Origin of the sequence: Micromonospora sp. NPDC048839 (assembly GCF_040649915.1) — a bacterium.
Classification (GTDB): domain Bacteria; phylum Actinomycetota; class Actinomycetes; order Mycobacteriales; family Micromonosporaceae; genus Micromonospora.
In genome coordinates, this window is the sequence record NZ_JBEZGL010000001.1 from 301793 (window position 1) to 417135 (window position 115343).

General features: G+C 71.3%; 104 protein-coding genes, 1 tRNA gene and 4 pseudogenes (2 of these 109 running past the window's edge). 56 read left to right on the forward strand and 53 right to left on the reverse strand.

The genetic code is table 11. The annotated features are described in order from the left end of the window. A protein-coding gene (locus AB0C25_RS01465) for a phospholipid carrier-dependent glycosyltransferase (RefSeq protein WP_357369014.1) crosses the window boundary here: on the reverse strand, positions 1-1281 show its 5' portion. It extends 381 nt beyond the left edge of the window; the window shows 1281 of its 1662 coding nt (coding positions 1-1281); its start codon is at positions 1279-1281; its stop codon lies beyond the left edge, outside the window. A 132-nt stretch (positions 1282-1413) separates the two neighbouring features. Here AB0C25_RS01465 and rsmI point away from each other — a divergent pair, with 132 nt between their 5' ends. Beyond that, positions 1414-2262, forward strand: a complete 849-nt coding sequence (gene rsmI, locus AB0C25_RS01470; RefSeq protein ID WP_357368422.1) for a 16S rRNA (cytidine(1402)-2'-O)-methyltransferase — start codon at positions 1414-1416, stop codon at positions 2260-2262. Between the two features lie 25 nt (positions 2263-2287). Here the strand turns inward: rsmI and AB0C25_RS01475 are convergent, their stop codons facing one another. Next, entirely contained in the window at positions 2288-3427 is a 1140-nt protein-coding gene (locus AB0C25_RS01475) for a hypothetical protein (protein WP_357368424.1), read from the reverse strand. A 158-nt stretch (positions 3428-3585) separates the two neighbouring features. Between AB0C25_RS01475 and metG the strand changes: the two genes are divergently transcribed. Beyond that, on the forward strand, positions 3586-5388 hold the full coding sequence (gene metG / locus AB0C25_RS01480; RefSeq protein ID WP_357368426.1) for a methionine--tRNA ligase: 1803 nt from the start codon (positions 3586-3588) through the stop codon (positions 5386-5388). A gap of 45 nt (positions 5389-5433) precedes the next feature. Here metG and AB0C25_RS01485 read toward each other — a convergent pair whose 3' ends face one another. Beyond that, a complete protein-coding gene (locus AB0C25_RS01485; protein WP_357368428.1) occupies positions 5434-6681 on the reverse strand; it encodes a hypothetical protein in 1248 nt (415 codons plus the stop codon). 109 nt (positions 6682-6790) lie between these two features. Between AB0C25_RS01485 and AB0C25_RS01490 the strand changes: the two genes are divergently transcribed. The 7 genes from AB0C25_RS01490 (at position 6791) to AB0C25_RS01520 (ending at position 13148) form a co-directional block, all read left to right on the forward strand. Beyond that, the gene (locus AB0C25_RS01490; protein WP_357368430.1) at positions 6791-7690 is read left to right on the forward strand and encodes a TatD family hydrolase; all 900 of its coding nucleotides are present in this window, start codon (positions 6791-6793) and stop codon (positions 7688-7690) included. A gap of 46 nt (positions 7691-7736) precedes the next feature. Then, complete coding sequence (rsmA, locus tag AB0C25_RS01495) at positions 7737-8606, forward strand: 16S rRNA (adenine(1518)-N(6)/adenine(1519)-N(6))-dimethyltransferase RsmA (RefSeq protein WP_357368432.1); 870 nt, start codon at positions 7737-7739, stop codon at positions 8604-8606. 32 nt (positions 8607-8638) lie between these two features. Beyond that, the gene (locus AB0C25_RS01500; RefSeq protein ID WP_357368434.1) at positions 8639-9031 is read left to right on the forward strand and encodes a Uma2 family endonuclease; all 393 of its coding nucleotides are present in this window, start codon (positions 8639-8641) and stop codon (positions 9029-9031) included. After that, entirely contained in the window at positions 9028-9978 is a 951-nt protein-coding gene (locus AB0C25_RS01505) for a 4-(cytidine 5'-diphospho)-2-C-methyl-D-erythritol kinase (RefSeq protein ID WP_357368436.1), read from the forward strand. The genes AB0C25_RS01500 and AB0C25_RS01505 overlap by 4 nt, the downstream gene beginning before the upstream one ends. Positions 9979-10098: 120 nt before the next feature. Beyond that, on the forward strand, positions 10099-11904 hold the full coding sequence (locus AB0C25_RS01510; protein ID WP_357368438.1) for an ABC-F family ATP-binding cassette domain-containing protein: 1806 nt from the start codon (positions 10099-10101) through the stop codon (positions 11902-11904). A 101-nt stretch (positions 11905-12005) separates the two neighbouring features. Further along, positions 12006-12461, forward strand: a complete 456-nt coding sequence (locus AB0C25_RS01515; protein ID WP_357368440.1) for a DUF4383 domain-containing protein — start codon at positions 12006-12008, stop codon at positions 12459-12461. A 210-nt stretch (positions 12462-12671) separates the two neighbouring features. Beyond that, positions 12672-13148 (forward strand): DUF4383 domain-containing protein, encoded by a 477-nt coding sequence (locus AB0C25_RS01520; protein ID WP_357368442.1) that lies wholly within the window; start codon positions 12672-12674, stop codon positions 13146-13148. 7 nt (positions 13149-13155) lie between these two features. Here AB0C25_RS01520 and AB0C25_RS01525 read toward each other — a convergent pair whose 3' ends face one another. Beyond that, positions 13156-13851, reverse strand: a complete 696-nt coding sequence (locus AB0C25_RS01525) for a TetR/AcrR family transcriptional regulator (protein WP_357368444.1) — start codon at positions 13849-13851, stop codon at positions 13156-13158. 221 nt (positions 13852-14072) lie between these two features. Further along, a complete protein-coding gene (locus tag AB0C25_RS01530; RefSeq protein ID WP_357368446.1) occupies positions 14073-15038 on the reverse strand; it encodes an acyl-CoA desaturase in 966 nt (321 codons plus the stop codon). Positions 15039-15471: 433 nt separating this feature from the next. On the opposite strand from AB0C25_RS01530, the gene AB0C25_RS01535 reads away from it, so the two are divergent. The 8 genes from AB0C25_RS01535 to AB0C25_RS01570 all read left to right on the forward strand — a co-directional run bounded on the left by AB0C25_RS01535 (position 15472) and on the right by AB0C25_RS01570 (position 23266). Next, a tRNA-Gln gene (locus tag AB0C25_RS01535) sits at positions 15472-15543 on the forward strand. Positions 15544-15653: 110 nt separating this feature from the next. After that, positions 15654-17240 carry a bifunctional UDP-N-acetylglucosamine diphosphorylase/glucosamine-1-phosphate N-acetyltransferase GlmU gene (gene glmU, locus AB0C25_RS01540; protein ID WP_357368449.1) on the forward strand — a complete coding sequence of 529 codons (1587 nt, stop codon included), beginning with the start codon at positions 15654-15656 and terminating at the stop codon, positions 17238-17240. Between the two features lie 58 nt (positions 17241-17298). Continuing rightward, positions 17299-18279, forward strand: a complete 981-nt coding sequence (locus AB0C25_RS01545) for a ribose-phosphate diphosphokinase (protein ID WP_030329105.1) — start codon at positions 17299-17301, stop codon at positions 18277-18279. 334 nt (positions 18280-18613) lie between these two features. Next, positions 18614-19303, forward strand: coding sequence for a 50S ribosomal protein L25/general stress protein Ctc (locus AB0C25_RS01550; protein WP_357368451.1), 690 nt, complete (start codon positions 18614-18616; stop codon positions 19301-19303). 88 nt (positions 19304-19391) lie between these two features. Next, positions 19392-19985, forward strand: a complete 594-nt coding sequence (pth, locus tag AB0C25_RS01555; protein WP_357368453.1) for an aminoacyl-tRNA hydrolase — start codon at positions 19392-19394, stop codon at positions 19983-19985. A gap of 135 nt (positions 19986-20120) precedes the next feature. Continuing rightward, positions 20121-20951: an inositol monophosphatase family protein gene (locus tag AB0C25_RS01560; protein ID WP_357241380.1), complete on the forward strand. Its 831-nt coding sequence runs from the start codon at positions 20121-20123 to the stop codon at positions 20949-20951. A 75-nt stretch (positions 20952-21026) separates the two neighbouring features. Continuing rightward, positions 21027-21938, forward strand: coding sequence for a sulfate adenylyltransferase subunit CysD (cysD, locus tag AB0C25_RS01565; protein ID WP_357368455.1), 912 nt, complete (start codon positions 21027-21029; stop codon positions 21936-21938). A gap of 14 nt (positions 21939-21952) precedes the next feature. After that, positions 21953-23266, forward strand: coding sequence for a GTP-binding protein (locus AB0C25_RS01570; protein WP_357369016.1), 1314 nt, complete (start codon positions 21953-21955; stop codon positions 23264-23266). A gap of 166 nt (positions 23267-23432) precedes the next feature. On the opposite strand, the gene galK is transcribed toward AB0C25_RS01570, so the two are convergent. Both galK and galE read right to left on the reverse strand, forming a co-directional pair. Further along, positions 23433-24602: a galactokinase gene (gene galK / locus AB0C25_RS01575; RefSeq protein ID WP_357368457.1), complete on the reverse strand. Its 1170-nt coding sequence runs from the start codon at positions 24600-24602 to the stop codon at positions 23433-23435. Next, positions 24599-25531 (reverse strand): UDP-glucose 4-epimerase GalE, encoded by a 933-nt coding sequence (gene galE / locus AB0C25_RS01580; RefSeq protein WP_357369018.1) that lies wholly within the window; start codon positions 25529-25531, stop codon positions 24599-24601. Before galE ends, galK begins: the two co-directional genes overlap by 4 nt. A gap of 249 nt (positions 25532-25780) precedes the next feature. Between galE and AB0C25_RS01585 the strand changes: the two are divergent. From AB0C25_RS01585 to AB0C25_RS01615, 7 genes and pseudogenes are all read left to right on the forward strand, one after another. Next, positions 25781-26758, forward strand: a pseudogene (locus AB0C25_RS01585) (hemolysin family protein); the annotation flags it as partial. A 204-nt stretch (positions 26759-26962) separates the two neighbouring features. Next, a complete protein-coding gene (trpS, locus tag AB0C25_RS01590; RefSeq protein ID WP_357368459.1) occupies positions 26963-27988 on the forward strand; it encodes a tryptophan--tRNA ligase in 1026 nt (341 codons plus the stop codon). A 13-nt stretch (positions 27989-28001) separates the two neighbouring features. Then, entirely contained in the window at positions 28002-28583 is a 582-nt protein-coding gene (locus AB0C25_RS01595) for a 2'-5' RNA ligase family protein (RefSeq protein WP_357368461.1), read from the forward strand. Between the two features lie 79 nt (positions 28584-28662). Continuing rightward, a complete protein-coding gene (locus tag AB0C25_RS01600; protein ID WP_357368463.1) occupies positions 28663-29589 on the forward strand; it encodes a YhjD/YihY/BrkB family envelope integrity protein in 927 nt (308 codons plus the stop codon). A gap of 17 nt (positions 29590-29606) precedes the next feature. Further along, entirely contained in the window at positions 29607-29975 is a 369-nt protein-coding gene (locus tag AB0C25_RS01605; RefSeq protein ID WP_357368465.1) for a GntR family transcriptional regulator, read from the forward strand. A gap of 187 nt (positions 29976-30162) precedes the next feature. Then, positions 30163-30807 carry a hypothetical protein gene (locus tag AB0C25_RS01610; protein WP_357368467.1) on the forward strand — a complete coding sequence of 215 codons (645 nt, stop codon included), beginning with the start codon at positions 30163-30165 and terminating at the stop codon, positions 30805-30807. Positions 30808-30917: 110 nt separating this feature from the next. Beyond that, entirely contained in the window at positions 30918-31355 is a 438-nt protein-coding gene (locus tag AB0C25_RS01615; RefSeq protein WP_357368469.1) for a hypothetical protein, read from the forward strand. Between the two features lie 11 nt (positions 31356-31366). Here the strand turns inward: AB0C25_RS01615 and AB0C25_RS01620 are convergent, their stop codons facing one another. The 3 genes from AB0C25_RS01620 to AB0C25_RS01630 form a co-directional block, all read right to left on the reverse strand. Then, the gene (locus AB0C25_RS01620) at positions 31367-31738 is read right to left on the reverse strand and encodes a VOC family protein (RefSeq protein WP_357368471.1); all 372 of its coding nucleotides are present in this window, start codon (positions 31736-31738) and stop codon (positions 31367-31369) included. A gap of 206 nt (positions 31739-31944) precedes the next feature. Next, a complete protein-coding gene (locus tag AB0C25_RS01625) occupies positions 31945-33579 on the reverse strand; it encodes a glycoside hydrolase family 13 protein (protein ID WP_357368473.1) in 1635 nt (544 codons plus the stop codon). 32 nt (positions 33580-33611) lie between these two features. Next, the gene (locus AB0C25_RS01630) at positions 33612-34658 is read right to left on the reverse strand and encodes a LacI family DNA-binding transcriptional regulator (RefSeq protein ID WP_357368475.1); all 1047 of its coding nucleotides are present in this window, start codon (positions 34656-34658) and stop codon (positions 33612-33614) included. 1039 nt (positions 34659-35697) lie between these two features. Here AB0C25_RS01630 and AB0C25_RS01635 point away from each other — a divergent pair. From AB0C25_RS01635 to AB0C25_RS01655, 5 genes are all read left to right on the forward strand, one after another. Continuing rightward, entirely contained in the window at positions 35698-36039 is a 342-nt protein-coding gene (locus tag AB0C25_RS01635; RefSeq protein ID WP_357242364.1) for a hypothetical protein, read from the forward strand. A gap of 277 nt (positions 36040-36316) precedes the next feature. Beyond that, positions 36317-37384, forward strand: coding sequence for a BMP family ABC transporter substrate-binding protein (locus AB0C25_RS01640; protein WP_357369020.1), 1068 nt, complete (start codon positions 36317-36319; stop codon positions 37382-37384). A 248-nt stretch (positions 37385-37632) separates the two neighbouring features. Beyond that, positions 37633-39180 (forward strand): ABC transporter ATP-binding protein, encoded by a 1548-nt coding sequence (locus tag AB0C25_RS01645; protein WP_357369022.1) that lies wholly within the window; start codon positions 37633-37635, stop codon positions 39178-39180. After that, positions 39177-40547, forward strand: a complete 1371-nt coding sequence (locus AB0C25_RS01650; protein ID WP_357368477.1) for an ABC transporter permease — start codon at positions 39177-39179, stop codon at positions 40545-40547. Before AB0C25_RS01645 ends, AB0C25_RS01650 begins: the two co-directional genes overlap by 4 nt. A 3-nt stretch (positions 40548-40550) precedes the next feature. Beyond that, a complete protein-coding gene (locus tag AB0C25_RS01655) occupies positions 40551-41831 on the forward strand; it encodes an ABC transporter permease (protein ID WP_357241422.1) in 1281 nt (426 codons plus the stop codon). A 154-nt stretch (positions 41832-41985) separates the two neighbouring features. Here the strand turns inward: AB0C25_RS01655 and AB0C25_RS01660 are convergent, their stop codons facing one another. Together AB0C25_RS01660 and AB0C25_RS01665 are read right to left on the reverse strand one after the other, a co-directional pair. Continuing rightward, positions 41986-42180 carry a DUF397 domain-containing protein gene (locus AB0C25_RS01660; protein ID WP_357369024.1) on the reverse strand — a complete coding sequence of 65 codons (195 nt, stop codon included), beginning with the start codon at positions 42178-42180 and terminating at the stop codon, positions 41986-41988. Next, positions 42177-42984 (reverse strand): annotated as a pseudogene (locus AB0C25_RS01665) (DUF5753 domain-containing protein). Before AB0C25_RS01665 ends, AB0C25_RS01660 begins: the two are co-directional and overlap by 4 nt. Positions 42985-43228: 244 nt before the next feature. Here AB0C25_RS01665 and AB0C25_RS01670 point away from each other — a divergent pair. From AB0C25_RS01670 to AB0C25_RS01680, 3 genes are all read left to right on the forward strand, one after another. Further along, a complete protein-coding gene (locus tag AB0C25_RS01670; RefSeq protein ID WP_357368479.1) occupies positions 43229-43933 on the forward strand; it encodes a cytidine deaminase in 705 nt (234 codons plus the stop codon). A gap of 59 nt (positions 43934-43992) precedes the next feature. Continuing rightward, positions 43993-45273, forward strand: coding sequence for a thymidine phosphorylase (locus AB0C25_RS01675; RefSeq protein WP_357368481.1), 1281 nt, complete (start codon positions 43993-43995; stop codon positions 45271-45273). A 111-nt stretch (positions 45274-45384) separates the two neighbouring features. Beyond that, complete coding sequence (locus tag AB0C25_RS01680) at positions 45385-46065, forward strand: DUF4272 domain-containing protein (protein WP_357241437.1); 681 nt, start codon at positions 45385-45387, stop codon at positions 46063-46065. Positions 46066-46067: 2 nt separating this feature from the next. Here the strand turns inward: AB0C25_RS01680 and AB0C25_RS01685 are convergent, their stop codons facing one another. Further along, positions 46068-47072 carry a putative RNA methyltransferase gene (locus AB0C25_RS01685; RefSeq protein WP_357368483.1) on the reverse strand — a complete coding sequence of 335 codons (1005 nt, stop codon included), beginning with the start codon at positions 47070-47072 and terminating at the stop codon, positions 46068-46070. A gap of 149 nt (positions 47073-47221) precedes the next feature. Here AB0C25_RS01685 and AB0C25_RS01690 point away from each other — a divergent pair, with 149 nt between their 5' ends. Then, entirely contained in the window at positions 47222-48295 is a 1074-nt protein-coding gene (locus AB0C25_RS01690) for an adenosine deaminase (protein ID WP_357368485.1), read from the forward strand. Positions 48296-48301: 6 nt separating this feature from the next. Here AB0C25_RS01690 and AB0C25_RS01695 read toward each other — a convergent pair whose 3' ends face one another. Continuing rightward, the gene (locus AB0C25_RS01695; RefSeq protein ID WP_357241446.1) at positions 48302-48595 is read right to left on the reverse strand and encodes a hypothetical protein; all 294 of its coding nucleotides are present in this window, start codon (positions 48593-48595) and stop codon (positions 48302-48304) included. Between the two features lie 503 nt (positions 48596-49098). Between AB0C25_RS01695 and AB0C25_RS01700 the strand changes: the two genes are divergently transcribed. The 4 genes from AB0C25_RS01700 to AB0C25_RS01715 all read left to right on the forward strand — a co-directional run bounded on the left by AB0C25_RS01700 (position 49099) and on the right by AB0C25_RS01715 (position 54188). After that, positions 49099-52719 carry a nitrate- and nitrite sensing domain-containing protein gene (locus AB0C25_RS01700; RefSeq protein ID WP_357368487.1) on the forward strand — a complete coding sequence of 1207 codons (3621 nt, stop codon included), beginning with the start codon at positions 49099-49101 and terminating at the stop codon, positions 52717-52719. Next, on the forward strand, positions 52716-53120 hold the full coding sequence (locus AB0C25_RS01705) for a roadblock/LC7 domain-containing protein (protein WP_030329023.1): 405 nt from the start codon (positions 52716-52718) through the stop codon (positions 53118-53120). The genes AB0C25_RS01700 and AB0C25_RS01705 overlap by 4 nt, the downstream gene beginning before the upstream one ends. Positions 53121-53218: 98 nt before the next feature. After that, positions 53219-53593 carry a DUF742 domain-containing protein gene (locus AB0C25_RS01710; protein WP_124820399.1) on the forward strand — a complete coding sequence of 125 codons (375 nt, stop codon included), beginning with the start codon at positions 53219-53221 and terminating at the stop codon, positions 53591-53593. Position 53594: 1 nt separating this feature from the next. Then, positions 53595-54188, forward strand: a complete 594-nt coding sequence (locus tag AB0C25_RS01715) for an ATP/GTP-binding protein (RefSeq protein WP_007455465.1) — start codon at positions 53595-53597, stop codon at positions 54186-54188. A gap of 257 nt (positions 54189-54445) precedes the next feature. Here AB0C25_RS01715 and AB0C25_RS01720 read toward each other — a convergent pair whose 3' ends face one another. Continuing rightward, positions 54446-56902, reverse strand: a complete 2457-nt coding sequence (locus AB0C25_RS01720; RefSeq protein WP_357369026.1) for a transposase — start codon at positions 56900-56902, stop codon at positions 54446-54448. Positions 56903-56941: 39 nt separating this feature from the next. Continuing rightward, positions 56942-57901, reverse strand: coding sequence for a DNA primase (locus AB0C25_RS01725; protein WP_357368489.1), 960 nt, complete (start codon positions 57899-57901; stop codon positions 56942-56944). 160 nt (positions 57902-58061) lie between these two features. On the opposite strand from AB0C25_RS01725, the gene AB0C25_RS01730 reads away from it, so the two are divergent. Continuing rightward, positions 58062-58403: a helix-turn-helix transcriptional regulator gene (locus tag AB0C25_RS01730; RefSeq protein WP_357241455.1), complete on the forward strand. Its 342-nt coding sequence runs from the start codon at positions 58062-58064 to the stop codon at positions 58401-58403. Positions 58404-58570: 167 nt separating this feature from the next. On the opposite strand, the gene AB0C25_RS01735 is transcribed toward AB0C25_RS01730, so the two are convergent. From AB0C25_RS01735 to AB0C25_RS01785, 11 genes are all read right to left on the reverse strand, one after another. Continuing rightward, a complete protein-coding gene (locus AB0C25_RS01735; protein ID WP_357368492.1) occupies positions 58571-59245 on the reverse strand; it encodes a permease prefix domain 1-containing protein in 675 nt (224 codons plus the stop codon). A 68-nt stretch (positions 59246-59313) separates the two neighbouring features. Beyond that, positions 59314-61269 (reverse strand): thiol reductant ABC exporter subunit CydC, encoded by a 1956-nt coding sequence (cydC, locus tag AB0C25_RS01740; protein WP_357368494.1) that lies wholly within the window; start codon positions 61267-61269, stop codon positions 59314-59316. After that, positions 61266-62942, reverse strand: coding sequence for a thiol reductant ABC exporter subunit CydD (cydD, locus tag AB0C25_RS01745; protein WP_357368497.1), 1677 nt, complete (start codon positions 62940-62942; stop codon positions 61266-61268). Before cydD ends, cydC begins: the two co-directional genes overlap by 4 nt. Beyond that, the gene (locus AB0C25_RS01750) at positions 62939-63946 is read right to left on the reverse strand and encodes a cytochrome d ubiquinol oxidase subunit II (RefSeq protein WP_357368499.1); all 1008 of its coding nucleotides are present in this window, start codon (positions 63944-63946) and stop codon (positions 62939-62941) included. Before AB0C25_RS01750 ends, cydD begins: the two co-directional genes overlap by 4 nt. A gap of 18 nt (positions 63947-63964) precedes the next feature. Continuing rightward, positions 63965-65218: a cytochrome ubiquinol oxidase subunit I gene (locus AB0C25_RS01755; protein ID WP_357368501.1), complete on the reverse strand. Its 1254-nt coding sequence runs from the start codon at positions 65216-65218 to the stop codon at positions 63965-63967. A gap of 321 nt (positions 65219-65539) precedes the next feature. Beyond that, complete coding sequence (locus tag AB0C25_RS01760; protein WP_357368503.1) at positions 65540-66445, reverse strand: M56 family metallopeptidase; 906 nt, start codon at positions 66443-66445, stop codon at positions 65540-65542. Positions 66446-66455: 10 nt separating this feature from the next. Beyond that, positions 66456-66962, reverse strand: a complete 507-nt coding sequence (locus tag AB0C25_RS01765) for a BlaI/MecI/CopY family transcriptional regulator (protein WP_357368505.1) — start codon at positions 66960-66962, stop codon at positions 66456-66458. Positions 66963-67232: 270 nt separating this feature from the next. Then, positions 67233-68057 (reverse strand): aldehyde dehydrogenase family protein, encoded by an 825-nt coding sequence (locus AB0C25_RS01770; RefSeq protein ID WP_357368507.1) that lies wholly within the window; start codon positions 68055-68057, stop codon positions 67233-67235. Then, the gene (locus AB0C25_RS01775) at positions 68050-69480 is read right to left on the reverse strand and encodes an aldehyde dehydrogenase family protein (protein ID WP_357368509.1); all 1431 of its coding nucleotides are present in this window, start codon (positions 69478-69480) and stop codon (positions 68050-68052) included. Before AB0C25_RS01775 ends, AB0C25_RS01770 begins: the two co-directional genes overlap by 8 nt. Positions 69481-69548: 68 nt before the next feature. After that, positions 69549-70718 carry a site-specific integrase gene (locus tag AB0C25_RS01780; protein WP_357368511.1) on the reverse strand — a complete coding sequence of 390 codons (1170 nt, stop codon included), beginning with the start codon at positions 70716-70718 and terminating at the stop codon, positions 69549-69551. Then, positions 70690-71259 carry a helix-turn-helix domain-containing protein gene (locus tag AB0C25_RS01785; protein WP_357368513.1) on the reverse strand — a complete coding sequence of 190 codons (570 nt, stop codon included), beginning with the start codon at positions 71257-71259 and terminating at the stop codon, positions 70690-70692. Before AB0C25_RS01785 ends, AB0C25_RS01780 begins: the two co-directional genes overlap by 29 nt. A gap of 126 nt (positions 71260-71385) precedes the next feature. Here AB0C25_RS01785 and AB0C25_RS01790 point away from each other — a divergent pair, with 126 nt between their 5' ends. The 6 genes from AB0C25_RS01790 to AB0C25_RS01815 all read left to right on the forward strand — a co-directional run bounded on the left by AB0C25_RS01790 (position 71386) and on the right by AB0C25_RS01815 (position 78571). Further along, the gene (locus tag AB0C25_RS01790) at positions 71386-71574 is read left to right on the forward strand and encodes a helix-turn-helix domain-containing protein (protein WP_357368515.1); all 189 of its coding nucleotides are present in this window, start codon (positions 71386-71388) and stop codon (positions 71572-71574) included. Continuing rightward, positions 71571-74600, forward strand: a complete 3030-nt coding sequence (locus tag AB0C25_RS01795) for a bifunctional DNA primase/polymerase (RefSeq protein WP_357368517.1) — start codon at positions 71571-71573, stop codon at positions 74598-74600. The genes AB0C25_RS01790 and AB0C25_RS01795 overlap by 4 nt, the downstream gene beginning before the upstream one ends. Then, positions 74597-75223 (forward strand): hypothetical protein, encoded by a 627-nt coding sequence (locus tag AB0C25_RS01800; protein WP_357368520.1) that lies wholly within the window; start codon positions 74597-74599, stop codon positions 75221-75223. The genes AB0C25_RS01795 and AB0C25_RS01800 overlap by 4 nt, the downstream gene beginning before the upstream one ends. Before the next feature lie 40 nt (positions 75224-75263). Next, the gene (locus AB0C25_RS01805) at positions 75264-76118 is read left to right on the forward strand and encodes a hypothetical protein (RefSeq protein ID WP_357368522.1); all 855 of its coding nucleotides are present in this window, start codon (positions 75264-75266) and stop codon (positions 76116-76118) included. Between the two features lie 248 nt (positions 76119-76366). Further along, positions 76367-76660, forward strand: a complete 294-nt coding sequence (locus AB0C25_RS01810) for a hypothetical protein (RefSeq protein WP_357368524.1) — start codon at positions 76367-76369, stop codon at positions 76658-76660. A 63-nt stretch (positions 76661-76723) separates the two neighbouring features. Continuing rightward, positions 76724-78571 (forward strand): hypothetical protein, encoded by a 1848-nt coding sequence (locus AB0C25_RS01815; RefSeq protein ID WP_357368526.1) that lies wholly within the window; start codon positions 76724-76726, stop codon positions 78569-78571. A gap of 239 nt (positions 78572-78810) precedes the next feature. On the opposite strand, the gene AB0C25_RS01820 is transcribed toward AB0C25_RS01815, so the two are convergent. The 11 genes and pseudogenes from AB0C25_RS01820 to AB0C25_RS01870 form a co-directional block, all read right to left on the reverse strand. Further along, positions 78811-79122 (reverse strand): flavin reductase, encoded by a 312-nt coding sequence (locus AB0C25_RS01820; protein WP_357368528.1) that lies wholly within the window; start codon positions 79120-79122, stop codon positions 78811-78813. Positions 79123-79334: 212 nt separating this feature from the next. After that, positions 79335-80561, reverse strand: coding sequence for a helix-turn-helix domain-containing protein (locus AB0C25_RS01825; RefSeq protein ID WP_357368530.1), 1227 nt, complete (start codon positions 80559-80561; stop codon positions 79335-79337). Positions 80562-80687: 126 nt separating this feature from the next. Continuing rightward, positions 80688-80927 (reverse strand): hypothetical protein, encoded by a 240-nt coding sequence (locus tag AB0C25_RS01830; protein ID WP_357368532.1) that lies wholly within the window; start codon positions 80925-80927, stop codon positions 80688-80690. A gap of 109 nt (positions 80928-81036) precedes the next feature. Continuing rightward, positions 81037-83184: an FtsK/SpoIIIE domain-containing protein gene (locus AB0C25_RS01835; protein WP_357368534.1), complete on the reverse strand. Its 2148-nt coding sequence runs from the start codon at positions 83182-83184 to the stop codon at positions 81037-81039. A gap of 81 nt (positions 83185-83265) precedes the next feature. Continuing rightward, a complete protein-coding gene (locus AB0C25_RS01840; protein ID WP_357368536.1) occupies positions 83266-83487 on the reverse strand; it encodes a hypothetical protein in 222 nt (73 codons plus the stop codon). A gap of 17 nt (positions 83488-83504) precedes the next feature. Continuing rightward, positions 83505-83949, reverse strand: a pseudogene (locus AB0C25_RS01845) (DUF3307 domain-containing protein). Next, entirely contained in the window at positions 83946-84836 is an 891-nt protein-coding gene (locus AB0C25_RS01850; protein ID WP_357368538.1) for a DUF2637 domain-containing protein, read from the reverse strand. Before AB0C25_RS01850 ends, AB0C25_RS01845 begins: the two are co-directional and overlap by 4 nt. Next, on the reverse strand, positions 84833-85033 hold the full coding sequence (locus tag AB0C25_RS01855) for a hypothetical protein (protein ID WP_357368540.1): 201 nt from the start codon (positions 85031-85033) through the stop codon (positions 84833-84835). The genes AB0C25_RS01850 and AB0C25_RS01855 overlap by 4 nt, the downstream gene beginning before the upstream one ends. Further along, the gene (locus tag AB0C25_RS01860) at positions 85030-85497 is read right to left on the reverse strand and encodes a hypothetical protein (protein WP_357368542.1); all 468 of its coding nucleotides are present in this window, start codon (positions 85495-85497) and stop codon (positions 85030-85032) included. Before AB0C25_RS01860 ends, AB0C25_RS01855 begins: the two co-directional genes overlap by 4 nt. Beyond that, entirely contained in the window at positions 85494-85652 is a 159-nt protein-coding gene (locus AB0C25_RS01865; protein ID WP_357368544.1) for a hypothetical protein, read from the reverse strand. The genes AB0C25_RS01860 and AB0C25_RS01865 overlap by 4 nt, the downstream gene beginning before the upstream one ends. After that, positions 85652-86245, reverse strand: a complete 594-nt coding sequence (locus tag AB0C25_RS01870) for a hypothetical protein (protein WP_357368546.1) — start codon at positions 86243-86245, stop codon at positions 85652-85654. Before AB0C25_RS01870 ends, AB0C25_RS01865 begins: the two co-directional genes overlap by 1 nt. 158 nt (positions 86246-86403) lie before the next feature. On the opposite strand from AB0C25_RS01870, the gene AB0C25_RS01875 reads away from it, so the two are divergent. Then, the gene (locus AB0C25_RS01875; protein WP_357368548.1) at positions 86404-86598 is read left to right on the forward strand and encodes a hypothetical protein; all 195 of its coding nucleotides are present in this window, start codon (positions 86404-86406) and stop codon (positions 86596-86598) included. 133 nt (positions 86599-86731) lie between these two features. On the opposite strand, the gene deoC is transcribed toward AB0C25_RS01875, so the two are convergent. Continuing rightward, on the reverse strand, positions 86732-87760 hold the full coding sequence (gene deoC, locus AB0C25_RS01880; RefSeq protein ID WP_357368550.1) for a deoxyribose-phosphate aldolase: 1029 nt from the start codon (positions 87758-87760) through the stop codon (positions 86732-86734). Positions 87761-87886: 126 nt separating this feature from the next. On the opposite strand from deoC, the gene upp reads away from it, so the two are divergent. After that, positions 87887-88519, forward strand: a complete 633-nt coding sequence (gene upp, locus AB0C25_RS01885; protein ID WP_357241488.1) for a uracil phosphoribosyltransferase — start codon at positions 87887-87889, stop codon at positions 88517-88519. 75 nt (positions 88520-88594) lie between these two features. Continuing rightward, positions 88595-89272 (forward strand): GPP34 family phosphoprotein, encoded by a 678-nt coding sequence (locus AB0C25_RS01890; RefSeq protein WP_357368552.1) that lies wholly within the window; start codon positions 88595-88597, stop codon positions 89270-89272. 177 nt (positions 89273-89449) lie between these two features. On the opposite strand, the gene AB0C25_RS01895 is transcribed toward AB0C25_RS01890, so the two are convergent. Beyond that, positions 89450-91126 carry a phospho-sugar mutase gene (locus AB0C25_RS01895; RefSeq protein ID WP_357368554.1) on the reverse strand — a complete coding sequence of 559 codons (1677 nt, stop codon included), beginning with the start codon at positions 91124-91126 and terminating at the stop codon, positions 89450-89452. A 47-nt stretch (positions 91127-91173) separates the two neighbouring features. Then, on the reverse strand, positions 91174-93237 hold the full coding sequence (locus tag AB0C25_RS01900) for a serine/threonine-protein kinase (protein ID WP_357368556.1): 2064 nt from the start codon (positions 93235-93237) through the stop codon (positions 91174-91176). 206 nt (positions 93238-93443) lie between these two features. On the opposite strand from AB0C25_RS01900, the gene AB0C25_RS01905 reads away from it, so the two are divergent. Both AB0C25_RS01905 and AB0C25_RS01910 read left to right on the forward strand, forming a co-directional pair. Continuing rightward, on the forward strand, positions 93444-95027 hold the full coding sequence (locus tag AB0C25_RS01905) for a methylmalonyl-CoA mutase family protein (protein WP_357368557.1): 1584 nt from the start codon (positions 93444-93446) through the stop codon (positions 95025-95027). A gap of 438 nt (positions 95028-95465) precedes the next feature. After that, the gene (locus AB0C25_RS01910) at positions 95466-96725 is read left to right on the forward strand and encodes an amidohydrolase (protein ID WP_357368559.1); all 1260 of its coding nucleotides are present in this window, start codon (positions 95466-95468) and stop codon (positions 96723-96725) included. On the opposite strand, the gene AB0C25_RS01915 is transcribed toward AB0C25_RS01910, so the two are convergent. Further along, positions 96682-97680: a DUF4349 domain-containing protein gene (locus AB0C25_RS01915; protein WP_357369028.1), complete on the reverse strand. Its 999-nt coding sequence runs from the start codon at positions 97678-97680 to the stop codon at positions 96682-96684. The two genes, AB0C25_RS01910 and AB0C25_RS01915, sit on opposite strands and share 44 nt — an antisense overlap. 93 nt (positions 97681-97773) lie before the next feature. Between AB0C25_RS01915 and AB0C25_RS01920 the strand changes: the two genes are divergently transcribed. From AB0C25_RS01920 to AB0C25_RS01930, 3 genes are all read left to right on the forward strand, one after another. Further along, the gene (locus AB0C25_RS01920) at positions 97774-98406 is read left to right on the forward strand and encodes an MBL fold metallo-hydrolase (protein WP_357368561.1); all 633 of its coding nucleotides are present in this window, start codon (positions 97774-97776) and stop codon (positions 98404-98406) included. A gap of 4 nt (positions 98407-98410) precedes the next feature. Further along, entirely contained in the window at positions 98411-99388 is a 978-nt protein-coding gene (locus AB0C25_RS01925) for a hypothetical protein (protein WP_357368563.1), read from the forward strand. A 104-nt stretch (positions 99389-99492) separates the two neighbouring features. Beyond that, positions 99493-100236 carry a hypothetical protein gene (locus tag AB0C25_RS01930; RefSeq protein WP_357368565.1) on the forward strand — a complete coding sequence of 248 codons (744 nt, stop codon included), beginning with the start codon at positions 99493-99495 and terminating at the stop codon, positions 100234-100236. Positions 100237-100311: 75 nt separating this feature from the next. Here AB0C25_RS01930 and AB0C25_RS01935 read toward each other — a convergent pair whose 3' ends face one another. After that, on the reverse strand, positions 100312-100767 hold the full coding sequence (locus tag AB0C25_RS01935) for a gamma-glutamylcyclotransferase (RefSeq protein ID WP_357241515.1): 456 nt from the start codon (positions 100765-100767) through the stop codon (positions 100312-100314). A gap of 106 nt (positions 100768-100873) precedes the next feature. On the opposite strand from AB0C25_RS01935, the gene AB0C25_RS01940 reads away from it, so the two are divergent. Continuing rightward, positions 100874-102277 (forward strand): NAD(P)H-quinone dehydrogenase, encoded by a 1404-nt coding sequence (locus AB0C25_RS01940; RefSeq protein WP_357241518.1) that lies wholly within the window; start codon positions 100874-100876, stop codon positions 102275-102277. Here AB0C25_RS01940 and AB0C25_RS01945 read toward each other — a convergent pair. The 4 genes and pseudogenes from AB0C25_RS01945 to AB0C25_RS01960 form a co-directional block, all read right to left on the reverse strand. Continuing rightward, entirely contained in the window at positions 102234-102872 is a 639-nt protein-coding gene (locus AB0C25_RS01945; protein ID WP_357368566.1) for a DUF998 domain-containing protein, read from the reverse strand. The genes AB0C25_RS01940 and AB0C25_RS01945 overlap by 44 nt on opposite strands. A 150-nt stretch (positions 102873-103022) precedes the next feature. Beyond that, a complete protein-coding gene (locus tag AB0C25_RS01950) occupies positions 103023-103355 on the reverse strand; it encodes a helix-turn-helix transcriptional regulator (protein ID WP_357368568.1) in 333 nt (110 codons plus the stop codon). Beyond that, positions 103352-103719: pseudogene (locus AB0C25_RS01955) on the reverse strand (type II toxin-antitoxin system RelE/ParE family toxin). The gene AB0C25_RS01950 and the pseudogene AB0C25_RS01955 overlap by 4 nt, the downstream one beginning before the upstream one ends. A gap of 45 nt (positions 103720-103764) precedes the next feature. Beyond that, positions 103765-104382, reverse strand: coding sequence for a DedA family protein (locus AB0C25_RS01960; RefSeq protein WP_357368570.1), 618 nt, complete (start codon positions 104380-104382; stop codon positions 103765-103767). 520 nt (positions 104383-104902) lie between these two features. On the opposite strand from AB0C25_RS01960, the gene thrS reads away from it, so the two are divergent. After that, positions 104903-106120 carry a threonine--tRNA ligase gene (gene thrS / locus AB0C25_RS01965; RefSeq protein WP_357368572.1) on the forward strand — a complete coding sequence of 406 codons (1218 nt, stop codon included), beginning with the start codon at positions 104903-104905 and terminating at the stop codon, positions 106118-106120. 61 nt (positions 106121-106181) lie between these two features. On the opposite strand, the gene AB0C25_RS01970 is transcribed toward thrS, so the two are convergent. The 4 genes from AB0C25_RS01970 to AB0C25_RS01985 all read right to left on the reverse strand — a co-directional run bounded on the left by AB0C25_RS01970 (position 106182) and on the right by AB0C25_RS01985 (position 110950). Next, entirely contained in the window at positions 106182-108104 is a 1923-nt protein-coding gene (locus AB0C25_RS01970; protein WP_357369030.1) for an ABC transporter ATP-binding protein, read from the reverse strand. Between the two features lie 164 nt (positions 108105-108268). Then, a complete protein-coding gene (locus AB0C25_RS01975; RefSeq protein WP_357368575.1) occupies positions 108269-110002 on the reverse strand; it encodes an ABC transporter ATP-binding protein in 1734 nt (577 codons plus the stop codon). Further along, positions 109996-110478, reverse strand: coding sequence for a MarR family transcriptional regulator (locus AB0C25_RS01980; protein WP_357368577.1), 483 nt, complete (start codon positions 110476-110478; stop codon positions 109996-109998). Before AB0C25_RS01980 ends, AB0C25_RS01975 begins: the two co-directional genes overlap by 7 nt. A gap of 25 nt (positions 110479-110503) precedes the next feature. Then, positions 110504-110950, reverse strand: coding sequence for a DoxX family membrane protein (locus tag AB0C25_RS01985; protein ID WP_357368579.1), 447 nt, complete (start codon positions 110948-110950; stop codon positions 110504-110506). Between the two features lie 84 nt (positions 110951-111034). On the opposite strand from AB0C25_RS01985, the gene AB0C25_RS01990 reads away from it, so the two are divergent. Next, positions 111035-111595, forward strand: coding sequence for a WHG domain-containing protein (locus AB0C25_RS01990; RefSeq protein ID WP_357368581.1), 561 nt, complete (start codon positions 111035-111037; stop codon positions 111593-111595). Between the two features lie 197 nt (positions 111596-111792). On the opposite strand, the gene AB0C25_RS01995 is transcribed toward AB0C25_RS01990, so the two are convergent. Both AB0C25_RS01995 and AB0C25_RS02000 read right to left on the reverse strand, forming a co-directional pair. Further along, entirely contained in the window at positions 111793-113232 is a 1440-nt protein-coding gene (locus tag AB0C25_RS01995; protein WP_357368583.1) for a GuaB1 family IMP dehydrogenase-related protein, read from the reverse strand. Positions 113233-113341: 109 nt separating this feature from the next. Beyond that, on the reverse strand, positions 113342-115093 hold the full coding sequence (locus AB0C25_RS02000) for a biotin carboxylase N-terminal domain-containing protein (RefSeq protein ID WP_357368586.1): 1752 nt from the start codon (positions 115091-115093) through the stop codon (positions 113342-113344). 139 nt (positions 115094-115232) lie between these two features. Here AB0C25_RS02000 and AB0C25_RS02005 point away from each other — a divergent pair, with 139 nt between their 5' ends. Beyond that, a protein-coding gene (locus tag AB0C25_RS02005; RefSeq protein ID WP_357369032.1) for a PadR family transcriptional regulator crosses the window boundary here: on the forward strand, positions 115233-115343 show its 5' end (the start). It continues 504 nt past the right edge of the window; the window shows 111 of its 615 coding nt (coding positions 1-111); its start codon is at positions 115233-115235; its stop codon lies off the right edge, out of view.

Here is a 115343-nt window from a genome sequence, read left to right on the forward strand (position 1 = left end):
CAGCCAGGCCAGCGCCGCCAGGGCGGGCAGGAAGGACCACCAGAGCAGCGGGGTGCCCAACAGCAGGATCTCGGAGGCGCAGGTCGGCGCCCCGCAGGCCCCGTCACCGGTCCAGTGGAACGCCACCGGCCGACCGAGCAGCAACCACTGCCACGGCCACGACTGGTATTTGTGCGCGTCGTCGAGCTGGGCATGGAAGCCGTACGCCGCACGGTGGTACTCGAAGAGGTTGATCAGCGGCCCGATCACCGGGCGGTCACTGAGGTGGGCGGCCGGGTAGGCCGACGCGAGCCGGTAGTAGCCGTCGTCGGTGATCAGCCATCCCGACCAGGTGGCCAGGTAGGTGCCGATCATGAGCACGCCGGCCAGCACCAACCAGGGCAGCTCGTCGACCAGGGCATCCCGCCACGGCCGGCGGACCCCCGCCGAGCGGCGGACGCCGACCTCCCAGAGAATCACCAGCAGCGCGAAGGCCGGGACGAAATACAGGGCGCTCCACTTCACCGCGCAGGCGCAGCCGATCAGCACGCCGGCAGCCAACCGCCACCACGGCCAGGTGCGCCAGCCGGTCGGCAGTCGGCCGGCCCGGCCCGTCTGGCTCAGGTCGAGCCCGTCGTCAAGCGCCCGCGCCCAGCGGCGACGGCGGGCGTCCCGATCGAGCACCAACGCGCCGAACGCGGCCAGCACGAAGAAGAGCAGGAAGATGTCGAGCAGCGCCGCCCGGGACAGCACCAGGTGGAAGCCGTCCAGGGCGAGCAGCAGGCCGGCGGCGCAACCGAGCACCGTCGAGCGGAACATCCGCCGACCGATGCGCACCAGCAGCAACACCGACAGCGTGCCGATCACGGCCGCCGAGAACCGCCAGCCGAACTCCGGCGCGGTGGTTATCAGGTGCCCGGGGACCGAGACCTTCGAGTCGGCGTCCTGGTAGCCGAAGGCCCACTCGCCGAGGCCGATCAGCCACTTGCCCAGCGGTGGGTGCACGACGTACGACGGGCCGTTGTCCTTGTAGTTCCACTCGACGCCCCGGCTGATCAGCCCGTAGCCGTCCTTGGCGTAGTACGTCTCGTCGAAGATCTTGCCCTTGATGCTGGACAGTCCGACGAAGCGCAGGATCGCCGCGATGGCCACGACCACGGCTGTGGCCGCCCAGGAGAACCGGTCCACCTGGCTGTCGATGGTGGCGAACCGTCGCCGGATCTGGGCGGGCACGCCGCCGTCACCGGCGGGCGGCGCCGTCGGCTCCTGGTGTGGGCTGGGCTCGCCCGTCACCTCGACCATCTTGGCAGGATCGGCGCTCGGGCTCTGCGCAGTCGACGCACTCGTCACCCGGCGATCGTAGGCTGCCAAGGTGCTCGGTGGCGCCCGTCGTCCCCGATACCGGTACTCGCTGTCGATGAAGGAGACGAATTCGTGGGTGAAATGTCCGAAGCTGGGCGCCTGGTCCTGCTCGGTGCCCCGCTCGGCAACCCCGCCGACGCCTCGGCCCGACTCCGGGAGGTGCTGAGCACTGCCGACGTCGTCGCCGCCGAGGACACTCGTCGGCTCACCCGGCTGGCCCGCGATCTCGACATCACCGTCGGCGGTCGCATCGTCTCCTACTTCGAGGGCAACGAGGAGCGGCGTACGCCCGAGCTGGTCGAGGTCATCCTCGGCGGATACGTGGTGGCACTTGTCACCGACGGGGGGATGCCGAGCGTCTCCGACCCCGGCTACCGGCTGGTCCGGGCCGCGTTGGACGTCGGGGCGCCGGTCACCGTCGCTCCCGGGCCGAGCGCCGTCACCACCGCCCTGGCGGTGTCCGGGCTGCCCTGCGACCGGTTCTGCTTCGAGGGCTTCCTGCCCCGCACCCCCGGCGCCCGCCGGTCCCGGCTGCGTGCCCTCGCCGCCGAGGAACGCACGCTCGTCTTCTTCGAAGCCCCGCACCGGATCGGCGCGGCGCTCACCGACCTGGCCGACACGTTCGGCGCGGACCGGCCGGCCGCGCTCTGCCGCGAACTCACCAAGACCTACGAGGAGGTGCTCCGCCGCCCCCTCGGCGAGCTGGCCCGGTGGGCCGCCGAGGGCGACCCGCGCGGTGAGATCACCCTGGTGGTGGCCGGGGCGCCGGTGACCGCACCGGAGCGCCCCGACGACGACACCCTGCGCGCGGCGGTCGCCGAGCGGGAGGCCGGCGGCCGGTCCCGCCGCGACGCCATCACCGACGTCGCCACCGAGTACGCGCTGCGCCGCCGGGACGTCTACACGATCGTGCACAGCTGACCGAGGCTCCCGGCGGACGGCAGGTTCACCAGGCGGCAACCAGGAAGCCGACGGTGATCAACACCGGGCCGGTAACGGCGACCGCCACGGCCCAGTGGCGGTGCCGGCGGCCGGGCAGTCGGGCCGACCCGGTCCACCGGACGATGCCGGCGGTACAGCACAGCACCACCAGCAGGCCGGGCAGCCAGCGCAGGTGCCGGACCAGTCCGGTGTCCGCGTACGCGGTGCCGCCGTCGGAGCCGGTCATCCGCGCCGGTAGCGGTGTGCCGGTCGCGTCCGCTCCGGCGGGCACGCCGCTGACGCGTACCCCGTGCGCGACGAACCGCCCGTCCTGTGCCGTGAAGATCCCCCGGCACCGCTGGGTGAGCCCACCGCCGGTGCACTCGGCGATCACCACGGTGCCCGCCCGCGCGTGCCCGACCGCCAGCCAGAACGGGCCGGCGCTGACCCAGGCGAAGAAGGCCGTGACCAGGGTCAGCGAAACCAGCGCGGCGAGCCCGGGCAGCGGATCCGGCGGTGGGACGCCACGGCTCGGCGCACGCCGTCGCGCCTGGCGTGAGCCGCGGTCGCGCTGCGGCGACGGGTCCTCCCGGACCGGCGTGCCGTCCCAGTGCACCTGCTCGATCGGTGCCCAGAAGGCACCGTCGTCGTCCGGCTGGTCACCGCCGGCCCGGAGGCCCCGCTCCCGGCTGCTCTGCTGCCGGACGGGCACCCGACTCGGCACCGCGTCCACCGGCGCCCCGGTGGTCGGCTCCACCTCGACGGCCTCCGCGCCGACCGGTGGGACCGGCGGGTCGGTTCGGGCCGGGCTGGGTACGGGTGCCGCCGGGGTCGGACGGGCCGGGGTGGGCGTCGGCGCGGCCGGCGTGGGTCGGGCCGGGGTGGCGGCGAGATTCGCGGCGTCGTCGCGTCTCGGCGCGACCGCCCGTCCGGACGGCGTGTGCTGCTGTTCCGCCGGCCGGTCGGCGGCAGTGCCCGGTCGTGCGGCGGTGCCCGGTCGTGGGGCCGGGCTTGGTCGCGGCGCGGAGCCCGGGTCGACACCGGGCACCGGCCGGGGCTGGGGTGCGACCCCGGCACCGCGGGGTGCGGCCGGTTCGGGGTCGCCGTCGACCGTCGGGCCGGTGGGAGGGTCCTCGTGGTCCCGCGCCGCTCGTCTGCCAGTCACGAGGTTCATTGCACACCGATCGGGAGGGCGTATCGGGCAGTTGCGCCGCGTGTCGGCGACAAATCGGACCAATTGGCGGGGTGGTCGGTCCGGTCCGTCGGCCCGGCACCCCCTATTGGTTCGCGGTCGCCCCGGCCGGGTCACTAGGCTTGCTGCTCATGAGTCACGTTCTCGCGGCAGTGGCCTGGCCGTACGCCAACGGCCCCCGCCACATCGGCCACGTCTCCGGTTTCGGCGTTCCCTCCGACGTCTTCGCCCGGTACATGCGGATGGCCGGCCACGACGTGCTCATGGTCTCCGGCACCGACGAGCACGGCACCCCGATCCAGGTGCAGGCCGACGCCGACGGGGTGACCCCGCGCGAGCTGGCCGACCGGTACAACAGGGTGATCGTCGAGGACCTGCACGGCCTCGGCCTCTCCTACGACCTGTTCACCCGCACCACCACCCGCAACCACTACGCGGTGGTGCAGGAGCTGTTCGAGGGGATGTACCGCAACGGCTACATCGTGCCGAAGACCACCATGGGCGCGATCTCCCCGTCCACCGGGCGCACCCTGCCCGACCGTTACATCGAGGGCACCTGCCCGATCTGTGGGTACGACAGCGCGCGCGGCGACCAGTGCGACAACTGTGGCAACCAGCTCGACCCGATCGACCTGATCGACCCCAAGTCGCGGATCAACGGGGAGACCCCGAAGTTCGTCGAGACCGAGCACTTCTTCCTGGACCTGCCGGCCCTTGCCGAGGTGCTGCGGCAGTGGCTGGACACCCGGGACGGGTGGCGGCCCAACGTGCTGCGCTTCTCCCGCAACCTGCTCGACGACCTCCAGCCCCGGGCGATCACCCGGGACCTGGAGTGGGGTGTGCCGATCCCGCTGGACGGCTGGCGGGACCGGCCCGACAAGCGGATCTACGTCTGGTTCGACGCGGTGATCGGCTACCTGTCCGCCTCCATCGAGTGGGCCCGCCGCTCCGGCGACCCGGAGGCGTGGCGGAAGTGGTGGTCCGCGGACGGGGCCGGTAAGGACAGCCAGTCCTACTACTTCATGGGCAAGGACAACATCGTCTTCCACTCGGTGATCTGGCCGGCGCTGCTCTCCGGATACTCCGGCGAGGGCTCCCGCGACGGTGAGCCGGGCGAGCTGGGCCGGCTCAACCTGCCCACCGAGGTGGTCTCCAGCGAATACCTGACCATGGAGGGGCGCAAGTTCTCCTCGTCCCGCAAGGTGGTCATCTACGTTCGCGACTTCCTGGAGCGCTACGACGCCGACGCGTTGCGCTACTTCATCGCCGCCGCCGGCCCGGAGAGCAACGACACCGACTTCACCTGGGCCGAGTTCCTCCGCCGCAACAACGACGAGCTGGTCGCCGGCTGGGGCAACCTGGTCAACCGGTGCGTCTCGATGGCGGCGAAGAACTTCGGCACGATCCCGCCGGTCGACCCGGCCGGGCTCACCGAGGCCGACGAGGCGCTGCTCGCCGTCGCCCGGACCGGGTTCACCACGGTCGGCGACCTGATCGGTCGGCACCGGCAGAAGCAGGCCATCGGCGAGGCCATGAAGGTGGTCGCCGAGGCCAACAGGTACCTGTCCGAGCAGGCCCCGTGGAAGCTCAAGGCCGAGGCGGACAAGCCCCGGATGGGCACCATCCTGCACGTCGCCCTCCAGGTGATCAGCGACGCCAACACGCTGCTCACCCCGTTCCTGCCGCACTCCGCGCAGCAGGTGCACGAGCTGCTCGGCGGCACCGGCGTGCACGCGCCGATGCCGGTCATCGAGCAGGTCGAGGACCTGGACGGCGGTCCGGCGTACCCGGTGCTGACCGGCGACTACACCGTCGGCGCGCGCTGGGAGTCGGTGTCGATCGAGGCGGGCCGGCCGCTGGCCGCGCCGAAGCCGGTGTTCCGCAAGCTCGACCCGTCGATCGTCGACGAGGAGTTGGCTCGGCTGGCCGACTGAACGCGCGACGCCCGGGCGGTGGGGCATCCTGCCGCCCGGGGACTGTCACATCGCGTACCGGGCGTCCATCACCTGGTCGTCGGTCACCTCGGCGCCCGGCGCCCAGGCCTCGTAGACCCCCCGTTCGTGGCACTGCGCGCCGGTCGCGACCACCGCGTCCGGGTTCGGGTAACGCAGCCGTACCCGCAACCAACCGGCCTCCTCCCGCAGCACCAGGCACGGCACGCCCCGCCACTGGGCGAACCGGACCCGGCGGGCCACCGCGCTCACCGGGTAACGGGCCGCCCGGGTCTTCGCCAGCACCCGGAACCCGCCGGGCAGGTCGGCCACCGCCTCGTACTCGCTGTCGCCGTACCAACCGACAAGCTGGGTGGAGCGCGGCGCGTCGGCGTTCGGCACGTACTCCTGGTCCGGGGAGAGGCCCGGCACCGTGGCCAGCAGGTGCCGCCACTGCGGACCCACCATCCGCAGCCAACCACGCTGCTCCGCCTGGTAGGTGTAGAGCACCACCTCCACCCCCTCCGCCGGATAGGCGATCAGGGCGGCGTTCGCCGGCATCGGCAGGTCGGCGAAGTCGCGGGTGATGAACTCCGGGATGAGGTGACCGTTGCTCGGCACGAAGCCCGTGCCCAGCACCGGCGCGCCGATCCGGTCCCGGGATCCCAGCGCGGTCAGGCCGCGGTGCGCCGCACCCACCGGCACGTCGTAGTCGCCCGGGTCGGACGCCCGCCAGCGCAACGCGTACGCCACCTCCGGACCGTCCCTGCCGACCTCACCGTCGGTCCGCAGCACCGTCGTCGTCGCCGGCGTACGCAGGTGCGCCACGTCGTGCTCGCGGTAGCAGAAGCCGTGCGGCAACCAACCCCGTACGTATCCGGCGAGTTGCTGGGCGGAGAGCACCTTCACCATCCGGGTGCCCCGCCGGACCACCGCCGACGCCCGCGCCGCGCCCAGCGTCGGGTCAGCCGCCGCGGCGGGCTGTTGACTGAGCTGGTGCAGGTACGCCCAACCCCGCTCGCGGTGCGCGGGCACCATCAGCGGTGTCTCCGGCTCGTCGGTGGGCTCGCCGGCGCCGTGCACCGCGGTCACCTCGGTGACGTGCACGAACCGGTGCCACGGCAGGGCACTGCCCGGTCGGGGCGCCCACTCGAAGCCGGCCACCTCGTCGGCGCTGAAGAGTTCGTACGCGGCGCCCCGGGCGATCTCCTCGGCCGGGTAGACGCCCCCGCCGAACGCCACGTGCAGCCCGGTGCGTTCGTCGGCCGCGCCGCTCGCGTGGGGAGTGACGCTCACGCTGCCACCTCCCTCTGCTGGGTTCGCTCGCTCGGTGGCGACGGTAGAGTCGCGCGGCGTAGTCGGGGTGAACGTCGGGTGGCGGGCAGATGGACAGGCCCGGTGTGTGATGCTGTCGCTGATGAGCGAGCCCACTGAATCCCGTCGAGAGCGTGCCGCCCGGCGGGCCGGAGAGTTTCCGCCCGCCCCCGAGCCGCTGCCCCGGCCGGTGTTGGACAGCCACACCCACCTGGACATCACGGTCAGTGAGGCCGGTGTGCCCGGCGGCGGGCCGGCCGACGACCCGGTCGCGGTGGCGATCTCGTTGGCCACCACGGTCGGCGTGGACCGGCTGGTCCAGGTGGGGGTCGACGTCGCCTCCTCGCGATGGGGCGCGGACACCGCCGACAGGTATCCCGCCGTGCTGGCCACCGTGGCGCTGCACCCCAACGAGGCGCCCCGCCTGACCGACCTCGACGAGGCGCTGCGGGAGATCGAGTCCCTCGCCGCCCGCGACCGGGTCCGGGGGATCGGCGAGACCGGCATGGACTTCTTCCGCACCGGCGACGAGGGGCGTGCCGCGCAGGAGGCCAGTTTCCGGGCGCACATCGCCATCGCCAAGCGGTACGACAAGGCGCTTGTCATCCACGACCGGGACGCCCACGCCGACGTGCTGCGGATCCTCGACGACGAGGGCGCACCGGACACGGTGGTGCTGCACTGCTTCTCCGGTGACGCCGAGTTCGCCCGCGAGTGCGTGCGACGGGGCTACCTGTTGAGCTTCGCCGGCACCGTCACCTTCGGCAGCGCGACGGCGCTGCGCGAGGCCGCCGCGCTCACCCCGCTGGACCAGATCCTGGTGGAGACCGACGCCCCCTACCTCACGCCGACGCCGCACCGGGGCCGGCCGAACGCGTCGTACCTGATCCCGCTCACCGTCCGCGCGCTCGCCGCGACCACCGGCAGTGACCTGGACGAGTTGTGCGCGGCCATCTCCGCCTCCGGTGACCGGGCCTTCGGCCCGTGGTGAGCCCGGCCCGACGGTCGGCCCCGACCCCGTCGCTACGCTGCCAGCCATGACCGGTCTCCTCGGCCCGGCGGAGATCCGGGAACTCGCCGCCCGGCTGGGCGTCGCGCCCACCAAGAAGCTGGGCCAGAACTTCGTGCACGACCCGAACACCGTCCGCCGGATCGTCACCGCCGCCGGGCTGACCCCCGACGACGTGGCCCTGGAGGTCGGCCCCGGGCTCGGCTCGCTGACCCTGGGGCTACTGCCGGTCGCCGGGCACGTGCACGCCGTGGAGATCGACCCGGTGCTCGCCGGGGCGCTGCCGGAGACCGTCGCCCGGCACGCCGGCGGGGACGCCGGCCGGCTCACCGTGCACCGCGCCGACGCGCTGCGCGTCGACGCCGCCGAGCTGGCCGACCCACCGCCGACCGCGCTGGTGGCGAACCTGCCCTACAACGTGGCAGTGCCGGTGGTGCTGCACCTGCTCGCCGTGCTGCCCACCCTGCGGCACGGCCTGGTGATGGTGCAGAAGGAGGTCGCCGACCGGCTCGTCGCCGGTCCCGGCTCCAAGGTGTACGGGATCCCGTCGGTCAAGCTCGCCTGGTACGCCCACGCGCGAAGCGCCGGCAAGGTGCCGCCGAACGTGTTCTGGCCCGTGCCCAACGTCGACTCCGGTCTGGTCGCCTTCACCTGCCACGAACCGCCCCGCACCGACGTACCCCGCAAGCAGGTCTTCGCCGTGGTCGACGCGGCGTTCGCGCAGCGCCGCAAGACGCTGCGCGCCGCCCTGGCCGGCTGGGCCGGTGGCCCGGACCGGGCCGCCGCCGCGCTCACCGCCGCCGGCGTCGACCCCGGCGCCCGGGGGGAGTCGCTGACCGTCGAGCAGTTCGCCGCCATCGCCGCGTCGGCTCCGGCCGGTACGCGTACCGCGAAGTAGGCTGACGCCGTGCCCGCCGAGGAGGTGTACGAGTGACCGCGCAGCCGAAGCAGCACGCGCCGGCCGAGTTGACGCCGGCCACCGCCGTCGGGGTGGCGATCAACTACCGGAACTCTCTCGAACCGGACGTCGTCCTGCTGAAACGTCCCGTGGCCGCCGATCACCACTACTTCGAGGCTGAGCAGGTCGTGCTGGCCGTCGAGGTCGTCTCGCCCGGCACGCGTCGGCGGGACCGGCTGGAGAAGCCGGCCGACTACGCCGATGCCGGGATCCCGCACTACTGGCGAATCGAGCAGAATCCGGTGCACGTGTACGCGTACGACCTGGTCGACGGCCGCTACGAGCTGGCTGCCGACTCTGCCGAGGAGCTGATCGTGGCCAAGCCGTTCGACATCCGCCTGTCCGTGCGGGACATCACCCCGTGACCGAGGCCTGGCGACCCGACGGCGAGGACGAGCGGCTCGGGGCCATCGGGCCGGTGAAGGTCCGGGTGCCCGCGAAGGTCAATCTGCACCTCGGGGTGGGTCCGCTGCGCCGCGACGGCTACCACGAGCTGAACACCGTCTACCACGCCATCTCGATCTACGACGAGTTGACGGCCCGCCGGGGCGACACGCTCGCCCTGACCATGGAGGGCGAGGGCACCGGCGAGCTGGCGCTCGACGACAGCAACCTGGTGATTCGCGCCGCGCACGCTCTCGCCGGGTACGCCGGTGTGCTGCCGCACGCCCGACTGCACCTGCGCAAGCAGATCCCGCTCGCCGGTGGGCTGGCCGGTGGCAGCGCCGACGCGGCCGCCGCCCTGGTGGCCTGCGACGCGCTCTGGGGCACCGGGCTGTCCCGTGACGAGCTGGCCGGGATCGCCGCCGACCTGGGCTCCGACGTGCCGTTCCTGATCTACGGCGGCACCGCGCTGGGCACCGGCCGGGGCGAGGCGATCAGCCCGGTGCTGGTCCGCCCCACCTCCTGGCACTGGGTGGTGGCGATCGCCGACGGCGGCCTGTCCACCCCGGCCGCGTACCGGGAGTTGGATCGGCTCCGCGACGCCGGCGCCGCCGGTGACCCGTTGGGCAGCACCGACGGGCTGCTGGGCGCGCTGCGCCAGCGCGACCCCCGGGTGCTGGCCCGGATGCTCGGCAACGACCTCCAGGACGCCGCGCTGGCCATGCGCCCGGCGCTGGCCGACACGCTCAAGGCGGGTGAGGCGGCCGGCGCGCTCACCGGCATCGTCTCCGGTTCCGGGCCGACCTGCGTGTTCCTCGCCGCCGACGCCGCCGACGCGGAGCGGATCGCCGCCGAGCTGACCGCTGCCGGCGTGTGCCGCCAGGCGCGGGTCGCGCACGGTCCGGTCGCCGGCGCCCGGGTCGGCTGACGGCGCGTCCCACCCGGCCTGCGGGCGCGCGGCGCGGGTGTCCGGGGCGTCCGCGTACCCTTGAGGCAGGCGTCCAGGTGCCCGCCGGCACCCGGACGCCTTGATCATGAAGGGTGGAACGTGGCGAACATCGTCAATCTGGACCGGGTGTCCAAGGGGTACGGCGCGGCAGGGCGGCTGCTCACGGACGTCTCGCTCGGCCTGGACGACGCCGACCGGATCGGCGTGGTCGGCCTCAACGGCGCCGGCAAGTCCACCCTGCTGCGGCTTCTCACCAAGCAGGAGGACCCCGACGACGGCCGGGTGACCCACCGTCGCGACCTTCGCGTGCTCTGGCTGCCGCAGCAGCTCACCCTCGCGCCCGACGCCACCGTCCGGGACGTCGTCCTCGGCACCGCCTGGCTCGACGAGGGCATGGGCGCCGAGCACGAGTGGGCCGGCGACGCCGGTGTCCGGGGCATCCTCGACGGCCTCGGCATGCCGCACCTCGGCCTCGACCAGCCGGTCGGCCCGATGTCCGGTGGCGAACGGCGACGGGTGGCGCTCGCCGCGCTGCTCGTTCGCGACTCCGACCTGCTCATCCTCGACGAGCCCACCAACCACCTCGACGTCGGCGGTGTCGACTGGCTGGCCCGGCACCTGGTGGGGCGCAAGGGCGCCCTGGTCGTGGTCACCCACGACCGGTGGTTCCTGGACGCGATCTGCACCAACACCTGGGAGGTCGCCGACCAGACCGTCCGCGCCTACGAGGGTGGTTTCGCCGCCTGGACCCTCGCCCGCGCCGAGCGCGAGCGCGTCGCCGCCGCCACCGAGGCCCGCCGGCAGAACCTGCTCCGCAAGGAGATCGCCTGGCTGCGCCGTGGGCCGCCGGCCCGGACCTCGAAGCCCCAGTTCCGCATCGACGCCGCGAACGCGCTGATCGCCGACGTGCCGCCGGCGCGCGACACCATGTCCCTGCAACGCATGGCCACCTCCCGGCTCGGCAAGCAGGTGTACGACCTGGAGAACGTCGAGCTGCACGCCGGCCCGAAGGAGATCCTGCGCGACGTCACCTGGCTGGTCGGCCCGGGTGACCGGATCGCCATTCTCGGCGCCAACGGCGCTGGCAAGACCACGCTGCTGCGGATGCTCGCCGGCATCACCCGCCCCGACGGTGGTCGCCTCGGCACCGGCTCCACCGTCCGGCCCGCGTTCCTGTCGCAGGAGCTCAGCGAGCTGCCCGGGCACCTGCGGGTCCTCGAAGCCGTCGAGGAGGTCGCCCGCCGGGTGCAGCTCGGCGACCGGGAGGTCTCCGCCGCGCAGCTCGCCGAGGTGTTCGGCTTCGACGACCGGCGGCTCTGGACCCCGGTCAGTGACCTCTCCGGTGGTGAACGCCGACGGTTGCAGATGCTGCGGCTGCTCGCCGGTGAGCCCAACGTGCTGCTCTTCGACGAGCCCACGAACGACCTGGACACCGACACCCTCGCCTCGCTGGAGGACCTGCTCGACTCGTGGCCCGGCACGATCATCGTGGCGAGCCACGACCGCTACCTCATCGAGCGGGTCACCGACACCGCGTACGGGATGTTCGGCGACGGCCGGTTGGTGCACCTGCCGGGCGGTGTCGACGAATACCTCGCCCGGACCGCCGAGCGAGCCGGCTTCTCGCGGGCGGGCGTCACCTCGACCTCGACCTCCGCGCCCGCCTCGGGAGGCGGCATGTCCGCCGCCGAGGTCCGCCAGGCCCGCAAGGAGTTGTCCCGCCTGGAACGGCAGCTCGGCAAGCTCGACCAGCGCGAGACCACCCTGCTCGGCCAGCTCGCGGCGGACGCCACCGACTATGCCCGGGTCGCCGACCTGGACGCTCAGCTCAAGGATCTGCGCGCCGAGCGGGAGCGGATCGAGGAGACCTGGATGACGCTCGCCGAGGAGCTTCCCGAGAGCTGACCGGGCCGGACGCACCGGCCCGGGGGCCGTGTGCGGCGTCACACCGCCACATGCGGGACAATCGTCGGCGACACCTACCCCACGGCGTTGGAGACTCAGACATGGCCCACACCCCCGTCAACCACCCCGCGCGGCCGATCTACCGGGCGATCGGCGGGCTGACCGGTCTGTACCTGGTGGTCTTCGGTGTGCTCGGCATCATCGCGAGTACCGGCAACGAGATCCTCGCCCAGGATGACACCCGGGTCCTCGGCCAGGGCACGAACCTCGGCTTCTCGCTGCTCAGCGTGCTGCTCGGGCTCGTCGTGCTGGTCGGCACCGCGCTCGGCCGCAACATCGACGTGGCGATCAACCAGTGGCTGTCGTACGCCCTGATGGTGATCAGCCTGGCCAGCCTCGCCTTCATCCGGACCGACGCCAACATCCTCAACTTCAGCATCGTCACCGTCATCGTCGTGATGACCGTCGCCCTGGTGCTGCTCATGGTCGGGATGTACGGCAAGGTCGGGTCGGAGGACGAGGCGGAGGCTTTCCAGAAGGCTCGGCTGGTTCTCTGATTTCTTTGGTTGCGGTTGTGGGTTTTCGCCGGAGCCCGAGCTGCTCCGGGCGGTCAGGCTTGATCCCTGCGCAGCTTGGGCTCCGGCGAAAACCTGACCTGGTCCAGCCATTCGGCGGACCCTTTCGGCTTTCGGGTTCTTCGGACAGTCGGCTCTTGGTTGGGCGACAATCCTCCTGAAATGGTCTAACTCAGGTGGATGGGGTCTGGTATGCCGCACTTTCCGGTGAACCATCCGGCACGGCCGCTCTACCGGGTCCTCTCCGGTCTGATCGGCGTCTACATCCTGGTCTTCGGCGTCTGGGGTGTCGCCGAGACGATCGGCGACCCGCTGTTCGACCGCAGCAGCACCTGGGCCCTCGGGCTGCGTACCAACCTGGCCTTCTCACTCGCCTCGGTGGTCTTCGGAATCGTCCTGATCATCGGGGCGTCCCGGCGCACCAACCTCGGCCACTACATGAACCTCACGGCCGGCGTGGTGTTCCTGGTGACCAGCATCCTGATGATGTCGGTGCTGCAGACCGGGGCGAACTTCCTCAACTTCTCGATGTCGACGGTGATCGTGTCGATGCTGTTCGGCCTGATCCTGCTCGGCACCGGCCTGTACGACAAGATCGGCCCACCGGAACACGCCGAGGCGGAGCTGACGAACCGCAAACACCCGGTGGCCGACGTGCACCGCCGCTGACGAATGGTCAGTGCCGCCGGGCGGTGATCAGCGTCGGCTTCGCCTCCAGGTGCGACAGCCCGTTCCAGGCCAGGTTGACGAGGTGCGCCGCCACCGTCTCCTTGCGCGGCTTGCGCACCTCCAGCCACCAGCGGCCGGTCAGCGCCACCATGCCGACGAGCGCCTGCGAGTAGAGCTCGGCAAGCTTCGGGTCGTACCCCCGGCTCTTGTACTCGGCGCCCAGGATGTGCTCGACCTGGTGCGCGACGTCGTTCATCACGCTGCTGAAGGTGGCCGTGCCGGACATCAGCGGCGACTCGCGGACCAGTACCCGGAAACCGCTGGTCTCCTCCTCGATGTAGGTCAGCAGGGCCAACGCCGCCTGCTCCAGCAGCTCCCGCGGGTGCCCGGCGGTCAACGCCGTGGTGATCCGGTCCAGCAGGGCCCGGACCTCCCGGTCCACCACCACCGCGTAGAGACCTTCCTTGCCGCCGAAGTGCTCGTACACCACAGGTTTGGAGACCTTGGCGCGGGACGCCACCTCCTCGATGGAGGTGGCGTCAAAACCGCGCTCGGCGAAGAGCTGCCGACCGGTGGCGATCAACTGCTCGCGCCGCTGGGCCGCCGACATGCGGACTCGGGAGGCGGGTTTGGCTTTTGGCGCCGGGACCGGCGGTGTCACCCGCCGGCCGCCGACACCCTCACCGTCAGTGACCTCAGGCATGTCGCCGCCTCGCTGGCGCTCGGTGACGCCCTGCCGTGGAATGGTGCCTCCGCTGTGCCCGTTCACGTCGTCGCCTCACTGGCCGGCGGTCCGGCCGCCCTGCCGCCGTCCGACCGTACCCGGATCGGGTCCGACCCCCGTCTGCCGAGCCGTCCGGTCCCCCCGCGTGGCTCGGTCATCCGGCCATCCTGCCAGGCGGCAACCCGGCGTACCGCCCGGTTTTACCGGGGTGCGACCGGCTTCACCAGCTTCGCGGCGAGGCGTTCCGGCTTTGGCCAGCGCACCTGCGTCGCCGCGCCGGTCTTCTCGAACAACCAGATCACCCGGGCGGAGATGTCCACCTGGCCACGCAACACACCGTGGCGGGCACTTGTGGGGTCGGCATGGTGCAGGTTGTGCCAGCTCTCGCCGAACGACAGGATCGCCAGCGGCCAGAAGTTCGACGCGCGGTCGCCCTGGCGCATCGCGAACGGACGCTCGCCGTAGACGTGGCAGACCGAGTTGATCGCCCAGGTGACGTGGTGCAGCAGGCCGATCCGGACCAGCCCGGCCCAGAAGAACGCGGTGAGCGCGCCCTGCCAGGACCAGGTCACCAGGCCGCCGATCAGCGCCGGGCCGAGCAGCGAGATGATCACCAGCGCGGGGAAGAGGCGGTCGACCCGACTGATGTCCCGGTCGGCGATGAGGTCCGGGGCAAAACGCTCCCGGTTGGACAGCTCCCGGCGGAACAACCAGCCCACGTGCGCGTGGAACAGGCCCCGGGTCAACGCCCAGAAGCTGGTGCCGAAGCGCCAGGGGGAGTGCGGGTCACCCTCCAGGTCGGAGAACGCGTGGTGGCGCCGGTGGTCGGCGACCCACTGGATGATCTCGCCCTGTACCGCCAGTGACCCGGCCACCGCCAGCGACACGCGCAGCCAGCGCTTGGCCTTGAACGAGCCATGCGTGAAGTAGCGGTGGAAGCCGACGGTGATGCCGAGCCCGGAGACGACGTACCAGACCAGGCCGATGATCACGTCGGTCCAGCCCAGCCAACCGCCCCAGGCCACCGGCACGGCGACCAGCAGGGCGACGAAGGGGATCACCACGAAGGCCCAGAGGGCGGCCAGGATGCCGGGGGCCTGGCTGCCGTCGGTGAGTGGTTTCGGGCCGCTGGGGGCCGGGTTCGGATCGAGCAGGGTGGTGGACATGAGACCTCGCAGGGGGACGGTGACGATCACGAAGCTACGCCTACGTCACCGTAACTTACGGCTCCGTAGATCGCACGGGGAAGTTTCGAACCCATCTCGCGTAGCCGGCCAAAGTCGCAGGTGAGCCGCCGCGCAGACGGCGGATCGGGCGCCCGGGGCGCGAGGCCGGAAGGGCGGCCCACCCCCACCCGCACCCCGCCTCTTGCGCGTTGATCATGGAGTTATCCGCGCGTGTCGTCGGCGTGTTGGGCGATAACTCCATGATCACCGAGGTGATGGCGCGGTGGCCCAGCGCTCGGATGGCCCGACCGCAGTGCGGCGGAGTTGATCAGCGCTCGCCGGGGCGGAGGGATGAGCGATGGCGTCCGGCGGCCGGGGCGCTAAGGTGTAGCGGCGGGGTACCATCCCCCGCGCGACGCCCTCGCGTCGCTGATCGGCCGTGGTGTAATTGGCAACACCCGGGTCTTTGGTACCCGTATTTCAGGTTCGAACCCTGGCGGCCGAGCTGTCCACCTACGTCCGTTTTAGGGTCAGGTGGGGGTAAGAGGGAAAGGTGCCGGGCCTCGCGGCTAGCATGGCCGCGGAAGTGTCCGCCGTCCCGACGGGAGCCACGTCGTGCCCCAGCCCCACCTTCGTACCGTCGTCGTACTCGCCGCCGGTGAGGGCAAGCGGATGAAGTCGACGCTGCCCAAGGTGCTGCACCCCCTGCTCGGTCGGACGCTGCTCGGTCACGTGCTGAGCGCCGCCGCGCCGTTGGCCGCGGACCGGACCGTCGTCGTGGTGGGGCACGGCGCCGACCAGGTTCGGGAGCACCTGACCGCTGTCGCTCCGGACGCCACGCCCGTGCTCCAGGCCGAGCAGCTCGGCACCGGACACGCCGTGCGGATCGCGCTGGAAGGCGTCCCGGACGGCGCCGGCACGGTTGTGGTGATCAACGGGGACGTGCCGCTGCTGCGTCCCGAGACGGTCGGCGCGCTGGTGACCGCGCACGAGGAGGCGGCTGCGGCGGCCACCGTGCTGGCCGCCGAGGTGCCCGACCCGACCGGGCTCGGGCGGATCGTCCGGGACGCCAACGGCCGCCTGGAGCAGATCGTCGAGGAGCGCGACGCCGACGCGACCCAGCGCGCGATCCGGGAGATCAACGCCGGCATCTACGCGTTCGACGCGGTGCGGCTGCGCGAGGCGCTGAGCAAGCTCTCCACCGACAACGACCAGGGCGAGGAGTACCTGACCGACGTCTTCGGCCTGCTCCGTTCCGCAGGTGAGCCGGTGGCTGTGCACATGGCCGTCGACCACGTCGAGACGTTGGGCTGCAACGACCGGGTGGAGTTGGCGGCGCTGCGCCGGCTGCTGCGCGACCGGGTCAACGAGGTGTGGATGCGTACCGGGGTGAGCCTGCTCGACCCGGTGACCACCTGGATCGACGTGACGGTGGCACTGGACCGCGACGCGGTGGTCGACCAGAACACCCAGTTGCGCGGCGCGACGGTGGTCGGTGCGGGAGCGTCGGTCGGACCGGACGTCACGCTTGTCGACACGATCGTCGGCCCCGGCGCGTCGGTGGTCCGCAGCCACGCCGTCGGCGCCGAGGTCGGCGCGGGCGCCAGCGTCGGGCCGTACGCGTACCTGCGGCCCGCCGCGCGGCTCGCCGACAAGGCGAAGGTCGGCACGTTCGTCGAGGTGAAGAACTCCGAGATCGGCGCCGGCTCGAAGGTGCCGCACCTGACGTACGTGGGTGACGCGACGATCGGCGAGCAGACCAACATCGGCGCGGCGTCGGTCTTCGTCAACTACGACGGGGTCAACAAGCACCGCACGGTGATCGGCAGCCACGCCCGGACGGGCGCGGACAACATGTTCGTGGCGCCGGTCGAGGTGGGCGACGGCGCGTACACGGCGGCCGGCTCGGTGATCGTGGACGACGTGCCGGCGGGCGCGATGGGTGTCGCCCGGGCGCGCCAGCGCAACATCGAGGGCTGGGTGGTGAAGCGGCGGGCCGGTACGCCGGCGGCCGAGGCCGCGCAGCGAGCCAGCGACGCGAAGGGTGCGCAGCGGTCCGGCGACGCGAAGGGTGCGCACCGAGTTGGCGACGCGAAGGGTGCGTCGGAGGGGGCCGGCGCCGCAAGCGACAGTGAGGCAATGCACGGGGTGACCGAGACGGTGGGCGGCACATCCGGCGCGGGAGATACTGCAACCGAATAGTCCCCGACCCACCACCACCGGGTCGGGTACCGCCGACAAAACGGGAGCAGACGGGCCCATGGGCAGCATCGTCGCCGAAAACCGCAAAAGCCTGATGCTCTTTTCCGGACGTGGCTTTCCGGAGTTGGCCAAGGAGATCGGCGAGGTGCTCGGCGTCGCGCCGACGCCGGCCGACGCGTACGAGTTCGCCAACGGCGAGATCTTCGTACGGTTCAAGGACTCGGTGCGTGGGTCGGACGCCTTCGTGGTGCAGTCCGTCACGCACGGGGTGAACACCTGGGTCATGGAGACCCTGATCATGGTGGACGCGCTGAAGCGGGGGTCGGCCAAGCGGATCACCGTGGTGCTGCCGTTCTACCCGTACGCCCGGCAGGACAAGAAGCACCGCGGCCGGGAGCCGATCTCGGCCCGGCTGGTGGCGGACCTGCTGAAGACCGCGGGCGCCAACCGCATCCTCACCGTCGACCTGCACACCGCGCAGATCCAGGGCTTCTTCGACGGCCCGGTGGACCACCTCTTCGCGATGGACATCCTGGCCGAGTACGTGGAGCACAAGTACGCCGGCCGGCCGATGACAGTGGTGGCACCCGACTCGGGCCGGGTGCGGGTGGCCGAGCGGTGGACCGACCGGCTGGGCGGTTGCCCGCTCGCGTTCATCCACAAGACCCGCGACCCGATGAAGCCGAACCAGGTCGTGGCGAACCGGGTGGTCGGCGAGGTGGAGGGCCGGGTCTGCCTGATCGTCGACGACATGATCGACACCGGTGGCACGATCGCCAAGGCCGCCGACATCCTCAAGGAGTCCGGGGCGGCGGAGATCGTGGTCGCCTCCACGCACGCGCTGCTGTCGGACCCGGCCACGGAGCGCCTGAAGAACAGCTCGATCAGCGAGATCGTGGTCACCAACACGTTGCCGCTGCCGCCGGAGAAGCAGTTGGACAAGCTGACCGTGCTGTCGATCGCGCCGCTGCTGGCGCGAGCGATCCGGGAGGTCTTCGACGACGGGTCGGTGACCACCCTCTTCGGTGGCCTGAGCTGAGGGGTGCGCCCCGTTTCGTCATTCGACGCGCCGACGGGTACGAAGCTGGCAGTCTGGTGGGAAACGGGGCTGGCACGCCGATGGGGGCGCCGTCGACGCGCCGGTCTGGAGCCGTGAACGGGGACTGCCGGAAACCCTGGAAACAGCTCGGGTAGACTGGTGCGGTTGCCACGGCGAGGGTGCCCGGCGGGCCGCTGAGAAGCGCCGCACGGAGGCACCGTCATCGACGCGGTGCTCCGGGCAGTCGTTCATGACGCATGAGCCCCAGCGAGCCCCTCGCCCCAGCACCGCAAGACGACAAGCCGCCGCAGCGAAAAGCATCAGGAGTTTCCCCGTGTCCGAGGTAAAGATCAGCGCCGAGCCCCGCACCGAGTTCGGCAAGGGTGGTGCCCGCCGTACCCGCCGGGCCGGCTTGGTGCCCGCCGTGCTTTACGGCCACGGCGAGAAGCCCAAGCACATCGCGCTGCCGTCGCGGGAGTTCGCCGCGGCGATCCGCAAGGGCGGCGCCAACCAGCTCTTCGCGATCGACATCACCGACGGCACCCAGGTGCTGGCGCTGCCGAAGGCGATCCAGCGGGACCCGATCCGGGACACCTTCGAGCACGTCGACCTGATCCTGGTCCGCCGGGGCGAGAAGGTCACCGTCGACGTTCCGGTGCAGCTGACCGGCGAGGCCGCCCGGGACACCCTGATCGTGCACGACCACGACACCCTCTCGGTGACCGCGGACGCCACCAAGGTTCCGGACCACCTCGAGGCGTCGATCGAGGGCCTGGAGGCGGGCAGCCAGGTCACCGCCGCCGACGTCGAGCTGCCGTCCGGCGTCGAGCTGGCCGCCGACTCGGAGCTGACCGTCGCATCGGTGACCGCTGCCCCCACCGCCGAGCAGCTTGAGGCGACGCTGCCCGAGGTCGAGGTGGCCACCGACGAGGCTGAGGCCGAGGTTGGCGAGACCACCGAGGGCTCCGAGGGTGCGGACACCGCCGAGGGCGGCGAGACCACCGAGGCGCGTACCGAGGCCTGATCAGTTCCAGCTTTGCGACAGGCGCTCCCGGACGTACGGGGGCGCCTGTCGGCGTATCGGGTGGGATGAGCGTCGAAAGGGACGGGTCGTGACGGACGAGGCGGCGGGGCCGTGGCTGGTGGTCGGCCTGGGCAACCCGGGTCGGGAGTACGCCGGGAACCGGCACAACGTGGGGTTCATGGTGGCCGACCTGCTGGCCGGGCGGTTGAGCGCGCGGTTCGGCCGGCACAAGCGGGCGGTGGCCGAGGTCGCCGAGGCGCGGCTGGGATTCGGCGGGCCGAAGCTGGTGCTGGCGAAGCCGTTGACGTACATGAACCTTTCCGGCGGGCCGGTGGCCTCCCTGGCCCAGTTCTACAAGGTGCCGACGACGCAGGTGATCGCGGTCCATGACGAGCTGGACATCGACTTCGGTCAGGTGCGGATCAAGTTCGGCGGCGGTGAGGGCGGGCACAACGGCCTGCGCTCGATGTCGAAGTCGTTGGGTACGAAGGACTACGTCCGGGTCCGGTTCGGGGTCGGCCGACCGCCGGGACGGCAGGATCCGGCGGATTACGTGCTGTCGGATTTCGGCACGGCGGAGCGCAAGGAGCTGGATTTCCTGGTCGACCGGGCTGCCGACGTGGTGGAGTCGGTGATCGTCAAGGGCGTGGAGCCGACGCAGAACCTCTACCACGGGGGCTGAGCCGGGCGAGGCGTACCGGATCCGAAACGGTTGGCCGGTAGTCTGCGCCTTTCGGCGTGCCGCGCCTGCCGACGCGGGTCGCGGCGAATCGGTCCGTGCGGGCACGGGTCGCGGCGAGGCGACAGGAGCGGGCAGATGACCAGTCCTCCGATGATCGACGGCGCGTTCGCCCGTTGGTTGGCGTCCCGGGCCGGGCAGGCGCTGCTCGACCTGCGCGCCGAGATGGGCTTCGCGGACACCGGCGCGCTGAAGTCGGCCGGGGACAAGGTGTCGCACGACCTGATCCGCACGGAGTTGGCGAAGTGGCGGCCGGGCGACGCGGTGCTCTCCGAGGAGGACGAGGGTTCGCGGTTGGCCTGGGCGGCGGAGGTGAACGCCGGGGCGGTGTCGCGGTTGACCTCGGACCGGGTGTGGATCATCGACCCGTTGGACGGCACCCGCGAGTTCTCCGAGGAGGGTCGCTCGGACTGGGCGGTGCACGTGGCGCTCTGGGCGCGTAGCGCGCCGAGCCCACACGGGCTGGTCGCCGGGGCGGTGGGGCTGCCGGCGCAGCACCGGGTGCTGGGCACGGACTACCCGCCGGCGTACCCGCCGATGACGGTGGAGGCCGCGACGGCCGGCGAGCGGAAGATCCGCCTGGCGGCCAGCCGGAGCCGGCCGCCCGTCTTCCTGACCGACCTGGCCGAGGACGTCGGGGCGCATCTGGTGCCGATGGGCTCGGCCGGCGCGAAGATCGCTGCCGTGGTCACCGGCGAGGTGGACGCGTACATCCACGCCGGTGGGCAGTACGAGTGGGACTCGGCGGCCCCGGTGGCTGTGGCGACGGCCACCGGACTGCACGCTTCCCGGATCGATGGATCTGCGCTGAAATACAACGAGGCGGATCCGCGCCTGCCGGACCTGCTGGTCTGTCGCAAGGATCTCGCCAACCGGTTGCTTGCAGCGCTGCAGAGACATTCCGGGTAACCTGAGCGCACTTTCTTGACATGTCCGACCGGAAAGGTCTGGAAATCGGATGAGCGAGCGAATCGAGCCGGTGTCATGACCACCCCCGCCGCCTACCGGGTCTCCCACCTGGACGCCCTGGAGGCGGAGAGCATCTTCGTGATGCGCGAGGTGGTCGCCGAGATGGAACGCCCGGTGCTGCTCTTCTCCGGCGGCAAGGACTCGATCGTCATGCTGCGGTTGGCGCAGAAGGCGTTCGCCCCGGCTAGCATTCCTTTCCCCGTCATGCACGTCGACACCGGGCACAACTTCCCGGAGGTCCTGGAATACCGCGACCAGCGGGTCGCCGAGCTGGGGTTGCATCTCGTGGTCGCGAGTGTGCCGGAGGCGCTGGCCAGCGGCATGGTCCGGGAGTCCGGCGACGGGATGCGCAACCGGATCCAGACGCCGGTGCTGCTGGACGCGGTGGAGAAACACCGCTTCGACGCGCTGTTCGGCGGTGCCCGCCGCGACGAGGAGAAGGCTCGGGCCAAGGAGCGGGTGTTCAGCTTCCGCGACGAGTTCGGCCAGTGGGACCCGAAGAACCAGCGGCCGGAGCTGTGGTCGCTGTACAACGGCCGCCACCACCCCGGGGAGTCGATCCGGATCTTCCCGCTGTCCAACTGGACCGAGCTGGACGTCTGGCACTACATCGCCCGGGAACGCATCCCGCTGCCCTCGATCTACTACGCGCACGAGCGCGAGGTGATCGAGCGCGACGGCATGGTCTACGCGGTGAACGAGTTCTTCCGCCCCCGCGCGGGTGAGGAGCGGTTCAAGGCGCAGGTGCGCTATCGCACCGTTGGCGACGCCTCCTGCACCGCGGCGGTCCGCTCCGACGCGGACACCGTGGAGAAGGTCATCGAGGAGGTGGCGGCCACCCGGATCACCGAGCGCGGCGCCACCCGTGGTGACGACCGGGTCAGCGAGGCCGCCATGGAGGACCGCAAGCGGGAGGGCTACTTCTGATGAGCACCGAGATCATGGCGTCCGCGAATGCGGAGGCCCGGGCTGTTACCGGGGCCGGGCCGGAGGCCCGGGCGATGGACCTGCTGCGCTTCGCGACCGCCGGCAGCGTGGACGACGGCAAGTCGACACTGATCGGTCGACTGCTCTACGACACCAAGTCGCTCTTCACCGACCAGTTGGCCGCGGTGGAGGCGGTCAGCGCGGCCCGCGGTGACGAGTACACGAACCTGGCACTGCTCACCGACGGTCTGCGGGCCGAACGGGAGCAGGGCATCACCATCGACGTGGCGTACCGGTACTTCGCCACCCCGCGCCGCAAGTTCATCATCGCCGACACCCCGGGGCACATCCAGTACACCCGCAACATGGTCACCGGGGCATCGACCGCCGACCTGGCGTTGATCCTGGTGGACGCCCGCAAGGGCCTGGTCGAGCAGTCCCGCCGGCACGCGTTCCTGTGCTCGCTGCTGCGGGTGCCGCACCTGGTCCTCTGTGTCAACAAGATGGACCTGGTGGACTGGTCGCAGGAGGTCTACGAGCGGATCGCCGACGAGTTCACCGCGTTCGCCGCGAAGCTCGACGTACCGGACCTGACCGTGGTGCCGGTCTCCGCGCTGCGCGGCGACAACATCGTCACCCGCTCCGAGAACATGCCCTGGTACGAGGGTCCGTCGCTGCTGCACCACCTGGAGCGGGTGCACATCGCCAGCGACCGCAACCTGGTCGACGTCCGGTTCCCGGTGCAGTACGTGATCCGTCCGCAGTCCACCACGGTCACCGACTACCGCGGCTACGCCGGTCAGGTGGCCTCCGGCGTGCTCAAGCCGGGTGACGAGGTGATGGTGCTGCCGTCCGGCTTCACCAGCCGGATCGCCGCCGTGGAGACCGCCGACGGGCCGGTCGCGGAGGCGTTCCCGCCGATGTCGGTGACGGTACGGCTGGCCGACGAGATCGACATCTCCCGGGGTGACCTGATCTGCCGGCCGAACAACGCGCCCGCGGTGGCCCAGGACATCGAGGCGATGGTCTGCTGGATGGACGAGACGGCCCCCCTGCGGGTCGGCGGTCGGTACGCGATCAAGCACACCACCCGGTCGGCGCGGGCGATCGTGCGTGGGCTGCACTACCGGTTGGACATCAATTCGCTGCACCGCGACGAGTCGGCCGACGAGCTGCGGCTCAACGAGATCGGCCGGGTGCGGCTGCGGACGACGGTGCCGCTGCTCGCCGACGAGTACCGGCGCAACCGCACCACCGGAGGTTTCGTCATCATCGACGAGGCCACCAACCGCACGGTGGGCGCCGCCATGATCGTCGAAGCCACCTGAGCCGGCCCCGACCGGCTTCCGGCAAGATCGCGCTCGATCCACGAAGTAGTGGCCTCACCCACTGGGCGAGGCCACTACTTCCATGTTCGAGCACGACCACCGACCCACGGTCACCGACCCACGGTCACCGACCCACGGTCACCGACCCACGGTCACCGACCCACGGTCACGGCAGGCGAGTGGCGCCGGGGGAGGGGAGGACCGTCACGGTGCCGGGGGCGGTGAAACCTCGCTCGGCGTAGGCGGCCTCGACGGCGGCGGTGACCTCGTCGGCGCGGTCGGCCTCGATCAGGGCCAGGACGCAGCCGCCGAAGCCGCCGCCGGTCATCCGGGCGCCCAGCGCGCCGGCCGCCAATGCCGCCTCGACCGCCGTGTCGATCTCCGGCACGGTGATCTCGAAGTCGTCGCGCATGGAGACGTGCGACGCGGTGAGCAGTGGGCCGATGTCGCGCACCCGGGCCGCGCGCAGCAGCGCCACCGTGTCCAGTACGCGTTGGTCCTCGGTGACGACGTGCCGGACCCGTCGCCGGGTTTCCTCGTCGTCGAGCTGGGCCAGCGCGGTGTCGAGCTGGTCGACGCCCACATCCCGCAGCGCGGGGACGCCGAGCGCGCTGGCCCCGGCCTCGCAGGAGCGGCGGCGGGCAGCGTACTCACCGTCGGCGTGCCGGTGCGGCGCCCGACTGTCGATCACCAGCACCGCCAGCCCGGCGGCGTCCAGGTCGAACGGGATCTGCTCGACCGACTCGTCGCGGCAGTCCAGGAACAGGGCGTGCCCGGCACGGCAGCGGATCACGGCGGACTGATCCATGATCCCGGTCGGAGCGCCCACGTAGACGTTCTCCGCCCGCTGCGCCACCCGGGGCTGTAGTTCCGCGGGCAGCTCCAGCCCGCCCAGATCGAGCAGGGCGGCCAGCACCGCCGACTCCAGTGCGGCCGAGGAGGAGAGCCCGGAGCCCAGCGGTACGTCGGAGGCGATGGCCAGCCGTGCGCCCGGAACTCGGTGACCGGCCTCGCGCAGCGCCCAGACCACCCCGGCGACGTACGCGCCCCAGCCGGTCACCCGACCCGCCTCGGCGACGTCGTCCGCCCCGAAGGTGATCGTCTCGTCGGAGAGCTCGGACCAGACCGTCCACTGCTCCGCGTCCTGCCGGTCGGCGGCGACGACCGTACGCAACGGCAGCGCGAAGGGCAGCACGAACCCCTCGTTGTAGTCGGTGTGCTCGCCGATCAGGTTGACCCGACCGGGAGCCGCCCAGCGGCCGGCGGCCTGGCCGCCGTACCGTGTGGTGAAGCCGGCGGCGGCCCGGTCTTCCACGGCGCGCGTGGGGTCGGTCACGGCTGCTGCTCCAGGATGTACGTGCGGTAGAAGGCCCAGGCGTCACCGACCATGTCGTGCAGGGTCGGCTTCTGCGGCACCCAGCCCAGCTCGTCGCGGGCCAACGCGGAGGAGGCGACCAGCTCGGCCGGGTCACCCTCGCGGCGCGGGGCCACCTCGACCGGCAGCGGGTGCCCGGTGACCTCGCGGACCACGTCGACGACCTGGCGGTTGGTGAAGCCGTTGCCGTTGCCCAGGTTGTAGATCCGGTGTTGCCCGCTGGTGGCCGCCCCCAGCGCCAGCAGGTGCGCGCGGGCCAGGTCGGCGACGTGGATGTAGTCGCGGACGCAGGTGCCGTCCAGGGTGGGGTAGTCGTCGCCGAAGAGCTGGAGCTTCTGCCGCCGGCCGGCGGCGACCTCCAGCGCGATCGGGATCAGGTGCGTCTCCGGGTCGTGTCGTTCCCCGAGCGCGACGTCGCCGTCGAGGTGGGCGCCCGCCACGTTGAAGTAGCGCAGCGACACGGCGGCCAGCCCGTGCGCGATCGTCTCGGAGGTGAGCACCATGTCGGCGGCGAGCTTGGTGGCGCCGTACGTGTTGGTGGGTGCCTTGACCGCGCTCTCCGGAATCGGCAGCTCGGTGGGGTTGCCGTAGACGGCGGCGGTGGAGGAGAAGACCATGCGGGGCACCCCGGCGGCCCGGACCGCGTCGATCAGGGCGAGTGTGCCGACGGTGTTGTTCTGCCAGTACAGCTCCGGCTTGACCATCGACTCGCCGGCGGCGATCAGGGCCGCGAAGTGCAGCACCCCGTCGAAGCCGGCGTCGGCGGTGAGGACGCGGGCGGCGTCGTGGATGGACGCCTCGACGTGGGTCGCGTCCGGGGCGAGTGCCTCGCGGTGCCCGGTGCGCAGGTCGTCCAGGACGACCACCTCGTGACCCGCGTCGAGCAGCATCCGGGTCACTACGCTGCCGATGAAGCCGGCCCCCCCGGTGACGAGCAGTTTCACGTCGTTTGCCTCCTGCCTGGCCCGCCCGGGACGGGGCCTTCGCTGATCACCCTAGGGGGGCGCTCGGTGCCCGTACCGACGGCACCGCCATCCTCATTCCATCATAAACTCTCATGATTAAACAGACCCGAACATATGCGATCCGCTCGGCCCGATCCCCGGTGCGGTGAGCGAACGGTGTCTACCATCTCTGTCATGCGGGAAGCGGCCCGTACCGGGCTCCGGCGACGCGTGCGGGTGCGGCCCCGCCGCGACCCCGGGCCGCTCGCCCGAGCCGTCGCCCGCGTGCTGGTCCGCACCGCCGACGGCGCCTCCCGACTCGTCACCGACCTGCTCGGCGCCGGACCGGCGGCCGGCCGGGAGCGCATCACCGAGGCCGAGTTGCGGGACCTGGTCGCGGCGAACACCGTGCTCGACCCGGACGAACGGCGGATCATCGACGAGGTCCTGGTGGCCGGCGCCAGCCTGATCCGCGAGGTGATGATGCCGCGCACCGAGGTCGTCTTCCTTCCGGCGCGGCTCACCATCGCCGAGGCCGCCCGGCTGGTCCGCGCCGAAACGCACACCCGTTACCCGGTCACCGACGGCACCCACGACGACGTGGTCGGCTTCGTGCACCTCCGGGACGTGCTGCTGCGGCCGGACGCCGATCCGTGTGCCACCGTCGGCGAACTGGCCCGGGAGGTGAAGCGACTTCCCGGGAGCAAACGGGTGCTACCCGCGCTTACCGAGATGCGCCGGGAAGGCCAGCACCTGGCGGTGGTCGTCGACGAGTACGGCGGCACCGCCGGCATCGTCACGCTGGAGGACCTCATCGAGGAGGTGATCGGCGAGATCCGCGACGAGTACGACACCACGTCGGACCCGGTGCACACCGGCCTGCCGGCCGTGGTGGACGGCCGCCTCAACCTCGCCGACTTCGCCGAACGGACCGGGGTGGCGTTACCCGCCGGGCCGTACGAGACGGTCGGCGGGTTCGTGATGGCGGCGCTGGGTCGGCTCCCGGTGACCGGCGACGAGGTGTCGGTGTCCGGTGAGTCGGCCGACGTCGGCGGGCCGGATCCGGCCGCTCCCCCGGGCGGCTGGCTGCTGCGGGTCCTCGCGCTGGACGGCCGGCGGGTGGCCCGGCTCGCGGTCTCCGCCGTCCGGGTGCCGGAGCAGCAGCGCCGCGAGCGGGACACCGAGCAGCGTCGCGAGCACCGTGTCGGGCCGGCGCGGGAGACGGTGGCCGGGCAGCGCCACGGGTTGCCGGCCGAGCCGACGCGCCGGGTCGGTCCGGGCGCGTCACCCGAGGTCAGCAGCCCGACACCGGCGGGCCGCGGCCGACCCGCCGGCCCGTCATGACGCACCCGGTTGCTTGCTGACAGAATTATCGCCATGTCCGACGTACCCGCCCGTCCCCGCGTCTTCTCCGGCATCCAGCCGACGGCCGACTCGTTCCACCTCGGCAACTATCTGGGCGCGGTGCGGCACTGGGTGGCGTTGCAGGAAACCCACGACGCGTTCTACTGCGTGGTGGACCTGCACGCCATCACCGCGGGGCACGACCCGGCCCTGTTGCGGCAACGGACGCGGGTGGCCGCCGCCCAGCTCTTCGCGGTCGGGCTCGACCCGGAGCGCAGCACCCTGTTCGTGCAGTCGCAGGTGCCCGAGCACCCGCAGCTGGCCTGGGTGCTCGGCTGCATCACCGGCTTCGGCGAGGCCAGCCGGATGACCCAGTTCAAGGACAAGTCGCAGAAGCAGGGCAACGAGCGGGCCAGCGTCGGGCTGTTCACCTACCCGGTCCTGCAGGCCGCCGACATCCTGCTCTACCAGGCCAACGCGGTGCCGGTCGGCGAGGACCAGCGCCAGCACCTGGAGCTGTCCCGGGATCTGGCCCAGCGGTTCAACTCGCTGTTCGGCCCGACGTTCACGGTGCCCGCCCCGCACATCGTCAAGGACACCGCGAAGATCACCGACCTGCAGGACCCGACGGCGAAGATGTCGAAGTCGTCGTCCTCGCCCGCTGGCATCATCGACCTGTTGGACGATCCGGCGCGGTCCGCGAAGAAGATCCGGTCGGCGGTCACGGACACCGGTCGGGAGATCGTCTTCGACGCCGAGACGAAGCCGGGGGTATCCAATCTGCTGACCATCCACTCGGCGCTCAGTGGCCGCGGCATCGACGAGTTGGTGGCCGCGTTCGCCGGCCGCGGCTACGGCGACCTGAAGAAGGAGTTGGCCGAGGTGGTGGCGGAGTTCGTCCGTCCGGTCCAGGAGCGCACCCGCGCCTACCTCGACGACCCGGCGCAGTTGGACAAGCTGCTCGCCGCCGGCGCGGAGAAGGCCCGCGCGGTGGCGGCGGAGACCCTAAGGTCCACGTACGAGCGGGTCGGGTTCTTCCCGCCCGTGCGCGGCGAGTAGCTCCGCGGGACAGATGAACGGGTCGGTGGCCGGAGGGGCGGCGCGAAGCGTGGATCGCAGTGGCGGGGTGCCGCCGACCGGCGACACCATCCAGATCGGCATCGCGGTGGACATTCCCGAGCCCTGGGGGGCCCAGCTCACCCGGCGCCGGGTCGAGGCCGGCGACCCACTCGCGGTGCCCGCGCACGTGACGTTGCTCGGGCCGACCGAGATCCGGACGACGAGCCTGCCCGCCGTAGAGCGGCACCTGGCCGCCGTCGCCGCCACGCACCTGCCGTTCGCGCTGCACCTGCGGGGCACCGGTACGTTCCGTCCGGTCACCCAGGTGGTGTTCGTCGCGGTGGCCGCCGGCATCAGCGAGTGTGAGTTGCTGGCCGCCGCCATCACCTCGACGCCGGACCTACACCGCAAGGCCCGCTTCCCGTACCATCCGCACGTCACCGTGGCGCAGGACGTGGCACCGGAGACACTGGACCGGGTGTACGAGGATCTGGCCGACTTCTCCGCGATGTTCGAGGTCGACGCGTTCACCCTCTTCTCGCACAGCGGGGAGGCCCGGTGGCAGCCGCGTCGGGACTTCCGCCTCGGCACCTGAACCGTCGGCGACGCGCCGGTCGGTGCGCATCGGAAGCCGGTTGCCACTACGGCGGTGGGAGATCGGCGAGGATGATCGCGTGAACGTGATCGGCTGGATCGAAGCGGGCATCGACCGCTGGGTGAGCGCCGCGCGCCACCGGTCGGGGCTCTTCGATCACGTGTGGCGCGCCGGCACCCTGTACGGCGAGGTGCTGGCCGGGCGGCTGGCCGCCGCGATCGCCTACTACGGCTTCTTCGCGGTGTTCGCCCTCGCCCTTGTCGCGTTCTCCATCTTCGGTGCGATCCTGGAGGACAACGACGACGTCAGCGCGGCGGCGGCCGACTTCCTCAAGGAGAACCTGCCCTTCCTGGACGCCGATCAGATCGCCAACTCCAGCGGCACGGTCGGTGTGGTCGGCCTGGTCATCCTGGTCTTCACCGGCATCGGCTGGGTGGAGGCCATCCGGTCCTCGCAGCGGCTGATGTACGACCTCAACCAGCAGCCAGGCAATCTGGTGATGCGGCGGTTGGTCGACCTGGGCGTGATGATCGGCATCTTCGTGCTGCTCGGCCTCTCGGTCGCGGCGGTGGACGCGCTGGAGTCGTTTCTGCGTTTCCTGCTGCGCAGCACCGGGTCGGTGGGTCTCACCACGATCAGCGCGGTGCTCAGCGTGCTCGTCAACGCGGTCCTCGCCACCGCGTTGCTCCTCGCGGTGCCCCGGCTGCGGATGAGCCGGTCCCGGCTGCGCCCGGTGGTGCTGTTGGTGGCCGTCGGGATCACCCTGTTGAACACGGTGGGGCGGTACTACGTGGTGCGTACCGAGCGGAATCCGGCGTACACGGTGGTGGCCGGCGCCGTCGGTCTGCTGCTCTACCTCTATCTGCTCAACCAACTGGTGCTCTTCGGTGCCGCGCTCCTCGCCACCAGCAGGAACGGGCGGGTCGTGGACCTGGCGGAGGCCGCCGCCCCGGCGGGTGTGGTCGACGACGACACCGATCCCGGTACGCCAGGCGGTGCGAGCTGAGGACGGAAGGTGTACAGATGCTGATCTCGGTCGACGCGGACTCGTCGGTGCCCCCGTACGAGCAGGTCAGGGGGCAACTCGCCGAGATGGTCGGCGACGGTCGGCTGCCGGTCGGGTGTCGACTGCCCACCGTCCGGCAGCTCGCCGCCGACCTCGGGCTGGCCGCGAACACGGTGGCTCGGGCGTACCGGGAGTTGGAGGCGGCGGGACTGTTGGAGACCCGGGGACGCAACGGCACGTTCGTCGCCCCCGGCCGGGACGACGCCGTCGACCGGCTACACCGGGTTGCCGTCGAGTACGCCGCCGAGGCACGGCGGCTGGCTGTCCCCCCGGACCGTGCTGTCGCTCTCGTCCGCGCTGCCGTCGACGCCACCCGGCACGACTGAGACGAGGACGGAGAGACGCTCCGTCGCCGAAGCTCGCGTTTCCGTGCCACCAGCAGATCTCGCCGTTGGCCGGGCGCCTCCGGGCCGGGGCCGATATTGACCCCTGTGCCACCTCTGGGTAGCGTTCATCGCCGCCTGCGGCGAGTGGTGGCGCTGCTGCCGCTTGAGCAATGACACGGGGAGCCCAGTGAACGAGACCGGACGGGATGCCGGATTAGTTCCGGTGGACCGCAGGACGACGCCGAGAAGATGGCTCCTGCTGGCGGTGCCTGCCCTGGTGCTGGTGCTGGGTGCGCTGGCGGCCGTCGTGGTGCCGCGAGACACGGACGGACCCCCGACACGCTTCGCTAGTCCGCTGGACGTCTTGGGCGAACCGCTGCCCGGTCGGGCCCCGACCGTCGCCCCCACCAAAGTGTTCGAGGTCTTCCCCGGCTTGACACTGGACAAGGTCACGGATGCCTGGGCGAAGCGGTGGCCGGTCCCGGTCACGGTGGACGGCGCGCTGCACATCATCCGGGTGACCCTGCCAGGCAAGCAGGGCCAACTGTCGGCGGCGGTCGGTCAGCCCTCGAAGGACCGCCGCGACGAGGTGGCCCAGATCCTCTGCCGCGTGAAGCTGCGTGATGCCGTGCGGCGGCCGTTGCTGCAGACGCTGGTCGACGGTTGCATCGGCCCGGCGCTCGCGGCGAAGGAGCGCAGCGTAGTGCTCGACTGGCTGATCGGCGTGGATTTCTCCGTCCCGAATCTTGAGTCCCGGCGGACCTCCGGCTACGAACTGCAGGCCGTCCACAACTCCGACACGACCTTCGCACTCAAGTTGTTCGCACGCTGATTCCGCGTGACACCTCGTCAGGCCGGCTGACCGTCGCCGACCGCCCACCGGACGGGCGGAAACTGAGCCGAAAGCCGCCGACGCTCGCGTTCGCGGACCATGATGAGCCGGTGGGCGCACTCATGACACTGGACCTGCCGGCCGACTCGCCGCTCCTCGGGCTGCCCTGGATCATCACCTTCGGTCCGCTCGGTGACCTCGACGAGTGGGAGCCGGTGGTCTGCGGGCCGTACGAGCGGCCGCACGCGTTGGCGCTGGCCGAGGCGGTGGTGGCCGAGGAGCAACTGATGGCGGTGGTGGAGCCGTTGCTGCCGGCGCTGTCCGCCGACGAGATCCGCAGTGAGATCGCCGCCGCGCAGGTCGCCGCCGAGGACGAGGCCCGCCAGGTCGAGGGCGCCGATCTGTACGGCGACTTCGAGGACGTGATCGACGAGGAGTTGGACGCCGCCGCCGACGAGGCCGGTCACGGTGCGCCCGCCGAGCCGCCGGACGAGGCCGAGGTCCGCGACGGTTTCACCCGGATCGCGGCGCTGCTCACCGCGAAGTGACTGCGGGGCCGTCAGCGGGTCGGCGGACCGTCCAGCACGCAGAACTCGTTGCCCTCCGGGTCGGCGAGCACGGTGAACCCTTCGGTCCCGGTCTGCCCGACGTCGACGTGCCGTGCACCGAGGCTCAGCAGCCGTCGTACCTCGGTCTCGGGGTCCGCGTCCGCGACCAGGTCGAGATGCAGCCGGTTCTTGCCCCGCTTGGCGGTGCCCGAGCCCTGCAACCACACGGTGGGCGCGGCGCCCGGCGTCTGCTCCGGCGGCCAGAGCAGGGCGCTGCCGTCGTCGCCCTGTTCGACCTCGTAGCCGAGCGCCGCGGACCAGAACGCGACCATCACGTCCAGATCCTCGACGTCGAGCGTGCACTGCGCGATCCGTACCCTCATCGGTCACCTCCGTAGTGACGGTGCCCGATGCGGTACCCACGACGGTTGCGCGCCACACCACCGGCGGCGCACGGACACCGGCGCCACGCGGAGCGAACTCCGCGTGGCGCCGGTGACACCTCACCCCCCACCACAAGGGGTCGGTAGCCCAGCCGCCCGTCGGCGCGGGGCACAACGAACGACCAGGTCGAGTGGTTGTTACCCGATCAGCGCCGTTGTAACCAGGCAGCCGAGTCAATCGGCAGCAGGTGGTCGCCGCCCGGTCCGGTGAGCGCGTCGCTGGCGACGAGCGGCTGACCGTACCCGTCGATCTTGACCGGTGTGCCGCTGAGGTTTACCACGCAGATCAGTGTGTCGTCGCCGACGGTGCGGGCGAAGGCCAGCACTCCCGGCTCGCTCTCCAGCCAGGTGATCCCGTCGGCCTCGTCGGCCAACGCCGGGTGCTGGTGGCGGATCCGCAGCGCGGCCCGGTACAGCTCCAACGTCGAGCCGGGCACGCCGGTCTGCGCGCTCACGGACAGGGCGCGCCAGGTTGCCGGGGCGGGCAGCCAGCTCAGCTCGCTGCCGTCCGGGCCGAAGCCGTACGGGGCCAGCTCGCCGCTCCACGGGATGGGCACCCGGCAGCCGTCGCGGCTCTCGCCGGTGCGCAGGAACGCCGGGTCCTGGCGCAGCTCGTCCGGGAGGTCGAGGACCTCCGGCAGGCCCAGTTCCTCGCCCTGGTACAGGTAGGCGCAGCCGGGCAGGGCCAGCATCAGCAGGCTGGCGGCGCGGGCCCGGCGCAGCCCTTCGACGCCGTCGCCGTAGCGGGTGACGTGCCGCTGCTTGTCGTGGTTGGACAGCACCCAGGTGGTCGGTGCCCCGACCACGCTCGCCTCGGCCAGTGCCGTGTCGATCACCTTGCGGAACGAGTCGGCCGACCAGGTGGCGTCGAGGAAGTCGAAGCTGAACGCCTGGTGCAACTCGTTCGGACCGATGTAGCGCGCCAGGCGCTGGGGCGTCTCGGCCCACGCCTCGGCGACCGCCATCCGACCCCCGGGGTAGCTGTCCAGGATGGGTCGCCAGGCACGGTAGATCTCGTGCACCTCGTCCTGGTCGAAGTAGGGGAGCCGGCCCTTGCCGAGCAGCTCGACCTGGCGCTGGCCGGTGGTCGTCGTGCTGAAGCCGACGTCCGGCAGCCCCTCGGCCTTGATCATGCCGTGCGCCACGTCGACGCGGAATCCGTCCACGCCCCGGTCCAGCCAGAACCGCAGCACGTCCTCGAATTCGGCGCGGACCTCCGGGTGACGCCAGTTCAGGTCCGGCTGGGCGGGGTCGAACAGGTGCAGGTACCACTGGCCGTCCGCGACCCGGGACCAGGCGGGGCCGCCGAAGATGCTCTCCCAGTCGTTCGGGGGCAGTTCGCCGTGTGCGCCCCGGCCCTCGGCGAAGAGGTAGCGGGTCCGCTCCGGCGAGCCGGGGCCGGCGGCGAGGGCGGCGGTGAACCACGGGTGCGCGTGGGAGGTGTGGTTGGGCACCAGGTCGACGATGATCCGCAGTCCGAGGGCGTGCGCGTCGGTGATCATCGCGTCGAAGTCGGCGAGGGTGCCGAACATCGGGTCGACGTCCCGGTAGTCGGCGACGTCGTACCCGCCGTCGATCATCGGGGAGGTGTAGAAGGGGGTCAGCCAGAGCGCGTCCACCCCGAGGTCGCGCAGGTACGGCAGGCGTTGCCGAATGCCCTGGAGATCGCCGGTGCCGTCGCCGTCGCTGTCGGCGAAGCTGCGGACGTACACCTGGTAGACGACCGCGGAGCGCCACCAGTAGAGATCATCGGTGTGGGGCGGGGTGGCGGTGCTGATCATCGGAGCAATATGCCGCCCGGAAGCTGCAAGAGTCAAGCAGATCTTGCGTAAGGCAGACGTGCGGCGCTCGGTACGACCGCGGTGGAACCGCGCACCACCAGCTCCGGGCGGAAGAGGTACTCCGAGTGCGGAGCGCCGTACCCGTTGATCTCGTCCACCAGGGCGCGGACGGCGGCCACCGCCATCGCGGTGACCGGCTGCCGCATGGTGGTCAACGGCGGGTCGGTGAACGCCATCAGCGGCGAGTCGTCGTAGCCGACCACGGATACGTCGTCGGGCACCCGGAGGCCGCGTTGGCGGGCCGCCCGGATCGCGCCGAGCGCCATCAGGTCGGAGCCGCAGACCATGCCTGTGACGCCGCGGTCGAGCAGCCGGCCGGCCGCCGCCTCGCCACCCTCCACACCGAACAGCGACAGCTCGGCAAGTGGGCCGAGGCTGGCCTCCGCCACACCGGCGAGTCGGGTCATCGCCGAGCGCCAGCCGGACACCTTGCGCTGCACCGGGACAAACCGGTCCGGGCCGGTGATCAGGCCGATCCGTCGGTGCCCGAGCGCGACCAGGTGGGCGACGGCCAACTCGGCGGCCTCCCGGTCGTCACAGGAGACGAAGGGGGCGCCGATGTCCGGCACGTGCCCGTTGATCATCACGACCGGCAGGGGCCGGGCGAGCAACGCCCGGTAGCGGTCGTGGTTGGCGGCGGTGTCGGCGTGCAGACCGGAGACGAAGACGATTCCGGAGACCTGCCGGTCCAGCAGCATCTCCACGTACTCGTCCTCGGTCACGCCCCCGGCGGTCTGGGTGCAGAGCACCGGGGTGAACCCGCTCTGCGCCAGGGTCGACTCGATGACCTGGGCGAAGGCGGGGAAGATCGGGTTGTCCAGCTCCGGCACCACCAGGCCGACCAGCCCGGCGCTGCGCTTGCGCAGCCGGGCCGGGCGCTCGTAGCCGAGCACGTCCAGTGCGGTGAGGACGGCCTGCCGGGTCTCCGGTGCCACTCCGGGGCGGTCGTTGAGCACCCGCGACACCGTGGCCTCGCTGACTTCGGCCTGCTGGGCGATGTCGGACAGTCGAGCGCGCATGGCGGCACTTTAGTCCACCGGCAAGTTCTTGCCGGGCGCTCTGCAAAATCTTCCATCCTTCGCAATCTCTTGCAGACTGTTCATGCGGAGGGGGGCGACGATCCGGTGCCTGCCGCTGACCGGTGCCACCGAGTGCGCTGCACGATACGGCCCTGTCGTTGGTGGCCTGGCACCTTCGAGTTGAGGCCCCCCTTTACTCGGCCGCACACATCGGCATGCGTTGACCCCTTCGCGCGAGGCTGATAGTTTCGATCCATCGCAGCGGCCGATGCGAGCAATGTTCCTTAGATTGACGGGGAGATCGATGAACATTCGCCTTGTGCGCGCCTTTTCGGCTGCCGCTATTATCGCCGGAGGCCTATTCTTGGCACCGGTCAGCTCTGCTCAAGCCGCACCCCTCACTCTTGTTTGCGAGGGTGACTCAGGGGCTCAATGGGTTAGCTATAAGTGTGATGGCACCAGGAGCGGGAAGACGGAGTTCCGGATCGCTGGAGAATTCTGCAACCAGCGCGGATGCTCCTGGCGGTTCGGTAACTGGGTGAAGTACAACTCGGGCAACTACTCGAGGGCGAGCGATCCGTCGCTCTATTACAGTGGCCTCACCACGACCGAACACCGGTAGTCCGCAGTAATTATCGAAGTCTAATTTGCGCGGGCGAACTGAGTCACCAAACGGCTCAGTTCGCCCGCTGTTTTTCTGGCAAATTTGGCTTCTTTGGTGACGTGTGCAGCAGATCTGAATTTGTGTCGAGTCGGTGTTGACGCCGTCGATGCCGTGATCGTTGTACCGCATTCCACTCGGGCCAATCCGATCTGCGCAGACGGCGGATTTCTGTTCGGGTCGACCTTCGACACCCGGGGGTCTCCTGCCGTTGGCGCTCGGCCGAGGCGCGCTACAGATGATGGTGTCGTCCGCCGCCCGGTGGGCGACGAGTCGACGGTTGCGACGAGGTGCTGAACGTCGAGGTCGCTCCGCAGGCGGCACGCCGACCGTCGACCCCCCTACTACAAATGGTCGTTGACAGGGGAGGATGGCGGCGTGGAAGCGCTGCGACTCATCCTCCTCTATGTCCATCTGATCGGCTTCGCCCTGCTGCTCGGCGGCTCGATCGCCCAATACCTCAGTGGCCGGATCCGGATCAACCCGGCCATGCTCTGGGGGGCGGTGATCCAGTTGCTGACCGGGCTCGGCCTCTCCGCGCCGCTGCGCGACGGCGACGAGCCGGCACCCGCGAAACTTGTGACGAAGTTGGTCATCGCGTTGCTGATCTTCGTCATGGTCTTCTTCTCGCGGAAGCGAGACGTGGTAAACCGTGGTCATTTCCTCGCGATCGTCGGTCTGACCCTGGTCAACGCGGCGGTCGCGGTCTTTTGGCGGTAACGTCCGAGGGGGGCCGCCGCCCCGGGGAAACGGACGTTACGGACGCCTGGACACGCCGTTACCAGCACCAGGAGTGATGTGCCCCACGCAAGGGTTACACCCGGGTAACAGGCGCTCAACAGTCGTGCACGATTGTCGGCCGGTGGGTGGGCGCGGGCGTACGCTCCCGTCCGTAACGTGGGACAGCCGGCGGCACACCGCAGGTCGGCTGATGGGCTGCCACCGCACTAGGCGCGGTGAGCAATGGGAAGGAGACGTCTTGCGCTCGGTGCGTGGGATGCGGATCGCCTCGATCGTCGCGGTGGGTGGGCTCGCGCTCACCGCCGCCGCTTGTGGCGAGGCCCCCAAGGATGACAACAACGCCGGCAGTGGCGCCAAGAAGTTCAGCGCCTGCATGGTGACCGACGTCGGCGGCATCGACGACAAGTCGTTCAACGCCTCGGCCTGGCAGGGTCTGAAGGACGCCAAGGCCGCCAACGACAACATCGACATCAAGTTCGTCGCGTCGAAGGCCGAGGCCGACTACGAGCCGAACCTGACGCAGTACGTCAACCAGAAGTGCGACTTCATCCTGGCGGTCGGTGGCCTGATGCAGAACGCCACCTCGAAGATCGCCAAGGCGAACCCGAACCAGGAGTTCGGCATCGTCGACGCGAACCCGGGGGACGCCAACGTCTACCCGATGCAGTTCGACACCGCCCAGGCCGCCTTCCAGGCCGGTTACCTGGCCGCCGGGATGACCAAGACCGGCAAGGTGGCCACCTACGGCGCCCTGCCGATCCCGCCGGTCACCATCTTCATGGACGGCTTCGTCGACGGCGTGGCGTACTTCAACACCACCAAGAAGAAGAACGTCCAGGCGCTGGGTTGGAGCAAGGAGACCCAGAAGGGTTCCTTCACCAACGACTTCGCCAAGCAGGACGAGGGCAAGAAGGTCTCCGACGCGCTGGTCGCCCAGGGCGCGGACATCATCATGCCGGTCGCCGGCGGCTCCGGCCTCGGCACCACCGCCGCGGCCAAGGCCTCGGGCGGCAAGTACAGCACCATCTGGGTGGACGTCGACGGCTGCCAGAGCACCCCGGACTGCTCGGCGATCATCACCACGGTCGTCAAGAACATCCCGGAAGCCGTCAAGGAGGCCGTGGTCAAGGCCGCCGCCGGTGACAAGCTGCCGGCCAAGCCGGGCTTCGTCGGCACCCTGGCCAACAACGGTGTCTCGATCGCTCCGTACCACGACTTCGACAGCAAGGTTCCGGCCGAGCTGAAGGCCGAGGTTGAGAAGATCAAGGCGGACATCGCCGCCGGCACCATCACCGTCACCTCGAAGGCCCAGCCGACCAAGTGACGACCAGCCGGCCCCTCCGGTGAGATCATCGGGGGGTCGGCGGGGGAACAGGTACGACCGACCGGCCGCTCTGGCCCCGCGGGTGACCGTGGGGTCGGAGCGGCCGATCGCGCACCACGTCAACCGGCCGCTCCGGTCGGGTCGACGGCAGCTAGGCTGCACCATCGCTCGCACTCCAGGAGGTTGCGCTGAGACTCGAACTGCGCGGCATCACCAAGCGGTTCGGTGATCTGGTCGCCAACGACCACATCGACCTGACGGTGGAGCCTGGAGAGATCCACGCCCTGCTCGGCGAGAACGGCGCGGGCAAGTCGACACTGATGAACGTGCTCTACGGGCTCTACCAGCCCGACGAGGGCGAGATCCTGGTCGACGGCAAGCCGTTGAAGCTGAAGGGCCCGTCCGACGCGATCGGCGCCGGGATCGGCATGGTGCACCAGCACTTCATGCTGGTGCCGGTCTTCACCGTCGCCGAAAACATCATGCTCGGCGCCGAGCAGACCCGGGGCGGCATCGCCGGCTTCCTGGACCGCCGCCGCGCCCGGCGCGAGGTCACCGAGGTGTCCGAGCGCTACAACCTGCGGGTCGACCCGGACGCGGTGATCGAGGACCTGCCGGTCGGCATCCAGCAGCGTGTCGAGATCGTCAAGGCGCTCACCCGCGACGTCGACCTGCTCATCCTGGACGAGCCGACCGCCGTGCTCACGCCGCAGGAGACCGAGGAACTGTTGACGGTCATGCGGTCGCTCAAGGCGGCCGGCAAGTCGATCGTCTTCATCACCCACAAGCTGGGCGAGGTCAAGGCCATCGCCGACCGGATCACCGTGATCCGACGCGGAAAGACCGTGGGCACCGCCTCGCCGGAGGCCAGCCGGGACGAGCTGGCGGCCCTGATGGTCGGGCGCAACGTCCGGCTGACCGTGGACAAGGCCCCGGCGACTCCCGGTGAGCCCGTGCTGGAGGTGGCCGGGCTCGTCGTCGACGACGACCGGCAGATCCGTGCGGTCGACGGCATCGACCTGACCGTGCGCGCCGGTGAGGTGCTCGGCGTGGCGGGCGTACAGGGCAACGGTCAGACCGAGCTGATCGAGGCGATCATGGGTCTACGCCCGGTGCTCGCCGGCACGGTCAGCCTGGTCGGGGACCGGATCGACGGCTGGAAGCCCAAGAAGGTGCTCCGCGCGGGCGTCGGCTACGTGCCCGAGGACCGCAGCGTGGACGGCCTGGTCAAGGAGTTCAGCGTCGCGGAGAACCTGGTGCTGGACATCTACGACCGGCCGCCGTTCGGTGCCGGGCTCGCGCTGAAGCCGGAGGCGATCGCCGCCTCGGCGAAGGAGCGGATCGAGCAGTTCGACGTCCGTACCTCATCGGCCGACGCGGCGGTGGGCACCCTCTCCGGCGGCAACCAGCAGAAGGTGATCGTGGCCCGGGAGTTGTCCCGGCCACTGAAGCTGTTCATCGCCGCCCAGCCGACCCGTGGCGTCGACGTCGGGTCGATCGAGTTCATCCACAGCCAGATCATCCGCGAGCGGGACATCGGCACCGCCGTCATGGTGGTGTCCAGCGAGCTCGACGAGGTGATCGGGCTGGCCGACCGGATCGCGGTCATGTACCGCGGTCGGATCATCGGGATCGTCGGCCCGGACACCCCGCGCGAGGAGATTGGCCTGCTGATGGCCGGCATCAGCCCGGACGCGGCCCACGAGCGCGACCCGGACGCCGTGCCCAGCGACGGGCCGGCCACCGACGGGAGCCCGGCGAGCGACCCAGGTTCCGCGAGCGAGGACGAGGCATGACCAACCCCCCAACCCCGCAGCCCGGCTCGCCGGACAAGGAGCCGGCGAGCGAGGCGCAGGCCGCGCAGAACACGCTCGGCAACACCGAACGGGCCGAGGTGGCGACCGAGCCGGGCGGCTCGGCGTCCACGCCGGAGCCGGAGCAGAAGCCGAGTCTGGGCCGGTTGTTCATGGACAACCTCTGGGCGGCCAACACCTTCACGGTGACCCTGCTGTCGCTGGTGCTGGCGATCGTGGTCGGCGCCGTGCTGATGATCATTTCTGATCCGGCGGTGCTGTCCACGTACTCGTACATCACCTCCCGACCGTCCGACGCGATCAACTCCAGCTGGACGCTTGTCAGCGAGGCGTACGCGAACCTGTTCAAGGGCTCGGTCTTCGACCCCGAGGCGTTCTCCGGCTGGGTGAACGGCACGGGAAGCTGGCAGGCCGTGCTCGCGCCGATCTCGGAGACGCTCACCTACGCCGCGCCGCTCGTCTTCACCGGCCTGTCGGTGGCGCTGGCCTTCCGGGGCGGCCTGTTCAACATCGGCGCCCAGGGTCAGGCCACCATCGGCGTGATCATGGCGGCCCTGGCCGGCTTCCTGCTGCCCCTGCCGCCCGGCCTGCACCTGCTGGTGGCGGTGCTGGCCGGCGCTCTGGGCGGAGCGATCTGGGGTTTCATCCCCGGCATCCTCAAGGCCCGTGCCGGCGCGCACGAGGTGATCAACACGATCATGCTCAACTACGTCGCCACGTACTTCCTCACCTGGTTGATCGTGCAGAACGGCGTGCAGGACCCGACCCGCACCGACGCGATCAGCAAGGCGGTGGACACCTCCGCCCAGCTGCCCCGACTGCTCGGCGACAACCTGCGGGTGCACGCCGGCATCCTGCTCGCCGTGCTGGCCACCTGGGCGGTCGCCTGGCTGTTGAACCGTTCGACGCTCGGCTTCGAGCTGCGGGCGGTCGGCGCCAACCCGGACGCCGCCCGCACCGCGGGCATCAGCGTCACGCGGACGTACATCCTGATCATGGTCTTCGCCGGCATCCTGGCGGGCCTGGGCGGCTCGAACATGGTGCTGGGCTCGACCGCCAGCGCGTTGACCCCGCTGGTGGTCGCGCAGATCGGCTTCGACGGCATCCTGGTGGCGTTGCTGGGGCGGGTGAAGCCCTGGGGGGTGCTGCTGGCCGCGTTGCTGTTCGGGGCGTTGCAGGCCGGCGGCAACCGGATGCAGTCGTACTCCGGGATCTCGCTGGAGCTGGTGACCGTGCTCCAGGCGCTGATCGTCATCTTCATCGCCGCGCCGGCCCTGGTGAAGGCGATCTTCCAGCTCCGGGCCGCGCGCGCCGCCCGGTTGCAGACGAGCCTGGCGAAGGGCTGGTAACTCATGTCCACCATGGCTGTCCCCGACATCGCGGTCGCCCCGGTCGACGAGGGCTTCTGGACGCGGAGCCGCAAGGTCGGCCTCACGCTGCTGGGGCTCGGCCTGCTGGCCGCGGTGCTCTTCGGCGCGCTCGCCACCGACCAGCAGGCACGATTCACCCTCAGCGACGACGCGGCCGGCGCCGCACTGGAGATCAACGGCACGATCGGCGCGATCCTGTTCGGGATCATCGCGATCGCCGCCGGCGCGGCGCTGCTCGCCGGGGTGCCGAAGCGGTGGTTCCTCCCGGTGCTCGGCGTCGGGCTGGTCGGCTTCGTGCTCTCGTTCCTCTGCTGGCAGGTCTCCGCCGCGCCGGCCGGGCAGAACTTCATGCCGCTGGTCAACATCATCCGGGGCACGTTCATCCTGGCCCTGCCGTTGATCTTCGGGGCGCTCGCCGGGGTGCTCTGCGAACGCTCAGGTGTGGTCAACGTTGCCATCGAGGGCCAGTTGCTGATGGGCGCCTTCAGCGGCGCGCTCTTCGGCAGCATCTCCGGCAGCGTCTGGGTGGGCCTGGTCGCCGCCGCCATCGGCGGCGCGTTCATCTCGCTGCTGCTGGCCGTCTTCGCGATCCGCTACCTGGTCGACCAGGTGGTCATGGGCATCGTGCTGAACCTGCTGGCGGTCGGCGTCACCGGCTTCCTCTACGAGCGGCTGATGCAGACCGACGCGGCGAAATACAACAGCGCGCCCCGCTTCAGCAACTGGGAGATCCCGCTGCTGAAGGACATCCCGGTGCTCGGGCCGGCGCTGTTCCGCGGCAACATCTTCCTCTACCTCGGGCTGCTGCTGGTGCTGGTGATCCACATCGGGTTGTTCCGGACCCGGTGGGGGCTGCGGACCCGCTCGGTCGGCGAACACCCGATCGCCGCGGACACGCTCGGCGTCAAGGTGCTGCGGGTGCGCTACCGCAACGTGCTGCTGGCCGGGGTGGTCGCCGGCATCGGCGGGGCCTCCTACACGCTGGCGCTCTACTCGTTCACGAAGAACATGATCGGCGGCAAGGGCTTCATCGCCCTGGCCGCGCTGATCTTCGGCCGGTGGAACCCGACCGGCGCGCTGCTCGCCGCGCTCTTCTTCGGGTTCGCCGACCAGCTCGCCACCTACCTGGGCGCGATCAGCAGCTCGATCCCCAGCCAGTTCCTGGCCATGCTGCCCTACCTGGCGACCATCCTGGCGGTCGCCGGGCTGGTCGGCCGGGTCCGGGCACCAGCCGCCGACGGCAAGCCGTACATCAAGGGCTGACCCCGGAGCCGTGCCCGGCCGGCCTCCTCGCCGGGCACGCCCCCGCATCCATCCAGACCCTCCGAGGAGTACGCCCAGACGTGGCGCATCGTGAATACGGCTGTGCAGACGCAACGAAGGCCACCATCGAGCGTCCGCTGCTGTCGTTGCAGGGTCAGCCGAGCGGCCCGATCTGCTTGGCCAGGTCGACGAACGACTGCCACGTCTGCGGGTTGAAGTGAAGGACGCCGCCATCGCGGTCCTTGGTGTCGCGCACGAGCACGACGTCGAGCAGGTTGTCGGCCACCTCTACGCACGACCCGCCATTGGAGCCGGAGCGAGTCGACTTGTGCCAGCGGGCACCGGTCATGTCCATGTTTGCGCCGCTTCCTTGATCAGCTCGAGTGACTGCCTACGGGAGAGCGCTTCGCCTCTGACCACCTCCCACGTCGCCTGGAGGCTAGCAAGGTCATCGGCACTGCTGACTACCTGTGCTCGCACCTGGTGATCAAGGTGAGCGACCACCGCGCCATCAGGCTGGGTAGCCAGGATGAACCCGCCCTGCAATCCAGGGTAGAGGCCGGCATCCTGGGTCACCACGAGTATTTGCACGTGCGGCAGTTGGGCCATCTTCGTCAGGTGGGCGAGCTGTTCGGGCATGACGTCCGGACGACCCACGATCGGCCGGCGCAGCACCATCACGTCGATCACTGCGACGAGTTGGGCTGGCCGGTCGCCAACGACGATCGCTTGGCGGCCCAGTCGAGAGGCGACGCGCTGCTCGATCTCGTCCTGACTGAGCAGGTTGTGCGCCAGTGTCGCGCGCGCGTACGCCTCGGTCTGGAGCAGGCCCGGCATCCACGCCGGCTCGTACCAGCGCAGGAGGGTGGCCTCCTGCTCCCACTTGATCCACTCACGTAGCCACTCGGGGTCCACCTTGGACAGTTCCCTGAGCATTCGCGTAAACCGGCCGCCCGCGTTGTCGTCGCGAAGCGGATCGTGCACTCGATCTACAGCCCGAACGTATTCGCTCGTAGGCGGGCGTCCGCCGGTCTCCACCGAGCTGACATGGGATGCCGAGTAGCCGATCGCCTTCTGCCGAGCGGACGGCCAGCCCTTGCCCTGCGCCGACGCTCGGCTGCGGCTGAAGGCGGAGTTCGAGGACAACATGCAGGGCCTGGGTCGATCACCGAGGACCGGTGAGGGCAGAAGGTCGCAGAAGTGCACCGATCGCCGCAGGGACACGTCTCCTGTCCCACGATCGGGTAATGAAAAGTAGGTGTCAGGGGTCTCTCTGACCTACTTTTCATCACCTGATCACAGGAGCGGGTGCGGTGGCGCGGCCGAGTTTCCGAAGGGTGCCCGTACAGCCGGCCCTGCCCGCTCCTGACCTGGGCCGCTTGGGCAGAATGGATGGCATGACCGACATTGACTGGGCGCGGCTGCGCGCCGCCGCCACCGACGCGATGCGGCACGCGTACGCGCCGTACTCGACGTTCCCGGTCGGCGCGGCCGCGCTGGTCGACGACGGCCGCGTGGTGGTCGGCTGCAACGTGGAGAACGCCGCGTACGGCGTGACCCTCTGCGCCGAGTGCGGGGTGGTCTCCAGCCTGCACGCCACCGGTGGCGGTCGACTCGTCGCGCTGTCCTGCGTCGACGCGACAGGTGAGCCGCTGATGCCGTGCGGTCGCTGCCGGCAGCTGCTCTGGGAGCACGGTGGGCCGGAGTGCCTGATCGAGAGCAAGACCCGCCCGCTGCGGATGGCCGAGCTGCTGCCGCACGCCTTCGGTGTGGAGGACCTGGAGGCCGTCACCGGGGAGACGCCGGTGCCGGTGGTCCCGGAGCGGCTGGCCGCCTGGCGTGGGCGCGGCACCGTCTTCGTGCATCCGGACATGTCCGCCGGGCAACAGGTCTGGACGGCGTACTGGGAGCGGTCGGCCGGCGACGACGTCGGTGCCGAGACCGGTGTGCTGGAGGAGGCGCCGAGCTGGGACGAGCCGGCCGAGGCGATCACCTGGGGCCTGGCCCGGACACCGCGTGTGGTGGTGGTCGACGCGACCGGCACGATCTTCTGGGCTGGCGAGGGTGAGCCGCCTTTGGAGATCCCGGTTCGGTGGGGTTGAGCTCGGGGGCGGGGGCCGCCGGTCTGGATCTGCACGACGACGTGAGAAGGAACTACAAAGTGAGTGGTTTTGCTGCTGTTGACGTTATTCGGGTCAAGCGGGATGGCGGGGTCCTGTCGGACGCGCAGATCGACTGGGTGGTCGACGCGTACACCCGGGGGGTTGTCGCCGACGAGCAGATGTCGGCGCTGGCGATGGCGATCCTGCTCAACGGCATGACCGGGCCGGAGATCGCCCGGTGGACCGCCGCGATGATCGCCAGCGGTGAGCGGCTGGACCTGTCGGCGGTACGCCGGCCGACTGTCGACAAGCACTCCACCGGCGGCGTGGGCGACAAGATCACGCTGCCGCTCACCCCGTTGGTGGCGGCGTGTGGCGCGGCCGTACCGCAGTTGAGCGGCCGAGGGCTCGGGCACACCGGCGGCACGCTCGACAAGTTGGAGTCCATCCCGGGCTGGCGGGCCACGGTGAGCAACGACGAGTTCATCGCCCAGCTCGACGAGGTCGGCGCGGTGATCTGCGCGGCCGGCGCGGGGCTCGCCCCCGCCGACCGCAAGCTGTACGCGCTGCGCGACGTGACCGGCACCGTGGAGGCGATCCCGCTGATCGCCAGCTCGATCATGAGCAAGAAGATCGCGGAGGGCACCGGCGCGTTGGTCCTCGACGTCAAGGTCGGCTCGGGCGCGTTCATGAAGTCCGTCGACCAGGCCCGCGAGCTGGCCCGCACGATGGTGGAACTGGGTGGCGCGCACGGCGTGCGGACCGTCGCCCTGCTCACCGACATGTCCACCCCGCTCGGTCTGGCGATCGGCAACGCGGTGGAGGTGACCGAGTCGGTCGAGGTGCTGGCCGGTGGTGGACCCGCCGACGTGGTGGAGCTGACGCTCGCCCTGGCCCGGGAGATGCTCGACGCGGCCGGCCTGCCGGACGCCGACCCGGCGGCCGCGTTGCGCGACGGCCGGGCGATGGACTCCTGGCGGGCGATGATCCGAGCGCAGGGCGGCGACCCGGACGCGCCGATGCCGACCGCCAACGAGGTCGAGGTGGTCCGGGCCGAGCGGGACGGACACGTCGCCGCCGTCGACGCGTACGCCATGGGGGTTGCGGCATGGCGGCTCGGCGCGGGTCGGGCGCGCAAGGAGGACCCGGTCAGCGTGCCGGCCGGTGTGGTGTTGCACAAGCGGCCGGGTGACCCGGTACGGGCCGGTGACCCCCTCTACGAGCTGCGCGCCGAGGACCCGACGCGGATTCCGGCGGCGCTGGCCGAGGCCGCCGACGCGGTACGGATCGCGTCGACCGCCCCGGCCGCGACGCCGCTGGTCATCGAGCGCATCGGCTGACCGGACCGGTGGTCGGGGTGCCATGGTGCCGGGCACCTTGGGGCGCTATTGTCGCAGGCCAAGGGGGGACAACCGGCCTTGAGCCGGCGCGAGCAGACAGGAAGACCCGCCGTGACCGTTGCTGCTCCCGACCCACGCGAGGTGCGCGAGGCGAGCCTGGACGAGCTGTCCCGGCTCGGTCTGCCGTTGCCGCCGGCCCAGTTCCCGCTGGTCTGGGAGCCGGGTGACGAGATCGACCTGCGCCCCACTGTGGAGATCGAGGCGCGGATCGCCGTGCTGCACCTGATCCTGGCGCGCTGCTTCGGGATGCCCCCGGAGGCGGCGATGAGCTGGCTGCTCGGTTCGCACCTGGTCGAGATGGTCACACCGCCGGAGTGGCAGTTCGTGATGGGCGGCAAGGGAGACCACCGCTCGTTCGTGCTGCACCACGACGCGCTCTTCGCCCTGGCCTGGGTGCTCGGGTTGAGCAAGCAGCTCGACCCGACGCTCGCCGTCGACGAGCGCCTGGTCGAGCGGTTGCCGCACATCGCCGAGGGGGAGACGTTCCCGCACTGGCGGTCCCGGATCCTCACCGCGCCACAGCACCCCGCCGACGCGGCCGCCCTGCTCGACCTGCACTACTGCCTGGACTGGGCGTACCTGGAGACCGAGCGCGGTGGTCTGCGGGCGCCGGGCCTGATCGACGCGAACGCGATCGGGCAGCGACGCTGGGCGCTGGAGTGGGCGGTGATCCTGCGCGGGCCGTACCACGACGAGCCGCCCGGCTGGGAAGAGGTCGACCTCTCCACCTGAGCTCAGCGCGGTCGGTACGCGTCCACCCGCACCGCCACGGTCACCCGGACCGGCTCGGGCTGCGCGGCCAACCGGGCGGTGAGCACGTCCGGGTCGGTGTGCCACGCGTTCGGACCCATCCCCACCACGGTGGCGACCTCCGGCCGGGTCAGGGTCAGCTCCGCCCGGTGCACCGCCGAGCTGACCGTGGTGAAGTGGCCGCCCAGGCTGCCGGTCACCCGGTCGGCCTTGTCCGGATCGACCCGCAGCAGGCCCAGGGCATCCACCAGCTCGCCGAGGTGGTCGGTGTCGGGTGTGACCACCAGCAGGGTGCCGGCCGGGTCGAGCACCCGGTGGAACTCCGGGCCGTTACGCGGGGCGAAGACGTTCAGCAGCACGGCGGTCGAGGCGTCCGCGAGCGGCAGCCGCTGCCAGGTGTCGGCGAGCGCCGCGGCGGCCCGGGGGTGCGCGCGGGCCGCGCGGCGCAGCGCCGGCTTGGACACGTCCAGGGCCAGACCCACGGCGTCCGGCAGCGCCGCCAGCACCGCGCCGAGGTAGCGGCCCGTGCCGGCGCCGGCATCCACCACCAGGGGGTACGCCCCGACGTCGGGCGTCGGCGGTTCGACCCGTACCCCTGTCGTTGCGTCCTTTGCTCTGCTTACCTCCACGCGACGGTCCGGTCCGGAAACCGGTGCGTCGGTTGAAGCAGAGCAAAGGGTGGACGGGGCAGGTCCCCTGGGCGTCGCGGGTGACGCGTAGAGCCGGGCGACGGCCTCCGTCGCGGCGGCGGCGAGGGCGGCTGAGATGACGTCGTAGTGCCCGGCGGCCTGGAAATCCGCACGGGCGGCGACCATCTCGGCGGTGTCACCGACGTGTGGGGACCGACCGGTGAGCAGGTTGACGTAGCCCTGGCGCGCGATGTCGAAGCTGTGTCGGCGCGGGCAGCGCAACACCCTCGTGTCGGTGGCCTGCCCCAGCGGGTCGCCGCAGACCGGGCAGCGCAACCGGTCGAGGATGCGTGGGTCCACGTCAGGCCCCCGCCGAGCGGTGTCGCGGGCGGCCCCTCACCGCGGTGCTTCCATGCCGTTCAGCCTAGTTCGGCCCGATCCGGGTCGGAGTCGAGACCTGGAGCGACCTCCTACCCCCGGTCAGATAGCTCGCTGGCTAGGGTCTGAGGATGGTCGCAACTATCCGGTACGAGGACATTGTCAAGGTTCCGAAGGCGCTGCTGCACGACCACCTGGACGGCGGGCTACGGCCGGCGACGATCGTCGACCTGGCCGCGGAGGTGGGCCACGAACTGCCCACCACCGATCCCGAGGCGCTCGGACGCTGGTTCGCGGACGCCGCCAACTCCGGGTCCCTGGAGCGCTATCTCGAGACGTTCGCGCACACCGTGGCGGTCATGCAGACCCCGTCCGCGCTGCGTCGGGTCGCCCGCGAGTGCGCACTGGACCTGGCCGCTGACGGGGTGGTCTACGCCGAGGTGCGCTTCGCCCCGGAGCAGCACCTGGAGCAGGATCTGACCCTGGACGAGGTCGTCGAGGCGGTGCTCGCCGGGTTCGCCGAGGGCACCGCCCAGGCCGTCGAGGCGGGCCTGACCATCCGGGTGGGCACACTGCTCACCGCGATGCGCCACGCCGCCCGCTCGCAGGAGATCGCGGAGTTGGCCGTGCGGCACCGGGACGCCGGGGTGGTCGGCTTCGACATCGCCGGCGCCGAGGCGGGCTTCCCACCCACCCGGCACCTCGACGCCTTCGAATACCTGCAACGGGAGAACTTCCACTTCACCATCCACGCCGGCGAGGCGTTCGGTCTGCCGTCGATCTGGCAGGCGATCCAGTGGTGCGGGGCGGACCGGCTCGGCCACGGGGTCCGGATCGTCGACGACATCGCCCCCGACGGCTCGCTCGGCCGGCTGGCCGCGTACGTGCGGGACAAGCGGATCCCGCTGGAGCTGTGCCCCTCGTCGAACGTGCAGACCGGAGCGGTGGCCTCGATCGCCGACCACCCGATCGGCCTGCTGCGGGACCTGCGGTTCCGGGCCACCGTCAACACCGACAACCGGCTGATGAGCGGCACCTCGATGTCGCGGGAGATGTCGCTGCTGGTGGAGACGTTCGGCTACGGCTGGAAGGAGTTGCAGTGGTTCACCATCAACGCGATGAAGAGCGCCTTCATCCCGTTCGACGAGCGGCTGCGGATCATCGATGAGGTGATCAAGCCGGCGTATGCCGAACTGCTGGCCTGATCCCGCTCAGCCGTGCGGGTGGCCAGCGAGCAGGCCGGCCACCCGACGCAGCACCTCCCGGGCACGGGCCGCCTCCGCACCCAACCCGGTCTGCCGACGCAGCACCGCGGGCTCGGCCCGCAGCAGCGCCACGCCGCGCCGGACCAGCACCCCAGGCGCCTTGCGCTGCTCGGACAGGTCGCGGGCCAGCCGGCGCAGGAACGTAGCACCGCGCGGCCGGCGCAGCGCGTACGCCCCGGCGAGCAGCCCTCGGCGTCGGCACTCCTCGACAATCTCGGCCGCGAAGATCCCTTCGGCCACGAAAAGTGGCGATCCGGCGAGATCAAATGACCGGGTGGCCACCCGTCGATCTGCGCCGATCGCATAAACCGGCACATCGGCTCGACCGTCGCGAGCTAGTCGAGCAATGATTTCCACCGCACTCGGGGCATCCCAGGACTGTGGTGATTCCCAATCCACCTGGTCGTTTCGTCGCGGCAACGTAGGGTCATCGCCGTCTTTGTAGAAGTCGTCCAAGCAGAGCACCGGTAAGCCGGTTTGCTGCGCTATGTACGACTTTCCGGACCCCGAAGGGCCGGCGAGCAGGACAACGCGGTGCGGATGTTCCATTACCTTCAGTTACTCCGGCCAGACGGACTGCTATCAAATCGCATCAACATCTCATCACACCTTCGGTAGGTGACAACCTGGGCTTTCTTCTTGTCGGCGGGCGTGATGGAATCTCGGGGGTCCGACCCGCCGGGTCGGTCGCTGGGCGTTGCCCGGAGGCAACGCGTTCAAGCTGTAATCGCGAGGGCGGTGACGTGAGCAAACGGCCAAAGACGGCGGGCTCCTTCCTGTCGCGGCTGCGCCGGCCGGCCAGCCGGCTCCGGGACATGCCGATCTGGTCCAAGCTCGGTCTCATCATGATCGTGCCGACCATCGCCACGGTCGTGGTGGGCACCAGTGGTCTTGTCGACCACGTGGAGACGCTCAACAATGCCAACCGAGCTGGCGACCTGGCCAACCTGTCGAGTTATTCAGGTGACCTGGTCGACGCTTTGCAGGATGAGCGGACCGCCGCCGTGCTGCTGCTGGCTGCCGACGGAACGCAGCCGACGGCGCAGTACCAGGAGGCCTACAACCGGGTGAACTCCCGGGTGGACCAGGAGGCTGGCCCCTACCGGCAGCAACGCGCCGAGGTCGAGGACCTGCCGGGCAGCCTCGAGACGCTGCTCGACGGCATCGACCAGAACCTCCAGGACCTGTCCGGCGTCCGCAGTCAGGTGTTCAACGGCAAACTCGCGCTCACCGAGACCGTCCAGGCGTACGAGGGTCTGATCAGCGACCTGCTCGCCATCCGCGACTCGGCCACGCAACTCGCCGGTGACAACGACCTGAGCGACCGGATGCGCGCCGCCGCGGCGGTCGCCCGGGAGAAGGAGTTCCTCGCCGCACGCCGGGTCGTGGTGCACCGCGCGCTGGGCGTCAAGGGTGGTCAGCGCCTGACCCCCGCGCTGCGCACCGACTACATCGCCAGCGGCACCGGCCAGCAGCAGGCGCTGCAGAGCTTCAAGGCCGTCGCCACCCCGGAGGACGCGAAGTTCCACGACCAGACGGTCGCGGGCGGCGACCGTCGGGAGGCCCAGAACTACACGGGCTGGATCGACGGCAACACCACCGGCGACATGCGCGGTGCGCCGTTCGGCCCGGACCAGTGGGAGGCCGCCATGACGGCCAACGCCAAGCTGATCCGCGCCGTCGAGAGGAAGCTCGACGGCGAAGTGGTCACCGAGGCCGACACCCTCCGCTCCGACGTCCAGCGCCAGGTGTTCGTGGAGACCGGCCTGCTGCTCAGCATGCTGCTGCTGGCCATCCTCTTCGCGTACCTGGTCGCCCGCTCGATGGCCCGCTCGCTGCGTGAGCTGCGGCAGGGTGCCCTGTCCGTCGCCCAGTACGGCCTGCCCCAGGCGGTGGCCCGACTGCGCGACCCGCAGGTCGTCGGCCAACTCTCCCCGGTGCAGCTGGCCAACCAGATCGCCGAGCCGCTGCCGGTCCGCAGCAAGGACGAGTTCGGCCAGGTAACCGAGGCGTTCAACGCGGTCCACCTGGAAGCCGTCCGTACGGCCGCCGAGCAGGCCGCGCTGCGTGCCTCCGTCGCGACCATGTTCGTCAACCTGGCCCGCCGTTCACAGATCCTCGTCGACCGCCTCATCGGGCACCTCGACCGGCTGGAACGCGGCGAGGAGGACCCGGACCGGCTGGCCGAGTTGTTCCAGCTCGACCACCTCGCCACCCGGATGCGCCGCAACGACGAGAACCTGCTGGTGCTCGCCGGCGCCGACTCCACCCGCGTCCAGCGGGAGCCGGCCGCGCTCATCGACGTGCTGCGCGCCGCGCAGTCCGAGGTCGAGCACTACACCCGCATCGAGTTCGGTGTCATCGACCGCGACATCGAGGTCGCCGCGCACGCGGTCAACGACCTGGTGCACCTCGTCGCCGAGCTGTTCGACAACGCCACCGCGTTCTCGCCGCCCGACTCGCAGGTGATGGTCGAGGCCCGCCGGGTCGGCGACCGCTCCTCCCTCTACGTCGAGGACCGCGGCATCGGCATCAGCGCCGAGCAGTTGCAGGACCTCAACGAGCGGCTCGCGACGCCGCCGCAGGTGGACGTGGCGGTGTCCCGGATGATGGGCCTCGTCGTGGTCGCCCGGCTGGCGTCCCGGCACGGTGTCCGGGTCGAACTGCGCCCCGGCTCCGACCGCGGCACGGTCGCCGACGTGACCCTGCCCACCTCGGTGCTGGTGCCCCGGGCGCTCTCCGGCCGGGTGCAGCAGCCGCCGGCCCTGCCCGCAGCTGGCGGCCCCCAGCAGGGTGGGTCGGCGCCGGTCTTCGGCGCGCTGCCCGCGCTGGGCAACCACCCGCGCTCCAGCGAGTCCGGCAACCAGGTCACCCTCGGCGGTCGTCCGTTCGAACCCGCGACGCGAAACGGTGCCGGCGTCCCCGCCAACACCGGTGCGTACGGTTCGATGCCGGCCTGGTCGGATCTGACCGGTGCGGCCGGGACGAACGGCGTCAACGGCGGCGACGGGTTCACCCCGCGGCCGGCCGGCGACGGCTTCACCCCGCGGCCGGCCAACGGCCAGCCGATCGATCCGCTGCCGCAGCGCCGCTCCGGGGACGACACCCCGTCCACCGGCCAGCAGCCGTCAATTCCCCGGCAGTTGCCGAGCAGCCCCGAGACGCACCCGTACTCGGCGCCGCCGGTCTCGGCCCAGCCCTACCCCGGCGCGCCGGTCTCCGCCTCGCCGGCCTCGGGCCAGCCGTACTCGGGGCAGCCGTACTCGGGCGCGCCGTACGGCGGTCCGCCGGTGTCCGCCGCCCCGGCCTCCGGTCAGCCGTACGGCGGTCCGCCGGTGTCGGCGTCACCGGTGTCGGCGTCGCCGGCCTCCGGTCAGCCGTACCCGGGTCAGCCGTTCTCGGTGCCTCCCGCCTCCAGCCAGTCGTTCAGCGGGTTCGCACCCCGATCCGCGCCACCGGCGCAGGCGCCCAGCGCCCCCGCACCGCCGGCCTGGCCGCCGGTTCCGGGCGGCGACCGGGACGCGGTGACCCCGCCGGTGCCCGAGCGGTTCGCCGCCGCTCTGGACATGACGACGGAGCTGCCGCGGGTGCCGCGACCCGGCGAGCAGCCGGCCGCCGCATCCCAGCCGCCGGTACCGGCGCCAGCACCGGCGCCGGCGCCGCAGACCCGGCCGGCGCCGCAGCAACCGCAGGCGCAGAACCGGCAGCGGTACGCGGACGAGACGATGGAGCTGCCGATCTTCCGGGAGCTGGAGTCGGCCTGGTTCCGTACCCGTCGTCCGGGCTCGGAGGAGTCCGCGGCTGGCGCCCAGCCCAGCACGAACGGCGACACGGCGACCCAGCAGTTCGCCACGGTCGAGGCCACCGGTCGGACAGTCCACAAGACACCACCCGGGACGACAGGTAACACACCGATGGCAGACACTCCGATGGCCGGAGGAGCGCCGCGGGACAACGGCTCCACGGCGAGCGAGGGCACCCGCCCCAGCCTCGCTGAGAGCCTGCCGAACCGCCGGCCCCAACCGCAGAGCAACGGCTGGCAGACCGCAGCTGACGATGGCTGGCGTGCCGCCTCGGCAGCGGCCGGCGCGGCGCCGGTGAGCGAGACCACCACTACCGGTCTGCCGAAGCGCAAGCCGATGGCGCAGCTCGTGCCGGGTGCGGTGGAGAAGCCCGCCACCTCGGTCCAGCGCCGTTCCCCGGAGGCGGTCCGTGGACTGCTCTCCGCCTACCACCGGGGCGTGCAGCGAGGGCGTAGCACCTCGGACAACCCGACCAGCCCGGAGGCGACTCCGGGAGGGCAATCCTCGCAGTCTGGCTCAGGCCCGGTGGCCGGGAGCGGGCAGAAGGAGCAAGAAGGATGACAACTACGCAGGATCTTGGTTGGCTGCTGGCCAACTTCGCCGACCGGGTGCCCGGCGTCGCGCATGCGGTCGCCGTCTCGGCGGACGGCCTACTCCTCGCGTCGTCACGGGATCTGCCGCGCGACCGGGCGGATCAGCTTGCCGCGATCTCATCGGGTCTGGTCAGCCTGACCCAGGGTGCAGCCCGCTGCTTCGAGGGAGGGGCGGTGTTGCAGACCGTCGTGGAGATGGACAATGGCTTCCTGTTCCTGATGTCCATCTCGGACGGATCGTCCTTCGCCGTGCTGGCCGCCCGCAGCTCCGACGTGGGCCAGGTCGGCTACGAGATGGCGCTGCTCGTCGACCGGGTGGGCGACGCGCTGACCCCGCAGCCGCGTGCGGCTGCGGGCATGCTGGGCTGACGCCTCGCCGATCGTGAGGTCGGCACGACTGCAACGACGACAACGACGGGTTTCACCGGTGGGAGCCGGAATCGGGTACGAGGGAGGTGAGCGGCGAGATGGCCGATCGTGACGAACCAACCGGAGCGTTGGTCCGTCCATACGCCGTGACCCGCGGTCGTACCCGTCCCCGGCTCGACATCGCGCTGGAGGCGCTCGTCGAGACGACGGTGCGCGGCCGCACCGCTGCCAATGGCAACGGTGGTGGCCGCGAACACCAGTACATCGCCGCGCTGTGTGACGGTCGTGTGCAATCGCTCGCGGAGATCGCGGCGCGGATGCAGCTCCCGCTCGGTGTGGCCCGGGTGCTCATCGCCGACATGGCGACGGACGGCCTGGTCGCGGTCCACGAGCCGACCATTTTGGACGACTCCGACGACGCGGTGGGCACTGAACTGCTGGAGAGGGTGCTGAGTGGACTTCGCAGGCTCTGACATGTCGCACCGCCCACCGAACCCGAGTGGGCGCGTGACGTCGGCGAAGATCGTTATCGCCGGTGGATTCGGCGTCGGCAAGACGACGCTGGTCGGCTCGGTCTCGGAGATCACGCCGCTGACCACCGAGGCCATCATGACCTCCGCCGGCGTGGGCGTCGACGACACCCGGCAGGTGCCGGGCAAGACGACGACCACGGTGGCTATGGACTTCGGCCGGATCTCGATCGACCGTGACCTGATTTTGTACCTGTTCGGTACGCCGGGTCAGACCCGGTTCTGGTTCATGTGGGACGAACTGGTCCGGGGTGCCATCGGTGCGGTCGTGCTGGTGGACACTCGCCGGCTGGCCGACTGCTTCGCGGCGATCGACTTCTTCGAGCACCGACGCCTCCCGTACCTGGTGGCGATCAACTGCTTCGACGGGATGCAGTACCACGACCCGCAGGACGTTCGGGACGCCTTGGCGATCTCGAGCGACGTGCCGGTGGTGGCGTGCGACGCCCGTAACCGGGAGTCGACGAAGCACGTGCTCATCTCGCTCGTCGAGTACGTGCTCACCATGCGCCGTACGCGCGCGGTGGCCCCGGCCTGATCGGGCACCGCAGGCCCGGTGGTGGCTCCGGCCGCCACCGGGCGTTTCGCCCTGCCCGTCGTGCTGCTCCTGCCGGCGGGCACCGCACGCCGCCCTCCTGAGATCTGGAAGATGTCCGCCTCGCTCCGGGGCGTGTCTCTGCCGCGGTCTTCGAGGGGCGGCGTTTTCGTGTCGACCGGCCCGTCACGCCGACGCGATCGCGCCCCCAGTCCACCGACTGGGGGCGCGATACGCGTGTGGTGGAAGAGTGCCGACGGTCAGGACTGGTAGCCGGCGGAGCGGTACTCGTACTCCCGGTCGTCGTCGCGGTCGCCGTGGTCGCGGCTGAAATCCCAGCCGCCGGCTGCCTCGCGGCCCGGCCGACCGCCTACCGCGAAACCGCCGATCTCCTGCCCTCGACGCCAACCACGGAAGTAGCCCGTGGTGTTCTCCGCGAGGCTCGCCGCATCACGCACTATCCGCAATGGGCGCTCCTCCCGCAGCGGCGAACCAGGGACCAGATTGGCCTGTGGCACGCGCTTGGGCAGCCCGGCATTGGTCTCGGCACCCACCGCGGGGCGAGCTGCCTGCTCGGCGGCCTGCCACCCGGTGTCGGCCATTGTCGACCAGTCCAGGTCGGTCTCCTCGGCCTGCCCCACGAACCAGGCCGACTTGGCCTGCGCGAAGATCAGCAGGTCGCCGTCGCCCTCGTCAGCGACCGGTGGTGGCCGGTGCTCGACCGGGGGCGGACGGTGCTCCAGCGGCGGCGGCCGGTGCTCCACCGGGGGTGGCGGCCGGTGTTCGGCAGCGCGTGCGGCTGCCCGGCTGTTGCGAGCGGCCTGCTCCCGGTCGACCAACCGCAGCGGCGGCGTCTCCAGGTGCGGGTCCGCAGGCGGGTTGAGCCCCTCGCGCAGCGCCCGGTCAGCGAGCGGCGGCGGCTCCACCAGCCGCAGCATGGGGGGCTCCTGAGGCAGGTCGTCCGCCAACCAGGGCGGGGTGACCCGACCGTCGGCGCGACCCGGGTCGGTGGGAGCGTCGATGCCGCGGCCGCCGCCGTAGGAGTAGGCCGCCGGGTTCTTCGGCGAACTGTCGGCCGGGTCCTCCGGGTTGTTGACGAGCGGCCAGTTGGCGCGGGAGCCGGGCGGCGCCGACTCCTGACCAGGCCGGGGGGTCGGCACCGGAATGCTGAGATCGGTGGCGCTGAACCCGCCTGTCGGTGGCTCGTCGACCGGGCGTTGCAGGTGGCTCGGCCGGGGCTCGCCGTTGGTCTTCGGACGGGGCGGGATGACCGTACGCTGCCGTTCCGCGCGCGCGTGGTTGATCGCGGCCGTGGTCAGCGTCGGCCGGAACGGCTCACCGGCTTCTGCCGGGGGCACCAGGCCCCGCTGCGCGGGTGCGATCGGGGTGATCCCGGGCGGCGGGGGAGGCGGAGACGAGACCGGTCGGTTGGTCGGACCGTCGATCCGGTTGGGACTCTGCTCGGTGCGCCCGGGCAGCGTGGGCGTCGGCGGACCGGCCATCGCTGCCGGTGCCATCGGTGCGGGTGCCACCGGCGGAGGCGTGACCGGCGGTGGGGCGACCGGCGGTGGCCCGAGTGGACGGGGGGACGCCAGTGGCGCGTTACCGGGCATCGGCTCGGGGCGGCTGCGCCGCCCGACGGCGGGCGCGGGCTCGACCGCGGGCGGGGTGGGTCGGACCGACCGCAGACCGGCGCCGGTGCCGGCCAGGCCGGTCAGCCCCGCGTTGTTGCCAGCCAGGCCGGTCAACTCACCGACCGACTCGCCGCGACGGGCAGCGGCACGGCGACCAGGTGCCTGGGCGGGCGTGCTGACCCGGGAGCCGAGGGCGCTCACCAGCGCCTCACAGCCTGCGTCACAGGCCCGCACGGCGGCGACGGCCTGGCGGACCGTCTCGGCCACCGCGGACGTGAGCGCCCGGTTGACCGCGGCGCGGCGCGGCGTCTCGGAGATGGCGACCCGCAGTGCGGTGACCGCCTCGTTGATCTCCTCAGCGTCGGCGACCCCGTCGGCGGCGAGGTGCGCGGCGATCGCATCCGCCGCGACCGACACCTCGCGGCCACGGGCGACGGTGCCGCCGAGCATGCCCGGCTCGGGCAGCGCGTCCAGCACCGCCAGCGAGACCGGCTCCGCCGGATCCGGGTACGCCCGCAGGGCCGCCGGGTAGAGCTCACGCAGCACCTCACGCAGCGCCACGGCGGCGGAGTGTCGACCGCTGGCCAGGGCGGCGTGCGCGGCGAGCACCTGCTTGTAGCCGGCGAGGTCCCGGGGCGCCGGCAGGGTGACCGCGGAGAGCGCGCCAGCCTGCAACGCGCGGGCCAGGCCGACGGCCCGTCGTTCGGCCGGAGGCGACTGCATCTCCTCCAACGAGTCGTCGTCGGCGAACCGCTCGGCGAAGTCGTCCACCGAGTCGTCGTCGGCGATGGCCAAAGGTCGACCCGCCGCGCTCAGCAGCGAGGTGACCGTGTGGTCGTCGCTGTCGGCGGCGATGGCCGCACCGCTCGGCCCGCCTGACCGCTCCACGAGCAGCGCGACGAGCTGGGCGTAGCCAGCGGCGTCGTCGCTGATCTCGCAGACATGCAGCAGACGGCCTGCGTCGTCGACCACAGCGGACGTCAGCGTCGAACCGGCGGAGGCCGGTCGGTCAGCCGGATCCGCCGAGGCCAGACCGCAGTAAACGCGCACGAGCGCCACGGCGTCGTCCTCCTCCCGGGACAGGTCTTTCCTCTGCCAGCAACTGATGCTCCCCGGTACGGGTCAGTCGCGCCAGTCCACCACCGCAGAGATCTTGCCGACAATGGTGCGCCAACCCAAACTCGCGGTCTGCGCGCCGATCTTCTTCAACCGCCGCCGACCCATGAAGGCGCCGATCCCACCGTTGGCGGTGGCCCGCAGCGCCTCGTCCAGGTCGTCGAGGCTGGAACCGGCGGAGAGCATGTCCAGGACCGCAGGCAGCCGCAATGCGTACGAGATGTCACGTGCGATCTCGCCGGCCTCGATCAGCAGGGTCGAATCCCAGGTGTCGTGACCGCCGCGCAGGTTCTCCACGACCAGGTCGAGTTCGTAGGTGTCCTCGTCGAGTGGCGCGACGTCGGCCGGCTCCACCCGTTCGGCCAATTCATTCCAGCTGTCCAGTTGGGACAGATCATTGGGAGCGCCGGACCGGATGAAACTGACCAACGACTCGGGGGTCTTGAACAGCAGCAGCTTGCCCCGGTTGCTGAGGAAGACCGGCACCTCCTCGTCGTCCTCGTCGTCGGCCTCGTCCGCGTCGGCCTCTTCCGTCTCGTCCTCGGCCTTGGCCGTGGTGGCGTCGCGGCGGCGCGTCGACTCGTCCTCGTCGCTGTCGGCGAACTCGTCGGCCAGCTCCTCGTCGAGGATGACGACGGTCTCGTCGTCCTCCTCCTCGACGACCTGGCGGCGGGCCAGGAACGGGTCGTCCTGGTCGCGTTCGGTCACGTCGGTCGGGGTCAGCGAGCTGGCCGGCCGGTACGCCCGCAGCGTGAAGCCGGTGCCGGCGGGCAGGGCGATCTCCACCGGATCGATGCGCAGCTCGTCCCAGAGCGACCGGTCGACCGAAGCCGACGGGCGGTCGGTCTCCTCGGCCTCATCTGGCTCGGCCGCGCTGGTGGTGTCGTCGAGCTCGGGCTCGTCGGCGTCGGGCCGTTGGGGCGACTGGCGGGCCACGCTGACCTCCGTGTGCTTCGGGTTGCCCACCCGCCGGGGTCTCTGTCCGACGAGTGACTCTGGGCACATACCCTAGTCGGCGGCCCTGGGTGACCGATGCCCGCACCCCGGTGGCCGGCTGGCGCACGGGTTCGACCTGCTGGCGCCTGTCGCTGGCGAACGGGCCGATCGACAAGTAGCGTAGCTACGTATGAAGGCCCAGTCGTTGCACGGCCATCTCGACGCTCTGCTGCTCGCCGTGCTGGAGCAGGGCGAGCAGCACGGCTACGCGATCATCGAGGCGCTGCGTGAGCGCAGTGATGGCAGCCTGGATCTGCCCACCGGCACGATCTATCCCGCGCTGCGTCGGCTGGAACGCGCGGGGCACGTGGCGAGCACCTGGAGCACGGTCAACGGTCGGGAACGGCGGACGTACCAGCTCACCGACTCCGGCCGCCGGGCGCTGGCCGGAGAGCGCGCCGGTTGGCACGAGTTCCAACTGACCGTCGGCAGGTTCCTCGATCCCGGCGGCCCACCCGTCACCCCCGCCTGACCGGGCCGTCGAGCTGGCGTCGACCGGCCGGGCCGCGCCCGAAGCGGGCGAGAGCGGGCCGTCGAGCTGGCGTCGACCGGCGGGGCCGCGCCCGACGCGGGCGAGGGGCGTGGCCGGCGCAGGCTGAGCGGGCCTGGCCAGCGTGTGGGGTACAGCAGCGCCGGGTATCAGCGGGCGACGGCCAGCAGCCAGCCGCGCGTCGCGCGGGTCAGCGAGAAGTACGCAGCGCCCACCAACACCGCGCCGATGATCATCGGTGGCCAGCTCAGCGCCGCGTCCCAGAGGCTGAGGGACCAGGCGAAGAGGGCGCAGCCGGCCACCATGGCGAGGGCCAGCAGGCCGGTCAGGCCGGCGCCCACCGCGCGTTGCGCCACGAGCAGGCCCGGTCGTGCCGAGCGGGCGCTCGCCGCGACCACCAGCAGACCGGCCACCGAGAGCAGCAGCGTGCTCATCCAGATCCAGTCGACCGAGTTGGAGAGCAGCAGGTAACCGGCCGGCGGGCGAGGGCCGTCGCTCCAGCTCGCTCCACGCCAGGTCAGGTCGCCGGCGGCCACCCCCACCCCGGCGACGGCCAGCATCCGCAGCGAGAGGCCCCGCAGCGCGCCCACCGCCAGCTCGGCCTGCCAGGAGGGCAGCAGTTGCGCCGGTGAGCCGAACTCGACCACCGCGCGGCGCTGCGCCTCCGTGGGCGGCACACCGCTCTCCTCGTACGCTTCGACGGCGTCCAACAGCCCGTGCCGGGCCTCGGTCAGCAGGTCGGACTTGAGTCGCGCGGGCCCCTGTAACCGGGCGGCCAGATCCCGCAGGTGCTCGTCGACAGACACATCCTCACAGCGCGGCATGCCACCACCCTGCCACGGACTCCGGAGCCTCGACGTCGGGGAGAACCCTGGTCCGTCCCCGAACCCGGTCAGGGCGTGAGCGCCAGGTAACCCCGTTCGGCCGCCGCCTGGAGCAGCCACTGGTCCCGGTACCAGCCGTCGGTGGCGACCAGTTCGGCGTGCCGACCGCGCTGGATCACCCGACCGCCGTCGAGGACGACGACCTCGTCCAGCTCGGCGAGCCCGCTGAGCCGGTGGGTGATCAGCAGCACCGAGTGCCCGGCGGGGGTGGCGGCGAGCGCGGATGCGAGCACCGCGTCCGCGGCGGAAGGGTCCAGCCCCTCGGTGGGCTCGTCGAGCACCAGCACCGGCGGCGCGGCGAGCAGCGCCCGAGCGAGCGCGAGCCGCTGCCGCTGGCCGCCGGAGAGCTGCCCGCCCTCCTCGCCGACGAGCGTGTCCCAACCTGCCGGCTGGGCGCGTACCCAGTCGAGCAGGCTGGCCGCCGCGGTGGCCGCGGTCAGCTCCTCCTCGCCGGCCCCGGCCCGCCCGAGCAGCAGGTTCTCCCGCACCGTGGCATGGAAGACGTACGCCTCGGCGAGTAGCCCGCCGACCGCGCGGGGCAGAGCCTCCTCGGCGTACGCCGACAGGTCCCGACCGTTCAGCGTGACCCGGCCGGACACCGGCCGGACGGTGCCGGTCAGTACGGCGGCCAGGGTGCTCTTGCCGGCCCCGCTCGGGCCGACCACCGCGATCCTCCGCCCGGCTGGCAGGTCCAGGCTGATGCCGTCCAGGGCGGGTGCCGCGCCGGCCCGGTACCGCACGGTCACGTCGTCGAAGCGCAGCTCGAATGGGCCGGTCAGGTCGGTGCTGCCGTCGGTGGCCGGTCGAGTCGGCGGGCCGGCGTCGAGCAGAGTGGCCACCCGCGCCAGGCCGGGCCGCAGCTGTGTCCACTGTCGGGCCGCCGCGACCAGCGCCAGGGTCACCTCGACGGCGGCCAGCGCGCCGACGGCGAGGACGCCCACCAGCACCCCGGGCACGTCGGCGGCCAGCGCGGCCAGCACCACCGCCGCGGCGGTCAAGCCGGCGGTCAGCACCCCGGCCGCGTCCACGGCGAACCCGGCGGCGGCCAGCCGGCGTTCCAGTCGGGCCAGCCGACCGGCGCGCTCCTCGGCGGCGTGCAGCGCACCGTCGGTGGCCCCGAACGCGGCCAGGTCGGCAGCGCCGTGGGTGAGGTCGATCGCGTCGGTGGCCAGTGCGCCGCGCAGCGGGGCCACCTCGGCGGCGCTGCGGCGGGTGACCGCGGTGGCCAGCACGGGCAGCGCCACGCCGGCGATCAGCAGGCCGACGGCGAGCGCTCCGGCGGCCGGGGGCGAGATCAACGCGGCCCCGGCGACCGCCAGCACACCGACCAGGGCCGCCGCCGAGCCCGGGACCAACACCCGCAGCAGCAGATCCTGGACCGCCTCGACGTCGGAGACGAGCCGGCTCAGCACGTCTCCCGATCGGTGTACGGCGCTGCGGCGGGCCGCGAGGGTGGCGAAGACCTGTGCCCGGACGTCGGTGATCATGCGGAGTACCGCGTCGTGCCCGGCGAGCCGTTCGGTGTAGCGCAACGCGCCCCGACTGATCGCCAGCGCCCGGACCGCGACGATCGCCACGGTGAGCCGGTCCAGCGGGGGTTGACCGGCGGCGCTCATCAACAGCCAGGTGGCCGTGGCCATCAGGGCCAGCCCGGCGAACTCGGTGGCCGCCGCGAGCAGCCCGGCGCCGACCAGGCGGCCCAGGTACGGCCGGGCCAACCGCAAGACGGCCCGCTCGGCGGCGACCCGCCCGCCCGGCGCGGTGTCGGCGGTGCCCGGCACGAGCGGCGCGGTGTCGGCGGTGCCCGGCACGAGCGGCGCGGTGTCGGCGGTGCCCGGCACGAGCGGCGCGGTGTCGGCGGTGCCCGGCACGAGCGGCGCGGTGTCGGCGTCGCCCGGCACGAGCGGCGTCGGGTCGACGGCGGGCGTCGTGTCTGTCGGGTCCGGCCCGGGTGCCGCGCTCATCGGGGCGCCTTTCCGGTCGGCTCGGGTGTCAACTCGGTGACCTGGCCGTCCTCGACGCGCAGGATCCGGTCGGCGTCGGCGAGCAGCGCCGGTCGGTGTGCGACAAGCAGCGCGGTCCGCCCGGCGACCAGACGGCGGGTGGCGTCGAGCACCACCGCCTCGGCGGCCGTGTCCAGCCTGGCGGTGGGTTCGTCGAGCAGCACCACAGGTGCGGCGCGCAGGAAGGCCCGCGCCAGGGCGACCCGCTGCCGCTGCCCGCTGGAAAGCCCGTGGCCGCGTTCGCCGAGCAGGGTGTCCAGGCCGTCCGGCAGGCCGATCACCACCTCGTCCAGGGCGGCGTCGCGCACCGCCGCGGCCAGTGCGTTGGGCGGGGTGTCCGGTGCGCCGAGCCGGATGTTGTCGGCCAGCGAGGCGGCGAAGAGATGTGCCCGCTGCGGTACCCAGGCGAGCTGCCTGCGCCAGGCGTCCGGGTCGGCGGTGGCGAGGTCGACTCCGTCCACGGTGACCCGGCCGCTGGTCGGGGTCACGAAGCCGAGCAGCAGACCGAGCAGGGTGCTCTTGCCGGCGCCGCTGGGTCCGATGATGGCGATCCGTTCGCCGGGCCGGATGGTCAGGGTCACGTCCCGCAGCGCGGTGGTCCGCTCGTACGCCACGGTCACCGCCTCGAACCGGATCTCACCTCGCGCGTCCGGGGTGGTGGCGCCCTCGGCGGCGCGGGGTGCGGCGGGCGCGGCCGAGATGGTCAGCGCCTCGTCCAGCGCGGCGAGCCCTTCCATGCTGGCGTGGAAGCGGCTGCCGGCGGACCGCAGCGGCAGGTACGCCTCCGGCGTCAGCAGCAACACCAGCAGCGCGGTCTGGAGGGCGAGCCCGCCGCCGAGCAACCGGATGCCGACCGGCACCGCGACAAGTGCCACCGAGAGGGTGGCGACCAGTTCCAGCACCAGCGCGGAGAGGAACGCGATCCGCAGCGTCTTCATGGTGGCGACGCGGTGTCCGTCGGCCATCCGGCGCACCACGTCGGTCTGTGCTCGGGCGCGCCCGAACGCGCGCAGCGTGGGCAGCCCGGCGACCATGTCCAGGAAGTGGCCGCCGAGCAGGGACAGCCGCCGCCACTGCCGTTCGGTGGCGGCCTGCGCCTGCCAGCCGAGCAGTGCGCCGAAGACCGGGATCAGCGGCAGGGTCAGCGCGATGATCACCGCCGAGCTCCAGTCGGCGAAGACGACCCGGGCCAGCACCGCCAGCGGCACCGTCACACTGAGCACCAGCTGCGGCAGGTACCCGGTGAAGTAGGCGTCCAGCGCGTCCAACCCGCGCCCGGCCAGGGTGGCGAGCTGACCGGCCCGCTGCCCCGCCACCCAGCCGGGGCCGTGCCGGCCCACCGCGCCGAGCAGGTCGGCCCGCAGCGCGGCCTTGACCGTGGCGGCCACTCGCGCGGAGACCGTGCCCTGGGCCCAGACCAGCGCCGAGCGGGCGGCGACCGCGATCACGAAGCCGGCCAACGCCTGCCGGTCCAGCCGACCGTCGATGGCGGTGGCCAGCACCGACGCGAGCGCGGTGGCCTGCGCCACGATCAACCCGGCGGCGAGCACACCCAGCAGCGCGAGCACGGCAAGATCGCGCCGGGCCGCGGGGACCCGGCGCAGCAGACGCGGGTCGAACGGACGGCGGTTCACCAGTACACCGGTGCCCTACCGTCGGTCCGTCCTCGGAAAACCCACCAGCACATCGCCTGGAAGCCTAGTAGGGCCGGAAGTAGCGGCAGCGCCACCCAGCCCAGCAGCCGCAGTGTCGGTGCGCTGGCGGCCGCGTCGGCCACCGTCAGCGAGGCGCCCGGGTCGGTCGTGGACACCAGCACATAGGGCCAGAGGGCTGCGCCGACCAGCGCCACCGGCAGCGCCAGGGCCGCGCCGGAGGCGACCAGAGCCCACCCCGGCCGCCGCCGCGCCAGCGCCGCGCGGGCCGCCAGCAGCGCCGCCACGAGGAGCACCGGCAGGAGTACGGCCATCGTCGGCCGCTGGACCGCGTCGCGTACCCGGGCGGAGAGCAGGCCCACGACGGTGGCCAGCGCGACCGCGGTGAGTGCCACCGGCACCAGCCGGCGGGCCGTGCGGCCGACCACGGCGGCCTCGGCGGCCGGCAGTCGCAGGGTGAGGAATGTCGCACCGTGCACCGCGACCAGGGCGACCATGGCCAGCCCGGCGGCGGCCGCGAACGGGGTGGCGAGGTGTGACACCCCGGCGACGTGTCCGTCGGCCTGACGGGGTACGCCCTGGAGCAGCGCGGCGAGCACCACACCCCAGCCCAGTGCGGCGAGTGCGCTGCCGGTCGTCACGATGCGGTCCCAGCGGGCGCGGATCCGCTCGTCGGCGTGCCGGCTGCGCAGTTGCACGCCGGCGGTGACCAGGATGACGCCGACCAGGGCGCCGGCGACGGCCGGATAGCAGCCGGCGAGCAGCTCACCCTCCAGCACCGGAAACGCGCCGAACAGGATGCCGACGGCGGCCACCAGCCACACCTCGTTGCCGAGGAAGAACGGGCCGAGCGCGGTGAGCGAGGCCCGCCGCCGGGCCGGGCTTCCGCCCCGCGCGAGCAGCAGTCCGACGCCGTAGTCGTAGCCGGCGAGCACCAGGTAGCTGGCGAAGAAGAGGCCGAGCAGGGCGTACCAGGCGAGGTCCACGGTCTTCTCCTCAGATCCTCAGACGAGTGCGGGTTCGGGACAGGCCGGCTCGCCGGGCGGCAGCGGCGGGCGGCCGAGCGCCGGGTCGACCGCGCCGCGTTTCGCGTACCGGGCGAGCAACACCCAGTTGGTGACGGCGAGGGCACCCAGCAGCAGGCTGAAGCCGACGAGCGAGGCCAGCATCACCGGGGCGCCGACCGGGGAGACCGCCTGGTCGGTGGGGAGCAGCCCGTACGCCACCCAGGGCTGCCGGCCGACCTCCCGGGAGATCCAGCCGAGGATCACCGCGACGAACGGCAGCGGCAGGGCCAGCAGGATCAGCCAGAGCGGGAAGCGCAGCCGGACGATCCAGTCGCGGAAGAGCAGGGGCAGCAGCAACCAGAGACAGCCGAGCGTGAGTCCGGTCAGGATCATGAAGCCGAGCCCGACGCTGGCCAGCGCCGGTGGGGTGTAGTCGCCGGGGCCGAACCGGGCGGTCCACTCGGTGATCTGCGCCTGGGCCTCCGGCCCGTTGCCGCCGAACTTGGTCGGCTGCACGCTGCCGACCGCGCCGAACTGGGCGAAACCGAAGCCCTGCACCAGGCTGATCGCCAACGCCGAGGCGACCAGCCCGATCCGCAGCGACGTGCGGAAGAACGCGAAGTCCGGGGTACGCCGGATCAGGTGCCACGCGCTGACCGCCGCCATCAGCATCCCGCCGATCAGCAACGCGGCGGACACCACGTGCCCGAACGCCATGCCGAGGGTGGGGTTGGTGAGGAGCGCGCCGAAGTCGGTGAGGTGGGCGATCCCGTCGCGTACCTCGTAGCCGACCGGGTTCTGCAACCAGGAGTTCGCCACCATGATCCAGAACGCCGACGCGTACGCGGTGATCGCCACGCCCCACAGCAGGGCGAGGTGGACACCCTTGCGGAGCCGGTGCCAGCCGAAGATCCACATCCCGAGGAACGTGGACTCCAGGAAGAACGCCACGAGCGTCTCGATGGCCAGCGGCGCGCCGAAGACGTTGCCGACGTAGCGCGACAGGCCACTCCAGTTCAGCCCGAACTGGAACTCCATCACGATGCCGGTGGCGATGCCGAGCACGTAATTGATCACGTAGAGCTGGCCCCAGTAGCGGGTCAGCCGCTCCCACTTCGGGTTGCCGGTGAGCACCCAGGCGGTCTGCATCCCGACCAGCAGGGTGACCAGCCCGAGCGTGACGACCACGAACAGGAAGTGGATCGAGGTGGTGGTGGCGAACTGCAGGCGGGCGAGGAGCAGGGTGTCCATGGCCGGCTCTCCGTAGTGTTGGCTCCCTTGTCGTAGCCACCCTACACGTAGTTTCTCTACATGTCTGACTACTACGCGGTGTCGTAGGGAAGTCTACGACATCTTGTAGTAGTTGCCTGGCCGGCATGATCGCGCAGGCGGGGGAGGGGCAGGCTGGTCGGGCAGAGCTGCGGCCTTCAGCGCCTATTGGGTGTGCTGGCCGCGCTCGACCCCGCAAGATCGCGCTCGAACCAGGATGTAGTGGCCGCGTCGGTCGTGGATCCCACTCGATCCTGGATCGAGCGCGATCCTGGATCGATCTTCAGCTCGGGGTGCGTGGGGTCAGCTCAGGAAGAGAGTGATCGGGAGGGCGACCAGCGTGGTGGCGACCGCGAGGGCGGTGGCGCCGAGCACCCGAGGTGGCCGGTCGCTGACCAGAAGACGCTGGACGCGTACGTCAAGATCACGGTCGCCCATGCCCAGCGCGCCCGTCGGGGTGATCCGGTGGCCGGCGGCGGCAAACCGGCGTAGCGCTCCCGCCAACGGCGCCTCGGCGTGCAGCTCGCGGGCCTTGTCGTCGGCCCGCATCTCGACCAGGAGGGCGACCCGCTCGTGCGCGTCGCGGACCCAGGCGAACCACGGCAACGCGCGGCACAGCGCGGTGAACGGCAACAGCACCAGGTCGTGCCGCTCGTGGGCGTGCGCGCGTTCGTGACTGAGCACCGCGGCCAACTCGGCCCGATCCAGCAGGCTCAGCGTGCCGGCGCTGACCACCACCTGCGGCTTGACCCCGGGCAGGCAGTACGCGGCGGCACTCGGATGGTCCAGCACCAGCGCGCCGGGCGCGGCTGGATCGTCCCGGGCGACCAGGGAGAGCAGGTCCCGGTGCCGACGCTGGGCGCGTACGGTGCCGTGGATGCTGCGCGCGGTCGTGGTGACCAGCACCGCGCCGATGCCGAAGCCCACCCCGACACCGGCAAGGTGGAAGGTGCTCATCCCGGCTGGCAGGGTGCCGTGTCCGAGGTCGTTGGCGAGGGCGAGCAGTGCGCTGCCGGTCGGCAGGTCGTACGTGCTCAGCCCGAGCGCCATCGGCAGGCCCATCGCGGAGAGGCCGAGCGCCAACCCGACGGCCTGCCAGCAGATGATCGCCACTCGGGGGCTGCGCCACGTCCAGGTGGAGCGGGCCAGCACCTGAGCCGTCAGATAACAGGCCAGCATGGTGGCGGCGAAGTGCACGGCGTAGGCCATGGCGCTCGCCCTACCGCTCCGCTGCCTCGCCGGCAGGTCGCCGGCCCGCCGGCCCGTCCACCCGGTCGGTCAGCTCGGCGTCCGACCCGGCCAGGCTCGGCCCGTCTGGTCCGGCGACACCCGTGCCACCCGCGGTGGTGTCCGGCCCGGTGCGGCCGGACTCGTTGACCAGCGCCGCGCGCAGCACCTCGGCCTCGGTGCCGGTGACCGAACGGGCGAAGCGCACCAGCGCGGCGTCCCGGCTGCCACCCAGGTCGAGGGCGTCAAGCATGAGTTGGGCGATGTGCGCCTCGCGGCTGGCCGCTGGCCGGTACCGCCAGGCCCGACCTTCGCGCTCGCGCTGCACCATGCCCTTGCCGGCGAGCCGGTCCAGCACGGTCATCACCGTCGTGTACGCCAGCTCACGGCCATCGAGCGCGTCGGCGACCTCGCGCACGGTCACACCATCCGACGTGCCGGGGACCACGTCCCACAACACGTCCATCACCGCACGCTCAAGATCGCCCAACCGAGTCACACCGCAATCCTACCCCCGGTAGTAGACCCCCCGCCCCTCCCACCTCTCCCCAGCGATGATCATGGGGTTGACCGGGCCGAGCGAGATCAAAAACCCCGTCAACCCCATGATCGCCAGCGCAACCCGACCCGAGGCAGAACCCGTGAGCTGACCCACCCGACGAACCCGGCCCAGGTCAGGTTTTCCGGGGGAGCCCGCCCACGCAGGGATCAAGCCTGACCGCCCGGAGTGGGCGGGCTCCCCCGGAAAACCAGAAGGCCGAATACCGACTCACACCCCCTTGGGGTGCCACACCGTCTTCGTCTCCAGCAGGACGGTCATCCGGCCCAGACCCGGGTCGGTCGACCAGTCGTGGTCGGCGGGCGCCGGTCGGAGGACCCGCTTGAGGTTCTCCGCCGCCTTGACCTCCAGGTCGGTGGCGAGCGCGGCGTCGGCCACCCCGGTCAGGTCGATCGCGTTGACGTCCATGTGCGCGGCCAACGCCGGCGCGGTCTCGGTGATCGCGCCGGTGAGGATGTTGACCACCCCGCCGGGCAGGTCGGAGGTGGCCAGCACCTCGGCCAGTGTCACCGCCGCCAGTGGCTCCGACGGTGACGCCGCCACCACCACCGTGTTGCCGCTGACGATCGCCGGGGCGATCACGCTGACCAGGCCGAGCAGCGCCGGGCGTTCCGGGGCGACCACCGCGACCACGCCTGTCGGCTCGGGCGCGGAGAGGTTGAAGTACGGGCCGGCGACCGGGTTGGCGCCGCCGTACACCTGGGCGAGCTTGTCGGCCCAGCCGGCGTACCAGACCCAGCGGTCCACCGCGGCGTCCACCTCGTCGCCGGGGATGCCCAGGGCGACGAACTGCTCGCGGCGGCCCTCCAGCATCTCGGCGACCCGGTAGAGGATCTGACCCCGGTTGTACGCGGTCGCGCCGGCCCAGCCCTTCACGGCGGCGCGGGCGGCGACCACCGCGTCCCGGGCGTCCTTGCGGGAGGCCAGTGACACATTCGAGGACTGCACGAGATACGACCGTCCCGACTCGCTGCGCGGGAACTTCCCGCCGATGAAGAGCTTGTACGTCTTGCGTACGGCGACCCGCTCAGACATTGAGGTACCCCTCCAGCCCGTGCCGGCCGCCCTCGCGACCGTAGCCCGACTCCTTGTAGCCACCGAACGGCGAGGTGGGGTCGAACTTGTTGAACGTGTTGGCCCAGACCACGCCGGCGCGCAGCCGGTCGGCCATCCACAGGATGCGGGAGCCCTTGTCGGTCCAGATGCCGGCCGACAGCCCGTACGGCGTGTTGTTGGCCTTCTCGACGGCCTCGGCCGGCGTGCGGAACGTGAGTACCGACAGCACCGGGCCGAAGATCTCCTCGCGGGCGATCCGGTGGGCCTGGGTGACCCCGGTGAAGATGGTGGGCGCGAACCAGAAGCCCCGGTCGGGCAGCTCGCACGGCGGTGACCAGCGCTCGGCGCCCTCGGCGGAACCGGCGTCGGACAGCTCGCGGATCCGCTCCAACTGGGCGGCCGAGTTGATCGCGCCGACGTCGGTGTTCTTGTCCAGTGGGTCACCGACCCGCAGTTGGGCCATCCGCCGCTTCAGCGACTCCAGCACCCGGTCGGCCACGTTCTCCTGCACCAGGAGGCGGGAGCCGGCGCAACAGACGTGCCCCTGGTTGAAGAAGATGCCGTTGACGATGCCCTCGACGGCCTGGTCGATGGGCGCGTCGTCGAAGACGATGTTGGCGGCCTTGCCACCCAGCTCCAGGGTGAGCTTCTTGCGGGTGCCGGCGACGGACCGGGCGATGGCCCGGCCGACCTCGGTGGAGCCGGTGAAGGCGACCTTGTCCACGCCGGGGTGCTCGACCAGCGCGCGGCCGGTGTCGCCGGCGCCGGTGACGATGTTGACCACACCGGCCGGCAGGTCGGCCTGCTGGCAGATCTCGGCGAACAGCAGCGCGGTGAGGGGGGTGGTCTCGGCGGGCTTCAGCACCACCGTGTTGCCCGCGGCGAGCGCCGGGGCGATCTTCCACGCCAGCATGAGCAGCGGGAAGTTCCACGGGATGACCTGCGCGGCGACCCCGATCGGCTGCGGGTTGGCGCCGAAACCGGCGTGCGGGAGCTTGTCGGCCCAGCCGGCGTAGTAGAAGAAGTGCGCGGCGACCAGCGGCAGGTCGACGTCGCGGCTCTCCCGGATCGGCTTGCCGTTGTCCAGCGATTCCAGGACGGCCAGCTCGCGGGAGCGCTCCTGGATGAGCCGGGCGATCCGGTACAGGTACTTCGCCCGGTCGCGGCCCGGCATCGGACCCCAGACCCTGTCGTACGCCTTGCGGGCGGCACGCACCGCGCGTTCCACGTCCTGGGCGCCGGCCTCGGCGACCTCGGCCAGCACCTCCTCGGAGGCGGGGTTGATCGACTTGAAGCTGCCGCCGTCGGCAGGGTCGACGAACTCCCCACCGATATACAACCCAGAGGCGTTTTTGATTTCCACCACCGAGCGGGACTCGGGGGCGGGGGCGTATTCGAACATCGGCTATCAGTCCAGGGTGAAGTAGGTAGGGCAGAGATCACATCCGGATCTACCTGCGTTGGCGTAGATCACTTCGGCTCCTTGGGGCGCATGTGGGGCACATCGCGTCCGAAGACGTCATCGATCGCCTGCCTCGACCGGTCGTCATCGTCCGGCCAAAGGTGACTGTACGTGTTCAGAGTCAGGGTCGCGTCTCGGTGGCCCAGCCGCTCGGCGACGACCTTCGGATTCAGCCCAGCCCGAATGAGCAGGCTCGCGAAGAAGTGCCGCAGGTCATGCTGCGTCGTCTCGGGCAGCCCCACCTGCTCGCGTGCCGGCCGCCACACCGACTCGTTGAAGGTGTTCCGGTTGAGCGGGCGCCCGGCGTCGTCGACGAACACGAACCGGGCCATCCGCGTGACCGGCTTCGGGCCGGTGACGTCCAGGACCTCGACCGCGACGGGCGGGTACGCCGCCAGGTGTGCGTCCAGGACCTCGAACATGGCCTTCCCGAGCGGGACGGTCCGGTAGCTGTGCCGGTTCTTCAGCGGGCACACCACCACGCCGCCGCCGGCCGCCGGCTGGATCTGCCGCTCGACCGTGAGGGTCTTCTCCGTGCGGTCGATGTCGTCGACCTCCACCCCGAAGACCTCGCCCTGGCGCAGGCCCGTTCCGGCGTCGAACTCGACCAGGGCGCGATACCGCGGCTTCACCGCGGCGGCCAGCGCCGAGACCTCCCCGGTGGTGAGCGGCACAACCTTGACGCGAGGTAGCTCCGGGAGCGTGATGTCCGCGCACGGGTCGAACTTGATCAGCCGGTCCCGCTTTGCCGCCGAGTAGATCGACCGGACCGTGCGGAAGACGGTTTCGATCGAGCTGGGGGCCAGCGCCGGCGACAGGCCCGTGATGAACGCCTGCATCGTGCTGTGCCGGATCGTGGTCAGTTGGCGGCCACCGATCGCCGGGTAGACGTGCTTGAAGAGCAGCGACTTCTTGCGCGCCGCAGTGTTCGGCCGGTGCTGCTGGGCCGCCCGCCAGTCCTCGGCGTACGCCTGGAACGTGATCTTCCCGGCCTTCGGGTCGACGTAGCTACCGTCATTCAACGAGTGCTCAACCTCGGCGCGGAACCGGTCGGCATCAGCTTTCCGCGCGAACGACTTCTTGCGCTCGGCGCCGGCCTCATCCCGCCACCGGACCAGCCACGGTTTCGGCCGCCCGTCGTCGCGTTTCCTAACGCTCGCCATCAGCCTCGTCGACATCTCCGTAGGAAAGCTGCGACCACGTGCGTACGCCGTCGTAGCGCAGAACCGCGTGATAGGGGCCCGAAGCCCTGGCAGTCAGCGCGCGGGCGGCCTCGCTGATCGGGGTGTCCTCGTGGGGCCGGTTCGCAGCGATGAAGGCCGCGACGCGCGAATCACGGCGGTTGGCACGTTCGCCCACCTCCATCAAGGGCTGCTCGCCGAGAGCCCAGCGCCAGGCCGCCTGCCACGTGACCGTCACCCCTGGCGCCAGTGGCACGTCGGGCGGGCTTTCGACGTCATCCGCTGGAGGCATCAGGAGTGTCACGGGGGCGACCTCTAACACGATCGCCAGAGCCACCAGGTCATCGGCGTCGACGCGCCGGGCCCCGCGCTCGATGCGGGACAGGCCGAGCACGGGGATTGGTCTGCCGATCGCCGACAGTCGGTCGGACACCTGTTTGAAGTTGAATCCGCGATCTAGTCGTAGGCGCTTCAGGTTCGCCTGAACCGCCTCCCCGACCGGCCCGAGGGGGTTCTTCGCTGTCTTCTCGTCTGCCACGCCGCCGATCGTGACATCAAAGTGATGCCATCGCAAGACAACTTGACATGTCTCGGCGTGCCGTGCATCGTTGTGATCGGTGTAGCGATCATTTCGAGCGCTATGGACAACAGAAGGATGTATCCAATGTCGAGACGGGCGCTGGCAAGGCCGGGTGAGGTGGCCGAGTTCCTTGGTGTTCCGGAGAAGACGCTCACCCAGTGGCGCTACCTCCGGAAGGGGCCACGTTGGGCACCCGTGGGCCGGCATGTCCGGTACCGCTGGGAGGACGTTGAGAAGTGGCTCGACGACCAGGTCGGAGCGAAGGTCGCATGACCGTGATGCAGAACGGCCGCCCCGCGGCGAACGGGGCGGCCGGTGTACCGATCAGCGAGACCAGCACCACCGTACTGGGCACCGCCGATCCACGCGACACCGTCCGCAACGCAGCCCTCGCCTGGCACGACAACGGGTACTGCGTCCTGCCCACCGCCGCGGACGGCAGCAAGCGCCCCGGCGTCGGCACCTGGTCCCGCTACCAGGCCGAGCAGTACCCCCGGCCCGCCCTCGCCGCCGCCCACCCGACCGGCATCGGCCTCGTCTGCGGCAGCATCTCCGGCGGCCTGGAAATGGTCGAGCTCGAAGGCCGCGCCGTCACCGAAGGTGCCTGGCAGCGACTCGCCGCCCTCGTCGACGGGGCCGACCTCACCGGCCTGTGGCACCGCCTCACCGCCGGCCCCGACGCGTACCTCGAGCGCACCCCCTCCGGCGGCGTGCACATCCTCTACCGGCTCGCCGACGCCCCCGTGCCCGGCAACCTCAAGCTCGCCCGCCGCCCGGCCACCGCCGCCGAACTGGCCACAAACCCGGCCGAGAAGACCAAGGTGCTGGCCGAGACGCGCGGTGAGGGCGGCTACGTCGTCGTCGCCCCGTCCTGCGGGCCAACCCACCCCACCGGTCAGCCGTGGCAGTTCATCGCCGGGCGGCCCGGCACCGTGCCCACGATCAGCGCCGCCGAGCGGGAGCAACTGCACCGCCTGTTCCGCGTCCTGGACCTGATGCCCGAACCGGCACGCCCCGACCCCACCCCGACCCTGCCCCGGCAGCGAGGTGACGGCACCAGTCCGGGCGACGACTACGCGGCGCGCACCGACTGGGCCGAGATCCTCGAACCGGCCGGCTGGCGCGAGCACTACCGCGACGGCGACGTCCGCTACTGGACGCGGCCCGGCAAGAACACCGGCACCAGCGCGTCAACCAACGCGCTCGGCACCGACCGGCTACGGGTCTTCACCACCAGCGCCCACCCGCTCGAAGAGGGCGACTCGTACTCCAAGTTCGGTGCCTACGTCGCGCTGCACCACGGCGGGGATCACGCTGCCGGCGCCCGCGCCCTGGCCGCCGCCGGCTACGGCACCCCGCTCCCCAACCCGGCCGCCGAGCAACAGCAGCTACTCCGCGACCTGCTCGGCCCGTCCGCCACCCAACAGGCCACCGAGCCAGCGCGGCAGGTCGCACCGGCACCACGCCGCCCGGACCTCGACGTCGGCAACGCCGCCACCATGGCCGACTGGCTACGCGACAACATCGGCACCGGGCCACTCGCCGGCATGCTCAGCCGCGGCCCCCACATCGTCCACACACCCCGCGAAGGGGAAAACGGGTACGTTCCGCTGCGCGACAACCCCGACGACCACGACGGCCCGGCGCAGGTCCGCCTCGCGACCCACGACTACATCGCCGCCCGCGTCCAGTACACCTACAACTGCTACAAGCTCGTCAAGCGCGGTGAGGACTGGGAACCCGCCCCGGCGATGTTCCCCGCCGCAGCCGCCCGGGTCGCGATCAACGCCGTCGACATGCTGCCGAACCTGCGACGGCTGCGCGGCGTCATCCACTCGCCCGTCTTCCGGCCCGATGGAAGCCTCATCTCCGCGCCCGGCTACGACCGGGCGACCGGGCTGCTGTACCTGCCCGAGCCGGGCCTGACGATCGCACCGGTGCCGGCCAATCCGACCCGCGCCGACGTCCAGGCCGCCGTCAACACCCTCGACATCCTGCTCCGCGGCTTCCCGTTCGTCACCGCGCACGCCCGCGCCAACTACATCGGCGCCCTCATCACACCGCTGCTGCGGGCCATCACGCCGCCGCCGTACAAGCTGATCGCGATCGGCGCCCACCAACGCGGATCCGGAAAGACGAAGCTCGCCCAGGTCGTCCGCATCGTGCACGGCGGGGTGTTCCGCGCCGAGGTCCCCGAGGACGACTCCGAGCTACGCAAGCAGGTCACATCGGTGCTGTCGCACACCACCGGCCCCGTCGTCGTCCTCGACAACCTCTCCGGGGTGCTCCGCTCGTCGACCATGGCCGGCCTGCTCACCTCGGCCGAATGGGGCGACCGGCCGCTCGGCGCGACCGCATGGGTCGGCGTGCCCAACGACCGGCTGTGGGTCATCACCGGCAACAACCTCAACCTCGGTGGCGACATCCCCCGCCGCACCATCTCCATCGACATCGACCCCGGCGTGCCGCGGCCGGAGCTGCGGACCGGCTTCGAGATCGGCGACCCGGAGGTGTGGGCGGCCGAGCACCGCGCCGAGCTGCTCCACGCGCTGCTGACCATCGTGCAAGCGTGGGTCGCCGCCGGGCAGCACCTGGCGCCCGAGCGTGCCTCCGACGGGTACGCCCGATGGGTCCGCACCGTCGAGGCCATCCTGCGCGTTGCCGGAATCGAAGGGCAGTTTGACCACGCGTCCACTCAGGTCGAGGTCGGCAGCGACGACGACGAGTGGGGCGACTTCCTCCACGCCGTGCACCGCGCCTACGGGGATCGGATCTGGACGACCAAGGAGCTGCTGGCCGACGTCGGCGGCGACGGGCTACTCAACGCCCGGCCGATCTCACTCGACGCGCTGCCCGGCGAGTTGGCTGAGCGGGCCGCGCGCGCGCCGCAGGGTCCGCCCGGCATCAGCAAGTCACTCGGCATGTGGCTGCGCAACCGCGACGGCCGATGGGCCGGGAACCTGGCCGCGCGATCGGCCGGCAGCAACCGAGACAAGGTCAAACTCTGGCGAATCCAGGTCGCATCGGACATGTCGAGCGTCATGGCTGCGGGGTCTGAGGGGTCTGCGGGGTCTGGTTCTGCACCCTACGCGCCCGAGGTTGAACGAAGTGACTACGCAGAGTGCGCACCTGGCGGAACGGGTGGCACTGGCAGCGCTGAAACACACCCCGCACACCCCGCAGACCCCGCAGTTGCTCTGCCGGTCGCCGCGCTGCTGCCCTTCGACGACGCCTGCCCCGTCTGCGGCTGGCCGATCGACTCCAACCACCACGTGACGAACTGCGAGGCCGTCCGATGACCCCGACCCTGGCACTGGAGCAACTCATGCTTCACCCGCTCTACGGCGACCTGATCGGCCAGATCCGCGCCGTCACTCCCACCGCTCACCTCGACCAGGACGACGCCGCCGCCGGCCACGCCACCCAGATCATGACGGCCGCCGCCGGTCCCACCCTCGGCACCACCGACACGCACAGACTTGACCCGGGAGACGCCCCCGGCTGGCTGCGACTCGGACTGCTCGACACCTGGATCCGGTGGACCACCGGCACCGCCGATACCTGCCGGCACCAACCCACCCACGACCGGCCGCAGCCCGTCATCGCCGCCGCCTGGAAACCGGGCCTCGTCGTCTGCCCCGACTGCGCCATGCTCACCGCCGCGCCCCGCACCGCTGACACCACCTGTGACGCCTGCGGCCACCAGTGCGGCGACCTCGCCAGCGGCGGCGGCATCTACGCCGGCATGGTCCAACTCGGCCCGCTCATCTACCAGTACGGCACCTGCGCCGACTGCCGGCCCGCGATCACCGAGCAGTCCAGCCCGCCCAGCGCCACGCACACGCCCGAACCGGCCACGCCGCGAGGTACGGGCAGGGGCCGCGCTGGACGCCCGCACAACCGGCGACGCCGCCCCCGATAAGCCACCAGACCAACAGCCACCCACCAGAAGGGACCAACCCATGCAGCCGGCAGCCGACCATGACAAGCAGCTCCAGCGCATCACCAACCTCCAGACCACCCTCGCCCGGTTCCGCACCCTCACGGGCGCAACCGCCGATCCACTGAGCGACGCCATCCGACCCCACCTCACCACCGCCGCCCAGCTGCGAGCCGCAGCTCAGGTGACCATCGACCAGGCCGCCTCCCGCGAGCGTCGCCTACCCGAGCAGGTCGCCACCGGGGAGATCACCCTCGACCAGGCCGCCGCCCACCTGGCCGCCCTCGCCGCGTGCGCGCCACCGGCAAGCAACCCCCGGGGAAAGCCCGCCATCCTCACCCTCGCCGACCAGGCAGCCCGACACCACGAGGCCGACGCCATCGCCGCTGCCCGCACCGCAGCCGGCCAGCTCTACGCGATGCTCGTGCCCTTCGCTCGAACCGCGGTCGCCGGAGCCGACAAGGCCACCCGCAAGTTCATGAACGTCAGCGACATCGCCGAGCACGTGCGCCAGTTACGGGACCCGGCATCCGGCCGCTGGACACCGAAGAGGGGCACGGAGAAGGACCAGCACGAGGCGATCCTCTACCTCGAACTGTTCAAGCTCATCCACTCCACCGGCAACCTGATCCGCCTCGTCGAAGGCCGGCCACAGGTCGGCAACGAATCGGCCTTCGACGTGCCCATCAGCCCTCGGCACTACCAGTTCCTCACCCGCCACGTCGACGACCACATGCAGCTGGCCGTCTTCGTCGAGCTGGGCTGGGAACCCGGCTTCTACCCGCCCGACGGCGCACTGCCCACCGAACAGCGCAAGGTGTCGCGGGTGGCAACGAAGGCGGGCGCACTCATCCGTGCCATGGCCGGCGCGCACTGACCCAGAAACGGACATAAGAGGTCAGGTGATGTCGGTTTCTTCCCTTTTATGGACCCCCGGCCACCCCGAGGTACCTGTCCTTTCTCTCTCTCTGATTGAAGACGGCTGTCATTTCCAAAGGGTCGAGTGACCGGGCGGCAGCGCACCGTTACTGAAATAGTTCGAGATCCAACTATCCCAACCGGGATATCTCGACGGTCAAGAGAAACGCGACCACGCTGGTGGTGGTTCGACGAGAAGGAGTCCTGATGTTGATCACGATGGATGGTCCGGTTGAGGTGGCCGTGGGCACCGATGGTGCGCTGGTGCGGGGGTTGCCCGTGGCGACGCCGGAGGTGGCTCACCTGTTCCCGTACTCCAGCCTGGAGAACCGGCAGGGGCAGTTGCTGCTGGTGGACGGCTCGCCGTCGGCGGTGGCGGCGTTCGTTGCCGAGCTGGGCCGCCTGGGCGTCGACGCGGTCGTCCGGCACACGTTCGCCAGTGTGGCTGCTGGTCTTCCGAGGAAGTCGCAGCAGCCGCGGTTCTCGCAGTACACGTTCTGACCGGTCGGGGCCGCGGTGCTGAAGCCGTGGCCCCGACATCGAGTGACTTAGGGGGTGGGAGTAGTGGCTAGGGACGTTGAGGCAGACATCCTCGTCCGGGACAAGACCAGCCCGGGTATCCAGTCCGTCGAGCGGAACCTGAAGCAGGTCAGCGACCAGGCCGAGAAGATGAACAGCACGTTGGGCAAGGGCCTGGCGCAGTGGGGGCGCGGCTTTCAGAAGCTCGGCGAGCAGGCCAGTAAGTGGGCCAACTCTGGCGACAGCGCGGGCAAGCGATTCGCGCGGGGCATCGGCAATGGGCTGAGCAAGGTTGCCGAGTTGGGTGGTGCGGTCGGCGGCAGCATCTCGAAGGCGGTCACCGCGGCGGGCCCGCAGGTCGCCCTGGCGGTGTCGGCCGTGCTCGTCGGTGCGGCGCTCGCCGCCGCTCCGGCGATCGGCGCTGCGGTGGTCGGCGGCGCTGGTCTGGGTGGTCTCGTCGGTGGGGTGATGATCGCGTCGAAGGACGCCCGGGTCGCTGCGGCGTTTGGTGACCTGAAGGAGAAGGCGGGCAAGCAGCTCCAGGAGGCGGCGGGCCGGTTCGTGCCGGCCTCTCTCGAAGCGATCAAGGTGGCCAAGAGCGCGTTCGCCGGGATGCTCCCGGACTTGAAAAGGATCTTTGACGTCTCCGCGACGTGGCTTGCCCCATTCACTCAATCCGTGGGTCGCGGTGCTCAGCTTGCCTTGGCTGGCATTACTCGGGCGATCACCAAGGCCGGCCCCATCATCACGGTTATCGGTAAGGGGGTTGAGGGCATTGGCCGTGAAGTCGGCAAGGTATTTGCCAGCCTGTCGGATAACGGCAATTCGATGGCTCTGGCGCTGAAGGGTGTCTTCTTTCTTCTCGAATCCAGCATCAAGAACGTCGGAATGGTCCTCAATTTTCTGACCGAGGCGTTCGAATACTTCGTCAACAAGATCCCGGGCGGCAAAAAGTTGCTCGATTCGATGACCGAGTCGCAGGACGGGGCGAAGTCGTCGGCGCTGAACCTGTCCGGCGGGTTCCAAGCCTTGGCCGGAGACGCCAATGCCGCCGCCGCCGGGCTGACGAACGCGAAGCAGAAAGCCGACGAACTGGTCGACTCGAACATTGGGCTCGCCCGGTCGCAGATCGCCTCGCGGGACGCGACCCGCCAGGCGGCGGAGTCGATCAGGGAGAACAGCAAAGAGAAGCTCACCAACCAGCAGCGCGCCGACGCCAACAAATTGGCGCTGCTGTCGATGGCCGATGCTTTCAACCAGGAAACCGCGGCCGGTGAGCAGTCGAAGATCGGCGCAGGGCAGGCCAGCGCCGCGTATGCGACGAACCGCGCCGCGCTCATCTCCATGGCGGAAAAAGCGGGCTTGTCGAAAACGAAGGCGGAGGAGCTCGCCGCGTCGTTGCTGAGAATCCCGGGCAACGTGCCGACGACCATCAACGCGGACACGGCCAGCGCGATGTCGAAGCTGGAGACCTTCCAGAAGAAGGTCAACAACCTGACGGGGAAGACCGTCACGGTGACCGTGCAGTCCAACGGGGACCATCGCATTGTCGGGCAGGGTACGCAGGTGCGCCGGTGGGGTGGCATTGACCACCACTTTGCCGCGGGCGGCATGCTCAACGCTCACTTCGCGAAGGCGCCGACAGTCCTCTACGGGGAGCGGGAGACGGGCGGTGAGGCGTTCATCCCGAAGCGTGGCGACCTGGGGCGGTCCCGGTCGATCGCCGAGACGGTGGTGCGGGACTGGCTGGGCGGGGACGTGCAATGGCCGAACCGCCGCGGCGGTGGCGCCGGCGGCGGCATCGTGGTGGAGAACCTGACGGTCAAGGCCTACAGCGACCGCTTCTCTCTGCGTCAGGTGATGCAGGACCTGGCGCTCCAGGGCGTGCACTGACGGGCAGCTCGCGCAGGTCGGGGCGTGACCAGCGTTGCTGGTCACGCCCCGCTTGACGTGCGCCCCTGAGTTGCCGTCGACGGTCGCATGTCCTCACCGCGGCGGTGGTCTTCCATGTGTGCCTTGAGCGCCCCCTGCCACGCGGCTTGGCCCGCCTCGTCGGCCGGGCCGCCGGACCACCGGTGCGACCAGTCTGAATGGTGCAGACCTTCGTCACCGCGGTGGATGGTGCCCACCGGTCAGCGCACCCAGCCGACAAACCGGGTCCACGTCTCACCCGTCGTCGTGGCGGGCAGCTCGTCGACGGCCGCGGCGTACACCGCGCCGAGGTACATGGCCAGACCGACACGGTCCCGCCCGTACGTCTCGGCCAGACGGACCCGCGCCGGATCGCAGGGCCAATCCTGCCCACACGCGCCGCAGTCCCACTGGGGCCGGTGCGGGGTGTGCTGCCCGTTGAGCCGCCGGTCGAGGGTGGCGACCGCCTGTTGCCCCCTGGCGTGCTCGGCTTCCTGGGCGGCGCGGACGGTGGTCGGTACCTCGGACATCATCAGCGCGCGCCCCTCCATCAGTGGCAGAGGGGCGCCCGGTCATTCTCCGGCTCGGACGCCCCCCGCCCTTCGGGTGAGGGTCCGGAGCCAGCGGCTACGGGGGAACAACCGGCGCCGGACCCTCACCACGAGGTTCGCGGGTAGCTCGGCGACCTTCCAGGCATAGGCCGTACGACATGCGACGATGAGTGACGTCGGTCGCACGTTCCGTACTAGTGCGTGTATCCGACCAGGTCAGCCAACGCGGCTAGATCATCCGTCATCGCCCGCCGCCGGCCTCCGTCGATCGTCTGCACGATGTCCCGGGCGTAGCGCTGGTGCCGCAGCCATGCCGGCGCCTGATGCGACAGCTCCGTCAGCACCGCGGTGGCATCGGCGTACTGCCGACGGTTGGTGTGCGCCCAGGCCACATCCAACCGGTGACGACGCCACGACGTCGCGGTTGTCTGCCCGACCGGCACCCGCTCGGCCAACTGAAGCACCCGGCCCGGATCGCCGGACACCGCCGCGGCCTCCACGCGCATCATGTCGACCCGGGCTGCCCGGAACCCACCGAGGACCGCCAGGTGCCCACCGGCGACGGGCCGGTCGGCCAGCTGCGCCGCCGCGGCGGTTGCCGAATCCAGCAGCGCCGTGGCGTCGTCGGGCCGGTTGTCCCGCGCAGCTGCTGCGGCGCCAGCGAGCAGCAGCCACCCCCACACGGCCAGTTCGGCGGGATCCGCCCGCCTCATCCGGGGCTCGATCTGGTCGGCGGTGGAGATCGCGACCTGCTCGGCCTCGACGAGGCGGCCCTGCCGCAGCAACAGCCACGACGACCCCTTCACCGCCGACGCGCCCAGCACCGGATCGCCCGCGGCTGAGGCCGCGTCAAGAGCCGAAGCCACTGCCGCGTACGCCAGGTCGCCGGCACGCATCTGGATCAGCAGTTCCGCCGTCAGGTAGCTGACCCGCGCCAGAGTTGCATGGGCACTCGCCGTTCCCTCGGCCTCAGCGGTTCGCCGAGTGTCGTCGAGCAGCCCAGGCAACGCGGACAGCGCGGCGGCGTAGTCGCCACGGTGGTACGCCGCGTCAGCCCTGCGCAGCCGCGCACGCGCAGCATCCACGGTGGGCGGCGGCGTGTCGGGCTCGACGCGGGCCACGCCCGCCAGGCTGCGCGCAGGTGTCAGCGTCCGTCGAATCTCGGCGAGCGACAGCGGAAGGTGATCCGGCTCCCGGCGGGCTGCGGCCTCGGACGTGTCGCCGAGCAGTGCGGTCGTCGGCACGCCGAGCGCGCGGGCGAAGGTGTGCAGTGTTTCCAGTCTCGCGGATCCGCGCTTGTTCTGCTCCAGCTTGCGGACCGTCTCGACGCTCAGTGCGGCGCGTTCGGCTAGCTGCTCTTGGGTCAGCTTCGCGGCTCTGCGGAGTCGGGCGAGGTTGTCGCCGGTGGTCGGGTTCGTCATCAGGGCTCCCAGGTAGCGGTCTGGGGCGGCCCGCCGACCGCTACAACCGGCGGGCCTGCCACTTCGGACGGTACACCCGTAACGGCCCGCCAGGCGCGATCCTGGCGGGCCGTTCGCCGTGCTGGGTCAGTGCGCCTCGCGGTGCTTCTGCCGCATCCGGTTCCACACCCGGCGGCCGATGCGCCACCTCTTCCCGGACCCCTTGCACCACCAGCAGCGCCGCGAGTGCTTGCGGTTGCTGTCCGACCGGTGCACGCCGTGGCCCTTGCAGCAGCCGCAGTCCTTCAACGGGAACAGGGCGATCCGCACGACGTAGATCAGGGCGGCGATCAGGACGATAGCGCTAGCTGTCAGTGGACCTCTCACAACGCCTCCACAGGCCGAAATCGGGGGCTGGGCGGTAGTGGGGTCTAGCGTCGTTTCCGCAGGCCAGACGGGCTAGCAGGGGGGCTAGCGCTAGACCCCACCGGGGCTATCAGGACTCGACCTCAGCGAGGTCCGTGGAGGCGATCGTCTCGGCCGTCTTCTCGGCGATCCGGGCCTCGAGCGCGACCAGCTTCACGCCCTTGCGGGTGGTCGGCTTGCCTTCGATCCGGCGGCCGATGCTCTCGGTCTTCACGCCGGCGCGAGCCATCCACGCGCCGAACACCTCGACGGTCAGGTCGGCGTACGCCTCGGGGTCGAGGGCCTGGAGGCGGGGCACGATCAGCTCCGACCACAACGCCTCTTCGCCTTCGTGCCACACCTGCCGGACGTCGGCGAGCAGGTTCCGCAGGGCGATGCGCGGTACCTCGACGGGCTGCTCACCGTGGCGCATCTCCATCGCCCTGGCGACGACCTTCTCAGCGGCCGGGTTGTCGACGTACGACGACCGGCACGGTCGGGTCGGTCCGGCGCCGGCCCGGTAGCCCCAGCCGGAGTCCTTCGGCCCGGTGGAGTCGCCCGGCTCGAACTCTGTCGGGCGGGCGCCGCGGGCGTACGAGCCGGTGCCGAGCACGAGGTCCGTCTCCGTGTGGGAGGTGACCGCGAGGCAGGTCCGCAGGGCGATGTTCGAGCTGATGCCGCGCGGCACCGACTCCTTGTCGATGCGCTGGGTGGCGAACACGATGTGGATCCCGAGCGCCCGACCCCGCTTCACGATCGAGGTGAGCAGGAACTTCGCCCGCTTCCCGTGGATCGGGTCGGTCAGCAGCTCCTGCAGCTCGTCGAAGAACGCGACCAGGGGCCGGAGCCGGGCGTCGTGCTCAGCCATCCGCCGGTTGACCTTGTTGGCGTTGTTCATGCCCTGCGCCGCGTACTTGCGGACCAGCGGGGCCCGCTCGTCACACTCGCTGAGCAGCCACTCCAGGGCGTTGAGCCCGTTGGCCTTGGTGACCTCGTCGGCGCCCGACCCATACAGCCCTTCGGGGCACAGCGGCTCCAGGCAGTCGACGTCCCCGGAGCCCTTGAAGTCGAACACCACCGGCACGACCAGCGGGTCCAGGATCGCCGCGAGCAGCACCACCCGGGCGGCGAGGGTCTTACCCGACCCGGGGATGCCGGCGAACAGGCTGTTCTTCTCGGCCAGGGAGTACTCGACGGGGCGCATCCGCTCGTCGTGGCCGTAGACGAACGTGCCGGTGAAGTAGTCGAACGTGCCCGACTCCAGCAGCGGCCACGCCGGGGCCTGCATGTTGCTGACGGGCTTGTCGGCCACCCAGATCGACAGCATGCCCGGGTGCTGCCCCGGCACGGTCGCCGGCCACACCTGCGTCTTCGGTAGCCGGAACCCGGACGCCAGCCGTTCCCGCTCGTCGATCACGTCGGTGGCCAGCACCCCGGCCGGGAGGAGCACCAGGGCCTCATGCCCGGGACCCTCGCGGCTGATGTCGCGCACGAACTTGATGTCTCGGGCGTCCTTGATGCCCTTCACCGAGCAAGCCAGGATCGCCGCCCGGGTCAGGCCGGCGGTCAGTCGGATGAACCGCTCGGCGTTGAACACGCGGTCGAGGATCGGCGCGTCGATCGGCCGTCCGACGTGCGCCAGGAACGGCACCACGATGGCGGCGGCGAGGGCCTGTGCCCACCAGGGGGCGACGAACACGAGCAGGCCGGCCACGACGATCAGCAGCAGCACGATGGGCGCGAGCTTCCACACCCGGCCGCCGACGCGTCGGTCGCGCTGCCGGGACAGGTCGAGGTAGTCCTGGGTGTTGAGCCGGTTCGCGGCGTGCTGGCGGAACGGCTCGCCTTCCAGGTCCAACGTCCACCGGATCGTCTTGCCGGTGATCCGGGCGACGCCCCACGGCGCGTACCACACCACTTTGGCCGCGTACTTCGGCGAGCGGGTGATGTGGATGGCCGCGGAGTACGTCACGAACGACACCGCCTCGACCATGAGCGCGTGCCGCCCGGCCTTCGAGCGCAGCGACGCGGGCACGATCGGCTTGCGGTCGCCCTGGTAGCGGCTGGTGATGTCCGCGAACGTCGTCGAGGTGCGGGGCGGGTCGACCGGTGGGCCGTCTTCCTGGCCGCCCTCGATGGCGAGCTGTTCGCCGCGCGGGTCGAAGTAGTCCGGCTCTCCCGGCCGGGGCGCGGGGACGACCGGCTCCAGGTCGTCGCCGGTGTGGATGGGCTCTGCCATGCTGATCACTCCTCCTTGGTGGGGAAGCGAGGCCCGGCCGGGCGGTGGAATGCGTTGGCCGGGCCTCGCGCTTGGTTCGGGTCAGTAGCCGTGTCGCCGCAGGGCCTCGTAGGCGGCGGTCTGGTCGGCCGGCGCAGCGGCGCGAAATGCGCGCTCGAACTTGGTCTTAGCGGCGTCGAACTCGGGGCTGTCGATGTCGCGGTCGGCGGCGTCGGTCTCGGCCATGCCGAGCTTGAGCAGGTTCCTCACCACGTCCCGGTTGATCGGCGGTGCGGGCTTCGGCTTGCTGCTGAACAGGCCCATGGCTGGGTTCCCTTCGGTCAGACGGAGATGATCAGGGCGGCCACGAACAGCCACCCGACGTGCCAGGACTGGTCAAGGGCGTACGCCCCGGTGCCCAGCGACGGGTTGTCGTCGCGGTCGGCGCGGTGCGCCGAGCTTCCAGAACGCTCCCGAGCCGGTGACCAGGGCCAGCCGGAACAACGGGGTACGTCGATCGGCGATGTAGTGAGTGGCCAGGTTGACGGCCATGCCGACCACCACCGGGGCCAGCGTCGGCCGCCACCCGGTGACCGCGGCGAGCAGGGCCAGGGCGACGAGCTGCGCGGCGCCGTACGTGGTGACGTGCTTGAGGCAGTTCCACCGCCCGACCCAGCCGGTACGGCCCTTGTGGTCGGCCTGGTGCTGGGTCTGGATCCAGTGGTCGGCCACCTGGTGAGCGGCGTACAGGGCCACGAACACGGCTGCGGAGTCGGCAGTGCTCATCGCTTCGCCGCCGTGGCGATCCGGCCGCCCAGCTCGACCAGGCAGATGGAGGCCACGACCACCAGGCCGTCGACCGACAGCGGCAGCAGGTACTGCGACCCATTCGTCTCCCCGTAGCGGGCCGCGACCGCGGCCATGTGCCAGTAGGACACCCAGGCCGCGATACCGGCGATCATCGCCGTAGCAGCCCACCGACCCACGGCCAGCCGGCGGGAGTGCACCGGCACCCGGGAGATCAGCTCGATGGTCAGGAGCAGCGCCAGCGGGGACCAGGCCGAGATGACCTGACTGATGAACTCGTCACGGGCGTGCAGCACGTTCCCGGCGATGCTCGCGGCCACCCCGAGGACGAGGACCAGACGCACGCCCCAGCGGATCCGGATGAGCGACTTCCGCTCGGCGGCATCAGCCGGGGCCGATGCGGGTGCCGGCGCGGGTGCCGATGCGGGTGCGGGCGGCGGTGGCGTGCCCGGGTGTCCGTCAACCGGGACCTGCGCCGACGCCTTGGCCCTCTTCTGCCGGCGGAACCACCGACGGCGCGGCTGGTCCGGCTCGTCGGTCTCGGCCTGGCCCGGGTGTCCGTCCACGCCGCCCTGAGCCTCCGCGACCGCCTGCCGGACCTCCTCGTCGGTGATGGCCGGTTCCGGTCCGATCGGCTCGGCGTAATCCCACGGGTCCACCGGCGGCGGGGCGGTGTCCACCTCGGCCGGGCGGTCGGTGCCGGCGATCAGCCGCTCCCGCAGTTCGGTCGCCTTCGGAACGCCGATCTTGAATTCCTTCATCAGCCGGTTCCGCGAGGGGACCTCGCCGAGTTGGTCGGTGAGGGCGAGCGCGCCCGGGTACAGGTCGTCGATGGTGCGCGGGTGCGCGCTGGCGGGGGCGGTCATCGGGCCATCTCCTTGGTGCGCTGGGTGGCCCGGCGGCGGGCCTCGGCGTTGGCGACCTGGGCGCGGCCGTGGGCGGCGGACGCCTGGCCGTACTGGTCGGCGTGACGGTGGACCAGGTGACGGGCGATCAACCCGACGGTGGCGGGGACGGCCAGGCCGCCGCCCACGATCAGCAACAGCAGCTCGTACTCGTTCACGACTGGATCCCCCAAGCGGTGTCAGTGAGGGTGTTCAGGGCGTCGGCCAGCAGCAACGCGTCGGGCACGTCGAGCAGCACCAACTCGACCGGCTCCGGGTCGCCGGGCTGGTCCCACTCCTCGACGGCGATCAGCGGGCTACCGGCCGCGGACTGGCGCAGCGTGGCGAACAGGCCGTCGCGGATGCGCAGCGGCTCGGTCTGGTGCTCGCCGCTCGGCACGGTGGCCACGGTGCACATGCTCGGCACGCACCACGTGGGGTGCTTCGGCTGGGTCAGGGGCGCATCGACCAGGGCGCGGGCCAGGCGCTCAATGGCGGCGGCCCGACGGCGGACCGCCCGGCCCGCCAGGCGACCCTCCGGCGAGGTGAGCGGGTGTCGGGCAAACTGCCGCTCGGCCTCGCCATACCGGTTGACCATCCGGGCGATTGCCTCGCCGAGCTGCTCGCGCGACCAGCTCATCATCGGGCCACCGCCGAGACGGTCACGCACATGCCGCCGGCGCCAACCTGGTCGGCGGTGCACGGCTGGGTGGTGTGGTTGTGGGCGAACGCGAGGCCGGCCAGGGCCGCGCACACCAGAACGGTGCGCGCGACCAGGCGGTCGAAGCGGCGGCCCATCAGCGGCCGGCCCGGACGGTGCGGGCAGCGGCCAGCAGCGCGTACGCCAACTGCTCGACCTGCTCGACGGTGCCCGTCCAACCCATGACCCGGTTGCCGGTGCGGTCCGCGTCGTCGGCGATCTGCAACTGCACCTGAGCCGCCTCGATGACCTCGCCGCGCTCGGTGAACATCTCCACGGTCACGTCCGCGGCGAGGGGTACCCCGGTCTCGGAGGATTCGCCGACGAGCTCGGCGACGGTCCGCATGTGCACCGTGCTGACCACGAGGTCACCGATCTGGGTGATCTCGCCCGTGTGGTCCTGCTCGCACCACGCGGGGCATCCCTGGCCGGCGGCGTTCGAAGCGGTCGCCGTCTCGATCGCGGCCTGGTCGACGCCCAGCCGTGCGGCCAGCTCGTCGACGGTCAACGGCAGGGCGTACGCGGCCTGCAACGCGGTGATGCGCTCGGCCAGCGGGGCGGGCCGGTAGGGCGGGTTGACGGGGAACAGGTCGCCGGTCGTCGCCGGGCGGCGGATCGCGGTCAGGTCGGTGGTGTCGGCGTCGATCAGCCGGTGGGACGGCGGAACGGACGCGGATGCGATGATGCTCATGGGTCGGGACTCGCCTCCTGATCAAGGCCCTCGGTTAGCGCTGGAATCGCTTGGCCGGGGGCCGCCCTATTGGTTCGGGTGTAGCTACACCGTACGTCCTTGTGTAGCTACACCGCAACCCCGTAGTCTCGGCGTGTATCTACGGCAGGGGAGAGCACATGGCACCGACACGGGGCACGCCCACGCGGCCCATTCGCATCGACTCGACGCTCTGGGAGAGGTTCGGGGCCAGCGTCGGCTCGCTCGGGCTGGACCGCTCGGCCGTGCTCCGAGACTTCATCCGCTGGTACACCCGGGAGCCAGGCGCCAAGATGCCCCGGCGACCCGACGTGACCGCCTCCGCTAAAGAGTGACGGTCTGTCGTGGGGCACATCCGGGGCACATGGTGGCGGGATCTGTTGAGATCCGCCGGGAATAGATGAGACGTGAAATCGCAGGTCAGGGCCGCTTTAGTAGCCCTCACCGCAGGTCAGCGGTGTTAGTCGATCAGTCCAGGGTGAAGTAGTCGGGACCGGAGTAGACGCCGGTCGTCAGCTTGGTGCGCTGCATCAGCAGGTCGTTGAGCAGGCTGGACGCGCCGAAGCGGAACCAGTCCGGGTCGAGCCAGTCCGGGCCGACGGTCTCGTTGACCATCACCAGGTACTTGATCGCGTCCTTGGTGGTCTTGATGCCCCCGGCGGGCTTCACGCCCACCTGCCGGCCGGTCGCCTCGCGGAAGTCACGGACCGCTTCCAGCATCACCAGGGTCACCGGCATCGTCGCCGCGACCGGGACCTTGCCGGTGGAGGTCTTGATGAAGTCGCCGCCGGCCAGCATGGCCAGCCAGGAGGCCCGCCGCACGTTGTCGTAGGTGGCCAGCTCGCCGGTCTCCAGGATCACCTTGAGGTGGGCGTCGCCGCAGGCGTCCTTGGTGGCCACGATCTCGTCGTAGACCTCCTGGTAGCGCCCGGACAGGAACGCGCCCCGGTTGATCACCATGTCGATCTCGTCGGCACCGGCCGCCACGGCGGCCCGGGTGTCGGCGAGCTTGATCTCCAGCGGCGCCTGACCCGACGGGAACGCGGTCGCCACGCTGGCCAGGTGCACAATGCCAAGTCCGGCCGGCGCGGCGCCCCCCGCACGTCCCGGCTCGCCGGATGGCCGCCCGGACCCGGCAGCAGACCCGCGCAACACCTCGGCGACGTACGGGACCATCGCCGGGTAGACGCAGACCGCGCCGACGTGCGGGCAGGACAGGTCGGCCGGGTCGGGGCGCAGCGCCTTCGCGGCGAGCGCCCGCACCTTGCCGGGGGTGTCCGCCCCTTCCAGGGTGGTGAGGTCGACCATCCGGATCGCCAGGTCGATGGCCTGGGCCTTGGCGGTGGTCTTGATGGATCGGGTGCCGAGCTGTGCCGCCCGCTGCTCCGCGCCGACCTGGTCCACGCCCGGTAGGCCGTGGAGGAAGGTCCGCAGAGCGGTCTCGGATCGTCCCAGCTCGGAGAGCTCCGACCGGGCCGACGTCGTTGTCGCCGTCATGCCCCGAAGTCTACGCACCGGAACGCCACGTGATCTTGCTCACAGCCGCCCGCCGGACGTGAGCGGCGTCGCTGGTCCGACCGCACCCGCACCGGCGGGCCGTACGGACCGGTAGGTTGAGCGATCGTGGACGTACACGTCATTGACCACCCGCTGGCCCAGTCGAGACTGACCGCCATGCGGGACGCGCGCACCGATTCCTCGACGTTCCGGGCCGCGCTGCACGAACTGACCACCATGCTGGTGTACGAGGCGGCGCGCACCTTCCCCGTCGAGCGGTACCCGGTGCAGACGCCGGTCACCGGCACCGAGGGCACCCGGCTGGCCAACCCGCCGCTACTGGTCCCGGTGCTGCGGGCCGGCCTGGGCATGGCGGACGCCGCGCTCGGTCTGCTACCGGAGTCCTCGATGGGCTTCGTCGGCCTGGCCCGCGACGAGGAGACCTACGAGCCACGCGCGTACATGGAGTCGTTGCCCCGCGACCTGGCCGGCCTGCCGGTGCTGGTGCTCGACCCGATGCTGGCCACCGGTGGCTCGCTGGAGCACTCCTGTCGGCTGCTGGCCGACCGCGGCTGCACCGACATCACCGTGCTCTGCGTGCTCGCCGCGCCGGTCGGCATCGAGCGGCTGGAACGCTCCGGTCTGCCGTTGCGCCTGGTCACGGCCTCGATCGACGAGGGGCTCAACGACCGCATGTTCATCGTCCCGGGGCTCGGGGACGCGGGCGACCGCCAGTTCGGCGGCATGCCCCGGTTCTGAGGGCGGTACACCCGGTCGGTGTCGGGTCGGGCGGGTCCGTGCGCGGTGTGCACGGACCCGCTACCGTCTCCGGCCATGACTGGTGTTGCTCTCGCCAAGGAGCTGCTGCTCCTCGCCTACGACGACACGACCGGCAAGGCGACCATGCCGCGAATCAGCCTGGACCTGGGCATGGCCGCCGCGGTGCTGGTCGAGCTGGCCCTGGCCGGCCGGATCGCGTACGCCGACGGTTCGTTGGCAGTGATCGACCCGACGCCCACCGGCGAGCCGGTCGCGGACGAGGTGCTGGGCCGGGTCGCGGCCGACACCCCGCACAGCCCGGCCTCCTGGGTGCAGCGCCTGCGGCACGGCCTGCGGGACCGGATTCTCGGCGACCTGTGCAGCCAGGGTGTGATCCGTGACGTGGACGAGACCGAGTTGGGCTTCATCCACGTGCACCGCTACCCGGTCGTGGACGCCACCGTGGAGGCGGAGACCCGGAAGCGGCTGGCCGAGGCGCTGACCGGCGCGGCGGCCCCGGACGAGCGGACCGCCGCGCTGGCCACCCTGGTCGTGGTGCTGCGGATGGAGTCCGCGCTCGGGGTGGACGGCGAGACCGCCGCCGACGCGCGCCGCCGGCTGGAGGAGATCGCCACCGGCGCCGGCTTCTCCGGCGAGGTGAGCACCGACGACTCGGTGGTCCGTCCCTCGGTCGGCCTGGTCGTCGCCGCCCTGGGCCGGGCCGTCGACCAGGCCCTCGGCCCCCGCCGCTGACCCCGCCCGGCGGTCTTCGGAGGGTGCGACCAGGCGTCGGCCCCTGCTGCTTGCGTCCTTTGCTCTGCTTCAACGGAGGCAACACTCCAGGCCCGTTTTCGTAGCGTGGGTTGAAGCAGAGCAAAGGACACGCAGGAGGCGGGCGGCCGGGTGGTCGTGCCCGGTGCGGCCCCCTGGTCAGAGTCCCAGAGCCGCGGCGATCTCGGTGCGCAGCCGCGCGATCGCCGACTCCGCGCGGGCCCGGGCCGCGGCGACGTCGCCGTCGGGCACCGGCTCCACCACCTCGAGGTACGCCTTGAGCTTCGGCTCGGTCCCGGATGGGCGGATCACCACCCGCGCCACCGCGGTCCGCAGGATCACCACGTCCGACTCGGGTAGCAGGTCCCGCACACTGTCGACCGGCTGCCCGAGCAGGGTGGTCGGGGTGGCCGCCCGGATCCGGGCCATCGCGTCGGTGATCACCCGCAGGTCGTCCACCCGGGCGGAGAGCTGGTCGGTGTGGTGCACGCCGAACTCGGCGGCCAACTCGTCCAGCCGGTCGATCAACGTGCGGCCCTGCGTCTTCAGGCCGGCGGCCAGCTCGGCCACGGTCAGCGCCGCGGTGATGCCGTCCTTGTCCCGTACGTGCTCCGGGGCGACGCAGTAGCCGAGCGCCTCCTCGTAGCCGAAGACCAGCGGTGCGCTGCCGCCGCCCGCCCGCACGATCCACTTGAAGCCGGTGAGCGTCTCGTCGTAGGGCAGGCCCCGGGCCGCGCACATCGCCCGCAGCAGTGACGACGACACGATCGTGGTGGCGTAGAGCCCGGTCACCCCACGGCGCATCAGGTGGTCGGCGAGCAGCACGCCCACCTCGTCGCCGCGCAACATTCGCCAGCCCTGCCCGCCGCCCGTGCCGTCCCGGACGACCACCGCGCACCGGTCCGCGTCCGGGTCGTTCGCGATGGCGAGGTCCGCGCCGGTGGAGTCGGCCAGTGCGATCAACCGGTCCACCGCCCCCGGCTCCTCCGGGTTGGGGAACGACACGGTGGGAAACGCCGGGTCCGGCTCGGCCTGGTCGGGCACCACACCGGGCACCGGGAAACCGGCGCTGGCGAAGGCGGCGGTCAGCACCGCCGCGCCCACCCCGTGCAGCGGCGTGTACGCCACGGTCAGGTCCCGAGGTCCGTCCGGGTCGATCACCGCGGTGGCCCGTTCCACGTACGAGGCGACCAGGTCATCGCCGAGCACCTGCCCGGGTGGACCCAACGGCACCTGGGTCAGTGGACCGACCGCCCGGATGGCCGCCTCGATACCGGCGTCGGCGGGCGGCACGATCTGCGCGCCGGCACCCAGCTCACCGCCCAGTTCCGCGCCGAGGTAGACCTTGTAGCCGTTGTCCTGGGGCGGGTTGTGGCTGGCCGTGACCATCACTCCGGCGACCCCGCCGAGTTGGCGCACCGCGTACGCCAGCACCGGGGTGGGCAGTGGGCGGGGCAGCAGCAGCGCCGGCCGGCCCGCGCCGGTGGCCACCTGGGCGGTGCGTTCGGCGAACTGCCGGGAGCCGTGCCGGGCGTCGTACCCGATCACCAGAGGGCCGGTGCCGCCCTGGGCCGCGAGCCAGCCGACCAGACCGGCAGCGGCCTGGGTGACCACGGCGAGGTTCATGCCGTTCGGGCCGGCGCGCAGCGGGCCGCGCAGGCCCGCCGTGCCGAACGTGAGCGGACCGGCGAACCGGTCGGCCAGCTCCGGGGCGCTCGCCGGCAGCCGGTCGAGCACCGCCGTCAGCTCGTCCCGGCTGGCCGGGTCGGGGTCGTCGGCCAGCCAGCGCCGGGCTTGCTCGCGAATGTCGTCGTTGTCAGTGGTGTCCGCCGCCATGCCTCTTGATAGCACGGCGGCGGATCACCGCTGTCGGTTCCCTCGGCTCAGCCCGCCCCGGTGAGCTTGAACGTCCTGGCCATCTCGTCGAAGATCGGCTTGCTCTCCGCGAACTTGGCGTTCGTCGAGGTGAGGTAGAACGAGTACGCCTTGCCACCCTCGGCCACGCCACGCCAGACGCCGTGCCGCATGACGTCGCCCTCGCCGCAGGTGTACTCGAATTCGGCGGCCGGCCTGCTGTCCAGCTCCGTCGTGGCGGCGTTGACCTGCTGGTACGGCTTGGCGCAGGAGGTGCTCCTGGTTTTGAGGCCGTTCGCTGCCGTCTCCGCCCAGCGGTTGGCGTCGCTCGACCACTTCTCGGTGATGATGCGGACCTTGCGGCCGCTGTCCTCCGGGTCGATGTAGTCGGTGTAGGAGCCGCCGGTGGCCTTCTTCCAGCCCTTCGGCACCATGACCTGGATGCCGCGGGCCGCGTGCTCCTCCATCTCGACCGTGGAGGCCGCCGGGGCGGACGCGGACGGCTGGGCCGCCGGGGTGTTCGGCGGGGGGTCGTCGCCACTGGTGAGGGCCACCACGGTGAGCAGCAGCACGACGGCCAACCCGCCGGCCGCGGCGAGCTGCACCTTGCGGGGCCAGCCCTTGACCGTGCTGACGAGCTGACCACCGGTGGCGCGGGCCTTGTCGAGAGCGCCGCCGCCGGAAGGGGCGGGCGAGGTGGCCCAGGGCTGGCCGGTGCCGGGCACCGACCACTGGTTGCCGCCCCCGTAGGTGCCGCCGATGCGTTGGGTGGCCTCCGGTGCGCCGCCGTACCCGACCTGCTGGGTGGCATCGGCCGGGCTGCCGTAGGTGACCCGCTGGGTGGCGTCCGGGTGCCCGCCGGCGTCCACCCGCTGAGTGGTGTCGGCGCTGCCACCGTAGGTGTGCCGGGGAGGTGGCTGGCCGGGGCCGGGCATCGCGCCGGTGGGCGTGTGCAGTGGGCCGGCCAACACGTCGGCGCTGGTCTCGTCGAACCCGGTGGCACCGCCCGGGGTGGCCGGCCGGGGGCGCTCGCCCCGGCGCAGCGCGGCGAGCCGATCGGTCAGGGACTCGTCCGGGGCCAGCATCGCCGGGCCACCGATCTGCTTGTCCGACTTCGGCTCGGGTGTCGGCGGCGGGAGGACCGGCACCGGCGGGCGTTGCTGCACCGGCACCACCGCGTACGGGTCGGTGACCGAGTGCACCGCGGTGGCGGTGCTGCCGAGCGGCCCGGCGAGCAGCTCGCGCAACATGGCCCGGGAGGTGTGCACGTCCAACCGGCGCGCCGGGTCCTTCTCCAGCAGGCCCATCAGCACGCGGGTCAGTGGGCCGCTGCGCTGCGGTGGGGCCGGTGGGTCCTCGACCACGGCGTGCATGGTCTCGATCGGGTCACCCTTGTCGAACGGGGGTCGCCCCTCCACCGCCGTGTAGAGCGTCACACCCAGCGAGAAGAGGTCGCTCGGCGGACCGAACTCCTGGCCCATGGCCCGCTCGGGCGAGATGAAGTGCGGTGAGCCGAGCACCATCCCCGGGGTGGTGAGCTGCACGTCGGTGGGCATCCGAGCGACCCCGAAGTCGGTAAGCACGCACCGGCCGTCGCTACAGATCAGCACGTTTGCCGGTTTGACGTCGCGGTGCAGGACGCCGATCGCGTGCGCCACCTCCAACGCGCCGAGCAGCGCGATGCCGATCTTGGCGACGGCGCGGGGCGCGACCGGCCCGTCCTCGATCACCATGTCGGCGAGGCTGCGGGCGTCCAGCAGCTCCATCACGATCCACGGCCGGCCGGCCTCGGTGACCACGTCGTACACCTGCACCACGGCCGGGTGCTGGATCGCGGCGGCGGCCCGGGCCTCGCGCAGGGTGCGTTCGTACATGGCGTCGCGGTCGCTGGGGGCCAGCCCCGGAGGCAGGACGACCTCCTTCACCGCCACGTCACGGCGCAGCAGGGTGTCGGTGGCACGCCACACGGTGCCCATGCCGCCGTTGCCCACCGAGGACCGCAGCGAGTACCGGCCACCGATGGTGGTGCCGGGTGCTGCGCGGCCGTTGGCGGGACTGACTGGTCCGCCGCTCCACGTCGGGATCTGAGTCACAGAAAAGCCACCGGGGGAAATCGAGGGGGGCTGGGACACAACCCCCCTATCTTGCTGGTTCCGACGCCCGATGCGAAAGCCGACGCGACGGACGTTTGTCGAAGTCGACAGAAAGTGCGACGTCGTTCACCTGCTGTCGACGGCTCGGGACAGGCTGTGCGGTATCCCTCACCCGGCGAGATGCCCACGCGACCTACCATCCGGGGATGAACGAACGGCGGTCAAGCGAGTCCGGTTTTCCGATCAAGGGCGTCTACACGGGCGCGGACCTTCCCGAGGACCTGGACTCCCGGCTGGGCGCCCCCGGCGAGTTTCCGTACACCCGGGGGGTCTACCCCACCATGTACACCTCCCGTCCGTGGACCATGCGCCAGTACGCCGGCTTCGGCACCGCCACCGAATCCAACGCGCGGTACCACCAACTGTTGCGGGCCGGCACGATGGGCCTCTCGGTCGCGTTCGACCTGCCGACCCAGATGGGCTACGACTCCGACGAGTCGATCGCGCACGGCGAGGTCGGCAAGGTGGGTGTCGCCATCGACTCCATCGAGGACATGCGGCTGCTCTTCGCCGACATTCCGCTGGACAAGGTCTCCACCTCGATGACCATCAACGCGCCCGGCTCGGTGCTGCTGCTGCTCTACCAGCTCGTCGCCGAGGAGAACGGGGTGCCGGGCTCGGCGCTCAACGGCACGATCCAGAACGACATCCTCAAGGAGTACATCGCCCGGGGCACGTACATCTTCCCGCCGAAGCCGTCGCTGCGTCTGGTCGCGGACACGTTCGCGTACTGCCGCAAGGAGGTGCCGAAGTGGAACACCATCTCCATCTCCGGCTACCACATGGCCGAGGCCGGCGCGACGCCCGCGCAGGAGATCGCGTTCACCCTGGCCAACGGTGTGGAGTACGTACGGGCGGCGCTGGCCGCCGGGCTCGCGGTGGACGACTTCGCGCCCCGGCTGTCGTTCTTCTTCGTGGCCCGCACCACACTGCTGGAGGAGGTGGCGAAGTTCCGCGCCGCCCGGCGGATCTGGGCCCGGCTGATGCACGACGACTTCGGCGCGAAGGATCCGAAGTCGATGATGTTGCGTTTCCACACGCAGACCGCGGGCGTGCAGCTCACCGCGCAGCAGCCGGAGGTGAACCTGGTCCGGGTGGCGGTGCAGGGGCTGGGCGCGGTGCTCGGCGGCACGCAGTCGCTGCACACCAACAGCTTCGACGAGGCGATCGCCCTGCCCACCGAGAAGGCGGCCCGGCTCGCGCTGCGTACCCAGCAGGTGCTGGCGTACGAGACCGACCTGACCGCCACCGTCGACCCGTTCGCCGGGTCGTACGTGGTGGAGGCGATGACCGCCGAGATCGAGGCCGCCGCGCTCGAGTTGATGGAGCGGGTGGCCGATCACGGCTCGGCGGTGGACGCGATCGAGGCCGGATTCCAGAAGCGGGAGATCGAGCAGTCCGCGTACCGGATCGCGCAGGAGATCGACTCGGGTGAGCGGGTGGTGGTCGGGCTCAACCGGTTCGCCGTGGACGAGGAGGAGCCGTACGAGCCACTGCGCGTCGACCCGACGATCGAGGCGGGCCAGGCCGAGCGGCTGGCGCGGCTGCGCTCCGAGCGCGACGGCGCGGCCGTGACGCGGGCCCTCGCCGACCTGCGGGCCGCCGCGGAGGGCTCGGACAACGTGCTCTACCCGATGAAGGAGGCGCTGCGGGCCCGGGCCACCGTGGGTGAGGTGTGCGGGACGCTGCGCGAGGTGTGGGGGCTGTACCGGCCCACCGATCGCTTCTGACCGTCCCGGTCGCGGTGTGTCCATCGGGCTGGGCGGGTACCGGACCGGAGGAGCGCGGACGCACACGGTGTGCGGCCGCGGTGGACGGCTCCATGTGAGCGTCCCTATCCGGCTGGTTGCGGGTGTGGTCGGCTAATTGTCGGAGTGTCAGTTCACCACCCCGACTAATGCGACAATTTACACCTGGATCCCCGCGTGTTCCGCCGGATCCTGGGCCGCCGCGATTGGTTACGCGTTGTAGGAGGTGAGGGGCGGATGTCGGCGTTCGATAGCGATCTACCTGCTGTCCCACACATCTCCGAGCGCTCCGAACAGGGCGTACCTGACTCTGCGCGGTCTGATCATTACCGTAACGAGGTTGCGCAGCGTCACCGTCGGAGGTCTAGGCTGTCTGCTGTCCCCGATGATCCATCCATTTCTAGTGATCGAGAATTCGACGTGACGAGTGCGTTGACGCTGCCCACGGGTGGCCAGCTGGCGTCGTCCTGGCTGGAGACGCCGCCAGGCTCCCAACCGCTGCCCCGCGAACTGGACCACCTCCTCGCCCTCCGGGTACCGGGGCTGATCGCTACGCGCCGTCACCTCCACTCGCACCCTGAGCTGTCCGGCAACGAGTTCGAGACGGCCGCGCTGATCGCCCGGGAGCTCTCGCTGGCCGGGCTCAACCCGCGCCTGCTGCCCAAGGGCAACGGCGTGATCTGCGACGTCAACGGCCGGCCCGACGGTCCCGTGGTCGCGCTGCGCGCCGACATCGACGCCCTGCCCCTCGACGACTCCAAGGACGTGCCCTACCGGTCGACGGTGGAGGGCGTCTGCCACGCCTGCGGCCACGACGTGCACACCACGATCCTGCTTGGCGTCGGCATGCTGCTGGCCCAGCTCGCCGACCTGGGTGAGTTGGACGGGCGGGTCCGGCTCATCTTCCAGCCGGCCGAGGAGATCCTGCCCTGCGGCTCACTGGAGGTCATCGAGGCCGGCGGCCTGGACGACGTGGTGCAGATCTTCGCGCTGCACTGCGACCCGAACCTGCCGGTGGGGAAGGTCGGCCTGCGGGTCGGCCCGATCACCGCGGCCGCCGACAACGTCACCGTCCGGCTCTCCGGTCCGGGCGGGCACACCGCCCGCCCGCACCTGACCGTCGACCTGGTCGACGCGCTCGGCCGGCTGGTCACCGAGGTGCCCGCCCTGGTCAGCCGCCGGGTGCCGGCCAACAGTGGCCTGCTGCTGGTCTTCGGCCACGCCTCGGCCGGCACCCGCTACAACGTCATTCCCTCCGAGGCGAGCGCCTCCGGCACCCTGCGGGTGATGGACCGCGACACGTGGGAGTTGGCCCCCAAGATCGTCGCTCAGGTGGTCCGGGACGTGATCGCGCCGACCGGCGCCACTGTCGACCTGGAATACCTGCGCGGCCGGCCGCCGGTGTCCAACGACGCGCGGGCCATCCAGGTGCTGACCGCCGCCACCGCCGCCGCGCTCGGGCCGGAGGGGATCGCCGAGACGCCGCAGAGCATGGGCGGCGAGGACTTCTCCTGGTATCTGGAGTACGTCCCCGGCGCCCTCGCCCGGCTCGGCGTGGGTCGCTCGGGTCCCAACGTCGACCTGCACCGGGCAAGCTTCGACGTGGACGAGCGGGCGATCCCCGCCGGCGTACGCGTCATGGTGCAGACCGCGCTGCGGGCACTGGCGGCGGCGCGCTGACCGGGGCGGTCGGCATCGAGGTCTTCCTCCGGCGACGCAGCACCAACAGCAGCACCGCCACCGGCACGCCGATTGCCAGCAGCCACGGCAGCAGTGCTCCCAGCACGGTGAGCAGGACGGTCAACGAGGCCACGAACGCCTTCCAGCCATCCTTGAGCCCGACCAGGAAGCCGGTCTCGGCCTCCTCCTCGGTGGCCTTGGCCGCCGGCCCGACAAGTGTCACGGTGATCGTGGAGAGCGCGGTCAGGTCGGCCAGTCGCCGTTTCTTGGCCTCCAACGACGCCAGGTCGGCCTCGCGGCGACCCAACTCGTTCTCCAACGACACCAGGTCGGTGATCGAGCTGGCGCGGGCCAGCAACCGGCGGGCGCTCTCCACCCTGGCCCGCTGACTGGTGATACGCGCGTCGAGGTCGACGATCGCCTCGGTGGCGTCCTCGGTGCTGATCTCCCGGCTCTGCTGACGGCCGCGCTTCGCGATCTCGTCCACCACTTCGGTGAACTTCTCCGCCGGCACCCGCAACCGCAACTCGGTCACGGCGTCGGCACCGGCACTTCGCCGCTGGTCACCGCCGATGAAACCACCGGCGCGGGTGACCAGGGCGCTCACCTCCCGGGCGGTGGCGTCCACATCGTCCACCTGCACCCGCATCGAACCGGTGTAGATGATGGCCCGCTGGTCGACCCGCAGGTCCGGTGCGCCGGTGTCGGCCTCCTGGGGTGCCCCGGCCCCGGCCTGCTGCCGGTCCCCGGCCTTGGCCGCCTCGGGCGCTACCGCCGCGTTGTCCCGCGCAGCGTCGCGGTCCACCGCCGGTGGGGCGGCCGCGGTGTCCGCCGTTCCACTGTCGCCGGCCCCGCACCCGGTCAAGACCAGCGCCGCCGCCAGCGCCGTCACCGCCAGCAGTGTGCCGCGGCGTCGTACCACCTGTCCGTCCATCCCCGCTCCCCTCGTCGTGATCCGGTGTGGCGATAGCTCGGACGCGGCGCACACGTCGGCTGGTTCCGGCAGACTGCGCTGAGGACGTCACGATTCGATAATCGAGGAGTCACGATGCGGCTCACCAAGTACGCCCACTCCTGCCTCCGGGTGGAACACGACGGGGGAGTGCTCGTCGTCGACCCCGGGGTGTTCAGCGACTCCGCGTCGGCGTTGGACGGCGCGGACGCGGTGCTGATCACCCACCTGCACTCCGATCACCTCGACCTGGCCGCGGTGCGCAAGCAGCTCGACCGGCGACCGTTCCCGATCCACGGGCCGGCCTCACTCGCCGAGACCCTGGGCGACACCGCTGAGGTGTTGCACCCGGTCAAGCCCGGCGAGTCGTTCACCGCCGCCGGGGTCGCCGTCCGGGCGTACGGGGGGCGACACGCCGTGATCCACCCCGACATCCCCGTGGTGGACAACCTCGGTTACCTGATCAACGACGTGGTCTACCACCCGGGCGACTCCCTGGTGGTGCCCGACGAGACACCCGTCGACACGCTCTTCGCGCCGATCCACGCCCCCTGGTCGAAGTTCTCCGAGGTGCTCGACTTCATCCGCGCGGTCGCGCCCCGGCGGGCGTACGCCCTGCACGACGGCCTGCTCAACGACAACGGTCTGCGCGTGCTGAACGGGCAGTACACCGCGCTGTCCGGCACCGAGTACCAGCGGCTGGAGCCCGGTAGCCGGGTGGACGTCTGATCCGATGCCCGGCCCGTCAGCGGAGCTGGTGCAGCAGCTCTACCGCATCCCACCGGACCGGTTCGTGGCCGCCCGGGACGCCGCCGTGGCCGAGGCCCGCCGTGCCGGCGACCCGGGCGCTGCCCGACAACTGGCCCGGCTACGTCGCCCGACGGTGGCGGCCTGGCTGGTGAACCTGCTCGCCATCGAACGGCCGGAGCTGGTCGCCGACCTGGTCCAGCTCGCCGATGCCCTGCGGACGGCCCAGCGGGAGCTGCGCGGGCCTCGACTGCGGGAGTTGTCCGCGCAGCGCCGGGCGGTGGTCGGCGCCCTGGTCGCCGAGGTTCGCAGGCTCGCGGCGGCGGAGCCGGACGCGCCACCGGCCGGTCGGCTGCCACTGGCCGAGGTGGAGTCGACGCTGAACGCGGCGTTCTCCGACGTCGACGTCGCCGAGCAGGTCCGGGCGGGCCGCCTGCTCCGGGCGGCGAGCTACGCCGGCTTCGGCGAGGTGCCCCGGCCGCAGCTGAGGTTGGTCACCGGCGACGACGAGGAGGGGCCCGAGGAGGAACGCCCGACCCGCCGACCGGGTGCCCAGCGGGGGCGTCCCGAGGCGGTGCCCCGCCCGGATCGGGCCGCGGAGCGCGCCGAGCAGGCCGCGCAGCGGGCCGCCCGTGCCGAGCGGGCCCGACAGCGCCGCGCCCTGGATCGGGAGTTGGTCAAGGCCCGGACCGACCAGCAACGCGCGGAGGCCGAGCTGACCGAGGCGGCCGGACAGGAGCGGGACGATGTTGCCGTACTCGATGGGATCGAGGCCGAACTGGCCGAGCTGGAGCGGCGGCGGGCGGTCGCCGAGCAGGATCTCAGCCGGGCCAAGCTCGCTCGGCGTGCCGCCGAGCGAGCGGTCACCGTGGCTCGGCGGCGCGCGGGCGAGGTGGAGGCGGCGGTCGAGGCGTTGGCGGCCGAAGAGGGGAATGCGGACGAGGGCGGTGGCGCGGGAGACTGACCATCGATGGACGACGACGAGTGTGCGGGCCGTCCAGGGCGGGTGACCCCGGATCGGGGCCTCGTCGTGGTCGATGGATCGGGTTGCCCGAGAGGGCCGCTCGGATGACGCCGGAGCAGGTCGCTGCCGCCAGCAAGCCGGTCGTGCTCGACCTCGGCGACGCGTTCGCCCGGGACCCGGCCACGTTGCGCCGTGCCCGACTGCTCGGCATCTCCGGCTGGGCGTTCTACATCAGTGGTCGGGCTGGCGCGCTTGGCGATGTGCGGGCCGAGACGGCCGCCGCGGCGCTCGGGTTCATCGCCCCGGACGCGGTCGCCGACGGGTGGGACGCCGCCGCCCGGATCGTCCCGCCGGTCGAGGTGGCGGCGGCGAGCCTCGCCGAGTGCTGCCGATGGGGCGCGCAGCAGCTCGACGCCCTGCCCGCCACCGAGCGCCTGGCGTTCCTCGTCGAGCGTGCGGTGGTGGCGGCGGACGCCAGCGCCATGCCGCTCTTCGCCGCGTGGCGGGCCATGCCGATGCCGGATCTCTCCGCCGGCGCCCGCAGCGCCGCCGGGCTGCGACTGCTCCGGGAACACTTCACCGGTGCCTACCTGCTGGCGGTACGCGCCGCCGGGATGACCCCGCTGGAGGCCGTGCTGGCCGGCCCGGAGGGGGAGGCCGGGGCGGTGGCCTGCGGCTGGTCGCCGCCCTACCCGCCGATCGGGCCGTTGGTGCGCCGGCGACTCTGGGCGGAGGCGGTGACCAACCGTCTCGTCGCGCCGGCGTTCACGGCCCTCGGTCCGGCTGCCGGCGCCGAGCTTGTCGAGTTGCTGCACCGCACCCGGGCCGACCTCGCCGCCGGTGTGTGATTGACGACCCTCGTCGCACCCGATCCGCGCTCCGCTCGGCGGCGGGAGCAGACTGGGGAGGTGCGATACGCGCTGCTACGCCGACGCGGTGCCGGTGGGGCGGGACCGCAACTCGGTGACGTAGTCGTCCGGGGCGCCCGCCTTCTCGGCGGCGTTCGCGATCTCGGACAGATACCACGACGTCGGCAGGCCGCCCTCGTACCCGTTGAAGACGTAGATCCACGCGGTCACGTCGCCGTCGAGGGTGGAAACCCGGACGTGCAGCTTGCGGTACGTGCCGGCGGTCACCCCCTCGATCTGGTCGAGTTGACCCGCGTCGTACGGGTGGATGTCGTAGAGCGCGACGAAGACCCGGTCACCGGGCGACTCGACCAGGGTGCTGACCGCACCCTCCCAGCCGATCACGTCTGCTCCGGCGAAGGTCAGCCGCCAGCCTTCCAGCCAGCCGGTGCCCACCATCGGCGAATGCGGACAGTAGGCGCGCATCCGGGCGGGATCGAGATTTGAGCCGTAGGCGGCGTGATGACGCACGGCGATGACGATAGCCCGGCGGACGGGTGGGGGAGAATACGACAGTGCGTGTCGAATGCGCTCGGGAGAACAAAGTCACTGTGAGCTTGGACGAAGGGCGAACGCTGTGAGCCGGATCGTGATCATCGGTGGGGGGCCGGCCGGGTACGAGGCGGCGCTGGTCGCCGCCCAGCTGGACGCCGATGTCACTGTGGTGGAGGCCGACGGTGCCGGCGGGGCCTGCGTGCTCTCCGACTGTGTGCCGTCGAAGACCTTCATCGCCAGCTCCGGGGTGGTCACCGGTTATCGGGACACCGAGGAGTTCGGGGTGCACTCGGACGGCCTGGAGGCGGTCACCGTCGACGCTCGGGCCGTGCACGAGCGGGTCAAGCGACTGGCGTTGGCGCAGTCCGCCGACATCCACGCCAAGCTGCTCAAGGCCGGCGTCACCTTCGTGGCCGGCACCGCCCGGCTCGGCGAGGACGCCCTCGGGCACACCCACCTGGTCGTCGTGACTCCCGCGGACGGCGGGGAGGAATACTCCATCGCGGCGACCACCGTGCTGGTGGCCACCGGCTCGACACCCCGCCAGCTGCCCACCGCCGTACCGGACGGTGAGCGCATCCTGACCTGGCGCCAGGTGTACGACCTGCCGGAGCTGCCCGAACACCTGATCGTGGTCGGGTCCGGTGTCACCGGCGCGGAGTTCGCCAGCGCGTACCTGGCCATGGGGGTCCAGGTAACCCTGGTGTCCAGCCGGGACCGGGTGATGCCGCACGAGGACGCCGACGCCGCGTCCGCCATCGAGCGGGTGTTCCGCAACCGGGGCATGGAGATCCTCAACAACTCCCGGGCCGACGCGGTCCGGCGTACCGCCGACGGCGTCGAGGTGGAACTCTCCGACGGCCGCAGGGTCACCGGCTCGCACGCGCTGATCACCGTCGGTTCGATCCCGAACACGGCCAACCTGGGCCTGACCGAGTACGGCGTCGAGCTGGGCCGGGGCGGTTACGTGACAGTCGACCGGGCGTCCCGGACCAACGTGCCCGGCATCTACGCCGCCGGTGACTGCACCGGTGTGCTGCTGTTGGCCAGCGTCGCCGCGATGCAGGGCCGGATCGCCATGTGGCACGCCCTCGGCGAGGCGGTCCGCCCGTTGCGGCTGCGTACCGTCGCGGCGAACGTCTTCACCGACCCGGAGCTGGCCACCGTGGGCGTCTCGCAGGACGAGGTGGACGCGGGCAAGACCCCCGCCCGGCAGGTGATGCTGCCGCTGTCCGGCAACGCCCGGGCGAAGATGGACGACCTCTCCGACGGCTTCGTGAAGTTGTTCTGCCGTCCGGCCAGCGGCCAGGTGATCGGCGGTGTGGTGGTCGCCCCTAAGGCCAGCGAGCTGATCCTGCCGATCACGATGGCCGTGGAGAACAACCTGACGGTCAACGAGCTGGCCCAGACCATCACCATCTACCCGTCGCTGTCGGGCTCGATCACCGAAGCAGCACGCCAGCTGATGCTCCACGAGCTGGAGTGACCCTCCGGGTCTGGGTTACCGCCACCGTGGCCAGGACCGCTACCTCGGCGAGGATGAGCAGGCGTTCGGCCAGTCCGATGAGCATGCGGTCGCCGGGGTAGGCGGACCAGATCATGGCCGCCGCCAGGGCGAGGCTGAGCAGGACGAGGGTGCGGAGCGTCCGGGCCGCGGGGGCCAGGGCCGGCCGGCGGGCGAGCAGCCAACCGCTGACCGGTAGCGCCAGGAAGGCGACCACCGAGGCGTACCGGTGCAGGTAGGCCTCGGTGGTCATGGCGGTGCCCGGCTCGTTGGTCGGCACCACCGCGGCGAGCAGCAGCCCGGCCACCCACGCGCCGAGCAGCAACTCGGCCGTCGCTGCGCGCGGTCGGGGTGGGCCGGTGCGGCGCAGACCGTACAGCAGCGCCATCGTGGCGAGGGCGAGCACCACCATGGCCACGTCGATGACGCCGCCCCGGTCGGAGACCGCGAAGTCGCTGATGGTCAGCGCCCACGGGCTGAGGTCGTCGTTGACTTCGAGGTGACCGATCACGGTGAGCAGCGCCGCCACGGCGATCCCGCCCAGGGCCAGCAGACCGGTGTTCCGGGTTCCAGGCATGCCCCAGCCTGTCGCCGCGGACACCCCAGCCGGATCCGGGAAGCCCACCGAAATCGCCCCGAGAGGCGACCCCTAGAGGCATCCGGAGAACCGGTGTGGTCCCCGCAGGTGCGGCCGCGTGTTGGCCTCCCAAAGGCGGCCATCGCTCGGTCAGGCAACGTTCAGGTGGATGTTCCCGATACGGGCGACGACGTCGAGGTGGCCGCCCAGCCCGGTGACGTAGGCACGGAGTGTCTCCAGGCTGGTGTGCTCGCCATTCTCGATCTGGCTGATCCTCGCCTGGGTTAACCCGGTGGCCTCGGCGAGCTGGGTTTGGGTCATGCCCAACTGCTTACGGATCTCCGCCAGCTGCGCACCGCTGACCGACGCCAGCATCTGCTCGCGCTGCTGAGCGCGTCGGGCAACCCGCTCCGGATGATCCCAGGACGGGTCGAGCTCCCGGGCCTTCGCCTTCACGTCCCGCCAGTCAGCTCCACCGGTCATCGTTGTGCGCCTTTCAGGCTGATGAGGTGCTCCTGAAACCGATCGTCCGCCAAGGGGACGGCCGTCTGGTACCAAGTCTGCCACTGGCCAGACTTGTCCCCGGCGACAGAAAGACAGCCTCTCGAAGTGGATCAAAAGCGAAGATCATGCGGACCTCCGTGGAACCAGCGGACCCAGGTCGCAGCTCCTTCATGTGGTGGAAGGAGCTGCCTTTGAGGCGGTCGACCAATGGACGCCCGAGCGCTGGCCCGTGCTCCGTGAGGAGGTCGATGGCCTCACTGATGAGGTCGGCACTGGCGCGATCCGTCCTGCAGAGGTCGAGGAACCACTCCTCGACCTCAGGATGAAGCTTGACGTCCCACATCTCGTCAATATAAGTCCAGCTTATACCCGCCGGGTGGGCCGACACTCAGTCGATGGGGATGTCCGCTCCGGCGGCGCGGGCGTGGCGGGCGCTGACAAGCGTCATCGCCCATCCCGCCGCGGCGAAGCCGACCGCGGCGGCGGTGGCGATGATGGCCAGTCGCCACGCCGACTCGGTGAGCGCGGTGCCGCCGAGGTGCCCGACCAGCGCGCCGTAGGTGGCCCAGCCCAGCGCGGCGACGGCCTCGTAGAGCACGAACAGCCGGTACGGGTAACGGCTGCGACCGGCCGAGAAACAGGCCGCCATCCGGCCGCCGGGCACGAACCGGCAGAGCAGGATGACCATCGGCCCGGGTTGGCGCAGCCCCTTGGTGACCCGACTGGCCATCCGGCGGGCCCGGCTCAGCTCGGCGTGCCGGGGTGCCCGCCGGTCCGGTGCGTTGCGCCCGAGCAGGTAGCAGGCCAGATCGCCGGCGAAGACACCGAGTGCGCCGACGGCGATGGTGACCGGCAGGTTGAGCCCGCCGTAGACGGTGAGCGCGCCACTGGTGATCATGACGATCTGGGTGGGGATCACCGGGACGAAGGCGTCCGCGATCAGGAGGGCGAGCAGCACCAGGTACGCCCACGTCGGCGATGCGACGTCAGTCAGTAGTTCGGGCACGCCTGCCACCTCGCCGGATGCGGCCGATTGGGTGTCTTGAGCCTGACGGCGTGTCCGGCGTCACGGAGGACAGGCCCGGCCCGTCGTGACGGTCGACACGACGGGGGCCACCCAGGTACAACGAGGTCAACCGATCTCGGGTGACGGGTTCGACGCCCGTCCCACCCGTCCGGTACCGGGCGGCAGAACGGCGCACGTCGGCGTACCGTTGACGGGCGCGGCCCACGCCCGTCGGGTCCCCCGTTCCTGACGATTCGGGCCGCCAGGGCCGCCGGCGGGTCCCGCGCCGGCGGCCCACCTCTCTGCTCGCCGCCGCAAATCCGGGTGCGTCCCCGGTTGCCCCGCGAGTACGGTCGCCGTATGCGCAGCGCGGTTGTGGTGACCACGACGCCGGGAATCCCCGGCGTGCCGCTCTGACGTAACCACAGTCGACCAGGCCCCGGGGCGATCCGCCCCCGAGGGCCGCGCGCCGTTCGGAGCCCAGGTCGCCTCCGGGTCGTACCCGATCCAGGAGCCCGACATGATCGACCACCGTAGGCTCGGCCGCGAGCTGGACCTCTTCGTCTCCGATCCGCTGGCCGGCGCCGGCCTGCCGATCTGGCTGCCGGCCGGCGCCGCCGCCCGGCACGCCGTCGAGGAGTACGTCCGGGAGTTGGAGCGCCGCTCCGGCCACCAGCACGTCTACTCGCCGCCGCTGGGCAGGCGCGAACTCTTCGAACTCTCCGGGCATCTCGGCTACTTCGCCGACGACATGTTCCCGCCGATGCGGCTCAGCGCCGACGACGAGTTCGTGCTCCGCCCGGCGCTCTGCCCACACCACGCGCTGGTCTTCCGGGCGCGGGGCCGGTCCTACCGGGAGCTGCCGTTGCGGATCGCGGAGCTGGGCGGGATGTACCGCTCGGAGCGTTCCGGGGTGCTCGGCGGGCTGGCCCGGGTACGCGCCATCTCGCTCAACGACGCGCACACCTTCTGCGCCCCCGAGCAGGTGGGCGGGGAGGTCGTCGAGATCCTCCGACTGATCCGCGCCGCGCACGCCGCGCTCGGCGTCCGCCCGGTCGGCTTCCGGCTCTCGTTGCGCGGGCCGGGGGAGAAGTACGTCGGCGACGACGCGCAGTGGGCCCACGCGGAGGAGTTGCTGCGGGGCGCGCTGGCCGGGGTGGAGTACGTCGAGGCGCCCGGCGAGGCCGCCTTCTACGGCCCGAAGATCGACATTCAGATCGTCGACGCGGCCGGCCGGGAGTCGACCATCTCCACCATCCAGCTGGACTTCGACAAACCCGAGCGGATCGACCTGTCGTACACCGACTCGGACGGCAGCCGGCGTCGACCGGTGCTGGTGCACCGCAGCCTGGTCGGCAGCATGGAGCGGCTCTTCGCGTACCTGATCGAGGTGCACGAGGGCGCCTTCCCGGCCTGGTACGCGCCGGTCCAACTGGTGCTGCTGCCGGTCGACGACGGACAGGCCGACGCGGCGGCCGACCTGGCCCGCCGGGCCGTCGACGCCGGCCTGCGGGTCGAGGTGGACGGCGCCGGCTCGCTGGGTGCCCGGATCCGGGACGCGGCCCGCCGCCGCGTCCCGTACCTCGGGGTGTTGGGTGCCCGGGAGGCGGCCGACGGACGCCTCGCGCTGCGTCTGCGCGGTGGTCGGGCCCTGGAGCCGATGCCCGCCGACGCGGCGTTGGCCCTGATCTGCGGGCAGGTCGCCGCCCGCGCCGCCGAGCTGCTTCCGGCGGGCTGACCCACCCGCGGGGCTGGGGTGGGTCGCCGTCGTTCGCGTGGCGCGCACGGCGACCCGCCCCTCAGACCGACGCGGGTTGGGCGGCCGGGTCGGCCGTTTCCTCGTCGGCGACGGCACCGGTGAACTGGGAGCGGTACAGCCGGTGGTACGCGCCGTGGGCGGCGAGCAGTTGCTCGTGGGTGCCCTGCTCGACGATCCGGCCGTCCTCCATCATCAGGATCAGGTCGGCGTCGCGGATGGTGGAGAGGCGGTGCGCGATGACGAAGCTGGTCCGGTCCGAACGCAGCGCGGCCATCGCCCGTTGCAGCAGCACCTCGGTACGGGTGTCCACCGAGCTGGTGGCCTCGTCCAGGATCAGCAGCGACGGCTCGGCGAGGAACGCGCGGGCGATGGTGATGAGCTGCTTCTCGCCGGCGCTGACGTTGCTGCCCTCCTCGTCGATGACCGTGTCGTAGCCGTCCGGCAGGCTGCGCACGAACCGGTCCACGAACGTGGCCCGAGCGGCGGCGAGGATCTCCTCCTCGGTGGCGTCCGGCCGCCCGTAGGCGATGTTGTCCCGGATGGTCCCGCCGAACAGCCAGGTGTCCTGGAGCACCATGCCGATCCGGCCGCGCAGGTCGTCGCGGCGCATCGTGGTGATGTCCACCCCGTCGAGGGTGATCCGGCCGGCGTCCAGCTCGTAGAAGCGCATGACCAGGTTGACGAGTGTGGTCTTGCCGGCGCCGGTCGGGCCGACGATCGCCACCGTGTGCCCCGGCTCGGCGACCAGCGACAGGTCGTCGATCAGCGGCTTGTCCGGCTCGTAGCGGAACGAGACGTGCTCGAACTCGACCCGCCCGTGCGGGTCGGCGACCCGGGCCGGCTCGACCGGGTCGGGGGTCTGCTCGTCCGCGTCGAGCACCGCGAAGACCCGCTCGGCCGACGCCACCCCGGACTGGAGCAGGTTGGCCATCGAGGCGAGCTGGGTGAGCGGCTGGGTGAACTGCCGGGAGTACTGGATGAACGCCTGCACGTCGCCCAGACTCATCGTGCCGGAGGCGACCCGTAGCCCACCGACCACGGCGATCGCCACGTAGCTCAGGTTTCCGATGAACATCATCGACGGCATGATGATCCCGGAGACGAACTGCGCCCCGAAGCTCGCCCGGAACAGCTCCTCGTTCTTCGCGTGGAACGCGGCCTCCACCTCACGCTGCCGGCCGAAGACCTTCACCAGCTCATGACCGGTGTACGCCTCCTCGATCTGGCCGTTCAACTCGCCGGTGTGCGTCCACTGGGCGATGAACTGCTTCTGTGAGCGCTTGGCGATGCGCTGGGTGACAAGCACCGACAGGGGCACCGCGACCAGGGCCACCAGGGCCAGCAGCGGTGAGATCCAGAACATCACGGCCAGCACGCCGACGACGGTCAGCAGTGAGGTGAGCAGCTGGCTCAGCGTCTGCTGGAGGCTCGTCGAGATGTTGTCGATGTCGTTCGTGACCCGGCTGAGCAGTTCGCCGCGGGGCTGCCTGTCGAAGTACGGCAGCGGCAGCCGGTTGAGCTTCTCCTCCACCTCGGCGCGCAGCCGCAGCACGGTGCGCTGGACCACCCCGTTGAGCAGCCAACCCTGCCACCAGGACAGCACGCTCGCGGCCAGGTAGAGCCCGAGGGCCAGCAGCAGCACCCGCTTCAGGGCGGTGAAGTCGATGCCCATTCCGGGCACCACGTCCATCCGGGCCAGCATGTCGGCGAAGCTGTTGTTGCCGCTGGCTCGCGCCGCGGCGACGGCCTGCTCGGCGGTGGTGCCGGCGGGCAGGTCCCGGCCGATCACCCCGGTGAAGATCAGGTCGGTGGCGTGGCCGAGGATCTTCGGGCCGGCCACGCTGAACCCCACGCTCACCAGGGCCAACGTGATGATCGCGGCCAGGTGCAGCCGGTGCGAGCGCAACCGGCCGAGCAGCCGGCGGGCGGACGGCCCGAAGTTCATCGACTTCTCGGCGGGCATCCCGGCGCTCATCCACGGCGGACCGCCGCCCGCACGGCCGGGTGGCAGCCGCTTCGGCGTCGCGGCGCCGCCGCCGGGCGCCGACGCGTCCCCTCCCGGTGTCCGTTCGTCGCCGGCCGGCTTCTGACTGGGTACGGCCGCGGTGCGCGGCTCGTCGCGCTCACTCACGCCGCCACCTCCGTCGTCTGCTGGGACGCCACGATCTCGGCGTACGTCGGGCAGGTCTCCAGCAGTTCCGCGTGTCGTCCCACTCCGACGACCCCTCCGTTCTCGAGAACGATGATCTGGTCGGCGTCGATGATCGTGGAGACCCGCTGGGCCACGATCACCACCGCGGACTGCGCGGTGATCGGCCGCAGGGCGGCTCTGAGCCGCGCGTCGGTGCCCAGGTCGAGCGCCGAGAACGAGTCGTCGAAGAGGTAGATCTCCGGCTGTCGGACCAGCGCCCGCGCGATCGCCAGGCGTTGCCGCTGCCCACCGGAGACGGTGGTGCCACCCTGGGCGATCGGTGCCTCCAGGCCGCCAGGCATCTGGGCCACGAAGTCCCGGGCCTGGGCGATCTCCAGTGCCGCCCACAGCTCCTCGTCGGTGGCGTCCGGGTTGCCGTAGCGCAGGTTGCTGGCGACCGTCCCGGTGAACAGGTACGGCCGCTGCGGCACCAGACCGATCCGCCGCCACAGCTCGTCCGGCGCCAGCTCACGCACGTCCACCCCGTCGACGAGCACCGCGCCGGCGGTGACGTCGACCAGGCGGGGGATCAGCGACAGCAGGGTCGTCTTGCCCGCGCCGGTGCTGCCGATGATCGCCGTGGTGGTGCCCGGGGTGGCCCGGAAGGAGATGTCCCGCAGCACCGGCTCGACCGCGCCCGGGTACTGGAAGCGCACCCCGCGCAGCTCCAACTCGGCCCGGGTCGCCAGCTCGCTGACCGGCTCGGCGGCGGGGACCACCGAGGAGTCGGTGTCCAGCACCTCGACGATCCGCTCGGCGCAGACCGCGGCCCGGGGCACCATCATCAGCATGAAGGTGGCCATCATCACGGCCATCAGGATCTGCATCAGGTACTGCAGGAAGGCGGTGAGTGCGCCGACCTGGATCGCGTTGGCGTCCACCCGCTGCGCGCCGAACCACAGCACCGCCACGCTGGAGACGTTCAGCACCAGCATGACCACCGGGAAGATCAGCGCCAGCAGCCGGCCGGTCCGCAGCGCGGTGGCGGTCAGGTCGGCGTTGGCGACGCCGAAACGGTTCGTCTCGTACGGCTCGCGAACGAACGCGCGGACGACCCGGATGCCGGTGATCTGCTCGCGCAGCACCCGGTTGACCGTGTCGATGCGGGTCTGCATCAGCCGGAACCCCGGCACCATCCGACGGATGATCGCGCCGAGCGTGACGGCCAGGACCGGCACGCTCACCAGCATCAGCCAGGACAGACCGACGTCCTCGCGCAGCGCCATCACCACGCCGCCGACGCTCATGATCGGCGCGGCGACCAGCATGGTGCAGCTCATCAGGACGAGCATCTGCACCTGTTGGACGTCGTTGGTGTTGCGGGTGATCAGCGAGGGTGCCCCGAACCGGGCCACCTCCCGGGCGGAGAAGCGGTTGACGTGCCCGAACAGCGTGGCCCGGACGTCCCGGCCGAAGCCCATCGCGATCCGCGCGCCCAGGAAGACCGCGGCGATCGAACAGACGATCTGGATCAGGCTGACCAGGAGCATCCACCCGCCGGTGTGCACGATGTAGTCGGTGTCGCCCCGCGCCACGCCCTTGTCGATGATGTCGGCGTTGAGGCTGGGCAGGTACAGCGAGGCCATGGTGCCCACGAACTGGAGCAGTACCACCGCCAGCAACTGTCGTTGGTAGGTGCGCAGTTGGTTGCGCAACAGTCGGATCAGCACGCCGGGTCCTTCGGTTCGGTAGGGCGGCCGGTCATCCGCGGGTCTTCCTCGCTGCCGATGACCTCGAGCAGGAACTCCCGGATCACCTGTGCCTTCGCCGGGTCGGCGTCGACCGAGGTGAGTGGGTGTCCAGATTGGATAACGGTGGTGAGCGCCGCGATTCGGTCCCGGCCGGCGGGGGTGATCGCGAGTCGGACGCTGCGCCGGTCGCTGTCGTCGCGCTGCCGCTCAACGAGGCCTTCGCGGGCCAGCGTGTCCACGATGCCGGTGAGGGTCGCCGGGCGGACAAAGCCCTTCTCGGCGACCTCCCGGTGGGGCAACTCGCCGTGCCGGGCGAGCGTCATCAGGGTCACCATGCCGGCGTGGGTGAGGCCGTGATCCTCGGCGAGGTAGCGGTTCCACCGCTGTCCGACGAGGTGCGCGGCCACCACCAAGAGCCGGCCGAGCGGCACATCCTTGAGAGTGACGAGATCCACGGTCAGCACCTTAGCTCCCTGATAGTCAGGGGCCAAACGAAATTACCGCGGCAGTGGCCACGAACACGATCTGCAGGACCGTGCGCTGTGGGAGCGGGGTCACCGGACGCCCGGCGAGGGTCAACCTCCGGCGGGCGGCCGAGACGTTGGCGGGAAACATCGCGAGCATGAGCAGGGCGAGCCCGGCCGCGGTCGGCCGGGCGGTCGCCGGGATCAGCAGCCCGACGGCGCCGGCGAGTTCGAGGACGCCGGTGAGGGTCACCAGCAGCGCCGGGCGGGGTAGTCGTGGCGGGACCATCGCGATCAGGCCGGCGCGGCGCTGACCGACGAAGTGCGCGACGCCGGTCAGCACGAACAGCAGGGCCAGCCCGACCCGCAGTGCGGGGTGCCAACCGTCCAGCGCGGAGATGCCGGCCAGGCCGGCCAGTCGGGCCAGCGCGGTGCCGACGAGCAGAGCGATCAGGGGTGCCATCGTAATCCTCCTTCGTGCGATCTTGTCGTTGGCAAGATTGCGCGACGAGGTGGCATCTTGTCAACGGCAAGATAGGATTCGGGTATGACTGAGACGCGCGGCTACCACCACGGCGACCTCCGTCGCGCGCTGCTCGCGGCCGCGCTCGACGCGATCGAGGAGGACGGGCAGGCCGCGCTGAGCCTGCGTGACCTGGCCCGTCGGGCCGGCGTCTCGCACGCCGCACCCGCGCACCACTTCGGCGACAAGGCCGGCCTGCGCACCGCGCTCGCCACCCAGGGCTTCGACCTGCTGGCCCAGGAGTTGACGGCGGCGGGAGACGACCTGCTGGCGGCCGGAGTCGCGTACGTCGACTTCGCCGTCCGACACCGCGCACACTTCGAGGTGATGTTCCGGCCGGAGCTGTACCGGGCCGACGACCCCGAGCTGATCGCCGCGCGGGGCCGGGCCAGGGCCGCTCTGCGGGCGGGGGTGGCCACGTTACCCACCAGCGGCACGCCCGCCGACACCGACCGGGACGCACTCGCCGCCTGGTCGATAGCGCACGGCTTCGCGACACTCTGGCTGGCCGGCGCCCTCCCCGACCGGGTAGGCGACAACCCCAGCGAGGCAGCCCGAGCGGTCCTACGCCGCCTAGCAACCTAACCGCCCGCCCGCCCGCCCCGCCCCGCCCCGCCCGCCCGCCCCTCGACCCACCCTTCCCGCGGTTGATCATGAGGTTATTGCCACGACACGCCGATGCGAGGCGCAATAACCTCATGATCAACGCGGGTGGGGGCGGGCGGCAGGTGAGTGGGTGAGTGGGCGGGGGCGGGTGGGTGGGGGTGGGTGGGGGCGGGTGGTTACCAGCTTGTGGGTAGGGGCATTCCTTCGGTGAAGCCGGCGGCGCTCTGGACGCCGACGATCGCCCGCTCGTGGAACTGCGTCAGGTTCCGCGCGCCGGCATAGGTGAAGGCGCTGCGCACCCCGGCGATGATCTCGTCGATCAGGTCCTCGACGCCGGGTCGGACCGGGTCCAGGTACATCCGCGCCGAGGAGATGCCCTCCTCGAACACCGCCTTGCGAGCCCGGTCGTAGGGACTGTCGTCGGCGGTACGGGCACTGACCGCCCGAGCCGACGCCATCCCGAAGCTCTCCTTGTACCGCCGACCGTCCGGCTCGGTGTAGAGGTCGCCGGGGGACTCGTAGGTGCCGGCGAACCACGAGCCGATCATCACGTTCGACGCGCCGGCGGCCAGCGCGAGCGCCACGTCGCGGGGGTGCCGTACGCCGCCATCGGCCCAGACGTGCCGGCCCAGTTGCCGGGCCGCGGTCGCGCAGTCGAGCACGGCGGAGAACTGCGGCCGACCCACGCCGGTCATCATCCGGGTGGTGCACATCGCGCCCGGCCCGACGCCGACCTTGATGATGTCCGCCCCCGCCTCGACGAGGTCGCGTACCCCCTCGGCGGTGACCACGTTGCCGGCCGCGACCGGCACCCCCGGGTCCAGCTTGCGGACCGCCTGGAGCGCCGCGATCATCCGCGACTGGTGGCCGTGCGCGGTGTCCACGACCAGCGTGTCCACCCCCGCCTCCAGCAGCGCGGCGGCCTTACCTGTCACGTCGCCGTTGATCCCGACGGCTGCCGCGATGCGCAGCCGGCCCCGGTCGTCCACGGCCGGCGTGTAGAGGGTGGCGCGCAGCGCGCCCTGGCGGGTCAGCACTCCGACCAGCCGACCGTCGGCGTCCACCACCGGGGCGAGCCGGCGACGGCCCGCGGAGAGCAGCTCGAAACCGGTACGCGGGTCGGCGTCCGCCGGGACGGTGTGCAGTTCGGTGGACATCACGTGGCGGAGCTGGGCGAACCGATCCACTCCCGTGGTGTCCGCCTCGGTGACCACACCCAGCGGCCGGCCGGCGTCGTCGACGACGATCACCGCGGCGTGCGAGCGCTTGGGCAGCAGGTGGATGGCGTCACCCACGGTCTCCGTCGGACCCAGGGTGATGGGCGTGTCGTAGACCAGGTGCCGCTGCTTGACCCAGGCGACGACATTCGCCACCACCTCGATCGGGATGTCCTGCGGAATCACCGCGATCGCGCCCCGCCGGGCCACCGTCTCGGCCATCCGCCGGCCGGCGACCGCGGTCATGTTCGACACCACGAGCGGGATGGTGGTGCCGGTGCCGTCACCGGTGGACAGGTCGACGTCGAGCCGGGAACCCAGGTCGGAGCGGGCCGGCGCCATGAAGACGTCGGTATAGGTCAGGTCGTGCGCGGGAGCCGCGCCGTGAAGGAACCGCACCCGGCCATCATTCCCGGCCACGGCCGCCCGCGCCCGCCTCGGTGCCGCAAACCACCCCCGCCGTACTACCGGCGACGGGACGAAGTGTCAGGGCCTGGGGCAAAGCCCCTCAGGCGATGGTGCAGATGGGAGCACCGGCGGTGATCACGGCACCGACCTCGGCGGTGAGCCCGCTGACCGTACCCGCCTTGTGTGCGTGCAACGGCTGCTCCATCTTCATCGCCTCCAGCACCACCACCAGGTCGCCCTCGGCGACGGTGTCGCCGTCGGCCACCGCGATCTTGACGATGGTGCCCTGCATCGGTGAGGTGAGCGCGTCGCCGCTGACCGGGGCACCGGCCTTGGCGCCGCCGCCACGCCGGGTCGGCTTGCGGGAGGCGGGCGCCGCGGTGGTCGTACTCCCGCCGAAGCCGGCGGGGAGGCTGACCTCGATGCGCTTGCCGCCCACCTCGACCACGACGGTGTCGCGTTCGGCCGGTGCCTCGGCGGCGCCGGCGCCGGCCGTGAACGGCGGCACGGTGTTGTCGAACTCCGTCTCGATCCACCTGGTGTGCACGGTGAACGGCTCCGCGGTGAACGCCTCGTCCCGCACGACCAGCCGGTGGAACGGCAGCGCGGTGGCCATCCCGTCGACGATCATCTCGTCCAGTGCGCGGCGGGCGCGTTCCAACGCCTCGGTCCGCGTCTCGCCGACGATGATCACCTTGGCGAGCAGCGAGTCGAAGTTGCCGCCGATCACGTCGCCGGCCGAGATGCCGGTGTCCACCCGGACGCCCGGACCGCTGGGCAGGCGCAGCGCGGTGACGGTGCCCGGGGCGGGCAGGAAGTTGCGGCCCGGGTCCTCGCCGTTGATTCGGAACTCGATGGCGTGCCCGCGCGGCGTCGGGTCCTCGGTGGTGCGCAGTTTCTCGCCGTCGGCGATCCGGAACTGCTCGCGGACCAGGTCGATGCCGGCGGTCTCCTCGGTGACCGGGTGCTCGACCTGGAGCCGGGTGTTGACCTCCAGGAAGGAGATGGTGCCGTCCCTGCCGACCAGGTATTCGACAGTGCCGGCGCCGTGGTAGCCGGCTTCCCGGCAGATCGCCTTGGCGCTGTCGTGGATCTGTGCCCGCTGGGCGTCGGTGAGGAACGGCGCGGGGGCCTCCTCCACGAGCTTCTGGTGCCGACGTTGCAGCGAGCAGTCCCGGGTGCCCACCACGATCACGTTGCCGTGCTGGTCGGCGAGGACCTGCGCCTCGACGTGGCGGGGCTGGTCCAGGTAACGCTCGACGAAGCACTCGCCCCGGCCGAACGCCGCGACCGCCTCCCGGGTGGCCGACTCGAAGAGTTGGGGGATCTCCTCCATCGTCCGGGCGACCTTGAGGCCGCGCCCGCCACCGCCGAAGGCGGCCTTGATGGCGACCGGCAGGCCGTGGTCGGCGGCGAACGCGATCACCTCGTCCGGGCTGGCCACCGGGTCCGGTGTGCCGGGGACCAGCGGGGCGCCGGCGCGCTGGGCGATGTGCCGAGCGGTGACCTTGTCGCCGAGGTCACGGATCGCCTGCGGGGTGGGGCCGATCCAGGTCAGCCCGGCGTCGATGACCGCCTGGGCGAAGTCGGCGTTCTCACTGAGGAAGCCATAACCCGGGTGTACGGCGTCCGCGCCGGCCCGTGCGGCGACGTCGAGCAGCTTGTCGATGCGCAGGTACGTCTCGGTCGCGCTGTCCCCGCCGAGGGCGTACGCCTCGTCCGCGAGGGTGGTGTGCAGGGCCTCGCGGTCGGAGTCCGCGTACACGGCGACGCTGCCCAGGCCGGCGTCGCGGCACGCACGGATCACCCGGACGGCGATCTCGCCGCGGTTGGCGATGAGTACCTTGCGCACCTTCGTGGCTCCTCCCCGGCAGGTTACTGACGGGGAGTGTATCGGCCGCCTCGGTCACCCTAACGATCGCTCAGTGTGGAATGCGGCACTCACCATAGTCAAACTTGGCTATTACGCTTATCAGGTGTCTGCGACTCGAATGATGATCCTCGGTCTGGTGCGGTGGATGCAGCCCGTGCACGGCTACGACGTGCGCCGCGAGCTGTTGAGCTGGAGCGCCGACAAGTGGGCGAACGTGCAGCCCGGCTCG

Bases quoted from the DNA above. Each gene is read 5' to 3' on its own strand.
- metG (WP_357368426.1), top strand. From the start codon at position 3,586: ATGAGTCACGTTCTCGCGGCAGTGGCCTGGCCGTACGCCAACGGCCCC.
- AB0C25_RS01490 (WP_357368430.1), top strand. From the start codon at position 6,791: ATGCTGTCGCTGATGAGCGAGCCCACTGAATCCCGTCGAGAGCGTGCC.
- rsmA (WP_357368432.1), top strand. From the start codon at position 7,737: ATGACCGGTCTCCTCGGCCCGGCGGAGATCCGGGAACTCGCCGCCCGG.
- AB0C25_RS01515 (WP_357368440.1), top strand. From the start codon at position 12,006: ATGGCCCACACCCCCGTCAACCACCCCGCGCGGCCGATCTACCGGGCG.
- AB0C25_RS01520 (WP_357368442.1), top strand. From the start codon at position 12,672: ATGCCGCACTTTCCGGTGAACCATCCGGCACGGCCGCTCTACCGGGTC.
- AB0C25_RS01525 (WP_357368444.1), bottom strand. From the start codon at position 13,851: ATGCCTGAGGTCACTGACGGTGAGGGTGTCGGCGGCCGGCGGGTGACA.
- AB0C25_RS01530 (WP_357368446.1), bottom strand. From the start codon at position 15,038: ATGTCCACCACCCTGCTCGATCCGAACCCGGCCCCCAGCGGCCCGAAA.
- AB0C25_RS01545 (WP_030329105.1), top strand. From the start codon at position 17,299: ATGGGCAGCATCGTCGCCGAAAACCGCAAAAGCCTGATGCTCTTTTCC.
- AB0C25_RS01560 (WP_357241380.1), top strand. From the start codon at position 20,121: ATGACCAGTCCTCCGATGATCGACGGCGCGTTCGCCCGTTGGTTGGCG.
- cysD (WP_357368455.1), top strand. From the start codon at position 21,027: ATGACCACCCCCGCCGCCTACCGGGTCTCCCACCTGGACGCCCTGGAG.
- AB0C25_RS01570 (WP_357369016.1), top strand. From the start codon at position 21,953: ATGGCGTCCGCGAATGCGGAGGCCCGGGCTGTTACCGGGGCCGGGCCG.
- galE (WP_357369018.1), bottom strand. From the start codon at position 25,531: ATGCTGCTCGACGCGGGTCACGAGGTGGTCGTCCTGGACGACCTGCGC.
- trpS (WP_357368459.1), top strand. From the start codon at position 26,963: ATGTCCGACGTACCCGCCCGTCCCCGCGTCTTCTCCGGCATCCAGCCG.
- AB0C25_RS01595 (WP_357368461.1), top strand. From the start codon at position 28,002: ATGAACGGGTCGGTGGCCGGAGGGGCGGCGCGAAGCGTGGATCGCAGT.
- AB0C25_RS01605 (WP_357368465.1), top strand. From the start codon at position 29,607: ATGCTGATCTCGGTCGACGCGGACTCGTCGGTGCCCCCGTACGAGCAG.
- AB0C25_RS01620 (WP_357368471.1), bottom strand. From the start codon at position 31,738: ATGAGGGTACGGATCGCGCAGTGCACGCTCGACGTCGAGGATCTGGAC.
- AB0C25_RS01625 (WP_357368473.1), bottom strand. From the start codon at position 33,579: ATGATCAGCACCGCCACCCCGCCCCACACCGATGATCTCTACTGGTGG.
- AB0C25_RS01630 (WP_357368475.1), bottom strand. From the start codon at position 34,658: ATGCGCGCTCGACTGTCCGACATCGCCCAGCAGGCCGAAGTCAGCGAG.
- AB0C25_RS01640 (WP_357369020.1), top strand. From the start codon at position 36,317: ATGCGGATCGCCTCGATCGTCGCGGTGGGTGGGCTCGCGCTCACCGCC.
- AB0C25_RS01650 (WP_357368477.1), top strand. From the start codon at position 39,177: ATGACCAACCCCCCAACCCCGCAGCCCGGCTCGCCGGACAAGGAGCCG.
- AB0C25_RS01655 (WP_357241422.1), top strand. From the start codon at position 40,551: ATGTCCACCATGGCTGTCCCCGACATCGCGGTCGCCCCGGTCGACGAG.
- AB0C25_RS01660 (WP_357369024.1), bottom strand. From the start codon at position 42,180: ATGACCGGTGCCCGCTGGCACAAGTCGACTCGCTCCGGCTCCAATGGC.
- AB0C25_RS01670 (WP_357368479.1), top strand. From the start codon at position 43,229: ATGACCGACATTGACTGGGCGCGGCTGCGCGCCGCCGCCACCGACGCG.
- AB0C25_RS01690 (WP_357368485.1), top strand. From the start codon at position 47,222: ATGGTCGCAACTATCCGGTACGAGGACATTGTCAAGGTTCCGAAGGCG.
- AB0C25_RS01705 (WP_030329023.1), top strand. From the start codon at position 52,716: ATGACAACTACGCAGGATCTTGGTTGGCTGCTGGCCAACTTCGCCGAC.
- AB0C25_RS01710 (WP_124820399.1), top strand. From the start codon at position 53,219: ATGGCCGATCGTGACGAACCAACCGGAGCGTTGGTCCGTCCATACGCC.
- AB0C25_RS01715 (WP_007455465.1), top strand. From the start codon at position 53,595: ATGTCGCACCGCCCACCGAACCCGAGTGGGCGCGTGACGTCGGCGAAG.
- AB0C25_RS01730 (WP_357241455.1), top strand. From the start codon at position 58,062: ATGAAGGCCCAGTCGTTGCACGGCCATCTCGACGCTCTGCTGCTCGCC.
- AB0C25_RS01735 (WP_357368492.1), bottom strand. From the start codon at position 59,245: ATGCCGCGCTGTGAGGATGTGTCTGTCGACGAGCACCTGCGGGATCTG.
- cydC (WP_357368494.1), bottom strand. From the start codon at position 61,269: ATGAGCGCGGCACCCGGGCCGGACCCGACAGACACGACGCCCGCCGTC.
- AB0C25_RS01755 (WP_357368501.1), bottom strand. From the start codon at position 65,218: ATGGACACCCTGCTCCTCGCCCGCCTGCAGTTCGCCACCACCACCTCG.
- AB0C25_RS01760 (WP_357368503.1), bottom strand. From the start codon at position 66,445: ATGGCCTACGCCGTGCACTTCGCCGCCACCATGCTGGCCTGTTATCTG.
- AB0C25_RS01770 (WP_357368507.1), bottom strand. From the start codon at position 68,057: ATGTCTGAGCGGGTCGCCGTACGCAAGACGTACAAGCTCTTCATCGGC.
- AB0C25_RS01775 (WP_357368509.1), bottom strand. From the start codon at position 69,480: ATGTTCGAATACGCCCCCGCCCCCGAGTCCCGCTCGGTGGTGGAAATC.
- AB0C25_RS01780 (WP_357368511.1), bottom strand. From the start codon at position 70,718: ATGTCGACGAGGCTGATGGCGAGCGTTAGGAAACGCGACGACGGGCGG.
- AB0C25_RS01790 (WP_357368515.1), top strand. From the start codon at position 71,386: ATGTCGAGACGGGCGCTGGCAAGGCCGGGTGAGGTGGCCGAGTTCCTT.
- AB0C25_RS01795 (WP_357368517.1), top strand. From the start codon at position 71,571: ATGACCGTGATGCAGAACGGCCGCCCCGCGGCGAACGGGGCGGCCGGT.
- AB0C25_RS01800 (WP_357368520.1), top strand. From the start codon at position 74,597: ATGACCCCGACCCTGGCACTGGAGCAACTCATGCTTCACCCGCTCTAC.
- AB0C25_RS01805 (WP_357368522.1), top strand. From the start codon at position 75,264: ATGCAGCCGGCAGCCGACCATGACAAGCAGCTCCAGCGCATCACCAAC.
- AB0C25_RS01810 (WP_357368524.1), top strand. From the start codon at position 76,367: ATGTTGATCACGATGGATGGTCCGGTTGAGGTGGCCGTGGGCACCGAT.
- AB0C25_RS01820 (WP_357368528.1), bottom strand. From the start codon at position 79,122: ATGATGTCCGAGGTACCGACCACCGTCCGCGCCGCCCAGGAAGCCGAG.
- AB0C25_RS01825 (WP_357368530.1), bottom strand. From the start codon at position 80,561: ATGACGAACCCGACCACCGGCGACAACCTCGCCCGACTCCGCAGAGCC.
- AB0C25_RS01835 (WP_357368534.1), bottom strand. From the start codon at position 83,184: ATGGCAGAGCCCATCCACACCGGCGACGACCTGGAGCCGGTCGTCCCC.
- AB0C25_RS01840 (WP_357368536.1), bottom strand. From the start codon at position 83,487: ATGGGCCTGTTCAGCAGCAAGCCGAAGCCCGCACCGCCGATCAACCGG.
- AB0C25_RS01850 (WP_357368538.1), bottom strand. From the start codon at position 84,836: ATGACCGCCCCCGCCAGCGCGCACCCGCGCACCATCGACGACCTGTAC.
- AB0C25_RS01860 (WP_357368542.1), bottom strand. From the start codon at position 85,497: ATGATGAGCTGGTCGCGCGAGCAGCTCGGCGAGGCAATCGCCCGGATG.
- AB0C25_RS01865 (WP_357368544.1), bottom strand. From the start codon at position 85,652: ATGGGCCGCCGCTTCGACCGCCTGGTCGCGCGCACCGTTCTGGTGTGC.
- AB0C25_RS01870 (WP_357368546.1), bottom strand. From the start codon at position 86,245: ATGAGCATCATCGCATCCGCGTCCGTTCCGCCGTCCCACCGGCTGATC.
- AB0C25_RS01875 (WP_357368548.1), top strand. From the start codon at position 86,404: ATGGCACCGACACGGGGCACGCCCACGCGGCCCATTCGCATCGACTCG.
- deoC (WP_357368550.1), bottom strand. From the start codon at position 87,760: ATGACGGCGACAACGACGTCGGCCCGGTCGGAGCTCTCCGAGCTGGGA.
- AB0C25_RS01890 (WP_357368552.1), top strand. From the start codon at position 88,595: ATGACTGGTGTTGCTCTCGCCAAGGAGCTGCTGCTCCTCGCCTACGAC.
- AB0C25_RS01895 (WP_357368554.1), bottom strand. From the start codon at position 91,126: ATGGCGGCGGACACCACTGACAACGACGACATTCGCGAGCAAGCCCGG.
- AB0C25_RS01905 (WP_357368557.1), top strand. From the start codon at position 93,444: ATGAACGAACGGCGGTCAAGCGAGTCCGGTTTTCCGATCAAGGGCGTC.
- AB0C25_RS01920 (WP_357368561.1), top strand. From the start codon at position 97,774: ATGCGGCTCACCAAGTACGCCCACTCCTGCCTCCGGGTGGAACACGAC.
- AB0C25_RS01925 (WP_357368563.1), top strand. From the start codon at position 98,411: ATGCCCGGCCCGTCAGCGGAGCTGGTGCAGCAGCTCTACCGCATCCCA.
- AB0C25_RS01930 (WP_357368565.1), top strand. From the start codon at position 99,493: ATGACGCCGGAGCAGGTCGCTGCCGCCAGCAAGCCGGTCGTGCTCGAC.
- AB0C25_RS01945 (WP_357368566.1), bottom strand. From the start codon at position 102,872: ATGCCTGGAACCCGGAACACCGGTCTGCTGGCCCTGGGCGGGATCGCC.
- AB0C25_RS01950 (WP_357368568.1), bottom strand. From the start codon at position 103,355: ATGACCGGTGGAGCTGACTGGCGGGACGTGAAGGCGAAGGCCCGGGAG.
- thrS (WP_357368572.1), top strand. From the start codon at position 104,903: ATGATCGACCACCGTAGGCTCGGCCGCGAGCTGGACCTCTTCGTCTCC.
- AB0C25_RS01970 (WP_357369030.1), bottom strand. From the start codon at position 108,104: ATGCCCGCCGAGAAGTCGATGAACTTCGGGCCGTCCGCCCGCCGGCTG.
- AB0C25_RS01985 (WP_357368579.1), bottom strand. From the start codon at position 110,950: ATGGCACCCCTGATCGCTCTGCTCGTCGGCACCGCGCTGGCCCGACTG.
- AB0C25_RS01990 (WP_357368581.1), top strand. From the start codon at position 111,035: ATGACTGAGACGCGCGGCTACCACCACGGCGACCTCCGTCGCGCGCTG.